The sequence below is a fragment of the Streptomyces sp. NPDC002888 genome (assembly GCF_042888465.1).
Taxonomy (GTDB): domain Bacteria; phylum Actinomycetota; class Actinomycetes; order Streptomycetales; family Streptomycetaceae; genus Streptomyces.
The window spans coordinates 55550-139812 of the sequence record NZ_JBIAPU010000032.1; the positions used below are offsets into that span (position 1 = coordinate 55550).

Sequence of the window (84263 nt, forward strand, 5' to 3'; positions counted from 1 at the left end):
GTCCAGGACCGCCGTGGCGCCGTCGCTGACCCACACGGCCGGGTAGTCGCCGGTGCTGTCGAAGATCTCGCACTGGTTGGCGTCCACGCGTGTGCCCGGGTCCCACACCGACAGGCCGTTGCGCCCGAACTGGCGCACCGTCGTGCGCGTCAGCGTCAGCACGGAGCGCGAGCGCAGGTCGACCGCGTTCTCCGGGATGTCGTGGATGTGACAGTCGGCCATCGTGAGCACGGCGTCCGTGTCGAGGGTGACGCCGTCGGCGGTCGTACGGTGCACATCGCAGTCGGTGAGGTGCGCGGTGGCCCGGCCGGTGATCTGGACACCGCTGCCCCGCACCTCGTACACCTCGCAACCGAACGCCTCCAGCGCGGAGTTGTCACCGGTCGCGGTCAGCCCGGAGCCCGAGGCGTGGTGCACCCGGCAGCGCTCCAGACGGGGACGGGCGCCGCCGCGCACAGCGACCCCCGCCTGGGCTGCCGCGACGACCTCGCACTCCTCGAACACCCCGCCTCCGCCGTCGACCACGGCGATGCCGATGCCCGCCGGGTTGTCGACGGTGCAGCGCCGCACGGTCGGACGGGCGCTTCCCCGCACCTCGATCCCCGCAGACGACCGGGTGACGATCCGCAGATCCGTCAGCTCCGGCGTGCCCTCCTCGACGAGCAGGGCGGGCGCCGCCGCGTCCTGCCCCTCCACATGCAGATCCTGCACCACCGCCGAGGCACGCACGGTCAACGGCACCCCGTCCACGGGCGCGATCCGCACCGAGCCGGGGGAGCCCTCGGGCCCGCGCAGCGTCACCGACCGCTGGACGACGAGGTTCTCCCGGTAGGTACCCGGAGCGATGGTGAGCACGTCACCCTCGGCCGCGGCCTCCAGGGCGGCGGCGAGCGATGCGTACTCACCCGTGCGGCGCCGCCACCTCGATGTGCCGGTGTGCGTCACCTGGACCGTGCCCTGTGCCATGGCGTTGCTGTGCCCCCACCTCGTCGTACTGATGGCTCGTTCGCCTTCGGGGCGCGCCCCTACGGCTCCCTCACGCGCAGGTTGATGCCGAAGAGTTCGGCCGGTCCACCGTAGCGTGCGCGCGGGTGGTGGGTTGACCGGAGCCGGAAGGCCGTCAGCAGCCGGTGCCGGTCCTGCCCCAGTCCGGGCCCGCCCGTTCCCAGGCCTGGTCCCAACGGGCGTACCGGCGACGGACCATGCGCCAGACGATCAGCCGCCTGCCGGTCTCGGCGAGGCCCGCGGTCAGCAGAGCGGCGCCCACACCGGCGAGGACGGCGTGCGTGGTCGCCGTCGCGGAGTCCAGCGGACGGGCCACCACGGTGCCGTGCGCGTCCGTCCATATCCTGAAGTGGTCCCCCGGGTGCGGGGTCTTGAGGTCCGCCATGGCCGTGGCCTGATGGGCGGTGCCGTCGGGCGCGGTCCAGTCGGCGAGGACCGGGGTGCGCGCCTCCCGCCCCGTGGAGGTCTCGGGGTCGGTCTCCAGCGGGGAGCGTTCCAGCTTCCGCACCACGGTGGCCGTGACCGGATGGCGCGACTGGCGTTGGTCCTTGACGGACTGCTGGAGGGAGTCCTCGGCGACGGTGCCGACGACGAAACCGATCACGGGCGTGACGAGGAGGACCAGCAGCAGGACCGCCAGGGCCAGCCAGGCCTCGACCAGATCGCTCGTGCGGCGCAGCGGATTGTGCCGCCAACGCCAGAGTCCGCTGATTGCTCGCACCGTCCTGTACCCCCTTTCCCGCTCCGTGATAACCCCTCGCGGAGCCGTTCACGTGCCCGCCCGGTCAAAGAGAGAGGGAAATCACCTGAGACCGGGCCTCTCATGAACTTCTCACGAAAATCCCAACGGCCGGGCTCCGGCCAGTGGTTCCCGTTCCACCGAGGGTTCCCGTCCACGAGTGATTCCCGTCCGCGAGCGGTCCCCGGCTACGCGAGGACCGTGACAGGATCGCCGACCCGGATCGTGCCGCGGTCGAGGGGCACCAGGTTCTGGCCGAAGACCAGCTTGCCGCCGATGCGGCGGTGTCGGCCCAGGGAGTGCAGGGGTTCCTTGCCGCGTCCCGCGGTGCCCTGGTCGGTCGTGGTCACGACGCACCGGCCGCACATCTTGGCGACGCGGAAGGCGACCTCGCCGATGGTGAGGCGCGACCAGCCGTCCTCGGCCCAGGCGTCCGTACCCGACACGACCACGTTCGGACGGAAGCGGTTCATGGGCAGTGGGCCCTCGTCCGCGTGCTCACCCCGCGCGATCAGGGAGTTGAGGGCGTCGAGCGAGGCGGTACCGGTCAGCAGCAGCGGGTAGCCGTCCGCGAACGTGACGGTCTCGCCCGGCAGCGCGTGGTCCGGGTCGACGAGGCGGCGCGTGGCGGGGTCGTCCATGTGCACGAGGCGCACGTCGGCGCCCAGGTAGGCACTGCACCAGGCGTGCGCGGCGCCGGCGGCGAGGACGCCCTCCACCTTGTCACGGAAGATCTCCACCGTCGTCGTGCCGATCGGCGACGGCACGTCCACGCTCAGCGGCTCCAGGCCGGGTGCGGACAGACGAACGCCGCCGCCGGGCAGAAGCTCGGCGGCGGCGAGCGCGAGGCGCGGTTGCTGGCGTTGCGTGACGACCTTTCCCCCGTCGTCGATCAGCGCCCAGCGTCGGTCTCCGGCCAGCCCCCAGGGCTCCACGACGGCCTCCCGGAGCGCCAGGCCCCGGAACGCCTTGACCGGATGAACATGAATCGACTGCAGCTGCGCGTTCCCCATGGGCTCATCCTGCCAGGTGCACGGACAACCCGGGGAACGGCTCAGTAGCCGCGGTACGACTGCTGGTTGTACGGGTCCTGCTGCGGGGTCGGGCCCGGGCGGGGAGCCGCGGGGCGCATCGCCTCGTAGCCCGTGTTCGGCATGCCCGGCATGCCCGCTCGTGGCTGCTGCGCCTGCGGGCCGGGGTAACCGCGCGGCGCGGCGGCCTGCTGCGGGATGTACGCCGCGGGCGCCTGCTGCAGCGGGGCCGGCTGAGGCGTTTGCGGGTAGCCGTAGGACGACTGGGACGGGCCCGACGGGAGGGCGGGCAGCGCCGACGGGAGCGCGGGCAGGTTGCTGCCCGCCGTGTCGTACGCGGCGGGGACCCGGATCGGGGCGATCTGCGGGGTACCCCGCTCGGCCACGAGCGAGTCGTAGATCGGGGTGTCCGGGAAGGAGGCGGAGTAGTAGCCGCCGCCATAGGTGGAGCGGGGGGAGGTCATGGCACATAAGTTAAGCCCACGATGTGCTGGTTGGGGAGACCGATAAGAGGGTTGTTTTCCGTGTCGGCGGTGACGTGCGACCCCCAATGCGAGCGAACTTGGGAAAAAGGGACGTCAAGTCATGTTGTGATCCGGTAAAGGCCGAGTTCCGGATGGGTTACCGGCCGGTTGGCCACCCTGTTGTCGCGCTCCTCATGGGAGTTCGACGGTACGCGCAATAGGTTGGCCGGGTACGGAACCCGACGGACGGCCGGGACTCCTCCGGCGCGGACGGTGACAGGTGATGGGGGCAGACATGTCGATGCCGAAAGGGTCGAACGTTCCGGTGCCGACGACGGCACTACGCGTGGAACTGGGCTGGCGCTCCGGACCGGGTGGCCCGGACGCCGACGCCTCGGCCCTGATGCTGGTGGCCGGAAAGGTCCGTTCCGACGCGGACTTCGTCTTCTACAACCAGCCCGCGCACTCGTCCGGCGCGGTCCGCCACGAGGGCAAACGCGACGCCGGCGGCCAGGTCACCGACACCCTTGTCGTCGACCTCGCGCGCGTGGAGCCCGCGATCGAGACCGTGGTCCTGGCCGCGTCCGCAGACGGGGGCACGTTCGGACAGGTGCAGGACCTCTACATCGAGGTCAGGGACGCCGCCCAGGGAGCCGTGGCCGCTCGCTTCGACAGCACCGGCGCAACCGTCGAAACCGCTTTCGTGCTCGGTGAGTTCTATCGCCGTCAGGGCGCCTGGAAGTTCCGCGCCGTCGGCCAGGGCTACAGCAGCGGACTCGCGGGCCTGGCCACGGACTTCGGCATCACGGTCGACGAGCCGCAGCACACGGCACCGGCGGCGGCCCCCGCCCCGCCGGTCGCGCCCCCGGTCACCACGCCGCCACCTGTCGCCCCTCCGGTCACCGTGCCCCCGCCGGTCCACAACGCCCCGCCCCCGCCACCGGCACCGCCCACGACGCCCGTGAGCCTGAGCAAGGTCACGCTCACCAAGGCCGCCCCGTCGGTCTCGCTGACCAAGCAGGGCGGCACGTCCGGCTCCCTGCGCGTGAACCTCAACTGGGAGGTGCGCAAGCAGTTCTCGGGGTGGGGCAGCAAGCGCGGCCGGGCGGTCGCGCTCCACGCCGACCTCGACCTCGACCTGTGCGCGCTCTTCGAGCTCGCCGACGGTCGCAAGGGTGTCGTACAGGCCCTCGGCAACGCCTTCGGATCCCTGCACCAGCCGCCGTACATCCACCTCGACGGCGACGACCGCACGGGTGCCATGTCCAGCGGCGAGAACCTCACCGTCAACCTCGACCACATCCGGGACTTCCGCCGCATCCTCATCTTCGTGACCGTCTACGAGGGCGCCCGGTCCTTCGCCGACCTGCACGCCACGGTCACGCTCCAGCCGCAGTACGGCGCTCCGGTCGACTTCTCCCTGGACGAGTGCACCGTCCCGTCGACGGTGTGCGCGCTCGCGCTCATCACCAACACCGGCGGCGATCTCGTCGTCCAGCGCGAGGCCCGCTACCTGGTGCCCGAGCGCGGGGTGAGCCCGCAGCGCACGGTCGACCACGCGTACGGGTGGGGGATGAACTGGACGCCCGGCAGGAAGTGACGAGGGCCGGACGGCGACGCGGGTCAGCCCTCGTCGGGCACGGTGTCCGGGCGGGCGTAGGTGCGGCCCTTCCAGGCCGCACCGCGCCCCCGGTAGTGCTGCACCGCGGAGTCGACCGTCATCAGGAGATACAGCAACGCCGTGAACGGCAGCAGTGGGGCCAGCCACAGCGGCTGGCGGTAGTAGCGGAGCATCGGCATGTACGTCCCCGTCATCACCAGCCACGCCAGGGCGCCGAGCACCGCCACTGTCGCACTCCCCGCGATCAGGCCTACGACCACGGCCGCGGGCGGCACCAGGTACACCAGCGCGAGCCCGGCCACCGTGCCTGCCAGCAGCGCAAGGCTGTGCCGCAGCTGCGCGTAGGCGCTGCGTGAGACCATCCGCCACAGGTCGTGCAAGCGCGGGTAAGGGCGCACGCTGTCGACCCGCTCGGCCAGCCCCAGCCAGATGTGCCCTCCGTCGCCCTTCACGGCACGCGCCAGCGCCACGTCGTCGATGACCGCGTGCCGGATGGCGTCCGGGATCCGCACCCGCTCGGCGGTCTCGGTCCGCAGCAGGACACAGCCGCCCGCAGCTGCCGCCGTCCGCGTCCCTTTCCTTCCGATCCGGCGAAACGGATACAGCTGGGCGAAGAAGTAGACGAACGCCGGCACCACTAGCCGCTCCCACAGGCTCTCCACCCGCAGCCGGGCCATCTGCGAGACGACGTCGAAGCCGCCGGTGCGCGCCGCCGCCACCAGCCCGCGCAGGCTGTCCGGCGCGTGTGCGATGTCGGCGTCGGTGAGCAGGAAGTACTCGGGCTCACGCGCGCGTGCCAGGCCGATGCCGTGGCGCACCGCCCACAGCTTCCCGGTCCAGCCCGCGGGTGGCTCGCCCGGCGAGCCCACCGTGAGCGGCAGCCCGCCGTGTCGCCGGGCCAGCTCGTGCGCGAGCTCCCCGGTGCCGTCCGTACTGCCGTCGTCGACGAGGAAGACCTCCGCCCGGCCCGGGTAGTCCTGGGCGAGCAGCGACGGAAGGCTCGACGGCAGGACGGCGGCCTCATCACGCGCGGGGACGACGACGCAGACGGAGGGCCACTCCGGCTGATCGCCCGGCGGGTCGCTGTGGGGCGCATCGCTGACGGGCAGTCCGCTGACGGACGGAATGCCGTGGGGCGGATCGCTGATGTGCGGGTCGCTGACCTGTGAGTCAGCGAAGGGCGGCAGTCTCACGTCCGTACGCCAGAAGAAGCCCTGGCAGAGCAGCAACCACAGCCAGGCGGCGAGTGACGCGGCGGCGATCCACACGAAGGCGCTCACCCGCGCAGTTTGCCCCACCCGACCGGCCCTTCGGGGGACATCGTCTATCGTGGCCGGGTGAAGATCGCGCTCATGGACTCCGGAATCGGGCTGCTGGCGGCCACCGCCGCGGTACGGCGCCTGCGACCCGACGCGGATCTCGTGCTCTCCCTCGACCCCGACGGCATGCCCTGGGGGCCGCGCACCCCGCAGGACCTCACCGAGCGCGCCCTGGCCGTCGCCGAGGCCGCCGCCGCCCACGGGCCGGACGCCCTCATCATCGGCTGCAACACCGCGACCGTGCACGCCCTGCCCACCCTGCGCGCCCATCTGGAACCGGCCATCCCGGTGATCGGCACCGTCCCGGCGATCAAGCCGGCCGCGGCCGGTGGCGGCCCCGTCGCGATCTGGGCCACGCCCGCCACCACCGGCAGCCCCTACCAGAAGGCCCTCATCCGGGACTTCGCCGATGGCGTGGACGTCGCCGAGGTGCCGTGCTGGGGCCTCGCCGAGGCGGTGGAGCACGCGGACGAGGCGGCGATCGATGCGGCCATCACCGCGGCCGCCGCCCTGACTCCCGATGACGTAACGACCGTCGTCCTGGGCTGCACCCATTACGAACTGGTCGTCGAGCGTATCCGTGCCGCCGTGCAGCGGCCCGGGATGCCTCGGCTCGTCCTGCACGGCTCCGCCGGGGCGGTCGCCGCGCAGGCGCTGCGCCGGATCGGTTCCGGCCCGGCGCCGGAGGCGACTCCCCTCGGCACGGTGACGGTGCTGCTGAGCGGTCGCGAGGGCGCGCTGCCCACGCCCGCCCTGGCCTACGAGGAGGGCCGGATCCTGCAGGCGGTCACCCCGGCTCCGTGACCCACGCACACCAGGGGACACGCCTGGCCCAGCGTGTGCACGGCCGGCGGAGTCACCCTCTGCGACGTGGTACCCGCGCAGCGAAACCTGAGTAACCTCATAGCCATGGACCACCACCCCCATGGTGAGGACACTCCACACCCCGATGTCTGGACCGGGCGCGCCACGAACCGGGCGCAGTGGTTGCTGGCGCTGTTCGGCGCGGCCTGCATGGCACTCGGCATCGAGCTGGCGGTGGACTCCGCCTGGAGCTCCGGAATCGCGCTCGTCGTGTCCGTCGTCGGCTGCATCGCGGCCGGACTGCTGGTCCTCTTCGGCACCCTCGCCTTCGTCCACGTGGACCTCAAGCTCGACAGGGAGTGTGTGGAGGTGCGCTGCGGCCACATCGGCGTGCCGCGCCGCCGCATCCCCCTCTCGCACGTCGCGGGCGCCGACTTCGACCCGGACGTCACCCCGCGCCACTGGGGCGGCTGGGGCTACCGGTGGCGGCCCGAGAAGGGCACCGCGGTCGTCGTACGGCGCGGTGAGGGCGTGGTGCTGCGCCTGTGGAACGGACACTCCTTCACGATCACCGTGGACAACGCGGAAGCAGCCGTACAGGCCATCAGGGCCCGACTGCGACCGACGACGCCGGCGCACTGACGCCAGGGCGCCCTGAGGTGACGGACCGTGCGGCAATCACGCGTGCCTGCTCGGCTCACCAGGGGGTGTCGTTCGGACCACCTCGGATCTGGCCGCGGCGTCTGGGGCGGTGCATCGCAAGGCGGAGCATGACCTGCGTACTGGGCGTACTCGGGTGATGCGACAACGCGGCGGTGGGGGCCCCTCCCGCGGTGGGGGTACCTCCCGCTCGAGCGAAGCCGAGAGTGGGGGAGAAGCCGAGCGTGGGGGAGCCGTGCCAGGCGTCGCGGACCCGGGGTGATCCAAACGACGCCCCCTAGCTCAGTCGGTCACCCCGCGCGCGTGCCCCTCCCGTCCCGCGCCCGGCTCCTCGGCGAGCGGACGTGCCGTGGCCAGGCCGGCCAGCAGGCCCGCGCCCACCGACACCGCGGTGAAGCTCAGCGCGTTGCCGACCGTGGCGATGGCCGCGAGGCCCGTCAGCGCCGCGCCGGCGGTCAGCGCGACCGGTGTGGGGCGGGGGGTGCGCCACAGCGCGATCAGCACCCAGCAGAACGCCGCCGCGAGGAGCGCGACGCCGACGACGCCCTGCTCGGCCGCCTGCTGCAGGAGCGCCGAGTGCGGCTTGCCGTCGGACGGCAGGGACTGGCCTGCCGTCGAGCTGAGCTCCCCGAAGCGGCCGGGACCCACGCCCAGGGCCGCGTCCTGACGTGCCAGGTGCAGCGCGTCGTGCCACAGGTCGATCCGGTGGGGCGTGAGCTCGTCCTCCAGGGTCGAGGCGAGCCCGCCCGGTAGCGCTCTCCCGGCCGCCGCGCAGGTCAGCCCCGTCACCAGGGCCGTCGCCAGGGCCAGTCCGGCGAGGCCGGCACCGCGGTGGCGCATGCGTCCGGCGGCGAGTGAGCACAGCAGCACCGCGGCGCACGTGACGACCGCGGTCGTCGAACCGAGGGCGGCAGCGGTCACGGCGATCCCCACGGCCACCACGCGCAGCGCGACCCGCAGCGCGGGCACCGGGGTGGCCCAGGCGGCACAGCAGGCGGCACCGGTGGAGAGGGTCAGCACGGCCGCGGTGGCACCCGCGTGCCCGAGCGGTCCGACGAGCTCGGGACCAGGCGAGAGATGTGGGACGGCGATGGTCAGGCCCACCCCGGTCAGCGCTCCGACGCAGGGCGCGGCGACCGGCAGGAGCGCTCCGAAGATCCGTCCGGCGGCGTAGCCCGCGGCCACCGCGAGAACCGCGAGCAGCATGCCCTCGGGGCGACCGTCGTGCGCGGCCGCGGTGATCAGGGACCAGGCCGCACAGGCCCCGAGCACCACCACGCCTGCCGCGTCAGAAACGTTTCGTCTCGCGTCGGCCGCATCCGGACCGACCATGGACGTCATCCCCGTGGAACCCACTCCGCCCCCTGAACCCGGCCGCCCCACCGGCCGTGAACCAAAGCCTGCCGTGACTTGATCACGCGCCACGGGCCCCGGCACACCGTAACCGCTGATGGGCCGTTTGTGGATGTGTTGGACCGAGTTGCGCAGGAACGATGCGCCTCGTGGGGCTCCGAGTGTCCCTGGTGTGGCCCGAAGCGTGCGGTGCCACCGCGCGGACCGCGCTGTCGGCACGGTGGTCACCCGCCGTACACTCCCGGAGTGACCGTCACCGCAACCTCCGTGGACCAGTCGGACCAGGCGCGGCCGCAGCCCGCGCCCGCATCGCGCGGCGCGCGGCTCGCGCGCTTCGTCCCGGCCGCCGCCGCGGCGCTCTCCGGAGTGCTGCTGTACGTCAGTTTCCCGCCGCGCACCCTGTGGTGGCTGGCCCTGCCGGCCTTCGCCGTCCTCGGCTGGGTGCTGCACGGCCGCAGCTGGAAGGCGGGCCTGGGCCTCGGCTACCTCTTCGGCCTGGGTTTCCTGCTGCCGCTGCTGGTGTGGACCGGCGTGGAGGTCGGCCCCGGGCCCTGGATCGCGCTGGCGGTCATCGAAGCGCTCTTCGTCGCGCTGGTCGGCGCGGGCGTCGCCGCGGTCTCGAGGTTGCCCGCCTGGCCGGTGTGGGCGGCCGCGCTGTGGATCGCCGGCGAGGCGGCACGCGCGCGTGTGCCCTTCCGCGGCTTCCCCTGGGGCAAGATCGCCTTCGGCCAGGCGGACGGTGTCTTCCTGCCGCTCGCGGCCCTCGGCGGCACCCCGGTGCTCGGCTTCGCGGTCGTCCTGTGCGGCTTCGGCCTGTACGAGGCCGTACGCGTCGTCCTCGAAGGGCGCCGCACGCGCGCCGTGCGACGGTCCGCCGCGGCGGTGGCCCTCCTGAGCGTCGCCGTCCCGGTGGTGGGCGCCGTGGCCGCGCGTCCGCTGGTCAGCGACAAGGCCGAGAACGGCACCACCACCGTCGCCCTCATCCAGGGCAACGTCCCCCGCCTCGGGCTGGACTTCAACGCTCAGCGGCGTGCCGTGCTCGACTACCACGCGCGTGAGACCGAACGGCTGGCCGCGCAGGTCAAGGCCGGCAAGATGGCCCGGCCCGACCTCGTGCTGTGGCCGGAGAACTCCTCCGACATCGACCCCTTCGCCAACGCCGACGCGCGCGCGGTCATCGACGGCGCCGCCAAGGCGATCGGCGCGCCCATCTCGGTCGGCGGTGTCGTCGAACGCGACGGCAAGCTGCTCAACGAGCAGATCCTGTGGGACCCGGTCAAGGGCCCGACCGACACCTACGACAAGCGGCAGATCCAGCCCTTCGGCGAGTTCCTCCCGCTGCGCCCGATCATCGGCGCCATCAACAAGGACTGGACCAGCATGGTCCGCCAGGACTTCAGCCGGGGCAGCAAGCCGGGCGTGTTCGCCATGGCCAACGCCAAGGTCGGCCTCGTCACCTGCTACGAGGCGGCCTTCGACTGGGCCGTGCGCGACACCGTCACCGACGGCGCACAGATCATCTCGGTGCCGAGCAACAACGCGACCTTCGACCGCAGCGAGATGACCTACCAGCAGCTCGCCATGTCCCGTGTCCGCGCCGTCGAGCACAGCCGCACCGTCACCGTGCCGGTGACCAGCGGCGTCAGCGCGATCATCATGCCGGACGGGAAGATCACCCAGAAGACCGGCATGTTCGTGGCCGACTCCCTGGTGCAGAAGGTGCCGCTGCGCTCCTCGCAGACCCCCGCCACGCGGATGGGCGTCCTGCCGGAGATCGCCCTGCTGCTGGTCGCCGCGGGCGGACTCGGCTGGGCCATCGGCGCCGGTGTGCGCGGGCGGCGCGCCGGTGGCGTGTAGTCGTACGCCGGTTGCCCGCCCCTGAACCCGACCGGCCCCATAGGACCGGCCCGCTAGGGTCGGTCCTATGGCTACTCCTGACTTCATCCGTACGCTCCGGGCGACCGCCGGGAGCCAACTGCTCTGGCTGCCCGGGGTCACCGCAATCGTCTTCGACGACGATGGCCGAGTACTGCTCGGCCGCCGCTCCGACACCGGGAAGTGGTCGGTGGTCGGGGGCATCCCGGACCCGGGAGAGCAGCCGGCGGTCTGTGCCGAGCGGGAGGTTTACGAGGAGACCGCGGTGCGCTGTGTCGTCGAGCGGGTCGTGCTCGTCCAGGCGCTGGAGCCGGTCACGTACACAAACGGTGACGTCTGCCAGTACATGGACATCACCTTCCGCTGCCGGGCCGTGGGTGGCGAGGCCCGCGTCAACGACGACGAGTCGCTGGAGGTGGGGTGGTTCGAGGTGGACGCCCTGCCGGACCTGAACGAATTCGGCCTGTTCCGGATCAAGCAGGCACTGTCGGACGTCCCCACATGGTTCGACACCACGAGTTCCCTCTGAAGTATGGGCGATGACCATATGGGGCGGGGCAGGGGCGCTGCCTAGGGTCGAGGCATGACCCCGCCCAGTGCCCTGCCCGGCCTCCCCGCTCCCACGCTCGACCTCGGCGGCCGCACCGCCCTCGTCACCGGTGCCGCCGGAGGCATCGGCCGCGCCTGCGTGCTGCGGCTGGCGGCCGCCGGGGCCAAGGTGAGAGCGGTCGACCGGGACACCACGGGCCTGGACGCGCTGACCGAGCAGTCCAGGTCCGCGGGTCTGCCGGGCAGCGTCGAACCGCACGTCCTCGACCTGACCGACCTGGACGCCGCCGAGCTCTCCGCCGCGGGCGCCGACGTCCTCGTCAACAACGCGGGACTGCAACTGGTGCGCCCCATCGAGGAGTTCCCGCCCGACGTCTTCCACACCGTGCTCACCGTGATGCTGGAGGCACCGTTCCGACTCATTCGCGGCGCCCTGCCCCACATGTACGGGCAGGGGTGGGGCCGCATCGTCAACGTCTCCTCGGTGCACGGGCTGCGCGCCTCGGCCTACAAGTCGGCCTACGTGGCCGCCAAGCACGGCCTGGAGGGGCTGTCCAAGACCGCGGCACTCGAAGGCGCGCCCCACGGCGTCACCTCCAACTGTGTGAACCCCGGCTATGTGCGCACCCCGCTGGTCGAGAGGCAGATCGCCGACCAGGCGACGGCGCACGGCATCCCCGAGGAGCGCGTGCTGTCCGAGGTGCTGCTCCAGGACAGCGCGGTGAAGCGGCTTGTCGAACCGGCGGAGGTCGCCGAGGCCGTGGCCTATCTGTGCAGCCCGCAGGCCTCCTTCGTCACCGGCACTTCGCTGGCCCTCGACGGCGGCTGGACCGCACACTGAACCGGTGTGTCCCATGAGACCCGGAGTTGTCCACAGGGCTGACGGGACGGGCCGGTCATGGTGAATCCTGTGAGCATGTCCAGCGATCACGTGCAGTCGGCGGAGCGCACCAACGGCGACGCTCCGACGCCCTCGGGCAGCAGCGCCGAGGCGCCGTTCCTCGAGCTGCTGGCCCGGGGCGCGGGCGCCGACGCGTACGAGCGGCCCGTGCTGCTCGCCCGCGCCGAGGGCCTGCCGACCGAGCGGATCGAAGCCCTCGAACACGCCCAGCGCCTCGCCCTGCGCGTGCGCTCGGAGCTGGAGGGACGGCGCAGGCGGGAGGCCGAGCTGTCCGCTCTCTTCGAAACGGCCCATGACCTGGCGGGCCTCAGGGACCTGGACGCCGTGCTCCAGGCGATCGTGCAGCGCGCGCGGTCCCTGCTCGGTACGGACGTCGCCTACCTCAGCCTGAACGACCCGGTCAGGGGCGACACCTACATGCGGGTCACCGAGGGCTCGGTCGCGGCCCGTTTCCAGCAGCTGCGGCTCGGCATGGGGGAGGGGCTCGGTGGCCTCGTCGCCCAGACAGCCCGCCCGTACGTCACCGACGACTACTTCCAGGACGAGCGCTTCCAGCACACCACCACCATCGACGCGGGCGTCCGGGACGAGGGGCTGGTGGCCATCTGCGGGGTGCCGCTGATGCTCGGGCCGCACGTCATCGGGGTGCTCTTCGCCGCCGACCGCCGGGCCCGTGTCTTCGAGCGGGAGCAGATCGCCCTGCTCGGCTCCTTCGCCGCGCTCGCCGCGGCCGCCATCGACACCGCCAACCTGCTCACCGAGACCCGCTCCGCCCTGGCCGACCTGGAGCGTGCCAACGAGATCATCCAGGACCGCAGCGCGGTCATCGAGCGCGCCTCCGACGTCCATGACCGGCTCGCCGAACTCGTCCTGCGCGGCGGCGGGGTGCACGACGTGGCCGCCGCGGTCTCCCAGGTCCTCGACGGCGCCGTCGAGTTCACCGAGGCCGCCGCCACACCGGCCGCGGCTCTGGAGGCTTCCCGCGCAGACGGGCACGCGGTGCTGCACGAGGACGACTGGATCGCCGCCGTGGCCGCGGGCGGCGAACTGCTCGGCGCGCTCGTCCTGCACGGCCACCCCGGCCTCGACCCCGTCGACCAGCGCACCCTGGAGCGCGCCGCGATGGTCACCTCACTGGTGCTCCTGGCCAGGCGCTCCGCCGCAGAGGCCGAACAGCGTGTCCGCGGCGAACTCCTCGACGACCTGCTCGACGCCCGCGACCGGGACCCCCGCCTGCTGCGCGAGCGTGCCTCCCGGCTGCGCGCCGACCTCGACACCATCCACGTCGTCCTCGCCGCCCGCCTCGACGGCGCGGCGGCCGACGCCGAGCAGGAGGCGGCCGCCCGCAGACGCCTGTGGTCCGCGGCCTCCCACCTCGCCGCGACCCGGCACGGACTGGCCGCCGCCCGCGACGGCGGCACCGTCCTGCTGCTCCCCCTCGCCCCCGACGACACCGCCACCGACCTCGCCCGCCGCACCGCACTCCAACTGGGCACGGCTGTCCACGAGGCGGTCACCGTCGGCGCCTCCGGACCCGTCGAGGATCTCGCCACCCACCCCGACACCGTGGCCACCGCCTACGCGGAGGGCCGCCGCTGCCTCGACGCCCTGCGCCTGCTCGGCCGCTCCGGCGACGGCGCCGCCGCCGAGGACTTCGGCTTCCTGGGACTGCTGCTGGCCGGCGACCGGGACATCGCCGGCTTCATCGAGCGCACCATCGGCCGGGTGGTCGCCTACGACGACAGACGCGGCACCGACCTGCTGCGCACCCTCGACGCGTACTTCGCCTGCGGCATGAGCCCGGCCCGCACCAAGGACGAACTGCACGTCCACGTCAACACGGTCGCCCAGCGCCTGGAGCGCGTCGGCCGACTCCTCGGCGACGACTGGCAGAACCCGGCCCGTGCCCTGGAGATACAACTCGCCCTGCGGCTGCACCGGTTGGCAGCACCGACCCAGCCCCAGCACTGACCCCCGTACGCAGGTGGTACGGGGGCCGGCCGTGGAGGGGTCAGGCAGTACGGGCGTCCGCAGCGTCGGCCGTCGCGGGTTCGGCGTCCACGGAAGGCTCGACGTCGGCCAGATCCCGGTGACGGGTCTCCTTCGCCACGCCCACGGCGACGAGGGTCAGCACGGCCGCCGCGATCACGTACAACGCGATCGGCGTGGAGCTGCCGTAGTCGGACAGCAGCGCGGTGGCGATCAGCGGGGCGGGCGCGCCCGCGGCGACCGAGGCGAACTGCGCGCCGATGGAGGCGCCGGAGTAGCGCATCCGGGTCGCGAACATCTCGGAGAAGAAGGCGGCCTGGGGCGCGTACATCGCACCGTGCATCACCAGGCCCACGGTCACGGCGAGGATCAGGTTGCCGAAGCCGCCGGTGTCGACCAGCGAGAAGAAGGGAAACATCCACAGCCCCACACCCGCCGCGCCGACCAGATACACCGGCCGCCGCCCGACCCGGTCGGACAGCGCACCCCAGGCCGGGATCACCGCGAAGTGCACGGCGGAGGCGATGAGCACGGCGTTGAGCGCGGTCTGCTTGGAGACGCCGGCCGATGTGGTGGCGTAGACGAGGATGAAGGCCGTGATGACGTAGTAGGAGATGTTCTCCGCCATGCGGGCGCCCATCGCGATCAGCACGTCCCGCCAGTGGTGGCGCAGCACGGAGACGAGCGGCAGCTTCTCGGCCTCGTCCGCCCGCGCCGCCTTGCGCGCCTCGGCCTGGGCCAACGCCCGCTTGAAGACCGGCGATTCATCGACAGACAGACGAATCCACAAACCGACGATCACCAGCACTCCGGAGAGCAGGAACGGGACGCGCCAGCCCCAACTGCCGAAGGCGTCGTCGGAGAGCACAGCGGTCAGCAGAGACAGCACGCCGGTCGCGAGGAGCTGTCCGGCCGGGGCGCCGGTCTGCGGCCACGACGCCCAGAACCCACGCCGCCGCGCGTCCCCGTGCTCGGAAACCAGCAACACGGCGCCGCCCCACTCCCCGCCGAGCGCGAACCCCTGAACCAGCCGCAGCAAGGTCAGCAGCACGGGCGCGGCGGTCCCGACGGTCGCATGCGTCGGCAACAGTCCGATCGCGAACGTCGCCCCGCCCATCAGCAACAGGCTCAGCACCAGCAACTTCTTCCGCCCGAGCCGGTCACCGTAATGCCCGAACACCAAAGCACCCAACGGTCGCGCCGCGAACCCCACGGCATACGTCAGAAACGACAACAACGTCCCGACCAGCGGATCGGAGTCCGGAAAGAACAGCTGATTGAACACGAGCGCGGCAGCCGAGCCGTACAGGAAGAAGTCGTACCACTCGATGGTGGTGCCGATGAGGCTGGCGGCGACGATGCGCTTGAGGCTGGCGGGGGGTGGGGGAGCGGTGGTTGCGGGGGCCATGTGCGCCACTTCCTCGTGTGCGGTGGGGACGGGTAGCTGTCCGGACACCGTAGAAACGCGCAGGTCAGGCGCACATGTGGTGGGGCCACACAGTTCGGGGGTCGAGTGTGCGCGCAGTCCCCATGCCTCCGTTCTGAAGATTGGGTCAGGGAGCCGAGGGTGGCGGATCGTATGGCGTCTGTGATGCGTGATTTGGCCCGGTTTGGCGGCGCGGGACCTGAAGAGCGGGCTCACTCGATCGCGATGTTCGAGGGGTTCCCCCAGGGCCCGCTGCGGGCGACGACCGGTGTGTCGCTGCCCTACCATCACGCGGTCGAATTCCTCGGGGAGCCGGGGAGCCGGGGAGCCGGGGAGCGGGCCGCTTCCGGGGCATCCCCGCTCCGAGGAACTCGTCAAGGTCTGGAAGAGCACCCATGACGCCATCGCCCCCGCGGGGCCGCTGCAGGTCGGGGGATACGCCTGGGAGGAGGCCGTCTACACCGATCCGATCGCCGATGCCACCTCCCGTGCCGTGAAGGCGGCGGAAGTGGGCCGGTGGGCGTGATCGGTAGCAGGTGATCATCCGGGACAGTTGAAGCGTGCGGGAGAGCGGGGAGCGTACGTGGGCCCGAGGACCGTCAGATTGCAGGGCAGGCCTACGTACGCCACCGCGCTGCGCCGCTGACCCGGGGCACCCCGTCACGTGCGTGGGCCTATTCGGTGATCTTCCAGAGGGTCAGCGTGCCCTGGACGGTGGGCACCTCAAAGCTCCACCGAGACGCGGTCAGCCCGGTGATCTCGTACATGGCGAGGTTGCCGTCTTTGGTGACCGTGCAGAGGCGGGCGCCCTTGCTGATCAACGCCTTCTCCCCGAAGGAGTCGGGGTCCACGGTGGAGGGCAGGACATCCGTCTCCGCTCCCTCCCGGCACTCCTCGGCCGTGGTGCCCGCGCTCTTGCCCATCGTGGTCTCGAACGTCCACTCGGTGTCCTCAACGGTCATGTCCAGCAGCGCGTCGTCCATCTCGCCCTCGGTGTCGGCCTTCGGCTCGTCGAGGTCGACGGCGGTGTAGCCGAGCGTGGTGGGCGTGCGGAGCGTAAAGTCCCTGCCCTCGAATTTCAGCTCGTACGACGCATTCGCCGGCGCCGACGGGGACTTGGTCGGCGTCGGCGCCCCCTCTCCGTTGCCCGGTGTCCCGCCCGTGTCGGTCCCGGACGCGCTGGACGTCGAGCTCGCCGAGCTGCCGCTGCCGTCCGCCTGGTCGCTGCCTCGGCCGTTGTCGTCCTTGCCGAGCACCCACACGGCCCCCGCCGCACCCGCGCCCACCGCGAGGACCAGGGCGGCAGCGATGAGGGCCATCTTCAGGCCCCGGCGCCTCGCGGGAGCGGGCGAGGCCGAGGTGGGGTTGGCCGGGGTGAAGTTGTAGGTGCCGGTGCCGGTGCCGGTGCCGGTGGCAGGCGGCGGGGAGCCGTAGCCCGGCGTGGGTACCGAACCCGCTGGGCCGAAGCCCTCGGTAGGCGTCGCGGTCGGAACCTCCGGCCCGGTCGCCCCGTTCACCCCGGTTGACCCGCGGTCGGTGGCCGGGGACGGCGGCGGTGTCGTGGGGGTGGCCTCAGGGGGTGCTGTCGGGGCGGCCGTCGGGATCGGAGGAACTGTCGGCGGGGGTGGGGTCTGCGCGGCCTGCTTGCGGCGGACGATCTCGGCGGCGAGCGGGGCCGGGAGCCAGTCGCCGAAGTCGCTGAGCAGGCGGCCGGCCAGCTCCTGACAGCGCGCAGCCAGCTCCTCCGTGCTGATGCGCTCCTCCGGGTCCGCTGTCAAGCAGCGTTCCAGCAGGGGGCGCAGCTTGTCGTCGTACCCGCCGAGCCGGGGCGGGCGATGGGCCGTGTTCGCGATCTGGGCGGCGATCGTGATGGCGCCGCCGTCGCCGTACGGATGGCGTCCCGCGGCTGCGACAGCCGCGATCAGGCCGAGCGAGAAGACGTCGGTTGCCGGGCCGACCTGCTCGCCCAGCGCGTGCTCCGGCGACATGTACTGCGGGGTGCCGATCACACCGCCGGACCGGGTGAGCTGGGTGGCGTCGGCGGCGCGTGCGATGCCGAAGTCGATGACGTACGGGCCCTGGGAGCCCAAAAGGATATTGCTGGGCTTGAGGTCGCGGTGGACGACGCCTGCCGCATGGATCGCGGACAGGGCGCGGGCTGTGCAGCCGACCAGCTGGAAGACCGCGGGCAGCGGCAGTGGACCGAACGCCGCGAGCGCGTTGTGCAGCGGGATACCCGCAATGAACGCCGAGGCCAGCCAGGGAAGTTCGCCTGTCGTGTCGTGATCGACCACCGATACGATGTGGTAGCCCTGCACCCGGCGGGCCGCCTGGACCTCCTGCTCGAAACGGCGGCGGAACTCCTGGTCCTGGCCGTACTCGCGGCGGATCACCTTCAGCGCGACCGGCTGGCCGCCGCGGGTGTGCGAGAGGTAGACGGTGCCCATGCCGCCTTCACCGATCCGCGCCTGCAGTCGGTAACCAGCGGTTTCTCGCGGGTCCTGCGGTCCCAGTGGGCTCAGTAAGTCGCCTGCGCTGGTAGTCATGGGAGCCTCCCCGATGCGATGCCGAACTCCTCTGCCAATACAGGGCACTTGAGGGGGCCCTGAGCTTATACGGCGCTTACGACACCCGGAACGGGCCCGGCGGTTCCGTACGGTCGGCAGGAGGTGATCGTCCGTCAGCGGTAGACCTCGGCGTTCGTCAGAACGAAGAGAAAGATCTGCCGGTAATCTTCCGCAAGAGCAGCCCGAACATCCAGGGCCTGGGCAAGCTCCGCCATGTCGTCGAGCGGACTTCGCCCTGCCGCACCAGTCCAAACGCCTCGCGATCTGCTGGGAACGACACCGCGACTGACCGCTTCCAACGCTCCGGTAGTCTCCGCCCTTCCGACGAGGGGAGTCAGGCGATGGTGGAAGCTGGGCCGGCGAGACCTCCAAGACCCTGGTCCAGAGGGATTCTGCGCGGCGTCCTCTTCGGGGGTCTGGCCTCGATGGTCTCCATCGCCACTATCGGGAGGGCGTGGGCGGCGTGTGACGTCGGCGTCAACGCAGCGGCCAGCAGCATGACTTTGCTGTTTCTCGCCCCTCTCATATGGATCGCGGTAGCCGTTTCCTGGGTCGTCCTGTACGGCACCCTGGGAAGACGTCACCGAAGCGCAGCACTGATGGCAGGGCTCCTCTTCACCGTGTGCGTCACGTGGTTCCTGGTGACGTGGCTTGGCATGGTGGACTCCTACCCTGACCCTCGATGCCCGGGACATGTCCCGCCCTGGTGGCCGAGTTTCATCCCTGTATGACCGAGCGGCCGCACTGTGAGTGATCCCGACCCAGCAGGAACTGGTTGTGGCCCCACGACCGGACGTGGAGCGATCTTGGTGACACCGTGCCCAGTGATCATGAGGCCGTTCCGGCGGATCGCCGAGGTGCTCGCCACCGGAGACCCCTCTCGCTGCCACCCTCAGACCCATCGAACACTCATTGGTCAGCATGGCCCGAAGTCGGGACACTGTGAACCGGACGAAGGCGCCGACATCACGACAGTGGCGGCGCCTTCACCTTGTTCTACTGGATCCCTCTTTACTGCGAATTCGTTGGGTCTCATGACAATTTGACTTTACTTTCTCTTTGCGATTGGCTGCGGATCTGACTTCACGATCCGGGGGGATCCCTATGAACCGCACCATCCGCGCCGTCGTCCGCGCCGTCGCCGTCGCGGGCCTCGCGCTCGGCCTCAGCTCCTGTTCCGAGGCGGTCGACCAGGTCGACAAGGCAGTGGACGAGACGTACGAAGTCACCTATGAGGTCACGGGGAAGAACGTCGACTCGATCGACTTCCACGGCGGCGGTGGTACGGCCATGGAGCCGAAGGTCGAGTCGGTTTCGAAGCCCAAGCTGCCCTGGGTGAAGACGGTCACGCTGCGCGGCATCATGCCCGCGGCGGTCATGCCGGTCGCCGCGGACCCCGAAGGTGCCCAGGTCGCGTGCAAGATCACCTACAAGGGCAAGGTGCTCGATGAACAGAGTGCCAAGGGCCTGGTGACCGTCGGCGGCTGCACCGCAGAGTCCCCGATCACGGGGTAACCCTCGGGCGGCCGCGGCCGGTTGGCGTAGCCCGGCGGCTGTGGCAACTCGGACAGCTGACCGCGATGCCTATGGCGAGCCGCCACGCCAACTTCCGTCGGCGGACTTCGCGGCCGCCGACTGCACCCGCGAGGCCGCCTCAGATGTCAGGGGTCCCTGCCTTGCCGCCGGCCCTGCCCATGACGATCACCTCTACGTCCATGTTCCAGCAGGAGGCCGCTGCCCGCACACCCGCAGATGCACTGGCGTTCCGTGGCGCTGCCGGCATCTGGCATACGGGCGTGAGGGCACCCCGCGCCTGAGCAACGTCACCAAGGGGCAGCGGGGTTGAGTGTGTGCGACATCCCCTGAGTTCCCCTGAGCCCCGTTGAGTGCCCGGCCCAGTGGTCAGGGGGCGCCCGGGCCGGTCGTCGGATGGTGGCCGAGGTGGCGTCGTAGGCACAGCGCAGCATTTGCACAACCCGGGCGGCGCACGGGTGCTGCGCGTGCAGCAGGTCAGCCCTCTGCAGTGCAGCAGTTGCTGCACGAGGGCCACGCTGCACGCAGCCGACGCCTGCTGCACCGAGGGCAGCAGCAGGACAGCGGCGACTGCATGACGAGTTTGCCGCTGCGGTCGTCGACCGAAGTGGTGGCGCGTACTGCCGGCTGCCACACGCTGTTCTCACGCCTGGAACGACGTACGGATGAGCAGTACACGGTGCCCTGCTGAGCAGCCGGCCTCAGCCGACCGCCACAGGCCGGGCAGATCCGCCCGAGCCGTCGACCGCCGACGCAGGCACCCACAGGCACTCATGGGCAAGGAGTCGTGCGCGGACAGATAAGTGATCGGGATCATCGCTCAGTAGCGTGGCATGGACCGAACAATCCTGGAAGGGCCCTGTGTGGCCAGAAGGAGCTTATATGTCCCTGTGGGAGAGATTGAGAACGGTCAAACGGCGCCTGCTCGGCGCCGTGGTGGCTCTCGCCTTATCCATAGGCCTGGCCGGACTGGCGGCGCCTGCCGCGCACGCCGACCCCGACCGCTACCTGACCGTGCACGACTGGGACATCAGTGACCTTGCCGGCGGTGGACAGCACGCGCACGAGCAGTACTGGAACATGATTGCGGCCATGCACCGCGTGACCGGCCACGACTTCTTCCGGGACACTCTCGACGAGACCACGACCCGGCAGGACGCGCTCTTCCAGGTAAGTCTGCACCGCAACGGCAACTACATCGGGGCCCTGTACTTCTGGCCCAACGACCTCTACCTGGCCGGCTTCTACCAGGCCGGTCCCAACGGCGGCCACTACGCGTTCAACGAAGGACGGCGCGCGAGGTTCAACGCCATCCTGGGTGTGACGTCGAACGAGCTGCCGTGGAACGGCAACTACACATCGCTTCCCAGCGGTGGCCAGGACAATCGACGCACCGCCCGTGTCGCCGGGCCGGGCATCGACAACGCCCTGCAGCAGATCGGCAGGGCCAACCAGCTCCTCATCCCGGGCGCCCCGAACGGCCATCACATCCTGGGAAGCGCCCTGACCACGGTCATCCAGGCGACTTCCGAGGCTGCGCGCTTCGGCCGCATCTTCGACAACATCCGATACAACATCCTTAACCACTCCCTCGTCCAGATGGGCGATGAGAACGTCGCCCTCCAGCAGCAATGGAGCAACCTGTCAGGCTGGGTGTACCGCGCACTCAACAATGCCGGCGTCCAGCCCTTCACGCTCAACACTGGTACCGGCATCCAGCGGATCTTCTATTCCTACCTGGACGTGATCCGCTACGTCTTCTACATGGAGCTCGCCAGCGGGTCCCGCCCCCGCTGACCCAGGTACCAGCGGCTGGGCCTGTTGCAGGTGAAGGATGGTGTCATCGTGCTGGACGCCAGGCGCTGGTTCCGTGACCAGTACACCGAGGCCATCACCCGATCATCCAGGGCCGAGCGGGAGCACCGTGAGCTGCCCGAGATGTCGCAGCCGGAGGGCAAGGCAGGCCGGCCGGTGGATCTCATGGCCGCCCGAGAACGGCGCTGCACCTCACGGTGCAGCGCCACGTCGGCGGCTGGACGGCTGGGATCAGGAGACGGCTTTGAGGGCCTGGCGGCGCTTGGCGTCTTCCCGGCCGGCGCTTCTCGGCGAGCTGGTCCTGGTAGGCGGTGACGGCCCTGCGGCAGCGGTTGAAGCTTGGGGAGTTCAGGTGCTCGGTTTTCGGCATGGCCTGGACGGCCGCGATGGCATCCTCGGGCGCGAGGTAGGCGGCGGGCATGGGGTCGAGCTGGTAGACGCCCGCGCGCTGCTTCTTCACCAGCCGCGTCAGGTCCAGGTCGCGCAATGGCCGCGTTGGCCGCGGCCCCCGGCTCAGCCCGAGCACCTGGGTGGTGGCGCTCTGGCCGATCTCGATACGGCCGCCGGCCTCGCTGTGGGCCCGCAGCTTCAGCAGCATCCGGTAGGCCGCGCGGCAGCGGGTCCAGGTCGGCGACGACGCCCTCCGTGTTGACTGCGGCGAAATGCAGAGCGCTCAATGCTCTGTCCCCTTCTCCTTGCGTGCCGCCCGTTCCTGACACCGCTCAGCACGCATGTTCGCCCCTTCCTCACGCATCCGTTCGATCTCCTGGCGCATCCTCTCCAGCGAGGGGACGCGTACCAGGTCGGGCAGGCTCTCGTCCGCACGGATCTCCGCGATGGTCTCGTACTGGTCGACCCTCAGGTACTCCGCCTGCACCGTCTCCGTGCTCGGGATGGACTCCGCGACCCGATAGAAGCACGGCGGGTTGAACTGGTAGACGCCACGCTTCACCCGGAGACGATCCCGTGGGACATGATTTCGCCCAGGGCCTCGTTCGCCTTGGTACGCGCCACGTTCAGGACGTGCGCCATCTCCTCCTGGCTCAGGTGGATCCGACCACCGGCCCTCTGACAGGCGATCATCAGCAGAATCAGCCGCAGCGGCAGCGCCTCGCGCAAGAGCCGAAGCCTGGGACTCCGGCGCCTCCGCCTGGAGCGCGACGGAACGCGAGGCCTACGCAAACGACATCGACGACCCGCGCGCGCTGATCGCGGTCTCCGCAGCCTCCAACCGCTCCAAGGCCGACCAGGACCCCGCCACCTGGCAGCCCCGGCCGCCGGCTACCACTGCACCTACGCCACCGACTGGGTCGCCATCAAGGCCCGCTGGGGCCTCGCCATCGACCCGACCGAGCAGGCCGCGCTCACCGACACCCTCGCCGACTGCCCGAACACCCCGATCGAGGTCACCCTCGCCCGCTGGACAGCCAGATCCCATACCGCCCTCGGGGAGTGGTTCAGGGAGCTGATGCCACCGGCGGCGCGGCCGCTTCGTCCGCGGGGAGCGTGGGGGTGTCGAGTTCCCTGTGTGAGGTTCCCCAGCAAGGACGAGCTCGTCGGGGCATACCTGCAGTCCCTGGTGGACGATCTCCTGCCAGTCCACCCGTCGCCCGACCGGCCGACACCGAGCCCGCGTGAGCAGCTCCTCGCCGTCTTCGACTGGGAGCTGCCGGAAACCACCGCTCCGTTCCGGGGTGCCCGTTGCTGAACGTCAGCGTTGAAGTGCCAGACCCCGGGCATGTTGCCCAGCGGGCCGCGGCGTACAAGGGCCGGCCACCCATTTTGACCATACGACCCACCGCCGTGGGGCGGTCAGCTCTGGCCGGCGGTGCCGCTCTTGTCCTTCAGCGTGACCAGGATGTGCTCCGCCAGCTTCTTCGCGCTCATGGCCCCGTTGTCGCCGCCGTCCGTGGACAGCACGCTGACGACGGCCGTGCCCGCGCGGGCGGCGATCAACGTGGTGCCGTTCTCCCAGGCGGTGTCGGTGAGGGTGATGGTGTACGCCTCGTCCCCGAGCCCTGTCGTGGCAGCACCCGTGACCGTGACCTTGCTGTGGGTGTCGGTGTCCGTGTAGTTAGGGCATGCGGCAACGACCTTCGCCAGGTCCTTCAGGACGTCGGTGGCCGTGGCACCTCGATAGACGTCGATCTCCTGGTCGAGTTCGGCGGACGTGTCCTTGGCGATATAGGAGTTCTGCGCGAACGACACGCCCTCCACGCCGGTGAGACTGATCCAACTCGTGGCAGCCAGGTCGGCGCAGTGCGGCTTGTCGGCGTTCTTCGTCGCCGGTGCCTGATAGGTGTCGCCGGTGTCGCGGGCGAGGCTTGGGTCGGCGGCGAATCCGGAGGGGAAGTACGAAGCGGGCGCCAGGGATTTCTTCAGCTGTGTCCCGGTCATCAGCCCCGCGTCGGGGTCCTTGGTCTTCGTCGGCGCGGCGGCGGCCGAGTCACCGGACGAATCCGTGGAACCGGAGGAGCAGGCGGCCAGGCTCAGCGGGAGAGCCACGACGGCGAGCACCTTGACGGCATGGGAGCGGAGACGCATCGAAGTCCTCAAAAGAAATGTGCACCGTGCGCCGGGTCTGGGCGGGGCCGGGAGTGCGCGCCGTGGAAACACGGAGACAGGTCCGGCGGCCTGGCCGGCGGGGCCGGAAGATCGCCGAACCCGGTGCGACCCTAGGAGCCCGTCGGTCACAGACTGATCATCGATTCCTCAAAGCGAGGTCAAGCATCCGCTCCCGTCCGAGGCTTTGCCGTGCCTTGGGGAAGTCCTGCGGTGATCGAGGAGCGGGGAGTTCCCGGATCGCGGGCCGATGTCGCTCGCGGCGCGATGTGCCGACGCGCCTGGGTCCCGGAGACACCGCAGGGCCGGATCATTTGTCCTGAACCGTCGGCGGCACGACGCGCGCTGCGTGCGTGGTCGCGGGTGCCGGGGCAGCGGCGCAGACCTCGATGACCGCCAAGACCCGGCCTGCGCAGGAGACGTACGCCGGCCGCGCCTTCGACACCTGCACAGCGCCGTCGCTGAAAGCAATGAAAGTCTGGCACGCCGGGCTTCTACGGCGCAGGGGCCGTCTACGTCGGTGGCAAGAACTGCGGCCGCAAGCAGCCCGACCTCACAGCGTCCTGGGTGAAGTCGATCGCGAATTGTCATTCCTGCTCTGGGCAAGATCCGTTTGAAGACGGACTCTCTAGTAGCTGTTGTAAGGGACCCAGGCACGCTCGCCTGCGTCGTTCGTGCCGTACCAGTAGCGTGGCATTCCCTTGATGCTGGTGGTGTGGAACGGGCGGCCGTGGTCGTCGATGCGGGTCGTGCCGGTGCGGCCCTGGGAGGACCAGTCGAGTTCGAGGTACCAGCGGGCGTCGTAGGTCTGGGTCGTCGCGTCGACCAGCAGCACCTCCGGGTCCTCGGCGGAGACGCGGTACGGGAAGTGCGCGGCCGGGATGGTGTGTTCGCTGTCGGCGCCGTCCTTCGGGCGGGCGATGGGGCGGTCGACGTCGAGGTTCACGGTGAAGCGGCGGGGCGTGAGCTCGCCGCCGCAGCCCTGGTCCATGGCGTACGCGATCCCGGCGGCCGGGTTGCCGCGGCTGACGATGCGGACGCGGAGCGCCTCCAGGACCACGGCCGTGGAGGACCGCCCCTGCACCGAGATCTGCACCCTCGTCTGCCGCCCGGGCACTGCGCCCTGCGTCGCCGCCCACACCTCTGCGTCCTGCTGCACCGGCGGCGGAGGCACCTGCGCGGGCGGCTTGTCGATGACGTAGTCGTGGCCGCAGCCCTTGTCCCAGACCTGGGAGTCGGCGCTCCAGGTGAGGGGCAGGTCGGTGGCCGGCTTCGCGGCCGAGGCGGGACCGCTGCCGGTGGCGGACGGGGCGGGGGTCTTCTGCCGGGGGCCGGGCGACGCGGAGCTCCGGGAAGGGGAGGGGGAGGCGGTGGCCGACGGCTTCGCCGAGCGGTGGGGTGCGCCGGGGGCGGCCGTCCGCGGGCCCGCGGAGCGGGAGGCGTCCGCCTCGGAGGAGCGGTCGTCCGACAGGGCGGACGTGGTGCCCAGAGTGACGAGCAGCGCGCACGCGACGGCGGTGGACGCCAGGACCCGTCGGCGGCGGTACCAGGTGCGGGGCGTGGGGGAGGGGGCGGGCTCGTCCCCGGGCTGCTCCGCGGAGTTGCTCTCCTCGACGAGTTCCCCGTCCTCGTCCGGCGCCGGTGCCGGAACCGCCGCCTGCGCCGAACCGGCCGTACGTACCCGCTGCCGAGCCGCCACCGCCGACAACCACAGCCGGTGCAGCTCGAGCCGCTCCTCCGGTGTCGCCTCGCAGAAGGCCGCGAGCCGCTCCACGGGTGCGAAGTCCTGCGGCACCGCCTCGCCCGCGCAGTACCGGTGCAGCGTGGAGGTGTTCATGTTGAGGCGGCGGGCCAGGGAGCCGTAGCTCCGGTCCGTGCGGTCCTTCAGCCGGCGCAGCAGCGCCGCGAACTCCTCGACATCGTCCCGAATCGACACCGTTCCCCCGTCGTCCGCCCGCGATCCCACATCCCAGGCACTCATATATTTGCACGTCAGATGGGCTGGGATGGTTCCACCGTCGCCAAATGGGCGGCAGTCGTTGCGCCGGACTCCGGTGACCGCCGATGCTCTTGGTGTCGCACCGACCAGGGCCGGACCGACCAACCGGCATCGGCGATGTCCGACACGCATGCACCAACGGTTGCCTCCATGGCCACCGCTCTTGATACGTCGTCACACACGCTCACGATGCCGGTCGCCGTACTCGTCGCACCACCGGCCTCGCCCCTGCTGACCAGCGGCACCCGCAACGGATCACGATCTACAGCTGCCGTGTCAGACGATCTGCTCAATTTCTTGGAGGTTTGATGAAGTCCGTCATCCGAAAGGCGGCCGCCCTCGCGGGCGTGAGCGTGGCCGTCGCAGCCATGTCCGCGACCGGCGCATCGGCAGCCCAGGCGGAGCCCCCCACCCACGGCTGCCCGTACCCCTATGTCTGCTTCTACGTGGACGAGCACGCCTGGAACGCGGGCACGCCGATCGCGAAGTACCGCGATGTCACCCGTTCCTATCAGACGGTCAGGTCCCGCCCGCATTACCACGTCGTGAACACCCGGAACGACGACGTGGCGTATCTAAGGCTCCAGGACGGGGCCTCGATCTGCCTGACGCCGAATACCGAAACCGTGTTCACGAACACCTACAGCGTCACCGGAATAAAAATCTCCAGCAGTTCCACCTGCTGAATCTGCTCGAACGGTCGGCGGGTGCGTGCGATTGCGTCCGCCGCCGGACAACGGGACAGGCGGGAGGCCAGGGCTCCGGCATGGTCGTGACTTGCCTGGAGTGTCTTCTCCTCGGCTGGCCGTGGAGGCGGGCCTCGCAGCTCATCATGAAGATGGGCCGCCTCCAGCCAGCCTCTGCTTGAAGGGGATCGGTGAACGGCCCTGTCGTCGCCCCTGGTCACAGCATTCCGCCGTTCGGCCGTGTTTGACTCGCGTGCCTTGCCGGACGGCGGTGGTGTTGACACGGATGCGTGCCGTCGTCCGCGCAGGAGTGGCGTCGGGCGCTCAGACGTGAAGGACAAGGCATGCACATATCTGGACTGGTGGCGAGCCGTCGGAGTACTGCCGTGGCCATGGCGGCGGTGGTGACCTGCTCGATGGCGCTGGCCTGGCCGGACATTGCCGCAGCCGGCGGTGGGCCGACGCCCTCGGTGCCCGCCCCGAAGCTGGACTGGAAACCCTGCGTCCAGGGCAGTCCGTTCGACTGCGCGACCGCGAAGGTGCCGCTGGACTACCTCGATCCCGGCGGTCGCAGCATCGAGCTGGCAGTCGTCAAGCGGAAGGCAACCGGCCCAGGACGGCGCATCGGCACCCTGTTCTTCAACCCCGGCGGACCCGGCGGGCCGGGCACTGTCCAGATGCCGCAGAACTACGAGTCCTTCCCGCGGAAGGTGCGGGAGCGGTTCGACATCGTCAGCTGGGACCCCCGCGGGATCGGCAACAGCACGGCGGTGAACTGCTTCGAGAGTTCCCAGGAAGCCGACGCCTGGGCTGCGAGCAAAGCGGCAGGCTTCCCGGTGGGCGAGCGGGAGCGGGCGGCCTGGATCGCCGCGTACAAGGATCTGGCCCGGCGCTGTCAGCAGCGGGACCCCGAGCTCCTGCGGCATGTGTCGACCGCCGACACCGCTCGCGACCTCGACCAGCTCCGCAAGGCAGTGGGTGACCCACAACTCACGTACTACGGGATCTCCTACGGCACGATCCTGGGCGCGACCTACGCCAACCTCTTCCCCGGCAAGGTCCGCGCCATGATCCTCGACAGCAACTGGGACCCGCAGGCCTGGACGAACCACGCCTCCGACGACGAACCCCGGCTCACGTCATTCCAGCGCCTGGGCTCGGACCGCAGTGCGGCAGCGACCCTGGACAGGTTCCTCGCCCTGTGCGGGTCCACCACCACCGACCGCTGCGCCTTCTCGGCCGGCGGTCCGAAAGCGACCCGGGACAAGTTCGACCACCTGATGCGGCGGCTCCGGGAGCATCCCGTGGGCACGTGGACCTACGCCCGTACGGTCGATGACGTGGTGAACAGCCTCTACATCGTCCACCCCGGGTGGACAAACCTCGCCGGCAGGCTGCAGGACCTGTGGCGGGGCCGCGTCCCGGAACCGTCCCCACTCCCGCCCCCACCACCGGTCCCGAATCCGAATCCGTACTTGGGCGAGGAACAGGGCGCTGCGGTGATCTGCGGCGACAGCCCCAATCCACGTGACCCCGGCGTCTACCACGCCCTGGAGGAGGCCAGCGCCACCCGTGCGGGCGACGCCGGACGCTTCTGGACCTGGGCCGTCGAGGCGTGTGCCACGTGGCCGGCGGTCGCCGCCAACCGTTACCGCGGCCCGTGGAACAAGCCGACGGCGCACCCCGTCCTGGTGGTCGGCACCACCTACGACCCCTCCACTCCCTACTCGGGCTCGCAGGCCATGGCCAAGGAACTGGCCAATGCCCGCCTGCTCACCAACAACGGGTACGGGCACACCGCACTGCTCAACCCCAGCAGCTGCATCGGTGCGCACGAGAGCCGCTACCTCATCGACGGCACCCTCCCTCCGCCCGGAACCACGTGCCGCCAGGACACGCCACCCTTCTCCACACCCAAGCCGCACGGCGGTGTCGCCACCGGCGGGGGCGGGATGGCCGGAACGCCGGTGATCCGGTCGTCCCCGCCCTCCCGCGTTCGCCAGATCCGTGCCGTTTCAACTCCGTCGGGCGCGTAGTAGCCCGACGCGGCACGGTCGAGAGCCGTTGGCCCGTCGAACTCCACTTCCACAGCGGCGGGGACCACCGTTCTCACCGCGCAGACCGCCGCGCACGTCTTCGTGGCCAAGCGCTGAGCCCGTCGGGGCCTTCGTCGTGGTCCGGCTCGGTCTCAGCGGCCGAGCCGGCCGGGTCGGTCCATCGGTGGCGGAAGGTGGCGGCCGGCGTTGACGTGCTGGTGTGCCACATGGTGGCGGCGACGTTGACCGTGTGCCCCGTGGGCACGATCTCGTCGATGTGATCGAGGAGATCGCCGGGCAGGTCAATGCCGTCGGTTGTGCCAGGCGACGTCAGAGTCCGAACGCGGTGGTCACCTGCTCAACGAGATCGTCTTCCGCCATCGTGGTATCGACGTGGATGGTGCGCAGTTGGAGACGTTCGGTTTCCCCCTCAAGGCGTGTTGTGAACATGCGATCACGCTCGGCAAGGTTGCGGCCGGCCTTTGCGGGATCGCCGGTCTTCCATACGAACCCTTCCCCTGGTATCGACCGACTCTGGATGGCGGCCTGGCGGAAGTCGGGTGTGGGTAGAAGCCAGACGGCGTGCTCAGGAGCAGCAAGTAGAGGCTTCACGAGGTGCGGCAGCAGCCGAAATCCCTCGACGATGACGCACGGCTCCTGCGGCAGGCGAAGGAGATCTTCAACGATCAGGCCGAAGCCCTCACCTCGAAACCAGTGGAACGTCTCAAGCATGACTTCAGGAGTCCGTCCCACCCATCGCTCGTCCATGTCCATGGCGATGAACTTGTGCAGGTAGGGGGCCTCTTCGGGAGTGGTCCGCCCCGCGTGATCACGCATCACGTCGTCGGTCGCGTAGAGACACCAACCGTAGCGATCGGCGAGTCGGCGGGCGATTGTCGACTTTCCTGCACCACTCCCGCCGCCGATCCAGAAAACGTTCCGCAGCCGTGCCGAAAGCTCTGCGTCGTCGGCCACCTCTTCATACTGTCCGGGCTGCATCTTTCTCCCATTCAATGGGACGACCAAGGCGAACCTCATTGTGGTCGTCGTTGTTGGTGGCTTTCTCTGCAACCACCGTCCACAGGGCTGGCACCAAGGCCTTCCAGGCCGTTGGCAGTGACCGTGCGCCCAGCGATTCGACTGAGGTCGGGCATGCCGAGGTTCACAAGCGTGCTCGTGGATGCATGAGGTTCCGAACGCCCGAGCGCAGGTCCCCATGGAGAGCTTGCGGTTCTCGAAGTGGGCGAGGAAGGCGTCCCATTCCTCGTTCGTCGGGCTCCGGCGACGGTGGCACCGTTCTGGGCCGATGGCACGGTGCTGCTCGCGCCGGCTACTTCCGCTCCAGCGCGGCCAGCCGCAGCTCAAGCTGGTCAACCCGGTGCCGTAGCAGGGTGACCTGGGCTTCCAGGCTGACTTCCCGTTCCGCCCTGCGCTGAATGCGCGGTGACGCGGCGGCGCGCTCGATCACCGCGTCCAGCCGGACCAGGCGCTGCGGCCCGTTCGGGCCGTCCACCAGCCGGGACTGGATCTCGCCATTGCGGTACCAGGACCGCAGGGCCGAGCGGGAAACGCCGGTCTCGGTTTCCGCCTTGGCCAGCGTGACCCAGGGTGTTTCGTCCAGCTGCTCGAACAGCTCCAGCTCATTCTGCCAGCGCGCGAGCCGGTCCTCCCAGTCCGACGGTGTCTCCATCAGACCCTCCCTTCAGCACGGTGACCTTATCAATAACAGTGTATTGACACGGTTGAGACCATAGAACCATGCCATTTGAAAGGTTCACGGTGAAAGCCCGCAAGGTGGTCGTCACGGCTCAGGAGGAGGCGAGGCTGCTCAAGCACAACTACATCGGCACGGAGCACATCCTGTTGGGGCTGCTCGACGCGCCGGACAGCACGGCGGCGAAAGTCCTGCACCAGCTCGGGTACGACAAGGAGACGGCGCGGGTCGATATCGCCGCGGTGGTCAAGCCCGGCACGGAGGAGCTGAGCGGCCATATCCCGTTCGCGCCGAGCGCGAAGAAGACGCTGGACCTCGCCCTGCGCGAGGCGCAGCAGCTCCACCACACCTACATCGGTACGGAACACATCCTGCTCGCCCTGGTCACCGGGGAAGGTGAGGGCGTCGGCGCGAAGGTTCTTGCCGAGCGGATCACTCCGATCAGCAAGGTCCGTGCCGCGGTGCTGGCATCACTGGGGGGATCGCAGGACGTCGCGGCCGGACCATGGCCGGCCGGCACACCGGCCACCGAGGACACCGTGTCCGTCGCCGGCGCGCTGGCCGGTGGCGCACCGGTCGGCAGCCATCACCTGCTTGAGGCGATGCTGCGGGCGGAGAACAGCATGGCGGCCAGGGTGCTGCGCGAACTCGGGGTCGACCCGGACGCGGTCGCCGCCAAGATCGACGAACTGGATCCGGAGACGACCACGGACGCGAACCCGGAGGAGGCCGCCGCGCGCAAGATGGAAATCCGGCTGGTCGACGATGAGGTGCACCTGATCCTGCGGGACCCGGCAACGGTCACGATCGCCAAGAAGGTCACCGAGCTGTCCGGCGGCCCGATCCAGGGCGTCGGGCCGGTCGCCGGCCTGTTCGTCCCGCTCTGGCGGTCGACCAACCACCTGCTGCTGCAGATCCAGCGCATGCTGGAACCGGAACCCGCAGAAGAGGGCGGATCCGCCGCGAGCAACGTGGCCAAGGTCGTGCGCACGGTGCTCGCGCCCCGGCTCCGCCGGTGAACCGGCTGATCAGAGGACCGGAAAACGGTCGGCGGGACAGGCGAGGACGGGGGCGTGGTGAGCGACGATGCGCTGGCACCGTTCTCGCCGGCGACCAGGGCGTGGTCCACAGGGGCGTTCCCCGCGCCCACCGAGGCGCAGCGCCTGGCGCAGGCCGTCGCCGCCGGCCAGCACGCGCTGGTAGTCGCGCCGACCGGCTCCGGCAAGACGCCGGCCGCGTTTCTCTGGGCACTGGACCCGGCCGGCCACCGACCCGGTGCCGGCGGATCCGCCGGCACGCTGCCGGGTGCTGTCTCGCTGCTGAAGGCGCTGGCGGTGGACGTCGAGCGCAACCTGCGGGCGCCGCTGGCCGGCATCGGTGCCAGGCCGCCATCCGGCTCGGCCGACCAGGGCCGGCGATCACGGTTGGCATGTGCACCGGCGGCACTCCCGCCACCGGGCGCAGGGCGTTCCTACGCACCCCGCCGGACATCCTGGTCACCACACCGGAGTCGCTGTTCCTGCTGCTCAGTTCCGCCGCGGGAATCACTGCTGGGAGGTGCGCACGGTGATCTGTCCGGCACCGAGCGCGGCGCGCATCCGGCCCTGTCCCTCGCCCGGCTGGACACGCAACTCGGCAAACCGGCACAGCGGATCGTCCTGTCCGCGACGGTCCGGCCAGTCGAGGAGGCGAGCATCTTCCCCGCCGGCGAGCAGCCGGAGGATCGTGCGGTCGGCGAACCGGAAATCGATCCGACTGCGGGTGGAAGTTCGGAGGCAACCATGACCATCACCATCGTCGGAGCCGGACTGGGCGGCCTGGCCCTTGCCCGTGTGCTGCATGTGAACGGCATGGACGCCGTCGTGTACGAACGGGAATCGTCGCGCGGCGCGCGCGGTCAGGGCGGCATGCTTGATATCCACTCCGGGACCGGGCAGTGGGCGATGCGCGAGGCCGGCCTGATCGACCAGTTCCACGCGATTGCCCGACGTGAAGGCCAGGACCTGCGACTTCTCGAGCCGGACGGCACCCTGCTGCTGCAGGAGGATACGCCCGACGACGCCCCGCGCGAGCGACCGGAGGTCGACCGTGCCGATCTGCGCAACCTGCTGCTGGACTCTCTCCCCGAACACGCGGTGCGCTGGGGGCACGCGTTCGAATCCGCCGACAGTGGCCTGCTGCACTTCGCCGACGGCAGCAGCGCGACGTATGACCTACTGGTCGGCGCAGACGGCGCGGGCTCCCGGGTCCGCGCGCTGCTCACCGACGCCCGACCAGCGCACACCGGCCAAAACGTCGTTGAGCTCGGTATTCCCGACATCGACCGCACCCACCCCGACCTCGCGGCGATGGTTGGGCGCGGCAACTACTGGGTGCTCGGCAACGGACAGTCCCTGTCGGCGCAGCGGAACGGCGACGGCCGCGTACGCATCTACGTCAGCTTCTACAACACCGCCGAGGACTGGTTCGCGACCAGTGGGATCCCGTTCGGCGACCCAGCCGCCGCCCGGGTGCGGTTGATCGACCTGTTCACCGGCTGGGACTCACGGTTCACCGCACTGATCGCAGCCTGCGACGACACGGTCCTGCCGTGGTCGATCACCACTCTCCCGGTCGGCCTGACCTGGCCGTCGACGCCAGACGTCACGCTGCTCGGCGATGCCGCGCACCTGATGCCGCCGGTGGGGCAGGGCGCCAACATGGCGCTGCTCGACGGCGCCCTGCTCGGCCTCGCGCTGGCCGCGCACCCGGACGACTTTCCCGCCGCCGTCAAAGAATACGAACGCGAGATGTTCGAACGCACCAGCGTCGTCGGCCGGCAGTCCGCGCACATCCAGGAAATCCTGGCGTCGCCCGACGCCAGCCAGAAAATGCTCGCATTCTTCCAACCGGGCTGAATGTAGCCGAATACGACCAGGCAACCGGCCGATCAAATCTCACCGCGATGTCGCATTTGGAATCCGTCCGACATCACTCGTGAGATTGCGACATCAGCCGCGGGACCCTACATGTCCGTAGGGTCCCGCGGCTGAATCTGACGTGGCGGTTTACCAGGAGCGGTCTCAACGTCTCAGGCCGATGTCACAGTCGCTCAGTCTCACGAGGATGGCACTTCCTCCAGCTTCACGGATGAGGTCAGCGAGGCGGTCTCAGACCCGGCGGGGCGAAGCGGGGTGCCGTCCTTCAGGAGCGCCATGGGGATTTGTCTGGGCCGGTGGGTAGTGCGGGCCGCGCATCGGCACTCATCACCGCCCTCCGCCGCCGGGTGGCGGGGCGGTCGAGTTCCGTACAACGAGCTCCGTGCCGACCTCCATGTGTTCCATCAGCAGATTCTGTCCGTCGATGACGGACAAAAGCGCGCGGGCCGCCTTCTGGCCCATGTCGTGCAGCGGCTGACGCACGGTGGTCAGGCCGGGGAAGCTCTGTGCCGCCTGCGGAAGGTCGTCGAAGCCGACCATGGAGAAGTCGGCGGGCACGGTGAGTCCGCAGGACCGCGCGGCGTCTATGGCGCCCAGTGCCATCAGGTCGGCGCCGGTGACGATCGCCGTGGGGCGGTGTTCGGTGATCAGCCGGGAGGCGGCGCGGAAGCCGCTGGCGTAGGAGAAGTCGCAGGAGGCGACCAGCTGCTCCTCGACCTTCAGCCCGGCGCCGGCGGTACACGGCCGCTATGCCGCTGACCGGGGACAAAGCGCGTCTGGTTTCGGCGAACGCGAACGCGCGCGGCATGCTTCCGTGCGCCTCCTCCGGCACCGGTACCCGGCCGCCCGGCACCTCGTTCACCTGGGACGGGCCGATCGCGGACAGGGGGGTCAGGCCATGTGGGGTCCTCTGCGAGAGGCACGGGTGCAACGACGGGTCGGGCTGGGTGTGGCCGCCGCGGCTCTGGTCGCGCTGGCCGGAGCCATGGCGTCCAGAGGGACCCGCGCCGACGAGGCGTCGATGTGGACCTCCGCCATCTCCGCGTTCCTCTCGGTCTGCGCCTTCGTGGCCGACCTGCTGCGCGAACCGGCGGACAACCGCAGGAGCACCGATCGCAGGCAGCGGGCGGCTGATGAACTCGCCGAGGCGGTGCAGGTCCAGTGGGCGGCCGAGGCGCGACTGCGCCGGCTGCAGGACCCCGAGCCGCTGAACGTCCACTGGTCCCGCATCGGCCCGCCGATCGCCGACCACGGGCAGAACGTGCGGCGCGGGCTTGCGCTGCCCGAGCCCCGCGACGGCGACCAGCGCCTCGACCGGATCGTGGAGACGTTCAGGGAGCTTCCCTCCGGTCGGCTCGTGGTGCTGGGTGATCCGGGGGCCGGAAAGACCATCCTCGCCGTGCAGTTCGTCCTCGGGACGCTCGCAGCTCGGCAGCAGGGCGGCCCAGTGCCGGTGCTCTTCGCCCTGGCGAGCTGGGACCCCCGTTCCGCAGGGTTGCGCGAGTGGCTGGCCGAGCGGCTGGCCGCGGAGTACCGGCCGCTGGCCGCCGCCCGCGGGGAGCGCACGCTGGCCCGTGAGTTGCTGGACGCCGGACTCGTACTGCCCGTGCTCGACGGCTTCGACGAGCTTCCCGAGCCGGTGCACAGGGACGCGCTGCGGCACCTGAACGCCGAACTCGACGACGGGTTGCCCGTCCTGCTCACCAGCCGTACCGCGGACTGGACCCGAGCCGTACACAGCGGCGACGTACTGACTTCCGCCGAGGTCGTGGAACTGCGTCCGCTCGACTTCGCCGCCGCGCGCGCCTACTTGGAGAGCACGGCACGGTCGCGCGGCGACGGCTCCACCGCATGGACGCCGGTCCTTCAGGATCCTCCCGCACCGCTGGCCGAGGTCCTCAAGTCGCCGTTGACGGTGGCACTGGCACGCACGGTGTACGGGGACCTGTCCCGTGACCCGGCAGAACTCCGCGACACCCAACGCTTCCCCGCGGCGGAACGCATCGAAGCGCACCTGCTGGACGCATTCGTCCCGGCGGCATTCGCCGGCGTGCACGGCACCTGGCGCCCGGAGGCGGCGCACCACTGGCTCCGCCGCCTCGCCCGCGACGTGGGCCGTCATGACCGGGAGCGCGGCACCTGGCGGCTCGCCTGGTGGGAGCTTTCGGAATCGATGCCGAGGGCGATGAGGGCGATCGGACCCGCCGTGCTCGCCATGCTCGCCGCCGTCTGGCTGGTGCCGCTGGCCCGGTACGGGGACGGTGCCGCCGGTGACTGGGCCGCCTCGCCGCCGTCCATGGTCGTCCATCTGACGGGGATTCTCCTGGGCCTCTGCTTCGGGCTGGCCTTCCTGCTGCCGGCCGGGTCGGGCCCGGTGCGCGGGCCCGGCCAACTGGGCCGCATGGCGGTGAAGCTGACCGCGGCGGTTACGGTCGTCGGCACTGCCTTCGGACTGCTCGTGCCTCCTGTGGTCGGTCTGCGGTTCAGCGATGTGATCACACCCAGGCCTGCCTGGTTCCTCAACGGGTGCTTCTTCGGGCTGATCGTGTCGATGCTGTTCGCGGTCGCTGGTCTGCCCCGGTGCCCGCTCCCACAAGGCCTGCCCTGGAGCGGCAGCCGCAACCGGTGTGGAGCTTTCCGCGTGCTGGGGATCGTCATCGCGTTGTCAGGTCTGCTCACCCTGGCCGCGGGCCGGCACGTGCTACCGGCCCTGAGCTGTCTCGTGGCCGGCCTGATGCTGTGCCTGGGCGCCCAGCGCTACGGGAATCGGGTGACTGCCCCGTACGCCGGACCCCTCGTGGTGCTGCGGGGCTTCGGGAGCGGGCTGCTGCGGGGCCTGCTCGTCTGCCAAGCCATCGGTGTCCTCGCTTCCGTGGTCTTCGGCGGCGCCATGGGGGCATTCGCGGCATACGAGGTCCGGTCGGTGTCCGCGCCGGCGAACGTCGGGTTGACCGACGACTGGCACGCCCGGGTGTCGGCCGACGGCGTCCGTACGGTCACCTCCACCAAGCCGTACCCGTTCGTGCTGCTGCATGGCAGCGACAGGGCCGCGCCGCTCGCGGTGCCGAGGGATGCCGAGATCGCGTACAAGGGGCGGGTGCCGGAAGACGTCCGCAAGAGGGTCCGGATCCGTATGGACAGCGGGGGACCGGTCCTCACCGCTGCGGGCGTTTCCACGGCCGACGCCTGGAATGTGGTGATCATGTTGCCGCGGCCGGTCCAGCTGTGGCTCGTGCAGCGCCCCACCTCTGTCGTCATCCGGGACGCGGTGGTCCCGCTCGCGGCCTTCGGGGTGTTGATCGGCGCCATCGGGGGGTGCGCCTCCGGAGTCCACCGGGCCCTCAGCACGCCCTCCGACATGATGCGGGCCAGCGGTCCGCAGAGCACTCTTCGCACCGATCGCGCGGCCGCGCTCGCTCGCAGCGCGCTCGCCGCCGTCCTCGCGGGCGGGGTCTGCATGGCCTTGATGTGGGCCGTCCCCAGCGGCAGTCTGCTGAACACCATGCCCACCGAGCTGTGGGTGCCGGTCGGCACCTCCACCGTCGCCCTGAGCGCCTGGGGCCGGCTCGGTTCGGCCCGGGTCTGGCTCGCGGTGACGGGGCGCGCGCCATGGCGGCTCATGCGGTTCCTCGCAGAGGCTCACCGGCGCGGGGTGCTGCGTCAGTCCGGCGCGCACTACGAGTTCCGCCATCTGCGCCTCCAGCAGCGCCTCGCCGCGGCGGCGGACGCCGACGGCACCCGTGCCCGGCACGAACCGTCCCCGATCCCGAATCGTCGTCGGCCCGCGCCGGGTTCACCCACGGCACCTGCCCGACGTCGGCCTCGCGGATCCGGGTCGGGCACGCGCCGACGACCCTGACTTCCCGCCCTCTCCGGGTGTCAGCGCCGAGGTGCGTACAACTCCTCGATCTGCTCCGCGTACACCGCCATCGCCTCGCGCCGTTTCACCTTCAGGGACGGGGTCAGCAGGCCGTTCTCCTCGGTGAACTCACCGTCGACGATGGTGATGGCGCGGATCGACTCGGCGCGCGAGACCGCCTGGTTGGCGTAGTCGACGGCCTTCTGGACATCGGCGCGCATCCGCGGGTCGCGGGCGATCTGGGACATCGGGGTGTCGGCGGGCAGTTTGCGGACGGCCAGCCAATGGGCGACGGCCTCGGGATCGAGGGTGATCAGGGCGGCGACGAAGGGCCGGTTGTCGCCGACGACGAGGCACTGGCCGATGGGCGGGCGGCTGCGCAGGCGGTCCTCCAGGACGGCCGGGGAGACGTTCTTGCCGCCGGAGGTGACGATGATGTCCTTCTTGCGGCCGGTGATGGTGAGATAGCCGTCCTCATCGAGGGAGCCCAGGTCACCAGTGGCGAACCAGCCGTCGGTGAGGACCGCGTCCGTGGCGGCCGGGTCGTTCCAGTACGAGCCGAAGACGATGCCACCCTTGATGAGCACCTCACCGTCGTCGGCTATGCGGACGGCGGTGCCGGGGACGGGCAGGCCGACCGTGCCGGGGCGGGGCGCGAGGGGCGGGACGATGGTGGCGGCGGCCGTCGTCTCGGTCAGGCCGTAGCCCTCGTAGACGATGATTCCGGCCGCGTAGAAGAACAGGTTGAGGTCGCGGTCGAGTGGGGAGCCGCCGCTGATGGCGTAGCGCATGCGGCCGCCGAGCTCCATGCGGACGCGGCGGTAGACCAGCAGGTCGTACAGGGCCCAGGCGGCGTACAGGCCGGGTCCTGGCCCCTTGCCGCGGCCGAGGAACCTGTTCAGGTACGCCTCGCCGAAGCGGACCCCGATGCGGCGCGCGCGGTCGAAGGAGGTACCGCGGCCGATCTTCTCGGCGGTGGCGCGGCCGGTGTCGTGGATCTTCTCGAACAGGTACGGGACGCCGACCAGGAAGGTCGGGCGGAACGCCTTGAGCGCCGGGCGGAGCTCGTCGGGCTTGATGCTCGGGCAGTGCCCGATCTCGATGCGGGCCATCAGGCAGGCGATCTGGAGTGTGCGGCCGAGGATGTGGGCGAGTGGGAGGAAGAGAAGCGTCGAGGCGGTCTGGCCGGTGACCTCCTCGAAGAGGGGGTGCAACAACTCGACCGCGTTGGCGGCCTCGGCATGCAGGTTGGCGTGGGTGAGGACACAGCCCTTCGGCCGGCCGGTGGTGCCGGAGGTGTAGCAGACGGTCGCGATCGTGTCGGGGGTCAGGGCCGTACGGCGCTTGGTGACCTCCTCGTCGGGCACGTCCTGACCGAGGGCGGTGAGGTCGGACAGCGCTCCGCCGTCCAGGTGCCAGACGCGCGGGGGTTCCGGGTGGCCGGCTGTACCGGTCGTGACGGAGGCGGAGTTCTCGGCGGTTTCGGTGACGACGTAGCGGGCGCCCGAGTCGCGGACGATCCAATCCACCTGGTCGGCGGAGGAGGTGGCGTAGATCGGGACGGTCTGGCCGCCGGCGGCCCAGATCGCGAAGTCCAGGACGGTCCACTCGTAGCGGGTGCGGGACATCACCGCAACCCGGCCGCCGGGTTCGAGGCCTGCGGCGATCAATCCCTTGGCCACGGCCGTCACTTCACGGGCGAACACCGCCGCGGGCACGGGTTGCCACGTCCCGCGTTGCTCGCGGCGCAGGACCACGGCGTCGGGGGCCTCCATGGCGTTGGTGAACGGGATGTCGGCCGTACTGCCCGTGGCCGCCCTCGGCGCGAGGGGCGCCGCGCGGACCTCGCGAACGACGCCGTACTCGTCCCTGACCGTCTCCAGCTTCGTGCGGGCCGCCAGGTCGGTGCGCTGCTTCGCCCGTTTCAGATCCTTGTGTACGCCCATGACGGCTCCCGGTCGCGGCTGAGGATGGCGTGCTGTCGTACATTACTTACTCGGAAGTAAAATTACTCATGAGTAAGGAAAGGTCAATGGATCCGGCTCACTTCAGGCGGCCGGCCGTCTCGATCGCCTCAGCCAGCTGCCGTACGTCCTCGCCCTCCGTCCTGGCGGCCAGGTCCTGGGCCCACTCGTGGAGTTCGTCGAGGTGTGGAGTGCCCGGCATGGAGGGCGCGGAGGAGCGCAGGTCGTCGGCGAAGTAGGCGGCCAGGGCCGCGATCTGGAGGCCTCGGCCGGCGGTCCGGACGGAGTGTCCGAGGGCGTCGGTCTCCAGGACACCGGACTCCTCGTGCGGAGCGCGCGTGCCGGGGTCGAGCCAGCGGACGGTGGCGGTGGCGAGGTGCCCCTCGGCGCCGGGCTTCGCGCGGACGGCGTACAGGGCGGTGACCGTGTGGCCGGGGCCGACCTCGCCGCCGTCGACACGGTCGTCACGGAAGTCCTCGTCGGCGACGCGGCGGTTGTCGTAACCGATGAGGCGGAACTCGGCGACCGTCTCGGGGTCGAACGCGACCTGGGCCTTGGCGTCACGGGCCGTCAGTTCGATGTTGCGCGGGAGTTGTTCGCAGAAGACCTCGCGCGCGTCGTCCGGGTTCGACACGTACACCGTGTGGCCGTCGCCCTTGTCGGCGAGGCGTTCCATCAGGGCGTCGCCGTAGTCGCTGCCGACGCCGACGCCGAACAGGGTGATGCCGTGCTCGCGGCGGGCGTCCGCGATACGTTCCAGGATCGTGTCGGCGTCGGTGTCGCCGGTGTTGGCGAGGGCGTCGGAGACCAGGACGACCCGGTTGGTGGCGCCCTCGCGCAGGCTCTCGACAGCGGTGGCGTAGCCGGTCTCGACGCCCGCGCCGAGGTTGGTGGAGGCGGTGGGTTCGAGGCTGTCGATGGCCTCGTGGACCTCGTCGCGGTTGCCGCCGAGCCGGGTCATGGGCAGGACGGTCTCGGCCTCGTTGCTGAAGGTGACGATCGCCACGGAATCGTCGTCGCGCAGCCGGTCGGTCATGACGCCGAGGGACTGCTGGGCGAGGTCGAGGCGGCCGGGTTCGGCCATGGAACCCGAGACGTCGATGACGAACGTGAGGGCGGCGGGCGGGCGTTCGCCGGACGGCTCGGCCGGCCGGGTGGCCAGGCCCACGCGGACCAGGGACCAGTCCTCCTCGCCGGTGCGGGCGCCGTCGACGGTGACCGTGAAGCCATCGCCGCCCGGGCGTTCGTAGTCCTGACGGAAGCTGTTGACGAACTCCTCGGGGCGGACCGTCGACGGGGCCGGCAGCCGGCCCTCGGCGAGGGCGCGGCGCGCATAGCCGTAGGAGGCGGTGTCGACGTCGAGAGCGAACGTGGAGAGGTGGTCCGGAGCGACCTCGCGGGAGTCCCCGTTCTCCGCCTGTTCGCCCTCGCCGCGGTCGGGGGCGGGCAGCGGTGCGGAGGAGCCGGACCTGTTCCCGCTGCGGTCCGAGGCCTTGCTGTTGCCGCCGGTGTCGCTCGCGCCGCACCCCGTGAGCAGCAGGCCCCCCGCCGTCGTGAGCGCGAGCAGTGCGCCGCGCAGCCGCCGTGTCCGGCAGCGCCCGTACCGTTTCATCGTCCGTGCCCCCTTGGTCCGTTGGCGTCGACCTCTGCGACTGTGACGGCACGGGGGGCCGGAACGTGCGGCACGGTGCGTTGCGGATGCGTCTCGAAGCGGCCACGGAGGCGGTCCGTCGAGACCGGTGGGTGACCTTCCGTTGGCCTGAGAACAATACGAGCCCGAATAGTCCGCAGTGATGGTTTCGGTATGCGGTGCGGGGAGTGCTCATGCGGGGCCGTGTCGGCTCGAGGAGGATGCCGTGGGCGCGCCGAGTGCGAGGCTCGCCGACATGCACATCACCGTTGCTGCCCTTCTCACCGCGGCCCGCACCGAACGCGGCGAGCGGCGCGCCGACATGCTTCAGGAGGCCGGCCGCCCCACTCCTTCACCCTCCGAGATCAGGAGAGACACCGTCATGTAGCGTCCCGCCACCTTCGCCGCCCTGCTCGGACTGGCCCGCACCGCCAGCGCGATCGGCGACTTCTGGGTCCAAGGGTCCAAGACAGCAATACGCAAGCGCCTGTACGGCGAGGGCCTGGTCCACGCCGACGACAGCCCCGCAGACCCGGACTCCACCCGTCCGGCCATGACCACCCGCGCCCTCGGTCGGCGTGCGGTCGCCTGCCATGTCGTATCTCTTGGGGCGGCGCGGGTTGAGTGGCCGGGCAGGGTGACGGCCGCCCAGCTCAGCGCTATGCCCGGGTGGGTGGCGGTCACGTCCGCTGGAGTGGTGTATTGACGGCCACTCGGTGATGGCATGCGTTCTCCAGTCTTCGCTGTGCAAGAGAGACAGCGAAGACTGGAGCGTCGCCCGGGATGTTCAGCCGCTCCGGTATCCGCTGACGTGCAGGAGCCGGAAGCCCTGGCCGACGAGGTCGTTGAAGGTCTGCTGGTACTGGCTCGCCGTCAGTCCGTGGCGGGCCTGGAACGGCGGTCCTGGGCGTTGTTCGAAGATGGCGGTGAACCGTTCGCCGCCACCGGTGCTCAGGTAGCCGTTGACGTCTACGGGCCGGAAGCCCTGGGCGACGAGGTCGTTGAAGGTCTGCTGGTACTGGCTGGCTGTCAGGCCGTGGCGGGCTTGGAAGGCCGGCCCCTGGCGCTGTTCGAAGATCGCTGCGAACAGGTCTACGCCACCGTTGGAGTATCCGCTGACGCGTATCGGCCGGAAGCCCTGGCCCACGAGGTCGTTGAACCTCTGCTGGTACTGGCTCGCCGTCAGTCCGTGTCGGGCCTCGAAGGGCGGTCCTGGGCGTTGTTCGAAGATGGCGGTGAACCGTTCGCCGCCACCGGCGCTCAGGTAGCCGTTGACGTCTACGGGCCGGAAGCCCTGGGCGACGAGGTCGTTGAAGGTCTGCTGGTACTGGCTGGCTGTCAGGCCGTGGCGGGCTTGGAAGGCCGGCCCCTGGCGTTGTTCGAAGATCGCTGCGAACAGGTCTACGCCGCCGCTGGAGTATCCGCTGACGTGCACTGGCCGGAAGCCCTGGCCGACGAGGTCGTTGAACCTCTGCTGGTACTGCCCGGACGTCAGACCGTGCATCGCGTGGAACGAGGGTCCCGGGGACTGCTCCCAGATCGCGGCGAAGCGCTGCGTGTCGATCGCCTCTAGCACACCTGCCACCGTGGCGGCGCCGGCGGCGCGTTCCTCTTCGCTGATCTCACGGAGGTCGTCGCTCACCTCGAAGGTCACGTTCGAGGCGTCGCCGCCGTCCTGGATCTGCAGCACCGTGGAGCCGAGCTCGGTTTCCACCACGGCCGCAGGGGCGGCGCCCCCGTTCTGGGAGTCCGCATCGGCGGAAAAGTTGCCCCATCGAACGCGCACTTCACCCGCGGGTGCACCGTCGGGATCCTCCAGCTGGTAGGTGACCTGCCCTCCGGCACCGGTCGCGAGTTCGTCAGTCTGGAACTCCCACTCCCCCCTGTCGCTGATGAGTTCCGGCGGACTCGAGGTCCACTCACCGCGATCGAGGCGCATCGCCGTACGCCTGAGCTTCAGGTTCCGGCGGGCTGACCCTCGTGTCAGCGTGGCGTGGTTGTTGAGCGTGACATGCGTCGATCTGGTGACCATCGCGCTCTCCTTCCAGCAACTTGTCCGAAAAGCCCCACCATTTCCACGCTACGCGTCGGTGCCCGCCTGTGCGCGGCGGCACCAAGCGTGCTTGCTCAAACACGTTGTGCAGTCATCGCCCAGGGCGCGGCCGGAGAGAAACGCGAGAGGCCCGTGGGCCGTGGGCACCGGGGCCCAACTACGTGCCCGCACGGGGCCACAAGATCCCTGCCCCTCGCCGTCGCCTCCGTACCAGGCGGGCGCACTTCGGTTCGAGGAGCGGCACACGCGGCTCTCGGCATCGCCGCCTGGCCCTGACCCCTCACACGCGCCCCGTGCGCAAGACACATACGGAGCGCGCCGTTTGCTGCCCACCGACCTCTGGAGGAACAGCCCGAGCTCCATCCTCCGCCCGCGCCGCCGGATCGGCCGGCCCCGCCCGCAGCGTCCCGGCCCCCGCTACCCGCAGCGTCCCACTCGGCTGCCCGGCGCCTGGGGACAGCGATTCCGCGCTCCAAGAAGAGGAGCCGCCGCCGTGAGGCGAAGCGGGTGCCGCACACCGACGGATCCCTGCCAACTGGAGCGCCGACGGGTTCGTTCTGCGGCTCCGTGCTCGAGTTGTGGCTGTTCATGCAGGTCGGAGCCGCAGGTAGGCTCTTCACTCGATCGTGTGGGGAGCTGACGATTCCTCGCAGATTTCAGGAGTTCTCTCCGTAATTTGCTTGCTTGTGACGGATTCCGGGACTCGCCGCTTTGCCCTGATCACGGGTGGCGACGTAGCTGTGAAGGACCGATCCGGCGAGCAGGAGCCGGGTCTGGCCGACGTTCTGACGCTCCAGCGGCAGAGTGCGGCGACCGCATCAGCGGAAGCTGAGCGGGCTCCGTACCAGGACTCGCTGGCCGAGTATGTGTGGGCCCGGGACGTCGCGGGGTTGTCGCCGCGGACCCTGGATTCGCTGGTCCAGCCGGTGCTGGAGATCTGCTCGTACTACGACGTCATGCCGTGGCATCTGAGCTCGCGCCAGCTGGACAAGTACTTCGCCGGTCCGGGCAAGCGCCCGCGGAACACCACGATCCGGTCGAAGATCAACCGGATTGATCTCTACTACGCCTTCCTGGAGCAGCGTTACGCCGGCGAGATCCACCGACGGTTCGGCGCGGTGGTCCAGTCGCCGGTCGATGCGTTCAACCGGCCTGTTCACCGTGGGGACTTCGGGCTGCGGATCCCACCGTCGGTGCGGGCGACGAAGAGGTTCTTCGGCGCGTGGCGTGAGGCGCTGCCGCGGGCGCGAAGTATCCGGTGGCGGTCCGGAACTACGTGATGTCGAAGCTGACGTACATCTCCGGGGTCCGGGCGAAGGAACTGTGCGGGGTGCAGCTGGGGGACGTGCACTGGGAGAACGGGCAGTGGGGCCGGTTTCTGGTCCATGGCAAGGGTGCCGGTGGGTCAGGTCCTCGGGATCGTGAAGCCTTCCTCTTCCAGGAGGGGTGCGAGCTCTTGTGGTGGTACGTCGAGGAGGTGCGGGGCGAGTTCCCCGATGACCCTTCCGACCCACGAGCGCCACTGTTTCCTTCCGAGCGGTTGGCGACGTCGCTGGCCGGTATGGAGGGCCTGCTCGCGCCGCCGGTGGTGCCCGACACGTTCCGGCGCGCGCTGAAGATGGCATCGCGCGAGTATCTGCGGGGGCCGGTCAGCGAGCTTTTCCCGCATCTGCTGCGGCACGCGTGCGCGACCCACAACTATGAGGCGGGGATGCCGTTGTGGGACGTGCAGGTCTTGCTCGGTCATGTCTGGGCATCTACCACGGTCGGGTATCTCGCGACCGCGAAGGGCGACCCGGAGCGGGCGAGTCTGGAGTCTTCCCGGCGAGCGGTTCGCCGGCTGAGCACGGAGGCGTGATCCGGTGAAGTGGAATCTGCGCTGGGCCGCGGCCAAGCGCGACATCTGGCGGCCGACCCAGCTGCAGGCGGCGTTCCGGGAAGTGGGGTTCACTCCGTCCTTGAGCAAGGTGGCCGCTCTGTGGTCGAACAAGCCGGTGACTGTCCGGCTGGAGGACCTGGACATGATCTGCGCCGCCCTTCAGTGCACGGTCGCGGACCTGATGGAGGCCGAGCCGGTGGCCGCTGCCGAGGGACGCCCGCAGAGCGAGCAGCGGGCCGTGGGCGAGAGCGGGCCGGCGCGACCGATTCCCCGGTCTGGTGGCGGCACGGGCCGGCGCTCGCTGCCTCCGAACTGATACGGGGCGAGCGGTGGGGTTCGATCTGCTCGGGTCGTGCGGGATGTGCGCGGGCTGGGGCGCGGTGAACGGGAACACCATGTGCCCGCGGTGCGCAGCGGCGAGGAACCGTGCGGCAGCGGGCCGGGACGGTTGGAGCGAGGCTGCGTGCCGCCGCTGCTCGTGGACCGTTCCGGTGACACGGGCGGGTGTGTGCGCGCCGTGTCTCCTGGCGGTCCGCCTTGGCGAGGACGATCCGTGGGTCTGGGGCGAGCTCCACGACGAAGCCCTCGCCCCGGGCCGGCCGCGTCAGCTCACCCTGCATGTCGAAGGGGTTGTTCTGCCCGAGGCATGGCCGGTGCGGATGCCCCACGGCAAACCAGGACGGCGCTCCAGTGTCCCTTCGTGGTTGCGGGCCCGGTTTCCCGAGCCGGTCCAGGATGTCCAAGGATCTGTCCACCCCAGATTCCCGGGCAGCTGGGGCTCTTTCCCACCCCGGCCCGCCAGTTTCAGCGCCCGCACGCGGCCCGCACCAGCGACCGGATCATCGCTGGCTTCGATGACGTCTCCGAGCAGCTGCGACAGATGGCGGACGAGCGCCCAGTACGGGCCCGGACCGTGTGGATCTGGCGGCTGGAAGGCTTCGCCCGCCTAGCGCTGGCGGCCCGGGACCCTGATCAGCATCAGGTTGCCGCCGAGGCATTGAAGGACCTCCTCTACAACGGGCCGATCCTCGGGCAGGCCCTGGAGCGGGCCGGTCTCCTCGCGCCGCCGCTGCTCCGCCGGATCGTCCCGCCGCGCGGTACCGGCCCCACCTGCCAGGGCGGGCAGCGTGACCCCGAGCTGCGGGGGCAGTGCGCGCACTGTTTGGCCTGGGCCAACGACCGCCGGGTCCTGTGTGTGCCGTGTGCCAACTGGTGCCTCAGGGTCCGAGAAGGCGGCGGCAGCGAGGCGGAGTGCGACCGCTGTCACCGAACGCTGATGGTCAGCGGCGGGATGTGCCGCATGTGCCGGATCGTCCTCGCCGAAACGGAGGTCGACACCGCCGAGGTCGCGATGGAGGGCGGCGACCAGCTGTGGTTCGCCCGTCCCCACGCCGCCGGACTGGCCACCGGGCCGCTGGTGTCCGGCACGGCGACGGCACACGGCCGCTTCGCCCTCAAGCGCCGCCGCGCCCGCGCCCAGACCAAGTCCGCCCACCAGCTGTCCGAGCACCTCCTCGACTCTGCCCAGGTGGAGCTCTTCCCGGCCCCGCCCCGGGACTGGAGGCGGCTGGACACCACCAGCCCGCCCGCCCGCTCACCGAGGCGGCCACCTGCCTGATCGCCGACTTCACCACCTACATGCGCCGCCGGGGATGGAATCCAGACCTCTTCAGCAGCTCCATCCGCACCCTGCGCATCGTGACGGGGCACCTCGGCGCCGAAGTCCCCATCCGCGAAGCGGACCTCCGGGCCCTGGCCTCCACGAGCGCCAGCCTCCAGGGTGCCCGCGTCATCAACTACCTCCGCCTCCGCGGCCTTCTCGAAGCCCAGCCATCCAGGGACCCCTGCATCGCCCGCGCCCGGCACCACGCCTCCGCGATCAGCCACGCGGCCTTCGCCACCGCGATGCACACGTTCATCGACGTCCTCCTGGGCCAGGGCAGCACCCCCAGCCGGGCCCGCAGCCCCAAGATCGTCGAGAACTACGTAGTCGCCGTCGCGCCCACTCTCGAAGCATGGAGCGCCGACGGGCTCACCGATCCGCGCGAGATCACCAAGAAGCACATCGAGGACGCCCTCGACCCGCTCCACGGCGATCAGGCCCGACGCCTGCACACCTCACTGCGCTCCCTCTTCAGGGCCCTCAAACGCGAGCGCCTCGTCTTCCGCGATCCCGCCCGCGGCGTCTCTCTCACCAGCAGCCGGCCCCTGCCCACCTCACTGCCTTCCGACCGCATCGCCGGCCTCCTCGACCGGCTCGACGACCCCCGCGACCCCCTCATGGTCGCCCTCGTCGCCATCCACGCTCTCCTGCCCAGAGACCTCGCACGCCTCATGCGGACCGACCTCGACCGCAGCAAGGGCCGATTACGTCTGCGCCGGCCGGAACGCATGGACCACCTCATCTACCTCGACGATCTCGCCGTGCGCCTGGCCACAGCGTGGGAACTCGAACGCCACCAGCGCTGGCCCGACACCTCCAACCCCCACCTCTTCGTCACCCGCAACAGCGCCGTCAACGACGCCGGCCCGCCCATCAGCGCCGGCACGGTCCAAAAGCCCTTCAAACAGCTCGGCCTGCCCGCCGGCGTCCTGCGCGTGGACCGGATCTACGACGAAGCACGCCACAGCGCCGACCCCGTCCGGCTGATGAAACTCTTCGGCCTGTCCAACCTCTCCGCCACCCGCTACGTCCTGGCCGCTCACCCGGACAAGAAGAACGGCCCCATCGCCCCGTAGGACGGGTGGGCCGTCCTGCCCTGCGGGGGTGTCCGTCGTCCACCGCGCCAATCACCTTGGTGAGGGCCGTCCTGCTCCTTCTCTGGTCTCCCTTTTGAGGGCATTCGCCACTGAGCGGACCACTCGCCCCACCGGGCTGGCTTGTTACCGATCTCCCGGCGGGCTAGGGGCGCTGCTGGCGCAAGAACCTTGGTGACTTCCCCCTCGGAGGTCTTACAGCCCGGTGGAAACGCTTCTGCACGCACGCGGCGCAGCCGGTGAAGCGTCTGCCTGCGTACGCGGTTCGCGAACTTCCTTTGAGCCAATTTCATTACGCAGAGTGGTTGCTCGTGTTCATTGCGTGCCCATCCTGGCTAGGCTCGTCGGAGCGGACACGCCAGCCCGTTGCCGGTAGCAGGGGGTGCTTCCGCCTTCCCCTTTTTCTCACGAGTCGAGGGCGGGATCGCTGTGACAGCACGCGTGGACGACATCCGGAAGCTTCTCGAGCAGGCGGCGGGCGGGACGGTTGAGATCCCGGCGTCCGTGTTCGCCGACCCGGATGCCGCAGCGCTCGTCTTTCCGGGCGGCACCGTGCGGATCGACGGCGCGGTGCGCGGTGCGCGGGCCCTGTCGGTCGGCGGGCAGGCCACGATCACCGCGTCCTCGGCCCCGGTGGACGTCGCGTTCACCGCCGACGGTGAGTGGGTGACCGGAACGGTGGCCGTGGTCGATCTCGGCGAGGGCCACAGTCTGGTCCTGGTCGACGGCGCTCCGGACGGTACGGATCTGCCTGCCGGGGCCTGGGCGCTGGCGGACGGCCGGGGGCTGCGGTTGACCCGGCGCACGCCGACGCCTCCGGCAGACCCCGAGCGCCTGGACGGCCTGGGCCGGGCTCTGCCCGCCGTGCGGCACCGCGGCGCCGCCAGCGATCGCACCCCCCGCGCGCTGGTGACCGAGCATGGAATCCTCATTCCCCGCCCGGGGCCGCGGCGCCGCAAGGGGATGCGGGTCTTGGAGGCGCCGTCGGTGCGCGGCTGGTCGCCGATCGGCACCCCGGGCGGCGACAACGGACTGAGCGTCGACTACTACAACCCACCGCTGCGGATCGCCGGCGCGCTGACCGCGCTGCCGGCCTCGCCGCCGTACAAGACTGTGGTCGGCGGGGTTCTGCTGGTGGACACCGGCGCGTTCAACGGCTCCGCGATGGGCGCCTACGTCGTCCCGGACGGCGGCGGCGCGGATCCGTCGCTGTTCGCCTACGGTTCGCTCGGCAGCCAGGTCGGCTTCGGTCCGCCGCTGTTCCAGGTGCGCGGTATCTCAGCAGGCTTCGGCTGGAACAGCCGCGTGCGCGTCCCGGCCGCCGACGCGCTGGGCAGCTTCCCGTTCCTGATGGCCCTGGACAATCCGGGCGCGATCGGCGCCGACGACGAGGAAGTCGACCCGCTCAAGGTCCTCGGCGAGCTGATCGGCGGCTCAAATCCGTGGGTGCGGCCGCAGGAGGGTGACCTGTGGTTCGCGGCGGGCCTGGCCTTCGACTGCTTCGAGACGTTCAGCGGCCGCGCCCTGGCGCTGGTGCAGACCGGCTCCGACCTGACGATCAGCCTGCTCGGTGCGGCTGGGATGCAGCTGCCCACCAAGAGCGACAAGAAGATCGCCCGGGTGGAGATCGGCATCGAAGCCACCCTGCGTCCGACGGCCGGGGAGCTGAGCATCGGCGCGGCGTTCACCGAGAAGACGTTCCTGATCGACCCGAACTGCAAGCTGCGCGGCGGCGTCGGCATGAAGTTCTGGTTCGGCAACCACGACAACGCCGGTGACTTCGCGTTCATGCTCGGCGCGATCCCCGCGGGCCGTGAATTGCCTGCCCGCTACCCCCGTCAGCAGCCTGCCGGCCTGACCTGGGGCGTCGGGTCGACCGTCAGCATCACCGGCAACGCCTACGCGGCGTTCACCCCCAAGTCTTTGATGGCGGGCGGCTCCCTGGACGTCGTCTTCCAGTCCGGCATGCTGCGCGCCTGGCTCACCGCCCGGGTGGATGCCCTGCTGGAGTGGAACCCCTTCTACTTCGACGTCGGCATGGGCATCCGGGTCGGGGTCTCGGCGACCATCAAGGTCTGGTTCGTCAAGATCAGGATCTCGGTCGAGGTCGGCGTCAGCGTCCGGATCTGGGGCCCCGCGGTCGGCGGCGAGGCCACCGTCCATCTGTGGTTCATCTCCTTCACCATCGGCTTCGGCGCCGACCGCCGGAGCACGACCCCGGCACTGGACTGGGGCGGGTTCCAGGGCATGCTCCCGCCGCCGGAGAACATGGTCCGCACCACGGCGATCGCCGGCTACACCGGTGAGGGCACCCCGGCCACCCGCGGCGATGTCAAGCCGTGGCTGGTCAGCAGCGGCGGCTTCACCTTCACCGCCGACACCCAGGCCCCGGTCAGCAAGGTCTACCTGAACCAGGGCGCCGACACCGTCGAGGCCGCCTCCGACACGGCGGTGAACATCCTGCCCATGCACGTGCGGGGCAAGGGCAGCGAGCTGCGCATCTGGCTCACCTACAACGGCCGGCCCGGTGCTCTGGCGCCCTGGGGGCGTTCCGTCCAGCGCGGCAACGTGCCCAACGGCCTGTGGGGTGTCCAGGCCGACGCATCCGGCGACGGGATCATCCCCGACCGGATCCTCGGAATGCGCCTGACGTCGCCGCCGGTCGACCACGGCACCTCCACCGGCTTCCTCGATGAGCGGGCCATCTCCTTCGACCCGATCAACCCCGACGGCAACCAGCCGCTCTCCGCAGAGCCTGCCACGGGCCCGGTCCCGACCCGTCCCGGTGGCGTCATCGCGGCGATCCGGGATGGCATCGACGCCACCGCCACCCGGAACAACCGCGCCGCCCTGGCCCAGGCCCTCACCGGCCTCGGCGCGAACCTCGGCACCCTCGACACCGACCTGAGCGCCTACGCCCAGGCAGCGGGCACCGCCTTCACCGCCGAACCGATGCTGATCGCGGTCGGCTGACCCCCGGCGTGCCAGCGCAGGCCGCCCGGTCCGTGCCCCAGGCCGGTCCGCGATGCCGTGCGCCCCGTGTCCGCCCCCCCCCCCCCGCCCTCGCCCGCCCGCCGCCGCGTCCTGTCGAAAGGCACGCCCGTGACCACCACACCCGACTCCGCATCCCGACCGCGCACCAGCGAGCCGGGCGCCGAACACCGCACCCGGTTCTTCGACCACCGCATCCCCTCCCTGTACGCCGGCCGGTACCGGATCGACAACCGGCAGACCCTCAAGGACGTCGGCGGTCAGGACCGCGTCATCGACGCCACCCCGCAGCCCTTCGACGTCGTCCAGCCGCGCTTCAGCTTCGACCCGACCGGCATCAACGCCCAGTTTCCCGTACCGGACGCCGTCGGCACCTACAGCCAGACCCTCCCGCACATCAACCTCGACGCTCCCGGCCTGCCCTGGAACCGCCCCCTGGGCCCCGGCCAGCCGGCTGCCGTCCCGTGGATGGCCCTGCTGGTGTTCCGCGAGGACGAGCTGCCGGAGGACCAGGACGCGGTGGGCCTGGTCAAGGCCGGGACTGTACGTGAGCTCCTGGACGGAGCCCATGGCCACGGAGCGGTACCGGTCATCGCCCCGGAAAGCATGCGTCCCGACGAGTATGACGAGCAGTGCGCCACCGTCCTCGTCCCCGGCGCCCTGTTCGACGCGGTGAAGCCGCTGCCTGGGGAGATGGGATACCTCGCGCATCTGCGCGAGGGCGGGCGTCCCGATGCGACCCGCGCCGGCGATGCCCCGGAACCCGACGAGGGCGAACTCAACGCGGTGCTTGTCGCCAACCGGTTCCCCGCCGCCGCGGGCGGGCGTCATGTCGTCCACCTGGTATCCCTCGAAGGCCACGACCGATACCTGACCTCCCCTGCCCCTGCCGAAGGCGTGCGTCTGGTCTCCCTCGCCTCCTGGTCCTTCACCACCGAACCCGACTCCGGTGTCGGCTTCGGTGATCTCGCCCAGCGCCTGGCCACCACCGACGGCACCACGCCGCGCCCCGCGGACGAACTGCGCCTGCGTGTACCGGCCGCCGGCCCGGCCAGTTCGGCCGGCCCGCAGAAGGAGGCCCTGGACCGGATGGCGGGCGGGGCCGTGGCCCTGCCGCAGCGCCTGGAGAGCGGCGAGCGCACCTTCGCCTTCTACCGCGGCCCGCTCACCGCCCAGCCCGCCCAGGAACTTCCCGAGCCTTCCGCCACCCGCCTGGACTCCCCAGGCGAGGCACTGATCTACCTGCAGCAGTACGGCGTCTTCGACACCGCCTACGCCGCCGCGTTCACCGCCGGGCGCACCCTCGCCCTCGCGGATGCAGAGTTCCGCAGTGCGCTGCTGGCGTTCCGCTCCGCCGCCCGCTCCGCAGCCCGCCGCCTGGCCTCCCACCCCGAACTCGCCGCCCGGGCCGCGACGGCGCTGACCGCCCGCCACCTCACCGCTCCTCTCGCCTTCGAGGCCTTCGACCGGCTCCTGGCCGACGGCGATACCCGCTCCGGCAACGCCCGCCTCGTCCAGGCTCTCGACCAGGCCGGCCCGCAGGTGCGCGCCGGCCGGCGCCGTACCGCAGCCCGCACCCGCCGCACCATCGGCGACGCGCGTGCTGTACTCGCCCAGCCCGGCGTCGCGAGCCTGCTCACCCAGGCCGCCCCGGACGACTTCACGAAGGTCACCGCCTGGCTGGACGCGCTGCGCCGCCTGGAGCTGCTGAGCCTGTCCCACCTGGTCCCCGACCCGAGCGCGCTGCCGGCCGAAAGCATCCGCTTCGCCTACATCGACACCGACTGGGCGCGGGCAGCTGTCGACGGTGCGCTGAGCATCGGCGTCGGCCACACCCTGGACGCCGACCTCAACGCCTTGGCGACCGGTGGCGGGCCGGTCCCGAAGTGCGCAGTGCTGATCAACTCCAGCCTGGTGCCGAACTGGCCCAACACCATCGCCACCGCCTACCAAGGATCTGACGCGGTGGAACCGGTGCGCGACACGGTGTTCGGCACCGAAATCCGCCTGCTGCTCTACCCCGAGGTCATCGACCGCTTCGAGCTGGCGGAACCCCCGCGCGGCCTGTGCTTCGGCCTCAGCGACATCGGCACCATCGAGCTGCGCCAGATCACCGGGGACCGGATCGGCCACCCCATGGGAGAGTTCCCGCCGCCGCCCCCCGCAGACGACAGCCGCTTCCGCCGCTTCCTGCGGCCCGGCGACCGCGACGTCCTCAACGTCGACGGTACCGGCGACGCCCTCGTGCCCGCCCTGTCCACCGCCCACGGACTCACCGAAGGCCGGCGGATCTCCTCCGCCCAGTTCGCCCTGCAGATGATCGACGCCCCGCAGGCGCAGACCTTCTCCCGGCCCTGACCTCATGTCCCCGCGCCGTACTGCCGAGCGCTGACCGAAAGGACCCCGGGCCATGTCCGTGGACAACACCCTCATCGTGCCGGTCGAAGTCGCGGCCCTCGCCGTCAACCGCGCCACCCGCGACACCGCAACCCCGCACGTCTTCCACCGCTGGACCACCAACTTCAAGCCCATCGACGAAGGCGTCCCCCCGGAGCCCGCCCCGTTCTCCAGCCCCGAGGAGTGGACCGGCCGGGAGGACCGCCTCGGCGTCTACCTCCAGTGGGAACTGCCCGCCGCCCTCACCCGCGGCCGCCACGACGAGGAGGAAGGCATCGGCGACTTCCCCCTGGTACCCAACCGGTGGCTCGTCGTACGCCACACCGAGAGCACCCGCGCGCTGAAGGCATGGATCGTCGAGAGCGACTATCTCGACCCGATGGACGGCAGCGTCTCCTTCCAGAACCCCGACTTCGACCCCGCCGACGACAGCGCAGAACCTGCCGCGACGCTCATCGGCAAGTGCCACCAACTCACCGGCCCCTGGCAGGAACCGGCCGACACGCACACGCCGTTCCTCACCGCGATCGGCCCCGGCCTGCCGACGTTCGCGGCCTTCCAGCCCTACAACAGCAACGTCTTCTCCATGCACGACACCCTCCTGGACACCCCCGAGGGTGAGCTGCCCGCCCGGGAGCGGCTGAGCTACTTCGTCGCCGGCTGGTACGCGGACCCCTCCAGCGACATCCTCGCCGGTACCGACGATCTCGCGGCGCTGCTGGAGCGCCTGCAGTGGCGGCCGCCCGTGGACTCCGGCAGCGGCATCCGCTCCTCCGTCTACTCCGGCACCGTCCTGGGCCTGGACTGGGACCTGACCGGCCCCGTCCCCGACTCACCCTGCCCGGCCCCCGCCGACGTCACCCCGATCGTGTCCAACAGCATCGCCGAAGCCGTCGCCGAACTCGGCGCCCAGGCCGACGGCGAAGGCGCCCTGTCCGCCGACGAGGCCGACCTGTTCCGGGCCTTCCTCCTCGGCGGCATCGACGCCCTGGAGGAACGCGACCGGCCCGAGGCAGACATCCTCACCGACCGCCGCGCCCACGACAGCGCCTTCGGCCCCGTGGCCGGCGGATACCGCTGGTTCATCGGCGAACGCGGCGAGGAGACCGGCCGCAGCCTCTCCCGCGAGGCCCGGGCGGCCGAAGCCGACACCGTCGCCGACCTCAACCGCCGCCAGGCCGTCCACGACGCCACCGAAGCCGAACTCGACACCGCCCGCGAACACCTCTACCACCTGTGGTGGCTCAGCCACCTGACCAAGAAGCCCTCCCACTACACCGCCCGCATCGTCGACGAACTCGACCCCACCAAAGCGGCGGGCGCAGCCGGACGAGTCCTCGCCCTTGCCCGCGACCTGGCCGAGCAGCGCGCCGAACTGCCCTGGGGCAAGAGCGAAGCGGACCTCGCCGCACGCATCGACACCCTGTACCCGGCCTACGGGACCCGCGTTGCACGCCGCCTGATCCGCGTCCCGGCCGAGGACTTCGAGTACAACGCCGACCCGGTCCTCACCCTGGAAGGCGCCAACCTCCACGCCCCCCTCACCCGCGACACCGCCCTGCCCTGCCGCACCCCCGAACGCCTGGTCACCCGCGCCTCCGGCACCACCACCACCGACGTCGCCGCCGTCGCCGCCCAGATCGACCTCACCGGACAGCAGCCTGCCTGCTTCCCCGCACTGCTCAGCGAGTTCCTCATCCTCGACCGCGCCCTGCACGGCGGCGCGATCCGGGACGTCACCGGAACCCTGCCCGAGTACGGCACCACGCCGTGGGCGATGCCCTGGCAGCCGCTGTTCCTGCTGTGGAAGGCCGAGTACTTCCCCCTGCCACTGCGCGACGGCGACACGGCCCACTGGGACTTCGTCGACGGCTCCCGCTACCAGTGGAACGGCACCGGAGAGCCCGGCACCCCGCTGGTCGTCTCCGGCCGCCAGACCCTCGCCCCCACCGCCGGCCACATCGTCGACGGCACCCTCCAGACCTACGCCCGCGTGCGCGACCACCTGCCCGCCGACATCCTGCTCCGTGCCCGCTCCCAGGCCCGTGAGGCGGACTACCTCTCCCAGACCCTCGATGGCTTCGGCGCCGCCATCGCCCAACGCCAGCCCCTCGCCGGCCTCCAGCCCACCGGCGACCTCGCCGGCCTCATCGGCAACGGCGACTACCCCCCGCCCAATCCCGGCGGCATGCCCGCCAGCGACTGGGACGAGTGGCCCGACTCCACCTTCCAGGACCTGCGCGCCGGCCAGCTCGCCTTCCTCGACCTGGCCGTCGTCGACCGCTTCGGCCGCTCCGTCAACCTCATCACCAATGCCGCCCACTTCACGCCCGAGATGCCGGACACCATGCGACCGGCCCATCCCGTCAGCGGGCACGACAGCGACCGGCTGGTCGAACTCGGCCCCCGTCTCCTGCAGCCGGCCCGCCTGCGCTTCGACTTCCTCGCCGCTGCCACCGACGAAGACACCGACCTGCACCCCGGGACCAACCCGGTCTGCGCCTGGCTGCTGCACAACCGCCTCGACCAGTCCCTCGTCGTCCACGCCCCCGACGGAGCCTCGCTCGGCGAGCTGCGCGTCACCCTGAACGCCGCCGGGCAGCCAGAGGTCTCCTGGTCCGCCCTGCCGGGCTCCGAGGTGGCCCGCTTCGAACAGCTGCAAACGGTGGCCCCCCACCCCTACCGGCTACTCAACGCCGTGAAAACCCGCGGCCCGCAGACCTTCGACGCCTTCCGCGCCACCCTCGACCAGGCCCTGCAGACCATCGACCCGGACGGCCCCGCCGACCCCGGCCTCGGCTTCCTCCTCGGCCGTCCCCTCGCCCTGGTCCGCACCCGCCTCACCATGAACTTGCGCGGTCCCCTGCGCACCGACGTCAGCTGGCAGAACCTCTTCAAGCCCTCCCCCTCCCAGCTGCCCAGCTACCCGTGGGCGATCCGCCTCGGCGAAGCACAGCAGAGCGACGACGGCCTGGTCGGATACGTCCTCGACGACGACTACGAGCACTTCGACACGGTCGTCGACCCGGCCGCCGGCGGCGGGGAGTACCTGCGGCCGATCGGCGACCGGCCCAGCCTGGAGCTGGACTTCGGTGACCACAGCACCGCGGTCGCCACCGTGCTGCTGGACCCGCGAGCGGCCGTGCACGCCACCACCGACATCCTCGCCACCAAGAAGGTGTTCGTCCCGCAGGAATTTACCGACCAGGCGATCACGCGGATGGCGGTCAACTTCCGCACCGGACCGCTCCTGGCCGCCACCACCGCCCTGCGCGGCCCGCAGGGCGAGAGCGAGGAGACCTTCCTCATTCCGGCACCGGCCGGCGTCATCGGCACCTGGACCTGGTCCGAAAACCGTGCCGGCACCTGGGAGAAGCTGCAGATTCTCAGCCAGGACCAATACGACCTCCCCCTCGCCGAACCCGAGATCCGCTCCGGCTTCCTCACCCTCGACGACGCCGCCGCCCACAGCCGCACCGACGACTGAAAGCCCTCACCACCGTGCCGTACCCGCCCCACTCCGGGGCGGGTACGGCCGGCGAAGCTGAAAGAGCACCCCGTGACCCTTGTGATCCAGACCCAGGACTCTGACATTTCTGCAGCCGATGACCCGCTGCTGTCGTACAGCGTCAGCACCGCCCCGAGCCCGCTCAAGGCATCACCGGAGAACCCGCAGGCCCCCGAGGAGACCGGGGAGGTGATCATCTCCGTCGCCCGGCAGAGCGGCACCCCGGCCGACGTGGAGTGGATCAGGGTGAAGGTCCCGGCCGGGACGATGGCACCCGACCTCGCCACCGACCTGACCAAGATCAGCCCCCGGATCAGCCTCACCGGCTGGACCGTACGCCTGGACGCGGCCGCCAAGGAGTTCGTCTGCGCCCCCACCGGCAGCCACGCGCCGATCGGCCCCGACACCGGATTCACCATCCAGCTGTCCGACATCCCCATCAGCCGCAAGGTCGGCACCGCCCCGGTCACCGTCACCGAACGCTCCCGCACCGGAAGCTCCGCATTCCAGGACCGGCTCACCGTCTTCAACCTCGGCAAGTTCCCCGCCGACTTCTACCTGCGCAACTTCCTGTGCGAACCGTCCATCATCAACAACGGCGGCGACGTCAAACTCACCTGGGAACGCTCCGCCAACGCCACCTACGAACTCCTCTACGGCGACATCAACCGCGACGTCACCAACCGCACCAGCCTCGACATCGAAGGCATCAAATCCGACACCACCTTCTACATCCGCGCCACCACCGGCGACCCCACCAACCCCGTCGTCCGCATCCTCACCACCCAGGTCACCGTCCTCAAACCCGACCTCGAAGTCGGCAGCCTCACCGTCCACGGAGCCACAGTCCTCAACGGGCTTCTCGCCGCCAAGGGCTCCGTCGACCTCTCCGAAGGCAAAGAGGTGAGACTGTTCAGCGACCTTCACGTCGAGGGCACCGGCAACCTCAAACCCGGCACACCGTGGACCTACGTCTTTCCCTGTGACGGAACCTTCAACGTGGTGTACACGGGCACCCAAGGCCGCTTGTACCGGCCCACTGACTCCGGCTCCTGGGCCCTGATCGACGACGTGAGCAACAAGGTCTACCACCCCGTCCGGAAGGGCTGGCGCCTAGAGATCACGGCCAGCTTCAGCGGCCACGCGTCGGTGCTTTTCTATCCCTTCGGAGCCCGCTCCTGATCCGTGCCGACGGCACGTCCACCTCGTCCACCTCTCACCGCCGGGGGCGGCGACTTACCGCCCCCGACACGGTCCTCGGCACGACGCCGCGGATCGGAGGGCCGCTCGGTAGTCGTCCGGCACCCACCCACCACCGTCCAGACCACCCGGGTCTATCCAGGCCCAAGCGGTCGGAGGGGGAGGGAACCCCACAACCGTCGCCAGTTTGTGCCGACGCAAGCCGATCGAAGCTGCGCCGGGGCGCTCCGCCATTGACGGACCAACCGCGAAAGGCTCCAGCGGCGAACCCATTGGCCCACAGCTTTCTCCCAGGCCATGGGCCAACGGGTTCATCACGGTCGACCTTCGAGATGCTACGAACCCGTCGGTTTCCGAGTACGACCGCAGCGCCGTACCCGAAGGGCTTGTCACGCGAAGGCAGTTACGGGACCTCAACCCCAGCCCGGGCGGCCACGCCCCGGTCGCGGTTCTTCGCTGCAAGTACTGCTCGTACAGGCCGACTGGTCGTGCATCCACCCCACCCGGGGCTGGCTGTACCGCGCCGACCCGGCAAAGCCCAAGCGGGTCCCCACGCTCGATCAGGAACGAGCGCTGGACCAGACGATGGCTGCTCGGCAGACCTGTCCCGACTGCAAGAGGCGCTACTACGTGTGCCTCCAGGCTGCCGTATTGCATTGGATGCAACACATGTCGCGCTGGGCCAGCTCTCTGAGCTGTAGTTGGGCCCAGGTTAACGCCACGTCGGTGGCTGGCCGGGAGGCTCTGAGCAGGCACCCGTGACCGATTCAACGATGATGCGTTAGATGCATCGTGAGTGCTGTCGTTGATATGCCAGGAGCCGCGCATCTGGTCCTTGCCGACGGAGTTGTGCATCTGGACCCCGAACCCGCTGTCCTAGAAGCAATGCTGGAGGGCTGGGCACTGCAGCAGCGCACGCGCTTCTTGAGGGAGTCGACGATCTACCCTCGAATTGCGCTGGTCCGTCGGCTGGCCCGATTCACAAATGAGTACCCGTGGCAGTGGGAACCTGCCGAGATGGAGGCCTTCTTCGACAACCTTCGTACCCGGCGCCCTGGAAGGCCGCTGGCGGTGTCGACCGCACGGAACCACCAGAACGACCTGCGGCTGTTCTTCGACTACATCACCGACACTCGCTACGGCTGGCCGTCCACATGCAAGGAACGCTTCGGCCGGATTCCGGTTCAGCTCTTGCACGAGTGGAACACGATCACCCACTGCAGCGAGTACGAAGGAGCCGCCGAACGTCGTCCGCTCACCTACGACGAAGTCCAGGCCCTCTTCGACGCCGCCGAGGGCCGCGTCGAGGAGATCCGCGCACGACGGCGCAAGGGCTCCCTCGCGGCGCTTCGTGACGCCATGGTCTTGAAGACGGTCTACGCCTTCGGCCTGCGGCGCCAGGAAGCGTGCGGCCTGGACCTGCACTCGCTGCGGCACAGCTACGTGACCCATCTGATCGAGTTCGGTTATCCAGAGAAGTTCGTTCAGGACCAGGTCGGCCATGCCTACGCCAGCACCACGGCCATCTACAGCCATGTCTCGGACGAGTTCCGAAACCGGCTGCTGCGACGCTCACTGCAAGCCCGGCACGGCGATCTATGGGGGCAGGAAGCATGATCAGGAAGATGGGTATCGACTGGCAGCTACGGATCCGGATGGCGGAGAAGGGCATGTTCCAGACCACGGAACTCGTTCCGCTGCTGGCCGAACGCGGCGTGTATCTGTCACGTGAGCAGGTCTTTCGTCTCGTGACCCAGACACCGCAACGACTGTCCATGGACACGCTCGCCGCGTTGTGCGACATCCTCGCGTGTGAGCCCAACGACCTGATCCAGGTGGAGGTCGCCAACGCTGAGGTGCGCAAGACCGCCGGCGAGCAGACGGCGTCCCGGCCGCAAGCGCGTCGAACGACGATCCGGCGTCCAGGCCCGGAATGACCGCCCCTCTCCGCCTCGACGAGGCACATCGACAGGTCGTCGCCCACCTGACCGCCCGGCTCCCGGGGGTGACCGGAGAACAGGCAGCGCAGGCACTGGAGCGCGGGAAGATCACAGCACGTTCCTGCGTCGGCCTTGCCCGCCATTGTCAGGAGCACCAGGACGCCCTGACGAATCCGGGCCCGACGCCTCCGCAAAATTTAGTGCGGCTCGCGCATGCCCTGGCGGCCGCCGGACACGGCCCGGTCATCCTGCCGACGTGCGCCGGCTGCGGCAAGATCTCGCGCGAACTCACGCATCGCCTCCCGGCCGGACACTGCTGTTCGGTCTGTGCTCGTCGGGTGCGGCCGCCGAAGACCTGCTCAGGCTGCGGCCGACAGATGAAGATCAACGCCAGGGGCCCCAACGGTCCGCTCTGCGGCACCTGCTACGGCAAGCACGTTGCCACCGCATGCGGGCAGTGCGGGCGAGTACGCTGCGCGACCTACCGCATGCACGACGGCAGTGTCCGCTGTCAGGGGTGCCACCCACGCCCCGAGCGCACCTGCGTCGGGTGCGGAGCTCAAGCCCCAGTCCAAGCGATCTCCGTGGACGGTCCGGTCTGCCGGCGCTGCTACCAGCAACCCCAGCGCCGCTGCGGCAGCTGCGGAGAAGTCCGCCAGGTCGTCCGGCGCGGCGGCGACGACACACCCGATCTGTGCTCCCGCTGCTCACCGCCGGTCGCCTGCTCACCTGCGGCCGGCTCAGGCCCTGCGCGCGCAAGGTGGCGGGGCAGCCGTTCTGCCAAAGCTGTTGCCCCCGCCCTACGGAGCCATGCGCACGCTGTCTCCGTGATCGTCCTGTCCACGCCTACTGGCCGATGGGCCCGGTCTGCAAAAGCTGCTACGCGGCAGTACGTGAACACCCCGGTGCCTGCGCTCAGTGCGAACAGCAACGTCCGCTCATCGGTTTCACCGATGCGGGGAACGGGATCTGCGGACCCTGCGCCGGGGTCGATCTCACCTACGCCAGGCCGAACACCTGCACCGGTGCCTCGGCGACGATGCGCTGCCTCTCGATGTCCGCACGGCTGGCGCCCTGACACTCCTCTTCGGGCTGCAGCACACAAGACTGCTCGAACTCACCGTGCACGACGTCATCGACGACGACACGGTGGTGGCGCTCAACCTCGGCGGTCATTGTCTTCCGCTGCCGCCCGAAGTCGCCAAGCTGGTTCGCGCATTGCGCGACCAGCGCCAGAATCGCTGGCAGCTCGATCAGACGGCCAGCACAACACCGTGGCGGTTCCCCGGGCAGGAGCCCGCCCGCGCTCTCGGAGCCACCTACCTGTACTTGAAGCTCCGTCGACACGGCATTGCGCCCCTCGCCAGCCGTAACCGTGCTCGTCTCGCGCTTGCCACCGACCTACCAGCATCTGTCCTCGCCGAATTCACCGGCACCAGCATCAGCAACTCCACTCGCTGGACCGGATATGCCAAGCGGGACTGGCTCGACTACATCGCCAGCCGCGCACAGGACCGTCCACGAAGCACGCCCCCTTGCATCGTCTGCCTGGACTCAGCGCACCCCGGGCAAGCGACGCAACTCGTTGACCTTCATCAGCCGGGCGAGAAGGAGGTACCCCACGGCTGTCGCCAGCACCCCGGCAACCAGCGCGACTGCCGTAGGCCACGTTCCACTTCCCAGGCCCGCACACGCACGCGCTGCAGCCCAGCCCAGCCCAGCAGCCGGGCCCGCAGCGCAGAACAGTTTCACGTAAGTGCGGAGCAGGCCGCCGTCGTCGATGCGCCCCCCAAGCCTCCTGCGCAGCAAATGCGCGGTGAGTGCGAGACCAGCCGCGTAGGAGAGGGTGTAGGCGCCGGCCATGCCGACGACCGCCCAGCGGGCGGGCAGCAGCAAATGACACGCGGTGGCCAGGGCGATGTTCACGCCCGCGATCCAAGCCGCCATGAAGAACGGCGTGCGCGTGTCCTCGAAGGCGTAGAAACCACGCAACAGCAGGTACTGGGCGGAGAACGGGATGAGCCCGAGCCCGAACGCCTGCAGCATGTACCCCAGCGGGCGGGCCGAGGCGGCGTCAGCCGCCCCGTGGGCGAACAACAGGGACGAGATCTGCGGCCCCAGAGCGAGGAAGAGGAACGCGGCCGGCACAATGACCATGCCGCTGATCCGCAGCACCCGGGACAGGTCCGCGCGCAGATCCGGGATGCGCGCCTCAGCGACGGCCCGGCTCATACGCGGCAGCAACGCCGTCACCAGGGACACCGTCACGATCGACTGCGGCAACATCCAGATGGTCTGCGCGTAGGTATAGGCCGAGTAGCCCGCGCCGGCCTGAGGCAGTTTCTGGTCGGCGGCGTTGGCGTAGTTCGTGACCACCGTCAGGGCCACCTGGTTGGCCAGGACGAACAGCAGCGTCCACTTCGCCGCGTGGACGCTCTTGCCCAAGCCCGTGCCCCGCCAGTCGAACCGCGGGCGGAAACGGAAACCGGCTGCCCGCGCGAACGGGATCAGCGCCAAGGCCTGCACGGCGATGCCTGCCGTCGTCCCGATCCCCAGCAACCACACCTGGTCGGCGGTGATGTCCTCCACCCGGTCGGGCACCACCATCAGCCCCAGATAGGCGGCGAACATGCCGACCAGCACGACATTGTTCAGCACCGGGGTCCACATCATCGCGCCGAACTTCTCGCGAGCGTTCAGCACCTGCCCGTAGATGCTGAACAGCCCGTAGAAGAAGATCTGCGGCAACAGGAACCGCGCGAACGTCGCCGTCAGCTCGAACGCCTCATGGCTGTCCGGGGTGTCCCGCATGTACAGGCCCACGATCTGCGGCGCCGCCCATACCGCCAGTGCCGTCCCCACGCCCAGGACGCACACCACGAGCGTGACCAAACGCTGCTCGTAGGCACGTCCGCCGTCAGGCTGCGTCGTCCTGGCCTGCACCAGCTGCGGCACCAGCACGGCGTTGAGCGCGCCACCGATCAGCAGCGTGTACAGGCTTGTTGGCACCGTGTTCGCCGTGTTGTACGTGCTGGCCAGCAAGCCCGTGCCTAGCGCTGCGGCCTGCAGTACCTGGCGGATCAGGCCCGTCGCCCGGGACACCACCGTGCCAACAGCCATCAGCAAGGACGAACGAGCCAGCTCGCCCCTGTCCTTCTTCCGCTGGGCGGCATGCCGCCCCCTCTTGCAACCATCTGGCCACGCTCGATCGTTCCTACCGGCATGACGCACCCAAGCGCTTCAGAGCCCCCAGCTCCGCCTGACCGGCCGCACTGTGCCCACGGCGCCACCTCGGAGGATCCAATCGGCTGCCGCGGCATCCGTGTCCCAGGCAAGCGAGTGATCTTGGTTGTGAACTCGCCTACCAGGAGCTTCACTCCTCTATGCAACCAGGGTGCAGCCCACCTCATCGCAGCCGGCGCCAGGTTGCATGATGCGTGTATCGATCAATCCTCGTTGGTCCGCCACAGCCAGCGCAGAGCGTCCGGCAGCAGGACGCCGCCGTGGTTGGGGCTGTGTCCGCCGTCTCCCAGGACAAGGCGGAAGTCGTATCCCGCTTCAGCGAGAGCGGCTGCCACGCGCAGGTTTTCGGCGAGCCAGTTCCACTGTGGCTCATTCCAGTGCAGGTCGCGGTGGCCGCCTTGCATGAAGATGCGCAGCGGCTTGCGGGGGACGCGGGAGATGAGGTCGGGGTAGGGGTTGCCGTCCGGCATCTGCGCGAAGCTGGACAGGTATCCGATGACGCGGCGGAACTTGTCCGGACGCAGCCACGCGGCGGTAAAGGCGCAGTTGCCGCCGCTGCTCCCGCCGCAGATACCCCACCGTTCGGGCGACTCGGCGATGGTATAGCGCTCCGCAACCTGCGGGATGATCTCGGTGAGGAGGAAGGTGACGTACCGGTCGTCGAAGGCGTCGTACTCGTTGTTGCGGTTCTTCGGGTTCTCCGCATCGGAGAAGACGCCAGGATCGACGAACACGCCGATGGTGACGGGGATGGCGCCGCGGTGAATGAGGTTGTCCAGGACGATCGCGCCGCGTACCTCCCCTGCGGGGTCCAGATACCACCATCCGTCCTGGAACACCATCAGGGATGCCGGTTCCGCTGGGTCGTACTGTGCAGGCACGTGTACCCAGAACTTCCGGAAGGTTCCCGGGTAGACCTCGCTGCCCCTCCACTCGAACTCGACCGTCTTGCCAGCAGGCACGCCCGGCTGTAGAGCGGAATCGGGTCCGTGGACGTAGCGCACGTCCGACTGGTCGATCGGAAGTGGCTGGTAGGGCATCTCGATGCTCACGGGGAGCAACCGTAGGACGATCACCACCCTTGACCGCAAGGGAATTTCGTCCAGACGCTCCACCTCGCAGCTTCAGTGCGAGGAATACGACAGCAACGGAACAGGTGCTCTGCGCCAGTACCGCTGCGCGCCCAGGGCTGCTGCGACCCCTGCGACAAGGGCTACGAGCCAAGCCCCGACACCTACATGCCGGCCGGTGTGGGCGTCGGAGACGACCAGCTGGACGCCGGACAGGCCGCGGGCGGTCAGAGAGCGCAGGAAGGCGAGCCAGCCGGCGCCGTCCTCAGCGGTGGCGACGTCGATGCCGAGGATCTCGCGGTGCCCGTCCGCGTTGACTCCGACCGCGATCAGGGCGTGGACGTTGATGTTCCGGCCGCCCTCGCGGACCTTCTGGGTCAGCGCATCCACCCAGACAAACGCGTACGGCCCGGCGTCCAGGGGCCGGTTACGGAAGGCGGCTACTTGCTCGTCGAGGTGCTTGGCCATCGCGCTGACCTGGGACTTGGACAGCTGGGTGACGCCGAGGGACTCGGCGAGCTTCTCGACCCGGCGGGTGGACACGCCGAGCAGGTAGGCGGTGGCGACCACCGAGATGAGGGCCTGCTCGGCCCGGCGGCGTCGTTCAAGGAGCCAGTGCGGGAAGTAGCTGCCCTGCCGCAGTTTGGGGACGGCCAGTTCGACGGTGCCGGCGCGGGTGTCCCACTCGCGAGGGCGGTAGCCGTTGCGGTGGTTGACGCGTTCGTCGCTGACCTGCCCGTATTCGGCGTTGCAGAGTGCGTCTGCCTCTGCGGACATGAGTGCGTCGGCGAAGGTCTTGACCATCGCGCGCAGCAGATCGGGACTCGCCGCGGCGAGGTTGTCCTCGGCGAGGGCGTGCAAGGGCACACTGTCAGGTGCGGTCATCGTGCTGATCTCCTTCGAGGCTTCGACACTTCGAAGATCAGCCGGTGGCCGTTCATCTATGCGGGCCCCATCCCAACGCCGGAGCAAACCCCCGGATCAGGTCGAACCCGTACACCACTTCCCTGGACGCAACCAACGACCCTCACGCCACCACCCTGACCAGCTACTTCAAGAGGGCGCAGCTTCACTGAAGCTCGCAGCCACGGAGCGTCACGGAGTCCCGGAAAGTCATATTCGGCGCGGTACGGCTCCGTCCTGCCAGCGGTAGAGGTCGCGCAGCAGGGAAATCGCGGCGCCGTGATGGATCAGCTCCCTGTTGACGTGCCGGACGATGCCCTCCATGGGAAACCGCTCGGGACCCACTGTGGGCGGATTCTCCAGGTCAGCGTCCGAGAGCTCGCGGACCCTCGCGTTCCATCTCCCATACATCTCATCGAGCTGTTTAGCGCCTCGTCAGCGGTCCCCGCGTAGGCGAATGTCTGGGAGTCGACGTCCTGGCCGCCGAAGTGCCGACCCGATAGCCCAGGCAGGAGACGATGATGTGCGCCAGCCGCCAGGCAATCGTGGTCACCGGCGCCGGCGCCGGCACCGGGTCAGGGGACGCGGAGTCCATCGTCCATTCCCCCGAACCTGCCGACATCGGTGCGGCCGACGTTCCACGTGGGCGGATGGTGAACCCGCGCGAGTGGCCTCGCTGATGTGGGGATGTGCGTGTCGTCCGGACTCGGTTCACGCTTCGTCGCGGTGGGTGAGGTGGCCGTCGGCGAGCCGCCAGTAGTGCTGGTGGGGAGTCAGTTGCCAGGTCTCATCGGCAGCGATCGCCTGAGTGATCCACTCGTGGAGTTGCGGGAGGGCATGCGCCCGTAGAACAGCGCGGGTTGCAGCACGTTCAGTGGCATCAACTGGGTGAACGTCTATGCGGAAGCCGACCATGTCCGGGTGGATGCCGCGGCCGTGGTTCCGGGCGTTCGGAGCCACCCATGCTGCTCCCAGGACGATGGTCCCGCTGTCATCCCCAGTGAGAAACCGCAGGTCCGTGACTCGGGTCATGTAGGTGCCGAGACACTCGTTGATGTCGGTGGTGGTCAATGGCCAGGCACGGTGCCTGGGCAGTCTTCGATTTCGTGCGGACATGGCAAGCAGAATGGCAGAGAGTCACTGCCGGAGCTCACGGGGGTTCTGTTCAGCGGCGGTTTCCAGAAGCTGGCGGGCGGAATCCGCGTAGCGCATAGCGGTCTTCTCGTGGAGGCCGAACACCTCAGCGAGGTGGCGCGGGCCGGGTCCTTGAACTATGGCCCCTTCGAGCCGTCGGTCGATGCGGAGCCTCTCCAAGGTCGCCTCCTGACCGCGCATCGGCGCGCTGATCCAGTGGTTGCTCACTCGGCCGGTTCCCCATCGCTGTCTTGCTGCTGATCAACAGGTGCAGGTTGGCCGTGCTTGGCAGTCGCTTCCGGCGAGTGCAGAGCACCCGAAGTAGGAACAACGCCCTGGCCACGGACACAGGGACTCAGTGGTACTCAGATGAACTCACGAGATGTCGCACAGCCGCGCTGGACCGGGCCACCGGCGAGCCAGTCCGCCGCTACGAACGCTCCCGGCCCGGCGAACTGATCCGCATCGACGTCAGGAAACTCGCCGCATCCCGACGGCGGTGGGCACCGGACCCGGGGCCGAGCCGAAGGCCCACGCAACCGGACCGGGACCGCCTACGCCTGCCTGCGCACCGCCCTGGACGACCCCGCCTGGCCTACACCGAAGACCTGCCCGACGTGACCGCTGCGACCACGGCGACCTGCGCGGGCTTCCTCATCCGCGGGGCGGCCTGCTTCGCCGCACACCATGTCACCGTCGAGCGCGTCCTGACCGACAACGCCTGGGCCTGCACCAAGAACACCTGGCGACAAACCTGTCACGAGTTGGGCATCAGTCCACGCTGGAGACGGCCCTGGCGCCCGCCGGACAGCACACCTAGGGCGCGACGCGGGATGAGACCCGGGGCGCGACCCAGGTGAGACCTAGGACGCGACTGAGGGGGCGACCTGCGACGGGACGTAGCTACGGAGCCCGGAGAAGTCGCCATGACAGCCTCCGGGGCCCGGGACGGCCCGCCGCTCCGGGGCCGACCGGGCCCCGGCGCTCAGCCGCGCTGGGCGGCGTCGTAGACGGCTCGCGCGGTCTTGTCGAGCGTCGGCCCGTACATCGGGGTGCCGCCGTGGCCCTCGCCGTGGCTGTTGACCGAGACCACGGTGCCCTTGCCGGTGGCGGAGTCGAAGCCGGCGAGCCAGGGACCGCCGCTCGCGCCGCCGCCGAGGTCGCACGGGACGCGCTGTTCGCCCTCGGGGGCCCGCTGAGAGGTACCGGCGCAGTACAGCAGTTCCTCGCCCCGCTGGGGAGTGGTCGCCGGATAGCCGAAGGCGGTGACCCGCTCACCCGCCGCACGGCCGAAGGCGATGTCCTGCGCCCCCACCGCGTCGGTGAGCCGCTTCCCGCTGGCCGGGGTGGCGACGACCATCGCCGCTACGTCATTGACGGTGTCCTCGGCCCAGGAGCGCGGTGTCATGGTCGCCTTGACGGCATAGCGGCCGTACGGCGTCTTGCCCTTGGCGTAGCCGGGGACGAAGACGATGTCGCTGTAGGTGTTGACGGGCGAGGAGCCGAGGCGCGCGCAGTGGGCGGCGGTCATGATCACTGAGCGGTTGCCGCTGGTGACGGCACTGGCCGTGCACCAGGTGTCCTGACCCTTTGAGTCGACGAAGAAGAGCCGGCCGATGCTGGGGATGACCTTGCCGGTCCAGGGCTTGCTGAGCGGTCCGGTCGGCCCCAGGTCGACGGCGCGGCCGACCTGCTTTATGCGCGCGGGCGTCCAGTACGAGAGGGCGGCGGTCTGCTCCGCCGCCGCATAGGTGACCGTACTGACCTGCCCGGCTCCGGCTGCAGCTGCCGCGGGTAAGGCCGGTGCCGCCAGGGGGCCGGCCAGGGCCAGCAGGCCGGTGGCGAGACCGGAGACGGTGCGGCGCGCGCCTCGGGACGGGCTGTGCGACATGGGTGTCCTCTCGGATGATCGGGATCGGGCCATCACCCGGAAGGATGCGATTCCGGCGGGTGGGGTGCATCCGCCATCTGATCTTTCGTGGCCACGGCCATCTCGTTCAGAACAGCGCGGACAGCGCCCGCCGGTCCGCGGCGGTGAGGGCGTCGGCCCACTTCGGGTCACCGAGGACCTGCTGCATCAACAGCGTGTTGACGTCGCATCGACACTTCCTGGGGCCCCATGTCCTGCTCGGCCAGGTCGCCGTCCTTGCCGTAGAAGAGGTCCTTGCACCGGTGCTCGCCGAACTCGCTGCTGCGCGGGTCGATGGCGCCGCCTCCGGAGACGATCCGGGCGCGCTTGTCGGCGGGAACAGTTCGGGGGCGCCGAGCGTCGCTCCGGCTCCGCCACATTGCGTTGACGCACGATGAGGAAGACGGCACTTCACGCCAATACTGCTGGCCGGCTCCCGCCATGCCTCCGTACGGTCGTTGGCAGGTACGCCCGGCCCGGCGTCGATGCCGTCGCCCAGCACGTCGCCGAGCGCGACCCCGCCGCCCGCCGCCCGCCGCCGTAGGCGAACCCGGGCGGCTCGGGGCTTCAAGATCATCCCATGGCACCTTTTGTGCTTGTCCCGGCGATCCCCCTGTCGGCTCATCGATAGTCTGCGTCACCATGACGCGCGCTTGGATCTTGCCAATGCTGCTTGTGCTCTGTGGCTCAGCCGTTGCAACTGGGCTGACCTTTAAGGGGAACCCCGGTGTAGCCGCAGCACTCTTGCCGGTGTTCGTGCTGCTCGCAGGTATGAACTCGCCTCTGATCTTCCCTAGTTCGATCGGTGCGCTGGAGGCGCAACGCCTCAGCGCGGCCGACGGCCGGCCGGTGGTCTTCTGGCGGCCGGGCTGCAAGTACTGCATCCGGCTGCGCATCCGGTTGGGCAGTCACGCCCGCCAGTTGCACTGGGTCGACATCTGGCGTGACCCAGCTGGAGCCGCAGCAGTGAGGGCAGCCAACGATGGTAATGAGACCGTGCCGACCGTCGTCGTGGCGGGCCAGCCGTACACCAACCCTCATCCTGAGTGGGTACGTGAACAGCTCTCCCCGCCCGCGTGATCAGGACCGGTGCTCCATTGAAGAGGCGTCCGGAGCCCCAGAAGGTCGTCAACCGACGCCCAGCCCAAGCGGCGCGACTGCAAGGAGGCACACGTCGCGCCCGCTCCTTCCTCCATCGACCCATTGCGGGGTTTCATTCGGTTTCCAGGACGGGGCTGCACTTGACTCACGTATCTGCCTTAGTTGACGAGCTTCCAGGTGTCGCAGCTGTTGGTTTCGAAGATCCTGCCGGTCACCCAGCGGTGGGGAGTCGCCATGGTCACCGCCACCAAGGTGCTGGCGACACTGCGGCACCACCGCCACATCGCGAACAAGGAACAGCTGATCACGCTGATGGTGGACGCGGCCTTCGCGCGCGAGCCGGCCGCCTTGACCGAGGCCGCCGAGCACGCTGCCGGGATGCCCCTGACGGCTGACGGTTGACGGTTGACGGTTGACGGCTGACGGCTGACGGCTGACGGCTGACGGCCGACGGCCGACGGCACCGCGCCCGACCCCGACGGCCCGCGTCCCCGGAGTGGCCTGCAGACCATCGCCGTCCTCGCCCGCGAAGCCGCGCCGACCGCCCCGGACACCCTGCCCGTCCCCGGATACCGCGACATTGGCGCCCACGAACCCTTTCGGTGGGTCGGGTCCGGACGCGAAAAATCTTGGCGGAATCGCCATCCCGCGAGCGAGATCTCACGTATGTCCTAGTGACGTGTGCGAGATGGAAGGGAAAGGATCATGTCGCTCTTCGGCCACCTGGCACCTGCCAAGAGGCACCCCAAGCGCAGGAAGAACACCACCACGACTTCGAAGGGAAGGACGAGTCACCACCACCACGGCAAGCACCGCCGTCACACCAGCAGCACCGGCACGCACAAGTGACGCCGGTGTGCCCTCGGCGGCCGGTCGAGTCGACCTCCCGGCCGCCGTGGGACGACGTGTTGTGAGCCGCGTTCCGTGAAACTTCACCGGCACTCCGCCCGCGGCACCGCGCGGGCCCCGGCACTGCGGCGACTGCTCACCGTCGCCGAGTCGTCGAGCGAGCAGATCGTCGCCGCAGCGCCGCCACTGGCCGTGAGGCAGGTCTTCCGGCGCTTCTGGCCCTACACGCGCGGCGGGCGGCGTTGGCTACTGCTGCTTGTCGCGTTCTGTGTGGTCGGTCCCGCCATCGACGCGGCCGAGATATGGCTGTTCAAGGTCGTGGTGGACGAGGTGCTCGTCCAGCGCGACCTGAGCCGGTTCCTGCCGATCGCGCTGGCGTATGTCGGGCTCAGCCTCGCTTCGGGCATCTTGTCGTTCGCCGACGACGTGACCAGCACCTGGGTCGGTGAGCGGTTCCTGCTGGCCCTGCGGGCGGATGTGTTCCGGCACGTGCAGCGCCTCTCGCTCGGCTTCTTCGAGCGGCGTCGGCTCGGCGACGTGATGGCCCGGGTCACCGGTGACGTCGACGCGGTCGAGACGTTCCTGCTCTCGGGGGTGGCCCAGGCACTCTGGTACGTGATGCGGCTGGGCATTTTCCTCGGCATGCTCTTCTACCTGAGCTGGGACCTGACGCTCTTCGCCCTCGTCATCGTGCCGCTGTTCTGGTGTGCGGCCCGGTACTTCTCCCGGCTGGTGAAGGCCGCCTCCCGGGAACGCCGCCGGCGCAGTGGTTCGCTCAGCGCGGTCGCCGAGGAGGTCCTGGGCAACATCGCTCTGGTGCAGGCGTACAACCGCCAGGAGTGGGAGCAGGGCAGGTTCCAGCGCGAGAACCTCGGAAGGTACCGCGCCACCATGGCCTCGACCAGGATCCGGGCCGTCTTCGGGCCGCTCGTCGACCTCGTCGAGATGAGCGGGGCCCTGCTGGTGATGGGGCTGGGCACCTGGCAACTGGCACGTGGCCGTCTCACCCTGGGGGAGTTGCTGGTCTTCCTGGCCCTGCTGAGCAAGCTCTACAGCCCGATCAGGGGTCTGTCCCACCTGAACAGCACGTTCTACGCGGCCTCCGCCGCCGCGGAGCGGATCATCGAGCTGCTCGACCAGCGCCCGCAGGTGAGCGAGGTGCCCGCCTGTGTGCCGCTCGGGCGTGCTCACGGGTGGGTGGAGTTCGACGGTGTCGGCTTCACCTATCCGGGGACCGACCGGCCCGCGCTGTGCGACGTGTCGTTGCGTGTGGGGCCCGGCCAGACCCTGGCGGTGGTCGGGGCCAGCGGCGCGGGGAAGTCCACCCTCGCCAAACTCCTGCTGCGCTTCTACGACCCCGGTCACGGCGCCGTCCGGCTCGACGGGAGGGACCTGAGGACCCTGCGACTGGCCGATGTCCGTGACAACGTGGCCGTGGTGCTCCAGGAGACGCTCGTCCTGCATGGCACCGTGCGCGAGAACATCCTCTACGGCCGTCCGGACGCGAGTGAGCGCGAGGTCGTCGCGGCGGCACGCGCCGCGGACGCGCACGACTTCGTCACCGCCCTGCCGGAGGGCTACGACACCGTCGTGGGCCAGCGCGGAAGGCTGCTGTCCGGAGGCCAGCGCCAGCGACTGGCGATCGCCCGGGCCATGATCCGCGACGCGCCCGTCCTCATCCTGGACGAGCCGACCACCGGCCTGGACGCCGAGTCGGGCCGGCGTGTCATGGAACCGCTGCGTCGGCTGATGGCCGGACGCACCACGATCGTCATCTCCCACAACCTGCTCACCGTCCACGACGCCACCGAGATCCTGGTGCTCGAGCGCGGCCGGGTCGTCGAACGGGGAACACACCACGACCTGCTGGCGAGCGGTACGACCTATGCCCGGCTGCACCGGCTCCACGCCCCTGCGGCCCCCGCGATGAAGGCCTTCCCATGAGCCGTCCGAACCTTCCCGGGCTGCCGGCGGCCCGCACGCACCGAACGGACCCGCCGGCCCCTACCCTGCCCCCGGGGGCGGCCCCGGTCGCCGGATACGAGGTCCTGGCCCACCTGACCCGGACCGGGTGGCTCGATGTGTACGACGCCTGGAGCTACGAGCGGGACTGCCGCTGTCTTGTGAAGATGCTCCGTCCGGACCGCCGGCACGAAGCACGGCTGCGTGAACGGCTCCTGCGCGAGGGCCGCTGGCTCCAGGCGTTCAGTCACCCGCACCTGGTCCGTGCGTACGAAACGGTCGAGATGCCCGAGCCCCTCGTCGTCCTGGAGACACTGACCGGCGAGACCGTGGCCTACCTCATCGACCGTCTGCGGCACCGGCTTGCCGCTCATGACCTGGCCTTCCTCGGCGTGCACCTGTGCTCCGCCCTGCACTACCTGCACGGCCGGGGCCTGCTGCACCTGGACGTGAAGCCCTCCAACGTGACCATCGACTGCCGGCGCGCCAAACTGCTCGACCTCAGCGTCGCCCGCCCGCCCGGACCCGCGGCCGCCGGCATCGGCACCCCCTGCTATCTCGCCCCCGAGCAGGCGCGCGGCGGAAGCCTCTCGGCCGCCGCGGACGTGTGGGGGGTGGGCATCACCCTGTACGAGGCCGCTACCGGTGACATCCCGTTCTCCACCGCCTTCCCGACCGACAGCACGTCCACCACCACGGACGCAGAGCCGGCCGGCGGCGAATCCGGCGCCGTACCGACACCCGCAAGCCTCAGCGACACCTACAGCGGGCAGCACGCGTACCCGCAGCTGGAGGGCAGGGCTCCGCCCGTGGGCACCCGGCGCCGCCTGCCGCGTGGGCTCGCCGTCGCGATCGACGCGTGCCTGGAACCGGACCCGGCCGCCCGGCCCGGCATCGGCCCTCTCGCCGAGGCGTTCGACGCGCTGCTGCCCTCACACCGCAAGGACGTGGAACCGCCGGCACCCGGGCCTGCCGTCGGACAATCCCTCCGGGAAGATGGTACGTAGTAGTGATATGCACCATTTGGGTATTTCTCTGGAGCGGATGCCCGATGACGCGCTGCTGGCGGGGTTGACGACCGACGACCCCGAGTTCGCGGTGGCGTTCGTCCGCCGGTTCCAGCACAAGATCTTCGGAGTGGCCATGACGGTCACCGGCGACGCCCAGCTCGCGGAGGACGTGGCCCAGCAGACCTTTGAGCAGGCCTGGCGGCACGCCCAGGTCTACGACTCGCGCCGCGGATCGGTCCGCACCTGGTTGACGGCCATCGCCCACAACCTGGCGATCGACGCCGTGCGCTCCCGCAGGGCGGTCCCCGTGGAGCCCACCCGGATGGCACCCCTGCTGGAAGCGGCCACCGACACCCCCGAGCGACTGGCGGTGGCCGGCGAGGACTCGGCTGAGTTGCGGCGGGCCATAGCGGATCTGCCGGCGGGCCAGGCCCGCGCCATCGTCATGGCCGGCGTCTACGGAATGACGGCGCAACAGGTGGCGGACCTGGAGCAGGTGCCCCTCGGCACCGCCAAGACCCGGATCCGGACGGCGCTGGGCAAGCTGCGCGAGGCCCTGACGCACAGGCAGGACACGACATCATGACCGGCGACGACGCGTTCGCGTGCCCACGGCTGCGGGACATCGCCGCCGAAGCGGCACTGGGAGTGCTGCCCGCCCAGGAGCGCGCCGCAGCTCTGGCCCACCTGCAGCGCTGCCCCGGGTGCTCGGAGAACGTCCGGGAGCTGGCGCGCACGGCCGACGAACTGCTGAACCTGATCCCGGGACGCGAGCCACCCGTGGGGTTCGAAACCCGCGTGCTCCAGCGCATCGGACGGCCGCTCCGACGCCGTCGCCGGACACTGCGCCGACGGCTCGGCCTCAGTGCCGCAGCCGCTGTGGCAGCCGCAGCGCTGGTCGTGGGCGGATGGGCGATCGGCTTCACCTCTGTACCCTCACCGTCCGCCACCAGCCCGACCCGGCCCGACCGGCTGCTCAGCGCCGACCTCACCTCCCACAGCCAGGACGTGGGACGGGTCTTCGCCTACACGGGCCGGCCGCCCTGGGTGTACATGTCGGTGGACACCGACGACCTTCCCGCCGGCGTTCGGGCAGCCCTCCAGGGCAAGGTCACCTGCCGGATCGAACGGGCGGACGGCTCCAAGGCCGACATCGGCACCTTCTCCCTGGCCGACGGGTACGCTCACTGGGTCGCGTCCTACCCCGCCGGCTCGGCACCTGTGACCGGCGTGCACCTGCTCGCGGCCGACAGCTCGGTCGTGGCCACCGCCACCCTCCACCCGTCCGGCTGAGCGGGCTGTGCCCGCCGAAAACCGCTGCGCGCTGGACGGCCCCCCGTACAAGGAAGAGCGAGGTTGGCGCGGGTAGCGAGGGCGTCGGGGTAGTTCCTTGCCCAGCACACGCATCTGCACTGCCCCGCCGTTGGGATGAGTTCCTTGGGCTCACGGTCCCTTCGAGGGCCCTCAGCTGAGCTGCTCGGCCAGCCCGACGATGATGCCCTCGGGGCCGCGGACGTAGCAGAGCCGATAGCTGTCCTCGTACTGCGCCAGCTCACCGACGAGTTCGGCGCCGTGAGTGCGCAGGCGGGCAACGACGTCGTCGATGTCGTCGGCGGCGGACATGATGCGACGATCGCCACCAAAAACATGATGCGACGATCGCCACCAAGAACAAACGCGGGTGCTTTTGCGAACGGTGGGCGGGCTGGTACCCGGAGCGCTTGCGGGCCCCGGGCACCAGCCCTTCAGATCACAAACCGTCGCGCACCATCGCGGCGACGATCTGGACGTGGCGGTCGGCCGCCGTGGTCGAGAATTCGTTCTCGTAGTTCAGGCCGTACGGCCAGAAGTGGCCGCCGCCGGTGGATAGTTTGGCGCCCGAACCGTCGAACTGCTTGACCAGTGCCGTGGCCTGGGCGCCGGTCCAGGTGCCGCTGCCGCCGAGGCGGGACCAGCCCGAGCTCGTCCCCACGCCGATGGTGTGGGCGATCTCGTGCAGAGCGGTCCGCTCGGTCATGTAGCTACGGTTGCCGAAGCGTATGGTTCCGTTGATGTTGCCGTCGGCGGTGGGCACACCCGGGTCGTAGCGGACGGTGATGGTCTTGCCCAGGTCGCTGACGTTGTTGTACCTGGCGACCGCGGCGTTCATGGCCTTGGTGATGAGGTCATAGGCCGTGCGCTGGTCCGCGGTGGGGTTGCTCGCCCGTTCGAGGGTCCAGGTGATGCTGGCCGCCGCCACCCGTCCCTGGGATGCCGGTGCGGTCTGCGGGGTGGCCTGCGCGATGCCCGGACCGACCAGTACGGCGGCTGTCAGCGCGGCGACGACCGCCTTGTTGCGCCAGGCCATCGGGGCACGTTGTGCACTCATTGAGGGGTCCTCCTGTGGGGGGTGACCGTCGCGTGTGGGGACGACGGTTGATCAGTGGGTGCGTGGCTTTGTCACGGTGCCGTAGGTCTCACACGCGCCGGGCCCGGTGGAGCCGCTGTCGCGCTGGAACAGTCGGCCCGGCCCCCGACTCGTCGTAGCCGTCGGCCGAGGAAGCGACTCCGAAGGCCCGGGTCTGCTCGGCGGCGGTTCCGGCCGGCATCGCCGCCGCGCCGAGCAACAGGGCGAGTGTGAGAGGGGAACGCCGCGTGCGGCGTATAACGACGACCTCATGCGTTTCCTCCCGGGGTGAGTGGGCGGATCTTGTCGGGTCGTGCGAGGGACCGAACGGAAAGCGCTTTCCAAGATTTCCCGGATGCTAATCACATGTCTTGAACATGTCAACAAAGTGCCGACTGCGCCCCGATCGAAGGAGCTGTTGTTCGGTGCGGGACGTGGTCCGCGCCGCGGTCGGACTCGCCCTGGCGGGCCGCGCCGGCGCCCGCCTGGCCCACGTCATCAGGGTGTCCGTGACCCGCGCAGTACGGTCCTGCGGCTGAAGCGTGATGCGGACCGTCGCCGCACTGCCGGCAATCACGCGGGATCTCGTAGTCCTGCTCGACGAACGGCACCCGCAGCGGCTGCGGGGCCGGAGTGATGTCCGGTACTGCCGCTCGTCGAGTTCGCCGCACCACCACAGCAGGGGGCCGGCAGGCCGCCTTACCAGGAGTGGGCGACGTCCACCACGAGCTTGTCGGACAGCTGGGTCACCTTGAACGGCAGACGGGCGCGCACGCCCAGACCGACCTGGCTGTAGCCCTCGAAGCTGGCGCCGAACTTGGCGTCGCGGAAGGTCTTGTAGCCCGTCAGGTCCACGCCGGGCAGCGGCTGCTTGGCCTTGCCCGGATAGGTCACCTGGTGGTTCTCCATGTCGTACGAGGCCGCCTGGACGCGGACCTCCAGGATCGCGCCGCCGGAGACCGGGATCGGGTCCCCGCTGCCGTCCTGCTCGAAGGCGTCGACGTACTGGACGTAGTAGCCGAGCCGGCTGGTGCTCCCTGCGGGGATGTCGAAGACGATGCGGTCGTAGCAGTCGTGACTGCCCGTCCTGACGTTCGTCAGGAACGCCGGCGCGCTGCTGCTCGCTGTTCTCGGCAGGCTGCCCCAGCCGGTCTCGCAGGCGGCGGCCGTCGTGCCTGCGCTCCCCTCGGCGAACGCGGTCGGAGCCGCCACCACCAGGGACAGGCTCACCGTAGCGGTCGCGGCGAGTAACGCTCCGCGCGATGCCTTACGCATGTTTCCTCCAAGTGGAACTTGGTGATCGGTTTGGCGCCCCTTTAGACGACGACAACAGGCACTTGGTTGTTTGCAGGGAGAGGGCTTTCAGCGCTGGCGCAGTCCGCGCATGACACCAGTGTTTCCGGGTGGGTGCTGATGAATGGACCCCGCGGCGAACGCACTATTGACCGGTCAATTGCGCGATTGTACAGTCTAATCATGTCGCCTACTCAGCGTGCAGTCAGGCGGGAGACCGACATGACGAAGCCGTCGTTACGACGCCGGCCGCGCCGGGGCCCTGCGTGTCCTCGGCGAATCGGCGGAGGCGGGTCCGATCACCCGTCATCGGCGTTGCGGAACGCTCCAGATGCCCCCGTGCCGTCGGGAGTTCGGCTCCGGGGACCCCCGCGGCCCGTGCAATGTGACCTGGTCCAGCAACCGTGCGGGACGGGTCAGAAACAGCACCCCGCCAACAAGGCGGGGGCGCCGAAGAACTGGCTGGTCAGCTCGCCATCACCAGTCAATTGGCTGAATGTACGGTCTAACCATGACCGTGCCGCTTTACGTACAGATCAGGCGAGAGATCGAAGCGAAGATCCGGGCCGGGGATTTGCCCCCCGGCGCCCGACTGCCAACCGAGAAAGACCTTTCCACCCAACACGGCGTCAGCCGTGCCACGGCCCAACGGGTCCTCAACGACCTGGCCGAGGCGGGACTGGCGATTCGCCGACGTCGCCACGGAACGTTCGTCGCGGACGTGACGCGGCAGATCAATCTGCTCAACTTCGTCACCCCCGCGGCAGCCGCAAAGGGCGCATCGGGCAGACACGAAGTCGTTTCCGCGCGGATCGTCAGGGCCGCAGACGCCATCCTGGCCCTCCCGGGCGCCTCCGCCGACACGGCCGTAGTGGAACTGGTCCGCCGCAAGCTCGACGTACGCGAGGAGCCACAGTCGGTCGAGCGGCACGTCGTTCTCTTCGCAGTCGCCCCCGACCTGCTGAACGAGAACCTCGAAGACCTCGTCACCCTCCCGTATCTCCAGCGCCAAGGAGTACCGATCGATGCGATCCGGCTCTACCTCGACCCGGTGACCCTCGACGACCAGGACGCCGCATTGCTGCACAGCGAGACCGGAACACCCGCGCTGATGAGGCGCAGGGAGTTGCGTGCCGATGACGGAGGCACCGTCGAGGTGGTCACGACCGTCGTCCGTCCGGGAACCGCCGAGTTCTTCCTGGAGCTTCCCGCCCCCGCCACATGAGCAGCGTGTCGCTGCCAGAAAGGAAGTGTGGAAACAATGAAGGTCATCATCATCGGTGCCGGCGTGCTGGGCGTGAGCGTCGCGAGGCATCTTGCCGTCGCCGGCGAGGACGTTCTCCTGCTCGATCAATGGGGAGCCGGCACCGGTACGACCGCGACCACCTTCGCCTGGACCAACTCCAGCCGGAAGCTCGCCCCGGACTACCACCGGCTGAACCTCGCTGGGATGGAGGAGCACGCCAGGCTCGCCGAGCAACTGCGCGGCGCACCCTCGTACTTCCCCAGCGGGGCGCTGCAGTGGGCGGATGCCGCAAACGAGCAGTGGCTCGCCGGCAACGTGGAACGACTGCAGTCCCTGGACTACCCCGCTCACTGGGTCACGCCGGACGAAGCAACTCGGATCGCAGGCGACCTCCGGATCCCGGCGGCCATCACGTCCATCGCGCACTTCCCCAGCGAGGGATACGTTCTGCCGGATCTCTTCGTGGGCAACCTGCTGGCGGATGCCGAGCAGCACGGAGCCAAGTTCGCGATCGGCGAGGTAGTGGCCATCGACGACAGGCCTGACGGAATATCCGTCACCCTGGCCTCAGGCCGGGTCTGTACGGGCGATCGACTCGTCCTGGCGGCAGGCCGCTGGACAGAACGGCTCGCCGCTCGGGCCGGGATCGACGTTCCCATGGTGACGGATGTCGGTCGCGGAGCGCAGACCGTGGGTCTGCTCGGCTACGCCAGGTCCCCGGAACTCGGCCTGCGCTGTGTGATCCACAGCCCCGGCCTCAACCTCCGCCCCGCGGCCGGCGGGCATACCGTCCTGCAGGCTCTCGATTTGAACGGTGACGTCGATCCGGCAGACCCACCGGCCGTGGACGGCGACATGGCGAGCACCCTCGCTCGGCGGTTCGCCGCACTGCTGACCGACCCGAGCCGGGCACCGAAGATCGACCTGCGCGTCGGTTTCCGGTCACTGCCCGCGGACGGCCACACCGTTGCCGGCTATGCCTCCGCGCAGTCCCGCGTCTACTGCCTCGTCTCGCACAGCGGGGTCACCTTGGCGCCGATTCTGGGACGGCTGGTCGCGACCGAGGTCACAACCGATCAGGAACAAGACCTCCTCCGGGCCTTCCGGCCGACACGATTCACCGGCGCACGGCGCTCGGACATCGAGGTGGATCAACACGCCACCAGCCTGGGTGAGCAGTAGCCGACAACCTTCCACCGGGGGACCTGTCGCGGTGGGGAGCCCGCCTCAACCTGTTCCGCCGGTCGTCGCACCGCTACAGCATCAGGCGTCGCCGCTCCCACCTCGGAGAGCGCAGTCCCATAGCCTACGAGAGGGCACTCGACACACCATCGACGAAGGCCGCTCCGGCTCCGGTTTGCGTCATCCAGATGTCGGGGGCCCAGGCCGTGCACGTGAAGCCACGGTCGGTGAACCGGCGGGCGGTGGAGGGTTCACCGCCATAGGCGCCGGCCATCAGGCCGTTCCTGTGAGCGGCGGCAGATATCCGCCCCAGGGCCGAGTCGGCCGAGTGGTCGTCGAGGAGGTCTTGCACGGTGGTACCCAACGACAGGGACAGGTCGTAGGGGCCGACGAACAACATGCCGACCCCGGGAACTGCTGCGATGCTCTCGACGTTCTCCAGGGCTGCCGCGGATTCGATCATGACGGCACAGATCGTGTCCTGGTTGGCTTGCGCCACGTCTTTTGCGGGAGCGCCCCACGTGGGGTGTATCTGTCCGTAGCTGCGACGCCCCAGAGGTGGGTAGAAGGCCGCGTCCACGGCCGCGCGTGCGTTGTCGGCCGAGTCGATCTGGGGAACGATGACGGCGGTTGCACCCGCGTCGAGGGCGAAACCGATGCCGGTGAACTCAGGGGAGGGGACCCGCACCACCAGGTCCGCCGACGTCGGCTCGTGCCGCCCGCGCGCGACTTCCAGCAGTTCGGTGTGTCCGTACCGGCCGTGCTGCATGTCGATGCAGACCCAGTCGAACCGGTGCAAGGCGAGTCGGGCTACGGTTCCGCTGCTCGCGTCGGTGCACCAGGCCCCCCGACTCGGCGACGTGAAGCCGACAGGTGTTCTCGTCGGTGACGGTGAATGCGGGTGCCGCGAGGGGGCGTCGAGGAGCGGGGCTGGAGGGGCTGGACCCGCCTGGACCCGCCTGGACCCGCATCGAGCGAGTGCCTGCCGACAGGCTCAACACTGGGCTGCCACCATTTTGATATGTGACGTGTGACGGAGGTTGCGGGAGACGACCGGCTCAGCCGGCCGACGCGGGCCGCTCCCAGGTGGTGGTCGCCGTCAGGGTCCGGCCCTCGTTCGCGGAGTCCAGCAGGGTGAGCATCACGTCCAGAACGTGCTCGGCGAGTTCGGCGGAGGCGAGGTGCGGGCGCCCCGCCGCCAGGGCGTCGGCGAGGTCGGCCAGGCCGATACCGCGCCCTGCGCGCTCGTGGCCGGCGGACACCGGGAGCAGCTGCCAGCCGTCGGCGCGAGCAGGCCACAACCGCACCGGCCCGTCGAAGGTGTTGGGGTCCGGCAGAGACAACGACCCTTTGGTGCCGTGCACTTCGATCGTGGGCAGGCTGGAGCCGTGTATGTCGAAGCTCATCACCAGCGTGGACAGCGCGCCGTTGGCGTGGTGCAGGATGCCGGTGACGTGGGTGTCGACCTCGACGGCGAAGCGTTGCCCGGCCCTGGGCCCGGCGGCGATCTCGCGCTCGGTGCGGGGTGCCGAGGCCGCGCCGGTCACCCTTACCACCGGGCCGAGCAGGTGGATCAGCGCCGATATGTAGTACGGACCCATGTCGAGCAGGGGGCCGCCGCCCGGGTGGTAGTAGAACTCCGGGTCGGGATGCCATGCCTCATGGCCGGGCGTGGTCATGAAGGCAGTGGCGGCGACAGGCGTGCCGATCAAACCGTCGTCCACTGCCTTGCGGCCGGTCTGGGTTCCGGTGCCGAGCACGGTGTCCGGCGCGCATCCGACCCGTACCCCCGCCTCGCGCGCGGCGGCCAGCACGGCGGTGGCCTCCGCGCGGGTGGCGGCCAGCGGTTTCTCGCCGTAGACGTGCTTGCCGGCAGCTGTCGCCGCCAGCGCCACCTCGGCGTGAACGGCGGGGATCGTCAGGTTGAGCACCGCGTCCACGTCGTCGCGGGCGAGCAAGTCGTCGATGCTGCCGACGGCCTCCGCGCCCGCCGTGGCGGCGGCGCTATGGGCACGGGCGGGGTCCAGGTCGGTGACCGCGGTCAACCGCAGGTTCCCAGCCGTGGCCAGCGTCGCCAGGTACTGGCCACTGATCTTTCCGGCGCCGACCATGCCGATCCGCAGCGGCGTCACCTGCTCGCCCATAGCAGCCCCCGTTCGGTGAGCGTACGGACCTCGGGTACGTCGAAGTCGTCAATCTTGTGGCCGATCGCGGACACGAAGACTTTCCCGGCGCCGTAGGTCCTCGTCCACACGGCCGGCATGACGACGGCGTGGTCCCGCTCCTCACCGGCCGGGAACGTGGTGGTGGCGAGCACGTCGATGTCAGGGTCGGTGGCGATCCAGTACTGCTCGGTGTGGACGGCGAAGTCCGTCAAGCCCTCGATCACCGGATGGCTTGCCCGCTCGGGGAGCAACCGGACGGTGTAGTCCAGGAATTCAGGCGGATGCATGAGGAACTGGCCACCCGTCAGCAAGTGGTAGTCGAGGTCGCCACGGAACGAGTCGATGACGCCGCCGTGCCAGCCGGCGAACCCGGTGCCTGCCCGGACCGCGGCCGCGAGGGTGCGGGACTGGTCGGGGGTGATCTCGCCCATGGTCCAGCACTGCACGACGAGGTCGGTGGCGGCGAGCCGGTCCGCGTCGCCGTAGACGGCGAGCGACTCGGCGGTCTCGACGGTGAATCCGTGCTCCTGAAGGAAGGGCAGGAACAGGCCGGTGATCTCCACCGGCGAGTGACCCTCCCAGCCGCCGCGCACCACGAGGGCCCGCCGTCCGGGAGAGGAGGTCGCCTCTGTCATGGATTTTCCGCACCTCCGTGATCGGGTTGGCAGGGGCGAGTTCCATTACTGCCCAGCGAGCGCCCCTCCGACCCCGCCTGTGCTGAAGTACCTGTTGAGGACGGTGAACAGAAGCGCCGACGGAGCCGGCATGACGACGGCAGTAGCTCCCCGATGCTCTCCGCGCTGCAGAGCGCGATCCACAAGAAGAAGCCGGTCGTGGTCACCCCGTGGCGACCGCACTGGGCGTACGCCAAGCTGCGCGAGCCTCACATCGGCGTCCCGCGGTGGGGCGCTCCGCTCAGTGCGGTTCGCGGACGACGGCGACTCCTCCGGGCGGGATGGTGACGGTGCCCGTGACGGGCGAATCGGTGAGGAGTTCGACGCCGTCGGCGGGCACTTCGGCCCCCTTTCCGGTGTGGTCGATGAGGAACAGGTAGTCGGCTTCGCTGCCGCGGCGCCGGACGACCTCGACCCCGGCGGGCGCCTGGTGCTCCCGGGCCACGTCGGCCTCCCGGCTGATGCGGTGGAGCAGGTCGGCGAGGGTGTCCGGGTCGGGGTGTGTGGCCAGATACCAGGCCGTTCCGCTGCCGTGGTGGTGGCGGGTGACGGCCGGGTGGCCGGCCAGCGGGCCGTCGGCGTAGGAGGCGACGGCCAGCGCGCCGGTGAGTCGGACCCGTTCTGACCACAGGTCGGCCGTGGCGCCCGGAGGCACATCGCCGGCCAGGCCGGTCGTCTCTCCCGGCAGCAGAGGGAAGAGCTCGTCGGTGAGCACCCCGAGGACGTCGCGGAACGCGCCGGGGTAGCCGCCGAGGAACACGTGACCGTTCTCGTCGGCCATGCCGCTGTGGAAGCCGACAACCAGCGTGCCTCCGCGTTCGGTGAACCGGGCGAGGCCGGCTGCGGCTTCCTCCGTCACCAGATACAGGCTGGGCACGAGGACAAGCTGGTAGCGGTCGAGCCCGGGGTCGTCGGGGCGCACGAAGTCGACGGCGATTCCTGCTCGCCACAGGGGTGTGTACCAGTCGCGCACCAGGTCCTGGTAGCGCAGTTCGCCGCTCGGCTGGGAGGGCAGTTCCAGTGCCCAGCGGGCGTCCCAGTCCCACACGATCGCCACCTGCGCCGCGACGGTGGAGCCCCGCACCTCGGCCAGGGACTTCAGATCCGTGCCCAGCTGCACGACGTCCCGCCAGATCTGGCTGTCGGTGCCGGCGTGCGGCAGCATCGCCGAGTGCCACTGCTCGGCGCCCGCCTTGGCCGCACGCCACTGGAAGAACGCGATGCCGTCGGCGCCGTGGGCGACATGGGCGAGAGCGTTGCGCCGCATCTCTCCCGACTGCTTGGCGCGGTTGACGGGCTGCCAGTTGACGGCCCCGGTCGAGTGCTCCATGAGGAACCACGGGCCGCCCGCGAGCGACCGCATGAGATCGCCGCTGAGGGCGATGTCGATTTCGGCTTCCGGGTCGTCGGACATCAGGTAGTGGTCGTTGGAGAGGATGTCCAACTCGGGCGCCCAGCGCCAGTAGTCGAGGGCGTCGAAGGTGCGCAGGACCATGAAGTTGGTGGTGGCGGGGATGTCGGGAGCGGCTTGGCGCAGCACGTCGCGTTCGGCGGTGCACAGCGAGAGGAGTTCGTCGGAGCAGAAGCGGCGCCAGTCGAGCTGGTGGGTGGGGTTGGGGACGGCTCCGGTGGCGCGGGGCGGGAGGATCTGGTCCCAGTCGTAGTACCACTGGCTCCAGAAGGTGGTGCCCCAGGCGTGGTTGAGGGCGTCCAGGTCGTCGTAGCGGGCGCGGAGCCAGGTGCGGAAGGCAGCGGCGCTGGTGTCGCAGTAGCAGGCCGGGGTGTGACAGCCGTACTCGTTGTGCACGTGCCACATGGCGACGGCGGGGTGGGCGGCGTAGCGCTCGGCGAGGACACTGGCGATACGCAGTGCCGCTCGGCGGTAGGCGGGGCTGGACGGGCAGAAGGTCTGGCGGCTGCCGGGCCACAGTCGACGGCCGTCCCGGTCGACCGGCAGTGCCCCCGGGTAGGCCTGGAAGAACCATGCCGGTGGGGCGGCGGTGGGGGTGGCCAGGTCGGCGGCGATGCCGTTCTCGTGGAGCAGGTCGAGGATGCGGTCCATGCGGGAGAAGTCGTAGACGCTTTCGGCGGGTTCGAGCAGCGCCCAGGAGAAGATCCCGACGCTGACCATGGTCACGCCTGCCTCGCGCATCAGCCGCATGTCCTCGGCCCAGACCTCCTCGGGCCACTGCTCGGGGTTGTAGTCGCCTCCGTAGGCGATGCCGGGAAGGCGAAGGCGGCGTGCGGTACTCACTGGTGATGCTCCGGGAGGTGTAGGGGAGGGGGCGTGTGGGTGTGTCAGCCCTTGTTGGCGCCGAGCGTGAGTCCGCTGACGAACTGCCTCTGCAGTGCGAAGTACACGACCAGTGTCGGGATCGCGGTGAGCAGGGCG

At 70.0% G+C, this 84263-nt stretch carries 68 protein-coding genes and 8 pseudogenes (1 of these 76 cut by a window edge); 40 read left to right on the plus strand and 36 right to left on the minus strand.

Translation table 11 applies throughout. The features are described from left to right. The 4 genes from ACFYWX_RS38380 to ACFYWX_RS38395 form a co-directional block, all read right to left on the minus strand. Positions 1-966: the 5' portion of a right-handed parallel beta-helix repeat-containing protein gene (locus tag ACFYWX_RS38380; RefSeq protein ID WP_389429592.1), read on the minus strand. 1467 nt of this gene lie to the left of the window's left edge; 966 of the gene's 2433 nt are visible here — the first part of the coding sequence; its start codon is at positions 964-966; the stop codon falls past the left edge of the window. Positions 967-1120: 154 nt separating this feature from the next. After that, a complete protein-coding gene (locus ACFYWX_RS38385; protein ID WP_389429593.1) occupies positions 1121-1726 on the minus strand; it encodes a hypothetical protein in 606 nt (201 codons plus the stop codon). Between the two features lie 206 nt (positions 1727-1932). After that, positions 1933-2757, minus strand: coding sequence for an MOSC domain-containing protein (locus tag ACFYWX_RS38390; protein WP_389429594.1), 825 nt, complete (start codon positions 2755-2757; stop codon positions 1933-1935). Between the two features lie 41 nt (positions 2758-2798). Next, complete coding sequence (locus ACFYWX_RS38395; protein WP_389429596.1) at positions 2799-3239, minus strand: DUF6643 family protein; 441 nt, start codon at positions 3237-3239, stop codon at positions 2799-2801. A gap of 295 nt (positions 3240-3534) precedes the next feature. On the opposite strand from ACFYWX_RS38395, the gene ACFYWX_RS38400 reads away from it, so the two are divergent. Further along, complete coding sequence (locus ACFYWX_RS38400; RefSeq protein WP_389429597.1) at positions 3535-4839, plus strand: TerD family protein; 1305 nt, start codon at positions 3535-3537, stop codon at positions 4837-4839. 23 nt (positions 4840-4862) lie between these two features. Here ACFYWX_RS38400 and ACFYWX_RS38405 read toward each other — a convergent pair whose 3' ends face one another. Beyond that, positions 4863-6158: a glycosyltransferase gene (locus tag ACFYWX_RS38405; protein ID WP_389429599.1), complete on the minus strand. Its 1296-nt coding sequence runs from the start codon at positions 6156-6158 to the stop codon at positions 4863-4865. 39 nt (positions 6159-6197) lie between these two features. Between ACFYWX_RS38405 and ACFYWX_RS38410 the strand changes: the two genes are divergently transcribed. Continuing rightward, the gene (locus tag ACFYWX_RS38410; protein ID WP_389429601.1) at positions 6198-6983 is read left to right on the plus strand and encodes a glutamate racemase; all 786 of its coding nucleotides are present in this window, start codon (positions 6198-6200) and stop codon (positions 6981-6983) included. A gap of 105 nt (positions 6984-7088) precedes the next feature. Then, positions 7089-7625 (plus strand): hypothetical protein, encoded by a 537-nt coding sequence (locus ACFYWX_RS38415; RefSeq protein WP_389429603.1) that lies wholly within the window; start codon positions 7089-7091, stop codon positions 7623-7625. Positions 7626-7925: 300 nt separating this feature from the next. On the opposite strand, the gene ACFYWX_RS38420 is transcribed toward ACFYWX_RS38415, so the two are convergent. Continuing rightward, positions 7926-8975, minus strand: coding sequence for an O-antigen ligase family protein (locus ACFYWX_RS38420; RefSeq protein ID WP_389429604.1), 1050 nt, complete (start codon positions 8973-8975; stop codon positions 7926-7928). Positions 8976-9242: 267 nt separating this feature from the next. Here ACFYWX_RS38420 and lnt point away from each other — a divergent pair, with 267 nt between their 5' ends. From lnt to ACFYWX_RS38440, 4 genes are all read left to right on the plus strand, one after another. Next, entirely contained in the window at positions 9243-10853 is a 1611-nt protein-coding gene (gene lnt, locus ACFYWX_RS38425; protein WP_389429606.1) for an apolipoprotein N-acyltransferase, read from the plus strand. 67 nt (positions 10854-10920) lie between these two features. After that, the gene (locus ACFYWX_RS38430; RefSeq protein ID WP_389429607.1) at positions 10921-11400 is read left to right on the plus strand and encodes an NUDIX domain-containing protein; all 480 of its coding nucleotides are present in this window, start codon (positions 10921-10923) and stop codon (positions 11398-11400) included. Between the two features lie 54 nt (positions 11401-11454). Beyond that, entirely contained in the window at positions 11455-12261 is an 807-nt protein-coding gene (locus tag ACFYWX_RS38435) for a 3-hydroxybutyrate dehydrogenase (protein ID WP_389429608.1), read from the plus strand. Positions 12262-12336: 75 nt separating this feature from the next. Further along, the gene (locus tag ACFYWX_RS38440) at positions 12337-14292 is read left to right on the plus strand and encodes a helix-turn-helix domain-containing protein (RefSeq protein WP_389429610.1); all 1956 of its coding nucleotides are present in this window, start codon (positions 12337-12339) and stop codon (positions 14290-14292) included. A 40-nt stretch (positions 14293-14332) separates the two neighbouring features. Here ACFYWX_RS38440 and ACFYWX_RS38445 read toward each other — a convergent pair whose 3' ends face one another. Together ACFYWX_RS38445 and ACFYWX_RS38450 are read right to left on the minus strand one after the other, a co-directional pair. Further along, on the minus strand, positions 14333-15718 hold the full coding sequence (locus ACFYWX_RS38445) for an MFS transporter (protein WP_389429611.1): 1386 nt from the start codon (positions 15716-15718) through the stop codon (positions 14333-14335). Positions 15719-16410: 692 nt separating this feature from the next. After that, complete coding sequence (locus ACFYWX_RS38450; RefSeq protein WP_389429613.1) at positions 16411-18282, minus strand: serine/threonine-protein kinase; 1872 nt, start codon at positions 18280-18282, stop codon at positions 16411-16413. Positions 18283-19407: 1125 nt separating this feature from the next. On the opposite strand from ACFYWX_RS38450, the gene ACFYWX_RS38455 reads away from it, so the two are divergent. From ACFYWX_RS38455 to ACFYWX_RS38465, 3 genes are all read left to right on the plus strand, one after another. After that, positions 19408-19818, plus strand: a complete 411-nt coding sequence (locus ACFYWX_RS38455; protein WP_389429614.1) for an MmpS family transport accessory protein — start codon at positions 19408-19410, stop codon at positions 19816-19818. Positions 19819-20326: 508 nt separating this feature from the next. Further along, positions 20327-20527: a hypothetical protein gene (locus ACFYWX_RS38460; RefSeq protein WP_389429616.1), complete on the plus strand. Its 201-nt coding sequence runs from the start codon at positions 20327-20329 to the stop codon at positions 20525-20527. A 191-nt stretch (positions 20528-20718) separates the two neighbouring features. Beyond that, entirely contained in the window at positions 20719-21633 is a 915-nt protein-coding gene (locus ACFYWX_RS38465) for a ribosome-inactivating family protein (protein WP_389429618.1), read from the plus strand. Positions 21634-21814: 181 nt separating this feature from the next. On the opposite strand, the gene ACFYWX_RS38470 is transcribed toward ACFYWX_RS38465, so the two are convergent. The 3 genes from ACFYWX_RS38470 to ACFYWX_RS38480 all read right to left on the minus strand — a co-directional run bounded on the left by ACFYWX_RS38470 (position 21815) and on the right by ACFYWX_RS38480 (position 22770). Further along, positions 21815-22249 (minus strand): MarR family transcriptional regulator, encoded by a 435-nt coding sequence (locus tag ACFYWX_RS38470; RefSeq protein WP_389429620.1) that lies wholly within the window; start codon positions 22247-22249, stop codon positions 21815-21817. Positions 22250-22324: 75 nt separating this feature from the next. After that, positions 22325-22603, minus strand: a complete 279-nt coding sequence (locus ACFYWX_RS38475; RefSeq protein WP_389429622.1) for a hypothetical protein — start codon at positions 22601-22603, stop codon at positions 22325-22327. Further along, the gene (locus ACFYWX_RS38480; protein WP_389429624.1) at positions 22600-22770 is read right to left on the minus strand and encodes a hypothetical protein; all 171 of its coding nucleotides are present in this window, start codon (positions 22768-22770) and stop codon (positions 22600-22602) included. Before ACFYWX_RS38480 ends, ACFYWX_RS38475 begins: the two co-directional genes overlap by 4 nt. A 2-nt stretch (positions 22771-22772) precedes the next feature. Here ACFYWX_RS38480 and ACFYWX_RS38485 point away from each other — a divergent pair. Together ACFYWX_RS38485 and ACFYWX_RS38490 are read left to right on the plus strand one after the other, a co-directional pair. After that, a pseudogene (locus tag ACFYWX_RS38485) lies at positions 22773-23071 on the plus strand (DUF1524 domain-containing protein); the annotation flags it as partial. A gap of 108 nt (positions 23072-23179) precedes the next feature. After that, positions 23180-23359, plus strand: a complete 180-nt coding sequence (locus tag ACFYWX_RS38490) for a hypothetical protein (RefSeq protein ID WP_389429625.1) — start codon at positions 23180-23182, stop codon at positions 23357-23359. A gap of 104 nt (positions 23360-23463) precedes the next feature. Here ACFYWX_RS38490 and ACFYWX_RS38495 read toward each other — a convergent pair whose 3' ends face one another. After that, on the minus strand, positions 23464-24195 hold the full coding sequence (locus tag ACFYWX_RS38495; RefSeq protein ID WP_389429626.1) for a hypothetical protein: 732 nt from the start codon (positions 24193-24195) through the stop codon (positions 23464-23466). A 407-nt stretch (positions 24196-24602) separates the two neighbouring features. Between ACFYWX_RS38495 and ACFYWX_RS38500 the strand changes: the two are divergent. Beyond that, positions 24603-24792, plus strand: a pseudogene (locus ACFYWX_RS38500) (peptidoglycan-binding protein); the annotation flags it as partial. A 49-nt stretch (positions 24793-24841) separates the two neighbouring features. Here ACFYWX_RS38500 and ACFYWX_RS38505 read toward each other — a convergent pair. Further along, the gene (locus ACFYWX_RS38505) at positions 24842-26194 is read right to left on the minus strand and encodes a helix-turn-helix domain-containing protein (protein ID WP_389429627.1); all 1353 of its coding nucleotides are present in this window, start codon (positions 26192-26194) and stop codon (positions 24842-24844) included. Positions 26195-26520: 326 nt separating this feature from the next. On the opposite strand from ACFYWX_RS38505, the gene ACFYWX_RS38510 reads away from it, so the two are divergent. Both ACFYWX_RS38510 and ACFYWX_RS38515 read left to right on the plus strand, forming a co-directional pair. Next, complete coding sequence (locus tag ACFYWX_RS38510) at positions 26521-26898, plus strand: hypothetical protein (protein WP_389429629.1); 378 nt, start codon at positions 26521-26523, stop codon at positions 26896-26898. 344 nt (positions 26899-27242) lie between these two features. Continuing rightward, positions 27243-28934: an alpha/beta hydrolase gene (locus tag ACFYWX_RS38515; protein WP_389429631.1), complete on the plus strand. Its 1692-nt coding sequence runs from the start codon at positions 27243-27245 to the stop codon at positions 28932-28934. A gap of 330 nt (positions 28935-29264) precedes the next feature. Here the strand turns inward: ACFYWX_RS38515 and ACFYWX_RS38520 are convergent, their stop codons facing one another. Both ACFYWX_RS38520 and ACFYWX_RS38525 read right to left on the minus strand, forming a co-directional pair. Then, entirely contained in the window at positions 29265-29909 is a 645-nt protein-coding gene (locus tag ACFYWX_RS38520; protein WP_389429632.1) for a shikimate kinase, read from the minus strand. A gap of 355 nt (positions 29910-30264) precedes the next feature. Beyond that, positions 30265-30624 (minus strand): excisionase, encoded by a 360-nt coding sequence (locus ACFYWX_RS38525; RefSeq protein ID WP_351920824.1) that lies wholly within the window; start codon positions 30622-30624, stop codon positions 30265-30267. Positions 30625-30692: 68 nt separating this feature from the next. On the opposite strand from ACFYWX_RS38525, the gene ACFYWX_RS38530 reads away from it, so the two are divergent. Continuing rightward, positions 30693-31667 carry a Clp protease N-terminal domain-containing protein gene (locus tag ACFYWX_RS38530; RefSeq protein ID WP_389429634.1) on the plus strand — a complete coding sequence of 325 codons (975 nt, stop codon included), beginning with the start codon at positions 30693-30695 and terminating at the stop codon, positions 31665-31667. 762 nt (positions 31668-32429) lie between these two features. After that, complete coding sequence (locus ACFYWX_RS38535) at positions 32430-33545, plus strand: FAD-dependent oxidoreductase (protein WP_389429690.1); 1116 nt, start codon at positions 32430-32432, stop codon at positions 33543-33545. Positions 33546-33893: 348 nt separating this feature from the next. On the opposite strand, the gene ACFYWX_RS38540 is transcribed toward ACFYWX_RS38535, so the two are convergent. Continuing rightward, on the minus strand, positions 33894-34289 hold the full coding sequence (locus ACFYWX_RS38540) for a LacI family DNA-binding transcriptional regulator (protein WP_389429691.1): 396 nt from the start codon (positions 34287-34289) through the stop codon (positions 33894-33896). Positions 34290-34491: 202 nt separating this feature from the next. Between ACFYWX_RS38540 and ACFYWX_RS38545 the strand changes: the two genes are divergently transcribed. Beyond that, the gene (locus ACFYWX_RS38545; protein ID WP_389429635.1) at positions 34492-37425 is read left to right on the plus strand and encodes an NACHT domain-containing protein; all 2934 of its coding nucleotides are present in this window, start codon (positions 34492-34494) and stop codon (positions 37423-37425) included. 20 nt (positions 37426-37445) lie between these two features. Here ACFYWX_RS38545 and ACFYWX_RS38550 read toward each other — a convergent pair whose 3' ends face one another. Continuing rightward, entirely contained in the window at positions 37446-39371 is a 1926-nt protein-coding gene (locus ACFYWX_RS38550) for an AMP-dependent synthetase/ligase (RefSeq protein WP_389429636.1), read from the minus strand. 97 nt (positions 39372-39468) lie between these two features. Next, positions 39469-41001 (minus strand): von Willebrand factor type A domain-containing protein, encoded by a 1533-nt coding sequence (locus tag ACFYWX_RS38555; RefSeq protein WP_389429638.1) that lies wholly within the window; start codon positions 40999-41001, stop codon positions 39469-39471. Between the two features lie 244 nt (positions 41002-41245). Between ACFYWX_RS38555 and ACFYWX_RS38560 the strand changes: the two genes are divergently transcribed. Beyond that, on the plus strand, positions 41246-41407 hold the full coding sequence (locus tag ACFYWX_RS38560; RefSeq protein WP_389429639.1) for a hypothetical protein: 162 nt from the start codon (positions 41246-41248) through the stop codon (positions 41405-41407). A gap of 399 nt (positions 41408-41806) precedes the next feature. Here ACFYWX_RS38560 and ACFYWX_RS38565 read toward each other — a convergent pair whose 3' ends face one another. Continuing rightward, complete coding sequence (locus ACFYWX_RS38565) at positions 41807-43051, minus strand: hypothetical protein (RefSeq protein WP_389429641.1); 1245 nt, start codon at positions 43049-43051, stop codon at positions 41807-41809. Between the two features lie 761 nt (positions 43052-43812). Between ACFYWX_RS38565 and ACFYWX_RS38570 the strand changes: the two genes are divergently transcribed. The 11 genes from ACFYWX_RS38570 (at position 43813) to ACFYWX_RS38620 (ending at position 59741) form a co-directional block, all read left to right on the plus strand. Next, entirely contained in the window at positions 43813-44352 is a 540-nt protein-coding gene (locus ACFYWX_RS38570; protein WP_389429643.1) for a hypothetical protein, read from the plus strand. After that, entirely contained in the window at positions 44352-44930 is a 579-nt protein-coding gene (locus ACFYWX_RS38575) for a site-specific integrase (protein ID WP_389429644.1), read from the plus strand. Before ACFYWX_RS38570 ends, ACFYWX_RS38575 begins: the two co-directional genes overlap by 1 nt. A gap of 4 nt (positions 44931-44934) precedes the next feature. Beyond that, on the plus strand, positions 44935-45267 hold the full coding sequence (locus tag ACFYWX_RS38580; RefSeq protein ID WP_389429646.1) for a helix-turn-helix domain-containing protein: 333 nt from the start codon (positions 44935-44937) through the stop codon (positions 45265-45267). A gap of 564 nt (positions 45268-45831) precedes the next feature. Continuing rightward, positions 45832-46569 (plus strand): hypothetical protein, encoded by a 738-nt coding sequence (locus tag ACFYWX_RS38585; protein WP_389429648.1) that lies wholly within the window; start codon positions 45832-45834, stop codon positions 46567-46569. An 80-nt stretch (positions 46570-46649) separates the two neighbouring features. Continuing rightward, positions 46650-47690 (plus strand): tyrosine recombinase XerC, encoded by a 1041-nt coding sequence (gene xerC, locus ACFYWX_RS38590; protein WP_389429649.1) that lies wholly within the window; start codon positions 46650-46652, stop codon positions 47688-47690. A gap of 447 nt (positions 47691-48137) precedes the next feature. Further along, positions 48138-50681 carry a DUF6603 domain-containing protein gene (locus ACFYWX_RS38595; protein ID WP_389429650.1) on the plus strand — a complete coding sequence of 848 codons (2544 nt, stop codon included), beginning with the start codon at positions 48138-48140 and terminating at the stop codon, positions 50679-50681. Between the two features lie 129 nt (positions 50682-50810). Further along, on the plus strand, positions 50811-53057 hold the full coding sequence (locus tag ACFYWX_RS38600; protein ID WP_389429652.1) for a hypothetical protein: 2247 nt from the start codon (positions 50811-50813) through the stop codon (positions 53055-53057). A gap of 52 nt (positions 53058-53109) precedes the next feature. Beyond that, positions 53110-56583 carry a hypothetical protein gene (locus tag ACFYWX_RS38605; RefSeq protein WP_389429653.1) on the plus strand — a complete coding sequence of 1158 codons (3474 nt, stop codon included), beginning with the start codon at positions 53110-53112 and terminating at the stop codon, positions 56581-56583. A gap of 72 nt (positions 56584-56655) precedes the next feature. Further along, a complete protein-coding gene (locus ACFYWX_RS38610) occupies positions 56656-57786 on the plus strand; it encodes a hypothetical protein (RefSeq protein WP_389429655.1) in 1131 nt (376 codons plus the stop codon). Between the two features lie 810 nt (positions 57787-58596). After that, the gene (locus tag ACFYWX_RS38615) at positions 58597-59421 is read left to right on the plus strand and encodes a tyrosine-type recombinase/integrase (protein ID WP_389429657.1); all 825 of its coding nucleotides are present in this window, start codon (positions 58597-58599) and stop codon (positions 59419-59421) included. Further along, positions 59418-59741, plus strand: a complete 324-nt coding sequence (locus ACFYWX_RS38620; RefSeq protein WP_389429659.1) for a helix-turn-helix domain-containing protein — start codon at positions 59418-59420, stop codon at positions 59739-59741. Before ACFYWX_RS38615 ends, ACFYWX_RS38620 begins: the two co-directional genes overlap by 4 nt. A 1002-nt stretch (positions 59742-60743) precedes the next feature. Here the strand turns inward: ACFYWX_RS38620 and ACFYWX_RS38625 are convergent. The 7 genes and pseudogenes from ACFYWX_RS38625 to ACFYWX_RS38655 form a co-directional block, all read right to left on the minus strand. Continuing rightward, entirely contained in the window at positions 60744-61091 is a 348-nt protein-coding gene (locus ACFYWX_RS38625) for a hypothetical protein (RefSeq protein ID WP_389429661.1), read from the minus strand. A gap of 207 nt (positions 61092-61298) precedes the next feature. Then, positions 61299-62975: a murein biosynthesis integral membrane protein MurJ gene (gene murJ, locus ACFYWX_RS38630; protein WP_389429662.1), complete on the minus strand. Its 1677-nt coding sequence runs from the start codon at positions 62973-62975 to the stop codon at positions 61299-61301. Between the two features lie 215 nt (positions 62976-63190). Further along, complete coding sequence (locus tag ACFYWX_RS38635; RefSeq protein WP_389429663.1) at positions 63191-64102, minus strand: alpha/beta hydrolase; 912 nt, start codon at positions 64100-64102, stop codon at positions 63191-63193. A 102-nt stretch (positions 64103-64204) separates the two neighbouring features. Continuing rightward, positions 64205-64942 (minus strand): annotated as a pseudogene (locus ACFYWX_RS38640) (IS256 family transposase); the annotation flags it as partial. A 228-nt stretch (positions 64943-65170) separates the two neighbouring features. Continuing rightward, positions 65171-65618 (minus strand): annotated as a pseudogene (locus tag ACFYWX_RS38645) (DinB family protein); the annotation flags it as partial. A gap of 53 nt (positions 65619-65671) precedes the next feature. After that, the gene (locus ACFYWX_RS38650) at positions 65672-66031 is read right to left on the minus strand and encodes a hypothetical protein (RefSeq protein ID WP_389429665.1); all 360 of its coding nucleotides are present in this window, start codon (positions 66029-66031) and stop codon (positions 65672-65674) included. A 66-nt stretch (positions 66032-66097) separates the two neighbouring features. Beyond that, entirely contained in the window at positions 66098-66322 is a 225-nt protein-coding gene (locus tag ACFYWX_RS38655; RefSeq protein WP_389429666.1) for a hypothetical protein, read from the minus strand. 164 nt (positions 66323-66486) lie between these two features. Between ACFYWX_RS38655 and ACFYWX_RS38660 the strand changes: the two are divergent. Continuing rightward, positions 66487-66897: pseudogene (locus ACFYWX_RS38660) on the plus strand (IS481 family transposase); the annotation flags it as partial. Positions 66898-67079: 182 nt separating this feature from the next. Here the strand turns inward: ACFYWX_RS38660 and ACFYWX_RS38665 are convergent. Both ACFYWX_RS38665 and ACFYWX_RS38670 read right to left on the minus strand, forming a co-directional pair. After that, the gene (locus ACFYWX_RS38665) at positions 67080-67985 is read right to left on the minus strand and encodes a trypsin-like serine peptidase (protein ID WP_389429668.1); all 906 of its coding nucleotides are present in this window, start codon (positions 67983-67985) and stop codon (positions 67080-67082) included. Between the two features lie 167 nt (positions 67986-68152). Continuing rightward, entirely contained in the window at positions 68153-68383 is a 231-nt protein-coding gene (locus ACFYWX_RS38670; RefSeq protein ID WP_389429669.1) for a hypothetical protein, read from the minus strand. Positions 68384-68645: 262 nt separating this feature from the next. Here ACFYWX_RS38670 and ACFYWX_RS38675 point away from each other — a divergent pair, with 262 nt between their 5' ends. From ACFYWX_RS38675 to ACFYWX_RS38700, 6 genes are all read left to right on the plus strand, one after another. Further along, positions 68646-69083 carry a glutaredoxin domain-containing protein gene (locus tag ACFYWX_RS38675; RefSeq protein ID WP_389429671.1) on the plus strand — a complete coding sequence of 146 codons (438 nt, stop codon included), beginning with the start codon at positions 68646-68648 and terminating at the stop codon, positions 69081-69083. Positions 69084-69293: 210 nt separating this feature from the next. Further along, on the plus strand, positions 69294-69506 hold the full coding sequence (locus ACFYWX_RS38680) for a hypothetical protein (RefSeq protein WP_389429672.1): 213 nt from the start codon (positions 69294-69296) through the stop codon (positions 69504-69506). A 522-nt stretch (positions 69507-70028) separates the two neighbouring features. Beyond that, positions 70029-71897, plus strand: a complete 1869-nt coding sequence (locus ACFYWX_RS38685) for an ABC transporter ATP-binding protein (protein WP_389429673.1) — start codon at positions 70029-70031, stop codon at positions 71895-71897. Continuing rightward, positions 71894-72922 carry a serine/threonine-protein kinase gene (locus tag ACFYWX_RS38690; RefSeq protein WP_389429675.1) on the plus strand — a complete coding sequence of 343 codons (1029 nt, stop codon included), beginning with the start codon at positions 71894-71896 and terminating at the stop codon, positions 72920-72922. Before ACFYWX_RS38685 ends, ACFYWX_RS38690 begins: the two co-directional genes overlap by 4 nt. A 37-nt stretch (positions 72923-72959) precedes the next feature. After that, positions 72960-73511: an RNA polymerase sigma factor gene (locus ACFYWX_RS38695; protein WP_389429676.1), complete on the plus strand. Its 552-nt coding sequence runs from the start codon at positions 72960-72962 to the stop codon at positions 73509-73511. Further along, positions 73508-74218 (plus strand): hypothetical protein, encoded by a 711-nt coding sequence (locus tag ACFYWX_RS38700; protein WP_389429678.1) that lies wholly within the window; start codon positions 73508-73510, stop codon positions 74216-74218. Before ACFYWX_RS38695 ends, ACFYWX_RS38700 begins: the two co-directional genes overlap by 4 nt. Before the next feature lie 171 nt (positions 74219-74389). On the opposite strand, the pseudogene ACFYWX_RS38705 reads toward ACFYWX_RS38700, so the two are convergent. The 3 genes and pseudogenes from ACFYWX_RS38705 to ACFYWX_RS38715 all read right to left on the minus strand — a co-directional run. Further along, positions 74390-74557 (minus strand): annotated as a pseudogene (locus ACFYWX_RS38705) (VOC family protein); the annotation flags it as partial. 118 nt (positions 74558-74675) lie between these two features. Beyond that, positions 74676-75293 (minus strand): hypothetical protein, encoded by a 618-nt coding sequence (locus ACFYWX_RS38710; protein ID WP_389429680.1) that lies wholly within the window; start codon positions 75291-75293, stop codon positions 74676-74678. A gap of 717 nt (positions 75294-76010) precedes the next feature. After that, positions 76011-76586 carry a hypothetical protein gene (locus tag ACFYWX_RS38715; protein WP_389429682.1) on the minus strand — a complete coding sequence of 192 codons (576 nt, stop codon included), beginning with the start codon at positions 76584-76586 and terminating at the stop codon, positions 76011-76013. Positions 76587-77115: 529 nt separating this feature from the next. On the opposite strand from ACFYWX_RS38715, the gene ACFYWX_RS38720 reads away from it, so the two are divergent. Both ACFYWX_RS38720 and ACFYWX_RS38725 read left to right on the plus strand, forming a co-directional pair. Then, positions 77116-77829, plus strand: a complete 714-nt coding sequence (locus ACFYWX_RS38720; RefSeq protein WP_389429684.1) for a GntR family transcriptional regulator — start codon at positions 77116-77118, stop codon at positions 77827-77829. Positions 77830-77865: 36 nt separating this feature from the next. Beyond that, complete coding sequence (locus ACFYWX_RS38725) at positions 77866-79032, plus strand: NAD(P)/FAD-dependent oxidoreductase (RefSeq protein WP_389429685.1); 1167 nt, start codon at positions 77866-77868, stop codon at positions 79030-79032. Between the two features lie 124 nt (positions 79033-79156). On the opposite strand, the pseudogene ACFYWX_RS38730 reads toward ACFYWX_RS38725, so the two are convergent. The 3 genes and pseudogenes from ACFYWX_RS38730 to ACFYWX_RS38740 form a co-directional block, all read right to left on the minus strand. Beyond that, positions 79157-79861, minus strand: a pseudogene (locus ACFYWX_RS38730) (HpcH/HpaI aldolase/citrate lyase family protein); the annotation flags it as partial. Positions 79862-80090: 229 nt separating this feature from the next. Next, positions 80091-81176: a Gfo/Idh/MocA family protein gene (locus ACFYWX_RS38735; protein WP_389429686.1), complete on the minus strand. Its 1086-nt coding sequence runs from the start codon at positions 81174-81176 to the stop codon at positions 80091-80093. Further along, positions 81161-81832: a ThuA domain-containing protein gene (locus ACFYWX_RS38740; protein WP_389429687.1), complete on the minus strand. Its 672-nt coding sequence runs from the start codon at positions 81830-81832 to the stop codon at positions 81161-81163. Before ACFYWX_RS38740 ends, ACFYWX_RS38735 begins: the two co-directional genes overlap by 16 nt. A 48-nt stretch (positions 81833-81880) precedes the next feature. On the opposite strand from ACFYWX_RS38740, the gene ACFYWX_RS38745 reads away from it, so the two are divergent. Then, a complete protein-coding gene (locus ACFYWX_RS38745; protein ID WP_389429692.1) occupies positions 81881-82159 on the plus strand; it encodes a glycine betaine ABC transporter substrate-binding protein in 279 nt (92 codons plus the stop codon). On the opposite strand, the gene ACFYWX_RS38750 is transcribed toward ACFYWX_RS38745, so the two are convergent. Both ACFYWX_RS38750 and ACFYWX_RS38755 read right to left on the minus strand, forming a co-directional pair. Further along, on the minus strand, positions 82113-84125 hold the full coding sequence (locus ACFYWX_RS38750) for a beta-galactosidase (protein ID WP_389429688.1): 2013 nt from the start codon (positions 84123-84125) through the stop codon (positions 82113-82115). The two genes, ACFYWX_RS38745 and ACFYWX_RS38750, sit on opposite strands and share 47 nt — an antisense overlap. Before the next feature lie 44 nt (positions 84126-84169). Then, positions 84170-84263 (minus strand): annotated as a pseudogene (locus ACFYWX_RS38755) (carbohydrate ABC transporter permease); the annotation flags it as partial.

What these genes read in the sequence shown, in the direction of transcription:
- ACFYWX_RS38515 (WP_389429631.1), top strand. Translation starts at nt 27,243, where the DNA reads ATGCACATATCTGGACTGGTGGCGAGCCGTCGGAGTACTGCCGTGGCC.
- ACFYWX_RS38565 (WP_389429641.1), bottom strand. Translation starts at nt 43,051, where the DNA reads ATGGTCACCAGATCGACGCATGTCACGCTCAACAACCACGCCACGCTG.
- ACFYWX_RS38715 (WP_389429682.1), bottom strand. Translation starts at nt 76,586, where the DNA reads ATGCGTAAGGCATCGCGCGGAGCGTTACTCGCCGCGACCGCTACGGTG.
- ACFYWX_RS38510 (WP_389429629.1), top strand. Translation starts at nt 26,521, where the DNA reads ATGAAGTCCGTCATCCGAAAGGCGGCCGCCCTCGCGGGCGTGAGCGTG.
- ACFYWX_RS38720 (WP_389429684.1), top strand. Translation starts at nt 77,116, where the DNA reads ATGACCGTGCCGCTTTACGTACAGATCAGGCGAGAGATCGAAGCGAAG.
- ACFYWX_RS38710 (WP_389429680.1), bottom strand. Translation starts at nt 75,293, where the DNA reads ATGAGTGCACAACGTGCCCCGATGGCCTGGCGCAACAAGGCGGTCGTC.
- ACFYWX_RS38430 (WP_389429607.1), top strand. Translation starts at nt 10,921, where the DNA reads ATGGCTACTCCTGACTTCATCCGTACGCTCCGGGCGACCGCCGGGAGC.
- ACFYWX_RS38395 (WP_389429596.1), bottom strand. Translation starts at nt 3,239, where the DNA reads ATGACCTCCCCCCGCTCCACCTATGGCGGCGGCTACTACTCCGCCTCC.
- ACFYWX_RS38455 (WP_389429614.1), top strand. Translation starts at nt 19,408, where the DNA reads ATGAACCGCACCATCCGCGCCGTCGTCCGCGCCGTCGCCGTCGCGGGC.
- ACFYWX_RS38440 (WP_389429610.1), top strand. Translation starts at nt 12,337, where the DNA reads ATGTCCAGCGATCACGTGCAGTCGGCGGAGCGCACCAACGGCGACGCT.
- ACFYWX_RS38445 (WP_389429611.1), bottom strand. Translation starts at nt 15,718, where the DNA reads ATGGCCCCCGCAACCACCGCTCCCCCACCCCCCGCCAGCCTCAAGCGC.
- ACFYWX_RS38420 (WP_389429604.1), bottom strand. Translation starts at nt 8,975, where the DNA reads ATGGTCGGTCCGGATGCGGCCGACGCGAGACGAAACGTTTCTGACGCG.
- ACFYWX_RS38740 (WP_389429687.1), bottom strand. Translation starts at nt 81,832, where the DNA reads ATGACAGAGGCGACCTCCTCTCCCGGACGGCGGGCCCTCGTGGTGCGC.
- ACFYWX_RS38575 (WP_389429644.1), top strand. Translation starts at nt 44,352, where the DNA reads ATGTCGAAGCTGACGTACATCTCCGGGGTCCGGGCGAAGGAACTGTGC.
- ACFYWX_RS38400 (WP_389429597.1), top strand. Translation starts at nt 3,535, where the DNA reads ATGTCGATGCCGAAAGGGTCGAACGTTCCGGTGCCGACGACGGCACTA.
- ACFYWX_RS38670 (WP_389429669.1), bottom strand. Translation starts at nt 68,383, where the DNA reads ATGTGGCGGAGCCGGAGCGACGCTCGGCGCCCCCGAACTGTTCCCGCC.
- ACFYWX_RS38605 (WP_389429653.1), top strand. Translation starts at nt 53,110, where the DNA reads ATGTCCGTGGACAACACCCTCATCGTGCCGGTCGAAGTCGCGGCCCTC.
- ACFYWX_RS38390 (WP_389429594.1), bottom strand. Translation starts at nt 2,757, where the DNA reads ATGGGGAACGCGCAGCTGCAGTCGATTCATGTTCATCCGGTCAAGGCG.
- ACFYWX_RS38535 (WP_389429690.1), top strand. Translation starts at nt 32,430, where the DNA reads ATGACCATCACCATCGTCGGAGCCGGACTGGGCGGCCTGGCCCTTGCC.
- ACFYWX_RS38675 (WP_389429671.1), top strand. Translation starts at nt 68,646, where the DNA reads ATGACGCGCGCTTGGATCTTGCCAATGCTGCTTGTGCTCTGTGGCTCA.
- ACFYWX_RS38550 (WP_389429636.1), bottom strand. Translation starts at nt 39,371, where the DNA reads ATGGGCGTACACAAGGATCTGAAACGGGCGAAGCAGCGCACCGACCTG.
- ACFYWX_RS38700 (WP_389429678.1), top strand. Translation starts at nt 73,508, where the DNA reads ATGACCGGCGACGACGCGTTCGCGTGCCCACGGCTGCGGGACATCGCC.
- ACFYWX_RS38435 (WP_389429608.1), top strand. Translation starts at nt 11,455, where the DNA reads ATGACCCCGCCCAGTGCCCTGCCCGGCCTCCCCGCTCCCACGCTCGAC.
- ACFYWX_RS38695 (WP_389429676.1), top strand. Translation starts at nt 72,960, where the DNA reads ATGCCCGATGACGCGCTGCTGGCGGGGTTGACGACCGACGACCCCGAG.
- ACFYWX_RS38585 (WP_389429648.1), top strand. Translation starts at nt 45,832, where the DNA reads ATGGCGGACGAGCGCCCAGTACGGGCCCGGACCGTGTGGATCTGGCGG.
- ACFYWX_RS38465 (WP_389429618.1), top strand. Translation starts at nt 20,719, where the DNA reads ATGTCCCTGTGGGAGAGATTGAGAACGGTCAAACGGCGCCTGCTCGGC.
- ACFYWX_RS38690 (WP_389429675.1), top strand. Translation starts at nt 71,894, where the DNA reads ATGAGCCGTCCGAACCTTCCCGGGCTGCCGGCGGCCCGCACGCACCGA.
- ACFYWX_RS38470 (WP_389429620.1), bottom strand. Translation starts at nt 22,249, where the DNA reads ATGCTGCTGAAGCTGCGGGCCCACAGCGAGGCCGGCGGCCGTATCGAG.
- ACFYWX_RS38495 (WP_389429626.1), bottom strand. Translation starts at nt 24,195, where the DNA reads ATGCGTCTCCGCTCCCATGCCGTCAAGGTGCTCGCCGTCGTGGCTCTC.
- ACFYWX_RS38665 (WP_389429668.1), bottom strand. Translation starts at nt 67,985, where the DNA reads ATGTCGCACAGCCCGTCCCGAGGCGCGCGCCGCACCGTCTCCGGTCTC.
- ACFYWX_RS38415 (WP_389429603.1), top strand. Translation starts at nt 7,089, where the DNA reads ATGGACCACCACCCCCATGGTGAGGACACTCCACACCCCGATGTCTGG.
- ACFYWX_RS38620 (WP_389429659.1), top strand. Translation starts at nt 59,418, where the DNA reads ATGATCAGGAAGATGGGTATCGACTGGCAGCTACGGATCCGGATGGCG.
- ACFYWX_RS38525 (WP_351920824.1), bottom strand. Translation starts at nt 30,624, where the DNA reads ATGGAGACACCGTCGGACTGGGAGGACCGGCTCGCGCGCTGGCAGAAT.
- ACFYWX_RS38735 (WP_389429686.1), bottom strand. Translation starts at nt 81,176, where the DNA reads ATGGGCGAGCAGGTGACGCCGCTGCGGATCGGCATGGTCGGCGCCGGA.
- ACFYWX_RS38530 (WP_389429634.1), top strand. Translation starts at nt 30,693, where the DNA reads ATGCCATTTGAAAGGTTCACGGTGAAAGCCCGCAAGGTGGTCGTCACG.
- ACFYWX_RS38555 (WP_389429638.1), bottom strand. Translation starts at nt 41,001, where the DNA reads ATGAAACGGTACGGGCGCTGCCGGACACGGCGGCTGCGCGGCGCACTG.
- ACFYWX_RS38450 (WP_389429613.1), bottom strand. Translation starts at nt 18,282, where the DNA reads ATGACTACCAGCGCAGGCGACTTACTGAGCCCACTGGGACCGCAGGAC.
- ACFYWX_RS38725 (WP_389429685.1), top strand. Translation starts at nt 77,866, where the DNA reads ATGAAGGTCATCATCATCGGTGCCGGCGTGCTGGGCGTGAGCGTCGCG.
- ACFYWX_RS38505 (WP_389429627.1), bottom strand. Translation starts at nt 26,194, where the DNA reads ATGAGTGCCTGGGATGTGGGATCGCGGGCGGACGACGGGGGAACGGTG.